Below are 112,296 nucleotides of genomic sequence, written 5' to 3' on the forward strand. Positions count from 1 at the left end.
CAGGGCCGGGCCGGAGCGACTCCGGCCAGCACCGGCACCGACCCGGGCTGACCTGCGCTGATCCGGCTCCACCTGTCGCACAGCCGGCGGGTTCCCGGCGCCCTGGGGAGTAAACATCATCTTCGCGGCGGTGCCGTTGCCGCGCCGCCGGCGGTGTCGGCACGCCGGCCCGCGGTGGCGTTACCCGCCGCCCCCGAGAAGCTAACCCGCCGTCCGTTAGCGGTGCCCGCGACGAGGGTATGAGGGCGCAGTGGCGATTGTGGAGAAAGTGATCGACGCCGCACCGGAGCAGGTGTGGGCGGTGCTGGCGGACGGCTGGACGTACAGCGACTGGGTCGTCGGCACGGTGCACGTGCGCGACGTGGACGACGACTGGCCGGCGGTGGGAAGCGAACTGCACCACCGCGCCGGCCCGTGGCCGTTCTCGCTCCAGGACTCCTCCACGGTGCTCGGGTGCGAGCCGCCGCACAAGCTGATCCTCCGGGCCGGGCTCTGGCCGGCCGGGGAGGCGATCGTGGTCTTCACCCTGGAGCCGGTGGGCGGCAACGCCACCCGCGTACGGATCGGCGAGGACTTCGCCGCCGGGCCGCTGCGCTGGATCCGGAACAAGCTCAACGACCTGGTGCTGCACCAGCGCAACAAGGAGACCCTGAACCGGCTGTCGGACATCGCCACCCGCCAGAAGGCGGACCGGTGACGCAGACCGTCGTGGTGACCGGGGCGAGTGCCGGGGTCGGCCGCGCGGTCGCCCACGCGTACGCCGAGCGGGGCGGCCGCCTCGCGCTGCTCGCCCGCGGCGAGGCGGGCCTCGCCGCGGCGGAGCGGGACTGCCGGGAGCGCGGCGCCGCCGACGTGCGCACCTACCGCGTGGACGTCGCCGACGCGGGCGCGGTCCAGCGGGCGGCGGACGACGTCGTGCACCGGTTCGGCCGCGTCGACGTGTGGGTCAACAACGCGATGGTGTCGGTCTTCGCACCGACCTGGGAGATCACCGCGACGGAGTTCCGGCGGGTCACCGAGGTCAACTACCTCGGTACGGTGCACGGGACGCTCGCCGCGCTGCGTCACATGCGGGCACACGGGCGCGGCGCGATCGTCCAGGTGGGGTCCGCCCTGGCGTACCGGGGCATTCCGCTCCAGTCCGCGTACTGCGCGAGCAAGCACGCCATCCAGGGCTTCAACGACTCGCTGCGGGCCGAGCTGCTGCACGACTGCCCCGGCGTACGGCTGTCGATGGTGCAGCTCCCCGCGATCAACACCCCGCAGTTCTCCTGGGTGCGGACGCGGCTGTCCCGCCATCCCCAGCCGGTTCCGCCGATCTTCGCCCCCGAGGTGGCCGCACGGGCGATCCTCTGGGCCGCCGACCACGGGGTACGGGAGCTGAACGTCGGTGGCCCGACGTGGCGGGCCCGGCTCGGCAACGTCCTGTTCCCCGGCCTGCTGGACCGGAAGCTGGCCCGGGACGGGTACGACAGCCAGCAGACCGAGACGCCGATCGACCCGGCGACCTGGCACGACAACCTGGACCGCCCCGGCGACCAGGAGCGCGACCACGGCGCGGCCGGGGTGTTCACCGACCGCGCCCGACGACGCTCGGCGGCGCTGTGGGTCGGCACCCACAAGCCGGCCGTCTCCGGTCTCGCGGCAGCGGCTCTGTCCGTCGCGCTCGGTGCCTTCGTCCGCCGCCGGCGGTGACCCTCCCGCGCGTCCGGCGGGGCTCCCGCCGTCCCGCGTGACGGCCGGGACAGGGGAGCAATGACAACACGCACGGGGAACTGGCTACCCTCTCAGGGAACCAAGTCCGCGAAACGAGGATGTCCGACATGACTGAACCCGTGCAGCTGCCGTCACCCTGGCGGGACGTACGTCTGACGGTGGTGGTGCCGACCTACAACGAGGCGGGCAACCTCCCGGTCCTGGTGGAGCGGCTCCTCGCGCTGCCGCTGCCGGGGCTGCGGATCCTCGTGGCGGACGACAACTCCCCGGACGGCACCGGCGAGGTCGCGGACAAACTGGCCATCGAGCACCCGGAGCGGATCGAGGTCGTCCACCGGGCGGGCAAGGAGGGTCTGGGCCGCGCGTACGTCGACGGCATGAGCCGCGCTCTGGACGGCGGCGCCGAGTTCGTCGCGCAGATGGACGCCGACCTGTCCCACCCGCCGGAGGCTCTGCCGGGCATGCTCGGCGCGCTGCTCTCCACGCAGGCGGGCGTGGTCATCGGTTCGCGGTACGTGCCGGGCGGCGAGCTGGACGAGAACTGGCCGCTGTACCGGCGGGCCCTGAGCGGCTGGGCCAACCTCTACGTCCACACCCTGCTCCGGGTGCGGATCCGGGACCTCACCGCCGGCTTCAAGATCTGGAAGGCGGACGCGCTGCGCGACATCGGCCTGGAGCGGGTGCAGTCCAACGGCTACAGCTTCCAGGTGGAGATGCACTACCTGGCCACCAAGCTGGGCCACACGATCCTCGAGGTGCCGATCCGGTTCGAGGAGCGGCGGGACGGCACGTCGAAGATGACCACCGCGACCAAGATCGAGAGCGCGCTGATGCCGTTCAAGCTGCGCAGCAAGCACCGCAACATCCACCCCTGACGGCAGGCCGCGCCGGCGGGCGTCAGCGGTAGATCGCCCGGTGGGCCGCTCCGATCGCCGCGGCGTAGGCGGCACCGGTGAGGGCCCGGTCGCGGGTGAGGGCGGCCCGCGCGGCGTTCGCACCAGGGCCGCCGTGCACCCCGCCGCCGGGATGCGCCGACGCGCTGGCCAGGAAGAGCCGGTCCACCGGCGTGTCCGCGCGGCCGAGGCCGGGGATCGGGCGGAGGAACAACTGCTGGTACGCGGCGGCCGTCCCGCCGCCGAGCGCCCCGGCGACGAGGCTGGGGTCGCCCGCCTCCAGGTCGGCGGGCCCGGCGACGTGCCGGCCCACGACGAGGCTCTTGAAGCCCGGGGCGGCCTCCTCCAGCACGTCCTCCATCCGCTCCACGTGCCCGGTGATCTCCTCGGCGCGCCAGTGCCGGCGGAACGGCAGGTGCGTGTACGACCACAGCGACTCGGTGCCCGGCGGTGAGTGGCTCGGGTCGGCGACGGTCATCTGGCCGACCAGCAGGAACGGGTCCCGGGGGATCTCACCGCGGGCCAGCGCGGCGGCGTAGGTGGTGAGCCCGTCGAGGTCCGCCCCGAGGTGGACGGTGCCGGCGGTGGCCACCGCCCGGTTGGTCCAGGGCACCGGGGCGGAGAGCGCCCAGTCGACCTTCAGCGTCGAGCCGTCCCACTTGAAGTGCGCGAGGTCCTCGACGAGCCGGGGCGGGAGCGCCCCCGCCCCGACCAGGTCCAGGTAGAGCGCGGGCGCCGGCACGTCGGCGAGCACCGCCCGGCGGGCCCGCCACAGGGTGCCGCCCACGGTGCGGACGCCCATCGCGCGGCCCCGGGCGGTCAGCACCCGGTCCACCCGGGCGCCGTAGAGGATCCGGCCGCCCCGCTCGGCGAGCCGGGCCACCAGCGCGTCGGTGATCTTCTGGGCGCCGCCGTCCGGCACCGGCCAGCCGACCTGCTGGCCGAGCATCGCCAGCAGCCACCCGTACACGCCGGAGCCGGCGTCCTCCGGAGACAGGTCCGTGTGCAGGGCGCACCCGGCGAGCAGGGCCGGCCCGCCGGCGCCGTCGAAGAGTTCGTCGCCGAGCTTGCGGACCGGCACCACCAGCCGCCGGGCCAGTCGCAACGCCCCGGAGACCTTCAGCCGCCGCAGCAGCGTGAGGCCGCTGCGGACCGGCGGGAAGGGCCCGGTGATGGCCTCGAGCATCGGGCCGGCGACCTGACACCAGTCGTCGTACGCGGTGAGCCACCGCTTGCCGTCGCCGGCCGCGAACGCGTCCAGCGAGGCGGCCGTGGCCTCCGGGTCGCGGTTGAGCACCGCCGCCCGCCCGTCCGGCAGCAGGTGCGCCAGCACGTCCGGCGAGTGCCGCCAGCGCAGCCCGTACCCCTCCAGGCGGAGGTCGCGCAGGACGGGGGACGCGTACCCGAGCGGGTAGAAGGAGCTGTACAGGTCGCTGAGGTAGCCGGGGGCGGTGACGCACGCCGAGCGGACCGCCCCGCCCGGCACCTCGGTCGCCTCCAGCACCAGCACGTCCCAGCCGGCGTCGGCCAGCAGGTTGGCGGCGACCAGCCCGTTGTGGCCGGCACCGACGACAACGGCGTCCGCGCTCCCCGCGCCGGTCGAAGTCATCCGATCCGCCTACCCGGCGTCGAACCGGGCGAAACGCGTTTGCCTCGTGCGGGCCGGGGCATCCACTGCCGCATGTACACGGTTGCACAGCTCATAGGTGGAGTGTGGGGCGCGGGCGGCGAGGGGGGCGAGCTGGTCGTCCACGACCCGGCCGACGGGTCCCCGGTCAGCTCGGTGCCGGTGGCGACGGCGGACGAGGTCGGCAAGGCGGTGGAGGCGGCACGCGGTGCCGCGGCCGACTGGGCGGCCACCGCCCCGGCCGATCGGGCCGCCGCTCTGCACCGGGCGGCGGACGCGGTCGCGGCCGTGGCCGACGAGCTGGCCCGGGCGACCACGGCCGAGATGGGGAAGCCGCTCGCCGACGCGCGCGGCGGTGTGGACGCGGGCATCGGCACGTTGCGACAGTACGCCGAACTCGCCCCGCTGCGCGGCGGGCGGACGTTGCACGGGGGTCACCACGCGCTGGACTTCATGGTCCCCCAACCGCGCGGCGTGGTGGCCGCGATCACCCCGTGGAACGACCCCGTGGCGGTCTCCTGCGGTCTGCTCGGCGCCGCCCTGGTCACCGGCAACGTGGTCCTCTACAAGCCCAGCGAGCGCACCCCGGCCACCGGCTGGCTGCTGGCCAGGGCCCTCGACGAGGCGCTGCCGGCCGGGGTGCTGTCGCTGCTGACCGGCGGGCCCGAGGTGGGCGCGGCGCTGGCCGCCCAGCAGGTCGACGTGGTCGCCCACGTCGGGTCCACCGCCACCGGCCGGGCCATCGCCGCGGCGGCGGCCCGCACCGGCGCGAAGGTGCTGCTGGAGAACGGCGGCAGCGACCCCCTCGTCGTCGACGCCGGCGTGGACCCGGTCTGGGCGGCCGGGCAGGCCGCGCTCGGCGCGTTCGCCAACGCCGGCCAGATCTGCGTGGCGGTGGAGCGCATCTACGTGCACCGGGACGTGGCCGAGGACTTCGTCGACGCCCTGGTCGAGCGGGCGCAGGCGCTGCGGACGGGCCCCGGCGCCGACCCGGGGACCGAGCTGGGCCCACTGGTCGACCGGCGGCACCGCGACCACGTGCACGGGCAGGTCACCGCGGCGGTGGCGGAGGGAGCCCGGCTCCGCACCGGTGGCACCGTGCCCGACGGTCCCGGCGCGTTCTACCCGGCGACGGTGGTCACCGAGTGCCGGCACGACATGACCCTCGTCCGCGAGGAGACCTTCGGGCCGGTCGCCCCGGTCGTGGTGGTCGACTCGTTCTCCGAGGCGCTGCGCTGCGCGGCGGACTCACCGTACGGGCTCGCCGCGACGGTGCTGACCGGCTCCATGAGCCACGCCCAGCGCGCCTGGCGCGAGCTGCCGGTCGGCACGGTCAAGGTCAACGCCGTCTTCGGCGGCGCGCCGGGCGGTGCCGCGCATCCGCGCCGCGGCAGCGGCCAGGGCTTCGGGTACGGCCCGGAGCTGCTCGACGAGTTCACCGCCACGAAGGCGGTGCACATCGAGGCTCCCGGCGGCGGCCACTGGTGAACACGGGACGGGGCCGCCCCGGCCGGGGCGGCCCCGTCGTTCCGCGTACTCCTATCGGGAGCGGGCCTTGGCCTTCTCCCGGGTCTCGGTGGTCTTGCGGGTGTTGGCCTTCTGGATGGCCTTGACCAGTTCCGGCTTGGTCATGCTGGACCGGCCGCGGACGTCGAGCTTGCGCGCGACCTCCATCAGGTGTTCCTTGGGGGCGTTGGCATCCACCCCGCCGGCGGTGGGTGTGCGGCGCTGCGGGCCGCCGCCGGCCGCCTGCCGGTCGCTCGGGCCCTTGCGCCCCTTCGGCTCCCAGTGGTCGCCCACCTTCTCGAACTGGTGCTTGACCGCCGCGAACGCGGTCCGGTGCGACCGCTCCCCCTCGCCGTACGTCTGCACCGCCGAGTCGTGCGTCTTCTCCCAGGTGCGCTGCGCCTTCTCCGGGGAGCGCCGCAGCGTGCTGGGCATGTCCTCGCGCCCGGGCATCTCGTCCTCCTCCGCGTCGATGGTCTGCTCTTGACCGTTCCCCAGCGGCCGACCGGCAAACCGGGTGCCGCGTTTGTCGATTTCCGGCCCGGGGTACCGGCGGAGCCAGGCGACACCGGCGTACCCCGACGTCCGGTGACCGGGGCACAGGGAGCGGGCAATGACGACGACGGAGCCCGGCGCGGCACTCGACGGGGCACCCCGGCTGCGGCTGCCCGGACGGGTACGGCAGCTGAGCTGGCGGACCTGGCGGGGCGTGCTGGTGCGCAGCGCCCGCAACTTCGTCCGGGACAACTGCGCCGACTGGGCGGCGGCGCTGACCTACTACGGGGTGCTCGCGCTCTTCCCCTCCACGATCGTGGTGGTCGCCCTGGTCGGGCTCGTCTCCGAGGGCGAGCGGACCGTGGACACGGTCCTCGACGTGGCCCGCGACGTGGGTGCCGGGTCGGTGGTCGCCAACGAGGGCTTCGTGACCGTGGTCCGGGGCGTGGTCGAGGAGCAGAGCGGCGCGAGCGTGCTGCTGAGCTTCGGTCTGCTCGGCGCGCTGTGGTCGGCCTCGGGCTTCATCGGCGCCTTCACCCGGGCCTCCAACGCCGTCTACGGGGTCGAGGAGGGACGGCCGATCTGGAAGCTGCGGCCCATGCAGATCGGGCTCGCCGCCGTGTCACTGGTGCTCCTGGCCGTGGTCGCGGTCGGGCTGATCGTCAGCGGCCCGGTGACCGACGCCGTCGGTGACCTGATCGGCGCGGGCGGGCTGGCCCGGACGGTGTGGAGCATCGTCAAGTGGCCGGTGCTGGCGCTGATCATGATGGTGCTGCTGAGCCTGCTGTTCTGGATCGCCCCGAACGTCCGGCAGCCCCGCCTCCGCTGGCTCACCCCGGGCGGCGCGGTCGCCCTGCTCTCCTGGGTCGTCGCGTCCGCCGGTTTCGGCCTGTACGTCGCCAACTTCGGCTCGTACGACGCCACGTACGGCAGCCTCGGTGCGGTCATCGCCTTCCTGGTGTGGCTCTACCTGTCCAACTCGGCGCTGATGCTCGGCGTGCAGATCAACGCGGAACTCCAGCGCGGCCGGGCCTTGCAGGCCGGTGCCCGGCACCCGGAGGAACCGCTGCTGCCGCCCAAGGCCGAGGCCGGTACGTGACGCTCTGCCGGGTTTACCGGGCACCCCACCGGGTAGCGCACAAGACATGGAACGCGTCAACAGCAAGCACGGACCGAGGCTCGACGAGCAGATGAGCCAGGAGGTCGCCGGCCTCGTGCAGGGGCCGGGGACCGGGGGCTCGCGCGTCGACGAGCAGCGGGTGCCGGAACCGGCGGGCGAGGACCAGCCGGAGACGACGACGGCACCCGCCGGCGAGCTCCGTAGCGGGGCGCCCAAGGGGATGAGTTCCCGGGACGTCGAGGATCGGAGCCGGCTGGGGCGGTTCATCACGATGTCGGCACTGCCCGGTGACCGAGCGACGCTGATCGCCAACGCGCGTGACAACGACGCGCCGGACGACATCATCACCGCCCTGGAGGGGCTGCCGGAGGGCATCCGCTACCAGACGGTGTCCGAGGTGTGGGCGGCGCTCGGCAACAAGAACGAGACGACCCGCTGGTGACCGGATCTCCCCACGATCCGGAACCCACCACCGGCGGAGAGGAGGACACCTGATGAGTGGCGTCATGGAACACGTGGACGTGTCGGTCCCGGTACGGACCGCCTACGACCAGTGGACTCAGTTCGAGGAGTTTCCGCAGTTCATGGAGGGCGTGGAGGAGGTCCGCCAGCTCACCGACACGATGACCCACTGGACGGTCGAGATCGCCGGCGTGAAGCGTGAGTTCGACGCCGAGATCACCGAGCAGCTGCCCGACGAGCGGGTCGCCTGGCGCTCGACCGGCGGCACCAAGCACGCTGGCGTGGTCACCTTCCACCGACTGGACGAGAACTCCAGCCGCGTCACCCTCCAGCTCGAGTTCGAGCCGCACGGCATGCTCGAGCAGGCCGGCGACAAGCTCGGTGTGGTCGACCGGCGCGCCAAGGGTGACCTGCAGCGGTTCAAGCAGTTCATCGAGCGGCGCGGCCAGGAGACCGGCGCCTGGCGGGGCAAGGTCGACCGCCCGCAGCCCTGACCCCCGACCCGAACCTCGACGGCCGCCGGCACCGCCGGCGGCCGTCGCCGTGCCGGTCGGGTTTCGTGGGGGTGGGGTCGGGTACGGCACCAGGTATGACGGACGAGAACAAGGTGTGGCGCGACGAGGAACGGACTCCCATCCAGGAGCTGGACCGGGCCGTCGCCCGCTCGACGCTGGACGGCCAGGCCGACGATGTGACCGGCAACGACGCCGGCGAGGAGGCCGCCTTCGGGCACGGGCCGGAGGCGGTCGACCGCGGCGGCCGGTCGGCCGGCCCGGGCCGCGAGCCGACCGATCCGGACCGCGCGTACCGGCCGTCGACCACCGGCCGGACCGGCCCGGACACCATGTGACCGGCCGGATCCACCGGGCGAGATGTGACCGGTGTCGCTGGGCCGGGGGCGCCGCCTCCCGGTCCCGGCCGCCGGGCGGCTGACCTCCTCCGACAGGACAAGAATTACGGTCCGTGCAGTCGCGAATACGGACAGCACAGTCAGAATCGGCCGTTCGGCTGACGGCAACCCCCGTGCCGCGCGCAAGACTTTCGGGATGCAACAGGGCAACGGCATCCTCTCGATCCGTCAGCGTCGCCTGGCCTGGCTCGGCTTCCTGCTCGCCGCCGTCCAGGCTCCGGTCTCCGCCAAGCTGGTCTCCGACAGCTCCTGGCTGTTCAGCCTGTGCGTGGCGCTGATGGTGGCGACCGTGATCATCGCCGACGACGCGGCCCGCCGTCGTCCCGCCGAGGCCCGCTCCCGCGACTGACCCTCCCGACCGTCAGCCACCCGCCCCCGGGCGGGCCTCGTGACCCGGTCGGCCCCGCGTCCGGCGCCGCTCCTTCATCTCCGCCTCGTAGAGGTGACGGCGCCCGCCGACCAGCTCCTCGCGGGCCCGGCGGTCGACGTCACGGAAGAGCGCGTAGTAGCCGTCGTCGAAGTCCTCGACGATCTGGAACGTCCACCGGCCGGCGATGACGTTGCGGCCCAGCAGCTCGGTGTCGATGCGGTCGGCGATGTCGTCGTGCCCGGCGGCGCGGAACATCTCCACCGCGTCGTCCAGCATCAGGTCGGCGTGCCCGACGAGCTGGTGCAGCGAGTAGAGGTGCCCGCGTACCCGCTCGACGCACTCCAGGGCCTCGCTGAGCTTGCCGAGCGCGGCAACCGTACCGTCGCTCACCCCGGCGGGCCGTCGGTGCCGCTCGTCCGGTCCGTCCGTGCCTGCTGCCATCCGTGCCTCCGTGTTCTCGGCCTGCCGCTCCGGGCGGTCCTCTTCCGCCCCGGCCGCGCCGGGTCAATCCGTCGGACGCCGGTCGGCCGACCGGTGGAGGAGCAGAAACCACCGAGTGGACGAGGTCGACCATCGCTCCGGCCGGTTAGCCTCGTTCCCCATGCGCGTGCCGTTCAACCAGGTCACCCCCCGTACCGTCGTCGGCTCCGCCCGGTCGACGCTGGCCGCCCTGTCCGCGACCGTGGGCGCCGCCGGGCTCGCCGCGGCCGCCGTCCGGCCGGGCCTGCTCGCGCTGGTCGACCAGCACGCCGCGGCGATCCGGGAGAGCCTCGGCGGGGACCGTCGACCGCTGACCGCCGCCGCCCTGGCCGGCTACGCCGAAGGGGTACGCGCGGCCGCCCAGGAGCACGACTGGCAGCCGCCGGCCGGTCCGGTCGACTGGTCGGCGCCGGACTGGCTGCTCACGCGCCTGCTCGCGGTCTCCGCGCTGGCCGGCACCCTGGACGCCCCGAAGCCCGCGCCGCTCCCCCCGCTCTGACCTGGGGCCCGTTCCGCAGGCCGTGCGCGACGGAGGGCGCCCGCCGTCGCGGACACCCTCCGTCGTACCGTCCCGGCCCGCTCAGCGGCGGAACTGCTGGGTCTCGTCGGTCGCGCTGCCCGACTGGTACGTGCCCCGCCCGCCGGCCATGCTCGCCGACGACTCCCGGGGCATCACCTCCGTCCGCTCGGCAGCGGCCCGGTCGGCCATCTGCCGCTCGACGTCGGTGCGGCCCGCGCCCTGCGCCTGCCGGTGCTGCTGGATGGCGCGTGACTCCTCGGCCATCCGGTTCAGCCAGCCGTCCCAGCGGCTCTGCATCGGCCTCACCAGACCACCGCCGACGCCGACGATCAGGATGCCGGCCACCGTGGCGAGCACCGCGATCAGCACCGGCGTGGTCACCGTGGTGGCGATGCCGACCTGGTTCAGCGCGGCGATCACGCCGAGCGCCAGGATGAAGACGGCCGCCAGGTCGGCCAGGATCCGGCCGTACGCCAGCCCGCCAAGGGCGCCGGTGACCAGGTCACGGACCGCGTTCGCGATGGCCGCGGCCACGACCACGATGACGATCGCCACGAACGCGCGCGGCAGCCACGCCACCACACCGCGGATCAGGTCACTGATCGCGTTGGGTCCCCACACGCCGAACGCGAACTGCAGCGTGAACAGCAGCACGGCGTAGTACGCGAGCTTCGCGAGGATGTCGCTGGCGTCGTACTTCGTCCGTTCCAACGCCTTCTTGATGCCGCCGCGCTCCACCGCCCGGTCGAAGTTCACCCGTTCCAGCACCTTGTCCACGATCTTGAGGACGGCTCGGGCGATGAGCCATCCGACCACGAGGATCGCGATGAACGCGATGGCCCTCGGTATGAACAACAGCACCGATCTCCACATGTCGGCCAGGGCGTCGCCGACGTCGGCCTGCCTGACCGCGAGGGTTTCCGGCATGATGTCCCTCCTGTCGCATGGACTACGCCGCGCGCATACCCGGTCGCTCCGGAGGCACGCCGCCCGGGTGCCCCGCATTTTCCCGACATGCCGGCACACGCCAGCCCTGAGCTGGCCAAACGGGCGTCGAGGATGGTGTCGGCGGCATGATCGGAGCCAGCCGACGAAGGCTGCCGCTAGGCTTCGGGCATGCCAGGAGCGGTCGGACGGGTGCCCACGCCACCAGCGCCGGTCTCCGGCGGACCGGCGTCCTCGGGTGCGGCGGCCAGCGTGTACGCCCACGACTGGGCCGGCACCTCCCTCGGCCCCTGGCCAGGCTGGGACCCGGCCGTCCGCGCGGCCGCCGAGCTGGTGCTCGCCTCGCCCGTCCCGATGGCTCTCGCCCTGGACGACGAGTTCCTGCTGCTCTACAACGACGGCTATGCCGAGCTGATCGGCGACAAGCACCCGGAGGCGATCGGCCGCCCGGCCGCGGAGGTGTTCGCGGAGGTCTGGCAGCTGCCGGGTGTCGGGGAGGCCGTCGAGCGGACCTACCGCACCGGTGAGCCGTCCCTGGGCAAGGAGGTCACCCTGCCCCTGCGGCGCCGCCGCTCGGGGACCGTGGAGCACGCCGTCTTCACCCGGGGCTACTCGGCGGTCCGGGACAGCGGCGGCCGGATCGTCGGCGTCCTCGTCGTCGCGGCCGAGACAACCCAGGTCACCCGGCAGCTCCAGAGCCTGAGCGACCTCGCCGCCGCGCTCGCCGGCACGCTCACCCTGGACGACGTGGCACGGGTCGCCCTGCGCCACGCGCTCGCCTCCTTCGACGCCGACCAGGTGTCCTTCGGGGTCGACGAGGGCGGCGGCGGCTGGCGGATGGTCCGGCGGCTGCGGGGCGAGCTGATCGACGAGGCCGACGAGCGGCTCCCGCCGCTGTGGCGGCGCTTCCCGCCGGATTCGACGGCGCCGCTGGTCGTCACGGCACGCGTCGGGAAGTCCCGCTTCGTCGACGACGGTCAGCCGCTGCGGGAGACCGCGGTGGACCGCCACGACCAGAAGATCCAGGCTCTGGCCGCCGTACCGCTGCCCGGTGCCGTCGTCCGCGGCGGCCTGGCCGTGGGGTACCAGGCCGCACACGCCTGGTCGGGCGCCGAGCGGGCACTGCTGCACGCCTCCGCCGAGCTGGTCGGGCAGGCCGCCGAGCGGGCCCGCCGGTTCGAGACCCAGCACGGCACGGCCCAGCTCCTGCAACGCAGCATGCTGCCGGCGCACCTGCCGGACCTGCCCCGCCTGCGCATCGCCGCCCGCTACGACGCCGGTGTCGACGGGAACGCGGCCGGCGGGGACTTCTACGACGCCTTCCTGCTGCCCACCGGCGGGCTGGCCGTCGTCCTCGGCGACGTGGCGGGGCACGACGTGCAGGCGGCCGCCCGGATGGGGCAGGTCCGGGCGGCGTTGCGGGCGCTGGCCCTGGCCGACCCTCGGCCGGACGCCGTGCTCGCCGGCCTCGACCGGCTGGTGACCAGCCTGGGCGCCGAGGGCGGCACCCACGAACTGTTCGTCACCGTGGCGCTCGGGGTGATCGACGCCGACCGGCACCGGCTCACGCTCGCCAGCGCCGGTCACCCCGCGCCGCTGATCCGCCGCTGCGCCGACGGCGGCGAGCCGTACGCCGAGTACGCCGACGTGCCCACCGGCGCCCCGCTGGGTCTGGGCTGCCGGCCCGCGACCACCACGGTCCGGTTCTCGCCCGGCGACACGCTCCTGCTGTTCAGCGACGGCGTGGTGGAGCGACGCCGGCAGGGGCTGGGCACCGGCCTGGACGCGTTGGCCACCGCGGTCGCCGCGGCCGGCAGCGGCGACCCGCGTGCGCTCTGCGCGGTGGCGACCGCCGCCGTGGCGGGCGCCACCGAGGACGACGTGGCCGTGCTGGCCGTGGAGCACGCCCTGCGGCCCAGCCGGTCGGCGAGCATGGAGGTGCCGGCCGAGCCGACGGCGCCGAGCCGCGTACGCCACTGGATGACCGCGCAGCTCACCGAGTGGCAGGTGCCGGAGTCCGTCGTCGGCGCGGCGGTGCTGTGCACCAGCGAGCTGACCACCAACGCGCTGCTGCACGCCGGCACCGCCGCCCGGGTGGAGATCGACCTCAGCGCGGAGCGGCTGCTCGTGTCGGTCGCCGACACGGGCACCCGGGGCACCGTCACCAGGGCGCAGACCGACACGTTGAGCAGCCGGGGCCGGGGGCTCGGCCTGATCGAGGAGCTGAGCGACGCGTGGGGCACGGACCCGACGGTCCGGGGCTCGACGGTGTGGTTCGAGATCCTCGTGTCGAACCGCTGACGGGCGGGCCCCTCCCCGGCCGGTCACGGGCGGTGGGCGTCGAGCGGGCCCGCAGCGGGTAGGAGGACGCCCATGCCGCACGACAACGCCTCGGGTGTCCTCTTCGACGTGGACGGCACCCTGGTCGACACGACGTACCTGCACACCGTGAGCTGGTGGGAGGCGCTGCGCCAGACCGGCCAGCCGGTGCCGATGGCGACCATCCACCGTGCGATCGGCATGGGTTCGGACAAGCTCCTCGACCACCTGCTCGGGCCGGAGCGGGACCACGACGCCGACAGTCGACTGCGGGACGCCCACAACACCCTGTACGGCGAGTACTGGGAGCGGCTGGAGCCGCTCCCCCGCGCCGCCGACCTGCTGCGGGCCTGCGCCGAACGGGGGCTGCGGGTCGTGCTGGCGACGTCGGCCGCCGAGCACGAGGTGGGGGCGCTGCGCCGGGCCCTGGCCGCGGACGACGTCATCGACACCGTCACCTCGTCGGCGGACGCCCAGGAGAGCAAACCCGCCCCGGACATCCTGGTGGCCGCGCTGGACCAGGCCGGCCTCGACGCCGCCCGGACGGTGTTCGTCGGCGACTCGGTCTGGGACGTGGCCGCGGCCGGCCGGCTCGGCATCCCCTGCGTCGGCCTGACCTGCGGCGGCACCAGCCGGGGCGAGCTGGCCGGGGCGGGTGCGGTCGCCGTCTACGACGATCCGGCCGCGCTCCTCGACGGGCTCGCCGACTCGCCGCTCGCCGCGCCGCGCTGACCGCCACCCGAGCGGGCAGGAATACCGACCCGGCATCGGGGGCACTGTCTGACACCACCTGCCCGTACGCCACGGGCGAGGCGGAGAGGTGGTGTCGTGGAGCCGGTCGACGTCGCGTACGCGCTGGTGGGTCTGGGGGCGCTGCTGGCGGGGATCCTGCCGCGCGTGCTGGAGCGCCGTCCCCTGTCCATGCCGATCGCCTTCCTGGGCCTCGGCATGCTGATCTTCCTGCTGCCGACCGGCCTGCCGGAGCCCGATCCCCTGGCGCACCGCGACATCGCCACGCACCTCACCGAGATCGGCGTGATCGTGGCCCTGATGGGCGCCGGGCTGAAGATCGACCGACCGTTGAGCTGGCGGCGCTGGTCGTCGACCTGGCGGCTGCTGGCCATCGCCATGCCGGTGTGCATCGCGGCCGTGACGCTGCTCGGGTGGTGGTGGGCCGGGCTGGTGCCGGCCGCCGCGCTGCTGCTGGGGGCGGCCCTGGCCCCCACCGACCCGGTGCTCGCGGCCGACGTGCAGGTCGGCGAACCCACCGACGTCGAGGACTCCGAGGACGAGGTCCGGTTCGCCCTCACCTCGGAGGCGGGGCTGAACGACGGCCTGGCGTTCCCGTTCGTGTACGCGGCGATCGCGATCGCCACCACCAGCCTCGCCCCGGCGGACTGGCTGGCCCGCTGGGTCACCGTCGACCTGCTCTGGAAGGTGGCGGCGGGGACGGCCGGCGGCTGGTTCATCGGCTGGCTGCTCGGCAAGCTGTTCTTCCGCGCCCCGAGCACGCTGCGGCTGGCGCGGCACGCCGAGGGCTTCCTCGCGCTGGCCGCGACGTTCCTGGCGTACGGGCTGGTCGAGCTCGTCGGCGGGTACGGCTTCCTGGCGGTCTTCGTCGCCGCCCGGGCGATCCGCGCCGCCGAGCGGACGCACGAGTTCCACTCCGTGCTGCACGACTTCGCCGAGCAGGTGGAGCGGCTGCTCACCGTCCTGCTCCTGCTGCTGTTCGGCGGTGCCGTGGTCGGGGGTCTGCTCGGGCCCCTGACGTGGACCGCGGCGGCGGTCGGCCTGGCGCTGGTGTTCGTGGTCCGGCCCCTGGTCGGCTGGCTGGCGCTGCGCGGGGCGCCGGGCCGTCCGGCCGAGCACTGGGTGATCGCCCTGTTCGGCATCCGCGGCGTCGGCTCGTTCTTCTACCTCGCGTACGCGACCACGAAGGCCGACTTCCCGCAGGCCGACCTGCTCTGGGCCACGGTCGGCCTGGTGGTGGTCGTGTCGGTGGTGGTGCACGGCATCGCCGCCACCCCGGTGATGCAGCTGCTCGACGGCACCGGCGAACGCACCCCCGCCGACGCCGCCACCCAGACGACCCCCGAACCCGCCCGAACCTGACCCCGCGCCGCCCCCAGCTCCCCGCGATCTTGCAGTTTTTGCCCGGACAAAAGCGACGATGGCCGCATTACAAGGGCCGGAAGTGCAAGATCGCGGGGAGCCCGGGGGCGGGGGCCGGGGGGGAGTCAGGTCAGGCGGGCGGCCAGGGCGCGGCCCAGGTCGTGGCCGGAGCGCCAGGCGGTCTGCACGCGGGGTGGGCCGAAGGCGTCGCCGGCCAGGCCGATCGCGTCGTCGTCGAGGTGGTACGTCCCCTCCGGCCCGGCCGTCGGCTTGGCGTACGTCCACCGGTGCACGTGCACGTTCTCGGCCGGTTCGGGCAGCGCGAGCAGGTCCCGCACGGCCTCCTCCACGGCCGGTCCGGCGGCGGTGGGTTGGCGCAGGTGACGGGTGGCGAACTCGGGGGTGGTGTGCGCGACCAGGACCGGGGCGGCGTCGCCGCGCCGGTCGCCGTCGTCGCAGACCAGCGCCAGCACGGGGTGGTCGTTGACGAAGGCACCCCGGAAGTCTGCCCACCGGCGGTCCGGGAACCGCAGCACGACGGCGAGCGACGGCGCCCAGGTCTGCGTCTGCACGGCCCGGGTCGCCGCCGTGAGGGCCGGGTCCAGCAGGAGCGCCGCCTGCGGTCCGGGCATGGCGAGCGCCACCGCCGCGCAGGGCCGGCCGTCGACCACCGGCCCGGGTTCGACACCGAGGACCAGGCGGTCCACGGCCACGGGCAGGTCCCGGGCGAGGTGCTCGACCAGCGAGCGCAGGCCGCGGGGCGCCGCCCAGCGCATCGGTCCGGGCACCTCGCGCCGGCCCTGCGCGCCGTACGCCAGGAAGGTGTCGGTCCACTCGCGGACCAGGCCCGCCGCCTGCCACTCCGCCACCAGGGCGGCGAAGGCGGGGTCGCTGGCGGTGAAGTAGGCCGCCCCGAGGTCCGCCGGACGGCCGTCGAAGCGCTTGCTGGCCATCCGCCCGCCGGCGACCCGCCCGCGTTCCCGGATCTGCGCCGGGATGCCGGCGCGGACCAGCTCTCGGGCGCACGCCACCCCGGCGATGCCGGCCCCGACCACGATCACGCCCACCCGGTCCGCACTCACCGCGCGATCGTAGTGAACCACCGCCGGAATCCACCCGCATGGACCCACCGTGGCGGGGTACTGGCACATCTGTTCGAAGGAAGGTGGAGATCATGACGGACCGAGGGAACGGCCGGGCGAACCCGGATGCCGCCGTCAAGGACCCGGACGAGTGGGTCACCGGCGAGGAGCCGCCGACCGCGGCGCAGGAGTCGTACCTGGCGACGCTGGCCCGCGAGGCGGGCGAGGAGCCGCCGGAGGGCCTCACCAAGGCGGAGGCCTCGAAGCGGATCGACGAGCTCCAGGCGGAGACCGGCCGGGGCAGGTGACGCGGTGGCCGGGCCGGGCCGCGGCGGTCCCGCGGACCGGCCCGGCTCAGCGGCCCGGGAGGCGGTGCAGCTCGACGTCGGCCAGCCGCCCGGCTTCGACCCGGGCGGTGAGGTAGGTGGCGTACGGCTGGGAGCGCCGGTCGGTCGGTGAGCCGGGGTTGAGCAGCCGCAGGCCGCCCGGCGCGACGGTGTCCCAGGGGATGTGCGAGTGCCCGAACACCAGCAGGTCGGCGTCGGGGAACCGGGCCTCGCAGCGCTCCTCACGCCGGGCCCGCTGCCCCGTCTCGTGGACCACCGCCACCCGGAGCCCGTCGAGGTCGGCCCGGGCGATCTCCGGCAGCCGGGCGCGCAGCGCCGGGCCGTCGTTGTTGCCGTACACCCCGATCAACCGGCGGGCACGGGCCGCCATGGCGTCCAGGAGCACCTCGTCGACCCAGTCCCCCGCGTGCACCACCACGTCCGCCGCGTCGATGGCGGCCCACAACGGTGCCGGCAGGTCCCGCGCCCGCTTCGGTACGTGGGTGTCGGCGGTGATGACCAGGCGCATGCCGCCATTCTGCGCCGCCGCACCGGCGCCGACGCGGCGCCCGGTCCGGCGCACCGGGGTCGGACACGAGCCCGGCTTTTCTCCGTAGCCCTTCACACGACGGCAACAAGCCCGTAGTTTGACGCCTGTATGGGAGCGCTTCCAGCGCTACACGTCGATACGGGAGACATCATGCGTGCCAGATCGACGCTCGCGGCCGCCGCCGCGACCGCCCTCGCCGTCACCGGCGCCGTCGCCGTCGGCCTGGTCCGGGCCCCGGCCGCGGTCGCCGCCGACTCCGCCTTCTACGTCGACCCGGCGACGGCCGGCGCGGCGTGGGTCGCCGCCAACCCCGGCGACCCGCGCGCCGCCGTCATCCGGGACCGGATCGCGTCCGTCCCGCAGGGCCGGTGGTTCACCAGGACCAACACCTCCGCGGTACGCGCCGAGGTGGACGCCCTGGTCGGTGCGGCCGCCGCGGCCGGAAAGACGCCGATCCTCGTCGTCTACAACATCCCGAACCGCGACTGCAGCGGTGCGAGCGGTGGCGGCGCCCCGGACCACGCCACCTACCGCCAGTGGATCGACCAGGTCGCCGCCGGTCTCGCCGGGCGGCCGGCGACGATCGTCCTGGAACCGGACGTGCTGCCCCTGATGACCAACTGCCAGAACGCCGCGCAGCAGGCCGAGACCCGGGCGTCGATGGCGTACGCCGGCAAGCGGCTCAAGGCGGCGTCGTCGGCGGCCAGGGTGTACTTCGACATCGGCCACTCGGCCTGGCTCTCGCCCGGCGAGGCGGCCGCCCGGTTGACCGCCGCGGACATCGCCAACAGCGCCGACGGCATCTCCCTGAACGTCTCGAACTACCGGCGCACCGCCGACGAGGTCGCGTACGCCAAGGCGGTGATCGCCGCGACCGGCGTGTCCCGTCTGAAGGCGGTCATCGACACGAGCCGCAACGGCAACGGACCGGCCGGCTCCGAGTGGTGCGACCCCGCCGGCCGGGCGATCGGCACGCCCAGCACGACGAACACCGGCGACTCCGCGATCGACGCGTTCCTCTGGGTCAAACTGCCCGGTGAGGCGGACGGCTGCATCGCCGCCGCCGGCCAGTTCGTGCCCCAGCGGGCGTACGACCTCGCGATCGCGGCCGGCCCCGCCCCGACCACCAGCACCCCCACGACCGCACCGCCGACCACCGCACCGCCGACCACGCCGCCCCCGACCACGACACCCCCGCCGACCACTCCCCCGCCGGCCGGCGGCTGCTCGGTGACGTTCACCCCGAACTCGTGGACGGGCGGCTTCACCGCCGAGCTGCGGGTGACCAACCGGGGCGCGGCGCTGAACGGCTGGACGCTCGCCTTCGCCGCCGGCGCCGGCGTGCGCCTGACGAACGGATGGAACGGCGAGTGGAGCCAGTCCGGTGACCGGATCAGCGTCCGCAACGTCGCGTGGAACGCCAGCCTGCCCACCGGGGGTACGGCCAGCACCGGATTCCAGGGCACCTACACCGGGAGCACGCTCCCGGCACCCAGCGGCTTCACGCTCAACGGCACCGCCTGTTCGTAGACCCCCGGGCCCGTCGCCGGCACCGGCGACGGGCCCGCACCGGGTGCGGAACTCAGGCGCCCTGGCCCTGGTTCTGCATCAGGCCACCGTCCATGAAGTACGTCGACCCGGTCACGTAGTCCGCGTCGTCGCTGGCCAGGAACACCGCCAGCTTGGCGATCTCACCCGGCTCGGCGGCCCGCTTCCACGGGATGCTCTGCACCTGCTCCTCCAGGTACGTCGGGTCGTCGATGGCCCGCTGGTTGAACGGCGTCAGCACCATGCCCGGCCCGATGTTGTTGACGTTCATGTGCATCGGGGCGACCTCCAGCGCGAGGCTCTTGGCCAACTCCAGCATGCCGCCCTTGCTGGAGTCATAGTCCGCGCCGCCGGCCCGGGCCACCTCCTGGTGGATGGAGGTGGTGTTGATGATCTTCCCGCCCCCGCCCTGGTCGCGGCGGTGGCGCACGAAACGCCGGCAGCAGAAGAACATCCCGTACAGGTTGACGCGGATGGCCCGGTCCCAGGTCTCGGTGTCCAGGTCGGCCACCGGGATGCCGGAGGCGTCCACCCCGGCGTTGTTCATCAGGACGTCCAGCCGGTCGAACTCCGCGAGGGCCTCGTCGAACATCGCGTCGACCTGGTGCTCGACGCTGATGTCACCCTGCACGACGACGGCCCGCCGGCCCGCCCGCTCCACCTCCGCCTTCGTGTGGTTCGCCCCGGCGTGGTCGTGCAGGTAGTGGACCACCACGTCGGCGCCCTCCCGGCCGAACTCGATGGCCGTGGCCTGTCCGATGCCCGAGTCCGAACCGGTGATCAGGGCGGTCTTCCCGGCAAGGCGTCCGGTCATGAGCGTGCTCCTTCCGTCCGTCCCGTACCGGCCGGCACGGGGTGTCGCGTCCGGTCCGGGGCCTGCCGGCGCCGCTCGGCGGCCTCCGTGAGCAGCCCGGCGGCGTTGATGAGGCCGATGTGCGAGAACGCCTGCGGGAAGTTCCCCAGGTGCTCCCCGGTGGCCTCGTCGATCTGCTCGGCGTACAGGCCGAGGTCGTTGACCCGGCCCGCGAGCGACTCGAACAGCGCGGCGGCGCGGTCCACCTCGTCCGCCAGGGCTAGGCAGCTCACCAGCCAGAACGAGCAGATGACGAAGCCCGCCGGGTCGTCGTCCCAGCGGCGCAGCAGGCCGTCGCGGGACAACTGGCGTTCCACCACATCCATCGTGGAGCGCATCCGCGGGTCGTCGGCGGGCAGGAAGCCCACCAACGGCATGAGCAGCACCGAGGCGTCCAGGCGGTCGGAGTCGAACGCCCCGGCGTACGCGCCGAGCCGGTCGTTCCAGCCGCGTTCCAGGACGGCCGCGCGGACCTCGTCGCGGGCGGCGGCCCACCGGGCCACGTCGGACGGGTCCCCCAGCCGTGGGCCGAAGCGCACCGCCCGGTCCAGCGCGGTCCAGCACTGCACCTTCGAGGAGAGGTAGTGCCGTTCGGCGTCCCGGGCCTCCCACATGCCGGCGTCCGGTCGCCGCCAGTCGGTGACCGCCCGTTCCGCCAGCGCGCGCAGCAGGTGCCGGACGTCGGACGACATCGGGTCGAGGTAGTGCCGCATCAGCCAGGCCGCGTCGAGGATCTCCCCGAGCACGTCGGTCTGCCGCTGTCTCCAGGCGTCGTTGCCCACGAAGACCGGACGGCTGTCGGCGTATCCCGGCAGGTGGTCCAGGACGTGCTCGGTGAGGTCCCGCTCCCCCTGGACGCCGTACATGATCGGCACCGGCTCGTCGCCGATCCGGCCCATCGCCCGGGAGACCCAGGCGAACTGCCGGTTCGCCTCGTCCGGGCAGGCCGCCCGCCAGAGCGCCTGGAGGGTCAGGCTGAAGTCGCGGACCCAGACGAACCGGTAGTCGTAGTTGCGGTCGCCGCCCAACTCCTCGGGCAGGGACGTGGTGGCCGCCGCGACGATCGCGCCGCTGGGCTGGTAGGTCATGCCCTGCACCACCATGGCGCTGTGCCGCACCACGTCGCGGAAAAGCCCCCGGTAGTGGTCCCGGTGCAGGTCGGCCCAGGAGCGCCAGCCGGCGACCGCGTCGGCGACCAGCCGATCGGCGTCCGGCAACTGCGGGGGCGGCGCGTCGTAGGTCGGCGCGTACCCGAGCGTGAACCGGTACGTCTCGCCGGCCCGTACCCGGAAGGTCGCGGTGGCGCCGCCGCCGGCGCAGGTCAGCGGCACGTCCCCGCGCAGGCTGAGGTGGCAGGCACCGGCGGTGGCGCCGACGACGCCGTCGGCCTCCACCAGATACGCGGTGACCCGGCCGTACTCGAACCGGGGCCGGTAGTCCAGGCGGACCGGCACCTCGCCGGAGAGCCCCTCCACGACGCGGCCGAGCACCCGGGGTGACCGCAGGCCGATGTCGTGCCCGCGAGCCCCGGGTTCCAGTGCGAGGGCGTCGGTCACCGCCACCTGTCCTCGCGCGGTGGTGAAGACGGTACGCAGCACGAGCGTGTCGTTCAGATAGGACCGCTCGGAGGTGAAGTCCCCCTCGGGTCGGATCGACCAGTGCCCCGCGTCGTCGCCGAGGAGCCGGCCGAAGACCGACGGCGCGTCGAACCGCTCCGGGCACCACCAGTTGACCGATCCCGCCCGGTCCACCAGTACCGCGCTGCGGCCGTCCGCCAGGAAGCCGTGCTCGCTGATCCGCCCGCTGTCCACGGACCTGCCTACCCGTCCTGACGGAACGGCATTCCACGGGCGGCCGGCGTTAACCGCCCGTGGCCGGGGGAACAGGTTCGGTTGACGAAGGAGGAGCCAGATGACCACACCGTCGAGTTCGACCTCGGCCTGGCGGCCCGGGATGCCGGGCGGCGACACCTTCCCGTCCGGTCCCGCCGGCCACCCCTCGCCGCCGAGCGGTGACGGCAGTGGGCCGGGGCTCGGTCCACCGACCGTGACGATCGGGTCGTACCCGGACTATCCGTCCGCGCAGCGCGTCGTCGACTACCTGGCGGACAACCGCTTCCCGGTGGAGCACACGGCGATCGTCGGCACGAACCTCACCCTGGTCGAGACCGTCCTCGGCCGGATGACGACCGGGCGGGCGGCGCTGGTGGGCGCCGGCTCCGGCGCCTGGTTCGGTCTGTTCATCGGGTTGCTCTTCGGCATCTTCACGGCGGGCAACTGGATCGCGGTGGTGCTCGCCGGTCTGGTGATCGGTGCCATCTGGGGTGCCGTGTTCGGTGCGGTCACGCACGCGATGACCGGCGGCCGGCGGGACTTCACCTCGGCCAGTTCCCTGCGCGCCGGCCAGTACGCGGTCATCGTCGACCAGCAGTACGCGGAGCAGGCCCGGCAGCTCCTGGGCCGGATGCACATGCCGGCCCCGGAACACCAGCGAGGCTGAACGCCCCGAGCCGGACGCGGGAGGGCCCCGGCCGCCGTAGCGGCCGGGGCCCTCCCGCGTCCGGGACAGCAGTCCTTGAAATCTGTACGGGATTGCTGACCCTCAGGCCGGAACGGGTTGCAGCCCCGCCCTGAGGCCAGTTGTCAAAATTTGAACTAGTGCTACTGTTGCTCCCGTGACCGAGAGTCTGGAGCCGAAGCGCCTCACCGCCTGGCGGGCGTACATCGAAGCCAGCCAGCGGCTGTTCACCCAGCTGGAGGACGACCTGCGCGCCGACAGCGGGCTGAGCTTCGCCGACTACCACGTGCTGGTGCTGCTCTCCGAGGCGCCGGGGCAGCGACTGCGGATGGGCGAGCTGGCCAGCCGGCTGGTCTTCTCGCCGAGCCGGCTGACGTACCAGATCACCACGATGCAGCGGCGCGGCCTGGTGGCCCGGGAGGCCTGTCCCGAGGACCGCCGGGGCAGCGAGGCGGTGCTCACCGCCGCCGGGCTGCTGACCCTGCGGGAGGCGGCGCCGCACCACCTGGCGTCGGTCCGCACCCACCTGATGGACGACCTCGACGACGACGAGGTCGCCTGCCTCACCCGGATCTTCGACCGGCTCGGGCGCCGGCTGCGCGCCGAGCGCGACACGGCGACCCACCCCAGCGAGACCTAAGGAGCCCGCGGTGCCCGCCATCGCCGTCGACAACGTGCTCGTCCTGCCCCGCCTGCCCCGGCTCGACGAGTCCACGACCTTCCGGCCGATCCGCCGGCTCACCACCGCACCCAGCGGGTACGAGGGCGAGGGCTTCCCGGTGCGCCGGGCCTTCGCCGGGGTGCCGCTGAACGAGCTGGACCCGTTCATCCACCTCGACCAGATGGGCGAGGTCGACTACGCGCCGGGCGAGCCGAAGGGCACGCCGTGGCACCCGCACCGCGGGTTCGAAACCGTCACGTACATCATCGACGGCGTCTTCGACCACCAGGACACGCACGGCGGCGGTGGCACGATCACCGACGGGGACACCCAGTGGATGACCGCCGGCAGCGGCCTCCTGCACATCGAGGCACCGCCGGAGCACCTGGTGATGAGCGGCGGCCTGTTCCACGGCACGCAGCTGTGGGTGAACCTGCCGCGGGTCGCGAAGATGATCGCGCCCAAGTACCAGGACATCCGCGGCCGCGAGTCGGCGCTGCTCACCACGCCGGACGGCGGGGCCCTGATCCGGGTGATCGCCGGCGAGATCGCCGGGCACCGGGGGCCGGGCTCGACCCACACCCCGATCACCGTGACCCACGTGACGGTGGAGCCGGGCGCCGAGGTCGACCTGCCGTGGCGGCCGGACTTCAACGCCCTGGTGTACGTGCTGGGCGGGCGCGGCACGGTCGGCACCGACCGCCGGCCGTTCCACACCGGGCAGCTCGCGGTGCACGGCCCGGGCGACGCCCTGCGGTTCACCGCGGACGCCCGTCAGGACAGCCGCACGCCGAAGCTGGACCTCTACATCATGGGAGGCCAGCCGATCCGGGAGCCGGTGGCGCACTACGGCCCGTTCGTCATGAACACCCGGGACGAGCTGATCCAGGCGTTCGAGGACTTCCAGGCCGGCAAGCTCGGCGTGATCCCCGCCGAGCGGGTGCCGCACACCGACGGCCAGGGTCCGCGCCCCTGACCGGACGGGCCGGCACGGCCACCGGCACACGACGGCGGGCACCCCAATCGGGGCGCCCGCCGTCGGCGTCCGCCCGTCAGGACACGGCGAATATGCCGGCCACGCCGAGGATCACCATCACCAACACGGCCACCAGCGCCCCCCGCTCGCCCTCGACCGCCTGCTCGCGGTACTCGGTCACGGAGTTCGTCGTCTCGCCGGGCATGGTGTGGCCTCCTCGGTTTTCGCATCAAGATCCGTTGGGTATGCCGTGGGTCGGCCTTCCGGTCGTGCCGGCGGGCCGTGGACCCTCGGCGGGGGTTCCTCCGACGTCGTCCGACTGGGGAGGGTGGGAAACGTGGTACCCCAGGAGTGGTTCCTCTCCGCAGGCGAACGCGCCAACCCGAGGTCTGAGTTACCCATCTGGACCAGCGGAAACCTTGCCGAGCCGTTAATTCACGGTGTCGCCTACTTCGACCGGCTGGTGCGCGAGGTGGAGGCCCTGGAAGCCGGCGACCACCTCTTCTTCACGGACTGGCGGGGCGACCCCGACCAGCGCATGCGGCCGGACGGGCCCACGGTTGCCCAGCTCTTCGCGCGGGCCGCCCAGCGCGGCGTGATCGTCAAGGGGCTGGTCTGGCGCTCGCACCTCGACGCGCTGGCGTATAGCGAGGAGGAGAACCGCAACGTCAGCGAGGTGATCAGCGCCGCCGGCGGCGAGGTGCTGCTCGACCAACGGGTCCGCCGCGGCGGCGCGCACCACCAGAAGCTCGTGGTGCTGCGGCACCCTCGCTCCCCCGAACGGGACATCGCCTTCGCCGGGGGCATCGACCTGTGCCACAGCCGGCGTGACGACGCCGACCACCACGGGGACCCGCAGACGGTCCGGATGTCCGCCCAGTACGGCGACCGCCCGCCGTGGCACGACGTGCAACTGGCCGTCCGCGGCCCGGTGGTGGGCGCGCTGGACACCACCTTCCGGGAACGGTGGACCGATCCGATGCCGCTGGACTCGGAGAACCCGCTCGCGTACCTGCGGGACCGGCTGCGCGGCGCCGACCTGCGCCCCGATCCGCTGCCGGACCAGCCCCCGGACCCGCCCGCCTGCGGCCCCCACCACGTCCAGGTGCTGCGCACCTACCCGGCGGTGCGGCCGCGGTACTCGTTCGCACCGGACGGGGAGCGGACGGTGGCCCGGGGCTACACCAAGGCGGTCCGCCGGGCCCGCCGCCTCATCTACCTGGAGGACCAGTACCTCTGGTCGACCGAGGTGGCGGACCTCTTCGCACGGGCCCTGCGGGAGCAGCCGGACCTGCACCTGATCGCCGTCGTCCCCCGGCACCCCGACGTCGACGGCCGTCTGGCGCTGCCACCGAACACGGTCGGCCGGGAGCAGGCCCTGTCGCTGTGCGAGAAGGCCGCGCCGGACCGGGTGCACATCTTCGACCTGGAGAACCACGCCGGGACGCCGGTGTACGTCCACGCCAAGGTCTGCGTCGTCGACGACGTGTGGGCCTGCGTCGGCAGCGACAACTTCAACCGGCGCTCCTGGACGCACGACAGCGAACTGTCCTGTGCGGTGGTCGACGGCACCCGCGACCACCGCGACCCGGTGGACCCGGCCGGGACCGGCGACGGGGCGCGGGTCTTCGCCCGGGACCTGCGGCTGCGGCTGCTGCGCGAGCACCTCGACCGGGACCCGGACGGTGGCGAGGACGCCGACCTGCTCGACCCGGCCGACGCGGTCGCGGCCGTCACGGCCGCCGCCGACGCGCTGCAACGGTGGTACGACGGTGGCCGGGTCGGTCCCCGCCCGCCGGGACGGCTGCGGCCCCACCGGCCGGAGCGGCTGCCCTGGTACACCCGGGCCTGGGCGTTGCCGGTGTACCGGCTGGTCTACGACCCCGACGGCAGGCCGCTGGCGGCCCGGCGCGCCGGCACCTGGTGACCCGCGCCCACCCCGACCGGCTCGGGCTCGCCGACGTGCTCGGTCAGCCCGCCCGGGTACGCGAACGACGCCCGGGGGGCGTAGAAGCCGAACCCGATGGTGAGCGGGTTCTCCGGACGCAGCGCGTAGATCGGGTGCGCCGGCTCCAGGAACTCGACCGACTCGACGACGAACGGGGTGACCGGCTCGGCGACGTACGGGTAGACGGCGTTGAGCAGCCGCCCGCGGTGGGCGGTGAAGTAGCGGTGGTGCCCGCTGCTCACCATGCGCCCGGCCTCACCGACCTGGCAGCGTGCCCGGATCACCGGGACACCGTCGATCGCGGTCTCGGCCACGAGGACGCCACTCTCGCTGCCGATGGTGGTCCGTCCGTGGACGGCCGGCGCGCCGCGGGCGACGGCGTACTCCCGGACCCGCTCGCTGGAGGTGACGTAGTGCGTCCACCAGCCGCCGGGGCTCTCCCCGCCGGGCGCGTCCACCCCGACGAGGGACACCCCGACGTACGTCAGGGTGTAGGCACCGAAGCCGGACGTCTGGCTGGCGTCGTCGACGACGTACTGGTTCATGAAGACCTGCCGGTCCGGGCGGGGACGCAGGCCGGGGGGCACCATCGCGGCGACCGCGTCGGGGTCCGCCGGGAGCCAGCTGAAGAAGAGCGTGCGGCTGTTCACCACGAGCTGGGGAGCGGACGGGTCGAGCACGTTGCCTCCGGTGCCACTGTTGTCACCCGTGACGCTACGACTGGTCCCGTCCACGGGACAACGACGGAAAGTCGACAGCGAGAACCTCTCTGCTGAGCCGCGCCGACCGCTCGACGGCAGCGGAGGACCGACCGGCCGCCCCGGCCGGATGTCCGGTCAGCGGCCGGTCGGACGAACAAGCGGATGATCAGGCTCACATTCCGATGGGGTTATGCCCGCTTCAGGGCGTTTCATGAGTGAAAATCACTTAAGTACATCAGCCGTTCGGCTAGATTTCGGCAAGACGATCAGGCTAAGGTGACTCCCGAACGGACACCTGAAGCTAAACCAAAGCGTCACGTCTTTTATCCGCGGACGAGGTGCAGGGAGGACCACCCATGACCGCGCCAACGATCAGCGAACACGCGACGAAGGCCGTACCGAGCTCCACCGAGAAGCTCGACCCCCGGGCGCTCACCGACAGCGCCGCCGACCTGCTCAACGCGATGGCCGCGCTGCCGGCCAACCACCCGTCCCGCGCCGGCCTGCGCGACAAGGCGATCGAGGCCTGGCTGCCGCTCGCCAACCACCTCGCGCACCGCTACAGCGGTCGCGGCGAGCCGACCGACGACCTGGCCCAGACCGCCGCCGTCGGGCTCATCAAGGCCATCGACAAGTTCGACCCGTCGCGCGGTGTCGACTTCGCGGGGTACGCGATCCCCACCATCATCGGTGAGCTCAAGCGGCACTTCCGCGACCGCACGTGGGACATCCGGGTGCCCCGCCGCCTCCAGGAGCTGCGGCTCGCCATCTCCGACGCCAACAGCACCCTGCTCCAGAGCCTCGGCCGCTCGCCGACGGTCGCCGACATCGCCGCCCACCTCAACATCACCGAGGAAGAGGTCCTGGAGGGCCTGGAGGGCGCCCGCGCCTACAACGCGGTGTCGCTGTCCACACCGACCGGCGACGGCGACCGGGCCACCGAGCTGGGCGACCTGCTCGGCGGCGAGGACGGCGAGTTCGAGCTGGCGGAGCTGCGGGTCGCGCTCGGCCCGGCGCTGGCCACCCTCGACGAGCGCGAGCAGAAGATCCTCACCCTGCGCTTCTACGGCAACCTGACCCAGTCGCAGATCGCCGAGCAGATCGGCGTCTCCCAGATGCACGTGTCCCGGCTGCTGGCCCGGGCGCTGACCAAGCTGCGTGGGCAGCTGGACGGCACGTACTGAGTCAGCGGCGAGGACGGTGGCCGGGTCGGCGGGCCCGGCCACCGTCGTGTCCGGGCCCGCCGGAGCGGGTGTCCGGACGGGCCCCTTCCTGGCGAAGGGGCCCGTCCGCTCACCTCAGCGGCTCGCGCCACATGGGCCAGAACGGGGTGCCGTCGGGCAGCCGGAACGGCTCGCGGACCCGGTAGCCGTGCCGGGTGTACAGCTCGACAGCGATCTCGCTCGCCGCCTCCAGGTAACCCGGGACCCCGTTGGCGTCCAGCCATGCATGGTGGTGCCGCAGCAGGGTGCTGCCCACCCCCCGGCCCTGGCGGTCGGGCCGTACGGCCAGGAACGCCAGATGATGGTGGTCCGGGTGGGGGTGGTTCGCGGCGAACAACTCGTCGAGGTGGGCGAAGCGCCCGGTCCACTCGCCGCACGCCGCGGCCAGCCGGGCGTCGTAGTCCTCCGGCGGCGGCGCCGGATCCCCCACCGACGGGAACCAGACGGCGACGCCGTCCCGGTCGGCGGTGCCGAACACCAGGCCGTGCCGCATCGCGTGGTCGACCAGGATCTCGAACTGCCCGGCGAGGACCATCTCCCGCTTGCTCTCGTCGGGCACCAACCAGCGCGGCGCGTCGAGCACCAGGAACGCCTCCGCGATCCGCTCGGCGACCAGCCGGGTCTCCGCCGGGCCCAGGCGCTCGACCGGAGTGGCACTCATCGCGCGGCCTCGGCCCGCTCGGGCGTCCCCGGGATTCCGGGCAGAACCGTCGCCGCGCTCTCCGCGCCGAGGCCGATCCGGGCGTACGTGTCGGGCCGGCCCGCGCGCAGCACCAGCGCCCACACCACGCCGATCAGCGCGGCGACCACGTACGCGATCGGGACGCCCCAGCGGAGGGCGTGGTCCGGCGTGACACCGAGCAGGTCGGCGAAGTTGACGACCGCGAGGGTGACGACGCCGGCCAGCGCCAGCGCGGCGAGCCCCGGCGCGACCGCCCGCCGCCACAGCGTCTCGTCCCCACCGCCGCGGGCGAAGTAGGCGATCACCGCGACCGAGGTGGCGGCGATCAGCAGCAGCACGCCGAAGCCGCCGCTGGTGCCGCCCCAGTAGAAGAGCTGCACGACGGGATCCCACCCGTTGACCGCGTACAGCAGGATGACGCCGATGCCGAGGACGCTCTGCGCGACGGACGCCGCCCGGGGCGCCCCGGTCCGCGGCGACGTCCGCCCGAAGACCGCCGGCAGCACCCGCTCCCGGCCGAGGGCGAAGGTGTAGCGGGCCGTCGTGTTGTGGAACGAGATCATCGCGGCCAGCACCGAGGTCAGGAACAGCACCTGGCCGATGGTGACGACGGTGTCGCCGAGGTGCTCCCCGGCCAGGTTGAAGATCAGCGCCACGCTCTGCTCGCCGGCCTGCTCGGCGATACGGTCCGGTCCGACCGCGACGGTCATGCTCCAGGACGAGAGCGCGTAGACGACGGCGATGATCGCGATGGACAGGTAGGTCGCCAGCGGCACGGTGCGCCGCGGGTCCTTGCTCTCCTCGCTGAAGACCACGGCGGACTCGAAGCCGACGAAGCCGAGGATCGCCAGCACCAGCACCGCGCCCACGCCGGGGACGAGGAGGTTGTCCGGGGCGAGCGCGGCGAAGCTGACCTGGCCGCCGGCGGGGTTGCCGAGCTGGCCGAGGTCGAACACGAGGATCACCGCGATCTCGGCGACCAGCAAGGCGGCGAGGACCAGGCCGTTGATGTCGACCCGCAGCAGGCCCAGGACCGCGACGATCGCCCAGGCGACCAGCGCCACCAGCCACCACGCCGCGGTGACGCCGAAGAGCCGGTCCAGCACCGGCTCCGCGGCCGCGCCGATGGCGCCGTACAGACCGACCTGGAGGGCGTTGTACGCGATCAGCGCCACCCAGGCGGCGCCGACGCCGGCCGGCCGGCCCAGGCCCCGGGACACGTACGCGTAGAACGCACCGGCGTTGGCGAGCCGGCGCGCCATCGCCACGTACCCGACCGAGAAGAGGGCCAGAACGGCGGCCACCGCGAGGAACGCCAGCGGGATGCCGAGGACGCCGATGACGCCGTATCCGGTGGTCACCACGCCGGCCACGACCGTCAGCGGCGCGGCGGCGGACAGGACGAAGAAGATCACCGACGGTACGCCGAGCCGGCCGCGGGCCAGCGCCTCGGAGACATTGCTCGGTCGTTCGATCGTTGCTGTGGAGGACATGCGCGGCTCCCGGTTCGAGGGGGATGAGGGGTGTGCCGGGTCAGGGGACGCCGCGCAGCACCGCGGCCCCGACCGCCGCCTCGGTGTGCGCGACCAGCTCCTTCAGCGGTGGTGGGAGGGCGGCCACGAGCGCGGCGAGCCGGTGGTGCGCCCGAGGGCCGGCGCTCCACAGCACCTCGCGGCTCAGGCCGGCCGCGGTGACGAGGCCGAGCAGCAGCGCGTCGGCGAGGGTCGGCGGGGGCTCCGACCGCTCCAGCAGCACCCGTAGCCGGGTCGCCGGCCAGGCCGCCGTGTTGGGGTCGAGCGGGACGTACGAGACGCTGGTGCGTAGCAGCCGCCGGCTCTCCTGGCGGCGCAGCACGCCCGCCCGCGCCAGCCGCTCCCCCACCGAGGTCGTGGCGTTCTGGGCGAGGAAGGCGAGCCAGGTGCGGACGGACTGGTGCTGGGACTCCCCGACGAGCTGGTCGAGGACGGTGTGGGCGAGCGCGTCCGCCGGCGGGCGCCGGTTGACGATGGCGATGAGACCGGCGGAGACGGTGAGGTGTCCGTAGAGGACGAGTTCGCCGAGCAGACCGCCGGCGAGCCCGAGGCCGGTGGCGGTCGGATGCAGCTTCGCCTTGCCCCGGATGTCGTTGTGGGCGATCAGGAAGAACTCGTCGGCGATGAGCAACCGGTCCTCCCGCACGCATCGTCCACAGTGATCGCAACCGGGCAAGGATGCACCCGGCGGATGTGCAATGCAACTCCCGGTTTCGCCGGTTGCACTCCGTATGCGCGCGACCTGCGGATCTTGCCGTGACAGACTCGGAGGGTGACCGCGAGCCCGACCGTCCGCCGCCGCCGTATCGCCCGGGAACTCCGCCAGCTCCGCGAGCGGGCAGGGATGACCTTGGATGTCGCCGCGCGGCAGCTGGACATGTCCAAGAGCAACCTGTCCCGCATCGAGAACGCCCAGATCGGCATCAAGCCGCGCGACGTGCGCGCCGCCCTGGCCCTGTACCAGGTGACCGGCGCGGACGCGGAGGCACTGATCGAAATCGCCCGCGGCGCCCAGCAGCGCGGCTGGTGGCAGAACTACAGCGACGTGCTGCCGGAGTGGTTCGAGTTCTACGTCGGACTGGAGGCGGAGGCGGCGACGCTGCGCACGTACGAGGCCGAGGCGGTGCCCGGCCTGCTCCAGACCGAGGCGTACGCGCGGGAGGTCTTCCGGCGCACCGCCGGCGAGGAGGGCCTCGAACGGAAGGTCGCCGCGCGCCTGCGCCGGCAGGAGGTGCTGCACCGCGACGACCCGGTGGAACTCTCGGTGGTGCTCAACGAGGCGGTGCTCTGCCGCCCGGTCGGCGGCCACGCCGTGATGGCCGACCAGTTGGCGCACATCGCGAAGGTGGCTCAACTACCAAACGTAACTGTCCAGGTACTACCGTTCTCCGCCGGCGGGCACCCCGCGATGAGCGCGCCGTACGTCGTCCTCACCTTCGCCGACGCCGCCGACGCCGCCGTCGTCTACCTGGAAAATCTCACGACAGGCCTGGCTCTCGAGGAGGCCGGGCACGTCGCCGGGTATAGCCTGGTGCACGAGGAGCTGCGCCGGTTGGCGCTTCGTCCGGAGGCGTCACACGCACGCCTCACGGAGGCTTCCCGTAACTTTGCGTGACCGCCGGCGCGGCACGCCGACACAGACGAGAGGTACCGCGATGACCGCGCTCGACGGGGCGAAGTGGCGCATCAGCAGCCGCAGTGTGGGCAACGGCAACTGCGTCGAGGTGGCCACGGTGGACGGTCGGATCGCGGTCCGGGACAGCAAGGACCGGCGGGGGCCGGTGCTGGCGTTCCCGCCGTCGGCCTGGCGGGCCTTCGTGTCCGGGGTCGACGGGGTACGCGCCGGCTGACGCCCGTCGGGCCGGTGCCGACGTCCCGCCCGGACGTCGACCGGCGCCTCGGGTGCGAGACTGTCCCGTGCTCTCCGACGTCCCGCTCGACCTGCCGGTCCGCCCGGCGCTGCCGGCGCTCGTCGCGGCACTGCGCTCCACCGGCACCGGCGTGCTGGTGGCGCCGCCCGGCACCGGCAAGACGACCCTGGTGCCGCTCGCCGTGGCCGACGAGGTGTCCGGCCGGGTGCTGGTGGCGCAGCCGCGCCGGGTCGCGGCCCGCGCCGCCGCGAACCGGATGGCCACACTGCTCGGCGAGCGGGTGGGCGAGCGGATCGGGTACGCCGTCCGCGGCGAGCGCCGGACCGGCCCGCGTACGCGGGTCGAGGTGGTCACCACCGGGCTGCTGGTCCGCCGGCTGCACCGCGACCCGGAGCTGGCCGGCACCGGCGCCGTGCTGCTCGACGAGATCCACGAGCGCCAGCTCGACGCCGACCTGGCGCTCGCCTTCGCGGTGGAGGCCCGGGCCGCGCTCCGCCCCGACCTGTGGCTGCTCGGCATGTCGGCGACGCCCGACACGGACCGGGTGGCCGCGCTGCTCGGCGGCGACGCGCCCGCGCCCGTGGTGCGGGCGTCCTCCGCCCTGCACCCGGTGACCCGGATCTGGGCGCCGCCGCCCCGCCCGGTCGCCCCGCCCGGCGCCGGCCGGGTCGACCCGGCACTGCTCGACCACGTCGCGGCCACGGTCCGCCGCGCGCTGCGCGAGCGCGACGGCGACGTGCTGGTCTTCCTGCCCGGGGTGGGCGAGATCGCCGCCGTGGCGGGCCGCCTCGCCGACCTGCGTACCGAGGTGGAGGTCCGTTCGCTGCACGGCCGGCAGCGGGCGGCCGACCAGGACGCCGCACTGCGCCCGTCACCGGGGCGGCGGGTGGTGCTGGCGACCGCGGTGGCCGAGAGCAGCCTGACCGTTCCGGGCGTACGGGTGGTGGTCGACGCCGGGCTGGCCCGGGTCGCCCGGACGGACCTGGCCCGGGGGCTGGGGGCGCTGGTCACCGTGCCGGTGTCCCGGGCCGCCGCCACGCAGCGTGCCGGGCGGGCCGGCCGGGAGGCGCCCGGTCACGTCTACCGCTGCTGGTCGGCCGCGACGCACGAACGGCTGGCGGCGCAGCCGGAGCCGGAGATCGCGACGGCCGACCTGACCGGGTTCGCGCTCGACCTCGCCGCCTGGGGCGCGCCGGACGGCCGCGGGCTCGCGCTGCCCGATCCCCCGCCGCCGGCCGCCCTCACCGTGGCCCGGGACACCCTCACCACGCTCGGCGCGCTCGACCGGGACGGCCGGATCACCGACCGGGGCCGGACGATCGCCACGACCGGCGCCCACCCCCGGTTGGCCCGCGCCCTGCTCGACGGTGCGGCCCGGGTGGGCGCGGACCGGGCGGCCGAGATCGTCGCGCTGCTCGCCGAGGAGACCGTGGCCGGTCCCGGCGACGACCTGACCGCCGCGTGGCGCCGGCTCCGCGGGGGCGCCGACGCCGCCGCCTCGGCGCGCTGGCGAGCGGAGGTACGCCGCCTGCGCGCCGCCCTGCCGGCAACCGTCCAGCCGGGCCCCGGTTCGACCGCCGGAATGGACGCCGCCTCCGGCACCGACGCCGCCTGTGGCGGCCTGCCCGACGACCTGGCGGCCGGGCTGGTGGTCGGTCTCGCGTACCCGGAGCGGCTGGCCCGGGCGCGGCGGCCGGGCGGTTCGGCGTACCTGATGACCGGCGGGACCGCCGCGGAGCTGGCGCCCGGGTCGGCGCTGGCGGGCTCGGCGTGGCTGGCGGTCGCGGTGGCCGACCGCTCCCCCGGCGCGCCGTCCGCGCGGATCCGGCTGGCCGCCCCGGTGGACGAGGCGACCGCCCGGGAGGCGGGCGGACCGGTGCTGGCCACCGCGCGGGAGGTGGCCTGGTCCGGGACGGACGTGGTGGCCCGCGAGGTGGTCCGGCTGGGTGCGCTCGACCTGGTCGAGCGTCCGCTGGCCCGCCCCGACCCGCAGGAGGTGGCCGCCGCCCTGCTGGACGGGCTACGCCGCACCGGACTGGACCTGCTGACCTGGACGCCGGCGGCACGGGCCCTGCGGGAGCGGCTGGCGTTCTGCCGCGCCGCGCTCGGGGACGAGTGGCCCGACGTGGACGACGGGGCGCTGCTCGGCGCCGCGCCGGTCTGGCTCGGGCCGGAGCTGGCCACCGCCCGCCGCCGGGCGGACCTGGCCCGGGTCGACGTCGCCGCCGCGCTGCGCCGGCTGCTTCCGTGGGCGCTCGCCGGCCGTCTCGACGAGCTGGCACCCGAGCGGATCACCGTGCCGAGCGGCTCGCGGATCCGGGTCGACTACACCGACCCGGCGGCGCCGGTGCTGGCGGTGAAGCTCCAGGAGACGTTCGGCTGGCGGCAGGCGCCCCGGATCGCCGACGGGCGCGTGCCGGTGCTGCTGCACCTGCTCTCCCCCGCCGGGCGGCCGGTCGCGGTCACCGGCGACCTGGCGTCCTTCTGGCGGTCCGGCTATCCGCAGGTGCGGGCCGAGCTGCGGGGCCGCTACCCGCGCCACCCGTGGCCCGACGACCCGACGGCCGCCGAGCCGACCCGGCGCACGACCCCGCGCCGCCGCTGACGCCTCACTCCTCCACCACGTCCGCGACGATGACGGTGACGTTGTCCGGGCCGCCGGCGTGCAGCGCCAGGTCGATCAGCTTGCGGCCGCACTCGGCCCGCTCCGGGTACGCGGCGAGCACCTCGGCGAGGGTGTCGGGCCGGACCACGTTGGACAGTCCGTCGCTGCACAGCAGCCAGCGGTCCCCGGCCCAGGGCACCATCGTGGCGTACGTCGGGGACACCTCGTCGCCCTGCAACGCCTGCGTGACGACCGCCCGCCGGGGGTGGCTGCTCGCCTGGTCCGGGGTGATCACGCCCTGGTCGACGAGCATCTGCACGAACGTGTCGTCCCGGGTGATCTGCTTGAGCACGCCGTCCCGGAAGAGGTAGGCCCGCGAGTCGCCGACGTGGGCGAGCGCCAGGCAGCTGCCCGTCCGGGCGAAGAGAAGCGCGGTCAGCGTGGTCCCCATGCCCTGCCGCTCCGGATCCTCGCTGACGGCCTGCCGGATCCGGTCGGTGGTCAGCTGGATGCCGCTCTGCAACGCGGCGACCAACGCGTCCTCCGGGGTCTCCGCGTCCAGCGGGGCGACCGAGTTGATCGCGATGGAGCTGGCCAGGTCACCGGCCGCCATACCGCCCATCCCGTCGGCGACGGCGACGAGCCAGGTGCCGGCGTAGAGGGCGTCCTGGTTCCCGCTGCGGATCAGCCCACGGTCGCTCGTGCCGAACGAACGCAGCTTCAGGGTCATGGGAGGCAGCCTGCCAGGCCGAGGGTGCCGTTGTCTCTAGGAGATCGGGACCACAGGCGTGGCGCGTCGAATCTCACTGCCGTCGGCCGGTATGGCTCATCAAGCCGGATCGATTGACAAGGGTGCCCGGGGACTGGAAACATCGGGCCAGACCTGGGAGCGCTCCCAGCCCATCTCCCACCACCCCACCGTCCCGTCCCGGAGGAAGTCCCGTGACGCCATCCCGACGCCGCCTCGCGCTGCTCACCGCGGCGGCCACCGTGGCGCTGACCGGCGCCGCCGCCGGTCCCGCCCAGGCCGAACCACCACCCGACGCCCCCGAACAGATCGACAACGGCGACTTCAGCGCCGGCGTCTCGCCCTGGTTCTCGTACGGCACCGGCACGCTCGGCGTCACCGACGGCCGGCTCTGCACCACCGTCCCCGGCGGTCTGGCCAACCCCTGGGACGCCGGCATCGGCCAGGACGGCGTGCCGCTGGTCGCCGGTGCCGAGTACACCCTCGGGTTCGACGTCTCCGCCACGCCCGGCACGGCGGTCAAGGCCGTCCTGCAACTGGGCAGCGCCCCCTACACCACGTACGCCAGCGTGGACGCCACCGCGACCGGCACCGCCGCCCGGGTGGAGAGGACGTTCACCGTGTCGGAGGAGAACCCCTCCGCCCAACTGATCTTCCAGGTCGGCGGCAGCGCCGCCGAGCAGACCGTCTGCCTCGACAACGTCTCGCTGCGCGGCGGGAACCCGCCCGAGCCGTACGTGCCGGACACCGGGCCCCGCGTCCGCGTCAACCAGGTCGGCTACCTGCCCGGCGGACCGAAGCACGCCACGCTCGTCACCGACGCCACCGACCCGCTGCCGTGGCGGCTCCGGGACGCCTCCGGCGACGTGGTGGCCGGCGGCGACACCGCGCCGCGCGGGATCGACCAGGCCTCCGGGCAGAACGTCCACACGATCGACTTCTCCGCGTACGGGACGCCGGCCGCCGGCCTGACACTGGTCGCCGACGGAGAGACCAGCCACCCCTTCGACGTCTCCGGCGGCCTCTACTACCGGCTCCGCTCCGACGCCGTCCAGTTCTTCTACGCCCAGCGCAGCGGCATCGCCATCGACGGGGACCTGCTCGGTGCGGAGTACGCCCGCCCCGCCGGGCACGTCGGCGTCGCCCCGAACCAGGGTGACACGGAGGTGCCCTGCCAGCCGGGCGTCTGCGACTACACCCTCGACGTGCGCGGCGGCTGGTACGACGCCGGCGACCACGGCAAGTACGTCGTCAACGGCGGTATCGCCACGTACCAGCTGCTGAGCACGTTCGAACGGACCAAGACGGCGGCCACCGCGGACGGCGGCGCGGCGCTCGGCGACAACACCCTGCGGCTGCCGGAGCGCGGCAACGGGGTGCCGGACATCCTCGACGAGGCCCGCTGGGAGCTGGAGTTCCTGCTGCGCATGCAGGTCCCGGCCGGGAAGCCGCTCGCCGGGATGGCGCACCACAAGATCCACGACCGGCAGTGGACCGGGTTGCCGCTGCAACCCCAGGACGACCCGCAGCCGCGCGAACTGCACCCGCCGTCGACCGCGGCCACCCTCAACCTGGCCGCCGTCGCCGCCCAGTGCGCGCGCCTCTTCGCCCCGTACGACGCGGCCTTCGCGGGCCGCTGCCTCACCGCCGCGAAGACGGCCTACGCCGCCGCCAAGGCCAACCCCGACCGGTACGCGAGCCCGACCGACAGCACCGGCGGCGGCGCGTACGACGACACCACCGTCACCGACGAGTTCTACTGGGCGGCGGCCGAGCTGTACCTGACCACCGGCGCGTCCACGTACCTGGCCGACGTGACCGCCTCCCCGCACCACACGGGGGACGTGTTCGACGCCCGCGGGTTCGGCTGGCAGGGCGTGGCCGCGCTCGGCCGGCTCGACCTGGCCACCGTGCCGAGCGGGCTGCCCGCCGCCGAACGGTCCCGGATCCGCGCCTCCGTCACCGCCGCCGCCGACGCCCACCTCGCCGAGATCGGCCGGCAGCCGTACGGGCTGCCGCTGCCCGGGGACGCCGGAAGCTACTTCTGGGGCGGCAACAGCAACGTCATCAACAACGCCGTCGTGCTGGCGACCGCGTTCGACCTGACCGGCGACGCCACGTACCGCGACGGCGCGGTACAGGCGATGGACTACATCCTCGGCCGCAACGCCCTCAACATCTCGTACGTGACCGGGTGGGGCGAGCACGCGGCGGAGAACCAGCACAGCCGGATCTTCGCCCACCAGCTCGACCCGAACCTGCCGAAGCCGCCCGTCGGCTCGCTCGCCGGCGGGCCGAACGCGGCCCTCCAGGACCCGTTCGCCGCGCAGCTGCTCGCCGGGTGCAAGCCGATGTTCTGCTACGTCGACGACATCAACTCGTACGCCACCAACGAGGTCGCGATCAACTGGAACTCGGCGCTGACCTGGATCGCGTCGTTCCTGGCCGACCAGGGCGACGCCGGGGCGACGCCCCCGGCGAGCTGCGCGGTCACGTACACGACGCACGGCAGCTGGCCGAGCGGCTTCACCACCCAGGTGACCGTCCGCAACACCGGCACGGCGGCGGTCGACGGCTGGAGTCTCCGGTTCGCCTTCACCGTCGACCAGAAGGTCGGCCAATCCTGGTCGGCGAAGGTCACTCAGTCCGGCGCGACCGTCACGGCGACCAACCAGTCGTGGAACGTGAGGATCAAGCCGGGCGGCTCGGTGACCTTCGGCTTCAACGGCAGCACCGCCAGCGGCGTCAACCCGACCCCGGGCCTGTTCGCCCTGAACGGCAGGCCCTGCACGTCCTGAACCCGGCCGTGGGGTGCGGGCCCGGGCGGCCGGCACCCCACCACCCACGCCCTCATGATCGTGCTGAATCCCTGAAGTAGTGGCCTCGTGTTCGCCAGTTCGCCGCGAGGCCACTACTCCGATGTTCGAGCGTGATCATGCCCCCTCAGCGGTCGGCGAGCACCGTGCGCAGGGTCTTCGCGAACTCCTCCGGGTGGACCATGAACCCGCCGTGGTCGCCCGGGAACTCCGCCGGCGGGGTGCCGAGCAGGTCGGCGAGCGCGTGCGACGTACGCCAGGTGAGCAGTCGGGTCGACCCGACCCCGACGCCGACGACCACGCGGGCCGGGCCGGCGGTCAACGCGGCGACGTCGGGCCGCCAGCGGGTGGTGCCGCGCAGCTCGTGGGCGAAGAAGCGGGCGCTGTCGGCCAGGTCCTGGGCGGACGGCTCGCCCGGGGGCATCTCGTCCTCGCCGTACCCGGCGTGGGCCATGAAGGCCCGGAACGCCGCACCCACTCCTTCCGTCCGGTGCAGCTCGATCATGTGGTCGACGGCGGCGCGCTGCTCCGCCACGTCGGGCAGCAGCTCCAGCAGGGGCGGCTCGTGGGCGACGAGCGTGCGGACCCGGCCCGGGTGGCGCTGCACCAGCGCGAGGCCGGTGACCGCGCCGCCGCTGCTGCCCAGCACGTCGGCGTCGGCGGCGCCGAGCGCGTCCAGCAGGGCGGCCACGTCGTCGGCGCGCAGCTGCGGTGTCGAGTCCTGCTCGGGGTCGTCGACGGTGCTGCCGGCGATGCCGCGCGGGTCGTGGGTCACCACGGTGTGGTCGGCGGCGAGCGCGTCGGCCAGCGCCGCGAACGGCGCCGCGGCCATCGGCGCGCCCATGACCAGCAACAGCGGACCGGAGCCCCGCACCTCGTAGCGCAACCGTGCGCCCGGCACGTCCAGGGTGTGGGTGGTCGTCATGTCGGTCTCCTCGCGTCGGTCGGTCGTCACAGGTACCGACGGTGACCACCCGACGAACTCATCGCTCCCCGGCGAGCGACTTCACGAAGACCTGCTCGGTCTTGACCCCTCGGAATCCGCGTCCCCGGTAGAAGGCGTGCGCCGCGTTCCGTTCGCTGCCGGAGAGCACCTGCGCCGTCGTGAGCCCCCGGTCGCGCGCCCACTCCTCGGCGGCGGTCACCAGCGCGCCGCCCTCGCCGGACCCCCGCCGGTCGGCGGCGACCAGGCCGACGATCTCGAGCCGGTCACCGTGCACCAGGCTCGGGCCGTGCCGTGCCGGGCGCGCAGCCAGCCGGTCACCCGCTTTCCCTCGACCGACACGAGCACGACGTGCCCGGGCGGCAGGGCGGCAAGCCGGCGGTGGACGTCGTCGGTCTCCGCCGGGTAGCCGAGTTCGCCGATCAGGGCGGTGACCGCCGGCGCCCCCCGGCGCGGCACCCGGACCCCTAGGATCCCGTTGTCGCACCGCTCGACCGATGGGAGTCCCGTGCCACGACGGAGGGCCGTTCTCGCCCTGACCGTGCTGCTGGTCGCCGGTTGCGGTGGCGGCGAGCCGGGCCGGCCGCCGGCTGCGGCCCCGGTGTGGCAGACCGCCGCCCCGGGCGCCCCGACCACGCCGACCGCGCTGACACCGGCCGAGGCCAAGAGCCGCTACCTGGCGATCGTGGCGCCGTACAACACGGCGCTCGAGGAGCTGGAGGATGCGGTCAACTCCGGGAAGCCGTGGCGGACGGTCCGGACACTGGCCGCCGAGGAGGCCGGCAGGGTCCGTGCCGCGCTCGGGCTGCCCGCCTACCGGAAGGGCTGACCGCCGGGCGGCCTCACGCCCATTCGCCGACGAAGAGCGGCGCGACCGGACGCTCCCGGCGCCCGATCCGCAGATCCCCGAAGATCGTGCTCCGCTCCGCCCGCTCGACCTCCGCGTCCAGGTCGATCCGCAGTTCCTCGGAGGCGTCGTGGGCCGCGCCGATCAGCACGATCTCGGTCCCCGGGTGGTCGAGGAAACCGGGCGGGTCGACCGGGGCGAACCGGCGGCCGTGGAACCGGCGTTGCAGTGCGGCGGGCAGCTTGACCTTCCGGGCGCCGCGAAGACCCACCCCGGGCGGCGAGGGCGCCTCGGGGTTCTTCACCGTGACGATGTAGCTCGCCTCCGACTCGATGCTGAGGCCGTGCTGTGCCGGGCCGGGGCGCAACGGCAGTTCCAGCTCGTACGCGAGGTGGGTGTGGTCGTCGTGCCGGGCGATGACGTACGCGCCCTCCGCCGCGGGCCGGGCGGGCGGCTGCTCCCGCCCGCCGCGGGTCTTCGTCCGGTACTCACGCGCCCGCAGGGTCTCGTGCAGCTGCTCGGGCCGGTCCACCACCTCGTCGACGAACGCCCAGAACCGGTCGTGCTCGTCGATGCCCGGCAGCCGCTTGCGCCCGACCACGAGCAGCCGCAGGTGCCGCCCCTGCCACGGATGCATGATCACCAGTAGCCGCTGCACCTCCGCCAGGGAGTCGACGTGCTCCTCCTGCACCCGCGGGCGGTAGAGGAAGTAGATGTCCCCGTCCTCAAGCAGTTCGGCCACCCGCCGCGGGTACCCGAAAAAGCCGCGGGAATCCGCCCGGTCCCGGTCCCGTGGCCGCCCGGCGTGGCGCACCACGTCGCCAAGATTCGGCAGGTGAGCGGGTGGGTACCGAGTGCGGGTGACTTCTCCACGCCCCGACGACGCTGCCGCCGCCCCCGAGCCGACCGCCCCCGAGCCGACCGCCACCCCCGCTGAGCCGAAGCGGCGGCGGCGCCGCAAGGTCACGATCATCCTGGCCGTGCTCGCGCTCCTGCTCGGCAGCGGTCTCCTCGGCGGGGCTTACTACGTCGACAGCGTGCCCACGCCGACGGACCTGAAACTGCCGGAGTCCACGACCGTCTACTTCGCCGACGGCCGCACCCCGCTGGCGAAGCTGGGCACGGAGAACCGGACGATCGTGCCCTTCGAGCAGATGAACGACTCCGCCAAGCAGGCGATCGTGGCGGCCGAGGACCGCACGTTCTGGACCAACGAGGGCATCGACTTCGCCGGCGTGCTCCGCGCCGCCTGGGCCAACGTCACGGGCGGCCAGCGCCAGGGTGCGTCGACGATCACCCAGCAGTACGCCCGGGTCGCGGCAGACCTCAAGGGCGTCACGTACTCCCGTAAGGCCCGCGAGGCGGTCATGGCGTGGAAGCTCGACGACACGTACAGCAAGGAGGAGATCCTCGGCTTCTACCTGAACACGGTGCCGTTCGGTCGCGGCGCGTACGGCGTCGAGGCGGCCGCGCAGACGTACTTCGGCAAGACGGTGCGCCGCGACGCGCCGGCGGAGAAGCAGCTGACCGTCGCGGAGGCGATGGTGCTCTGCGCGATGGTGAAGCAGCCGGAGGCCAACCCGGACGACCCCGAGGGCCAGCCCGGTTACGACCCGCAGCGCAGCCCCACCGCCCGGCAGAACTCGATCGACCGGTGGAACTACATCCGCGACGGCATGGTGGAGCTGGGGTACCTGTCGCCGGACGAGGCGGCCGACCTGGCGTATCCCGACACGGTGAAGCCCATCGAGGCCACCGCCGACCGGTCCGGGCTCGACCGGCCGACCGGCCTGGTGGTCAACCACGTGCTCAGCGAGCTGCGACAGTCCGAGCCGTTCAAGGACAAGCCGGCCGACTACGTCGGCAGTTCATGAAGGAGGCGACGGCCGCGCTGAAGCTCGACCCGGACAAGTACCGCTTCCCGGAGCCGAAGTTCCCGGACGACGACGCGCCGTCGTCGCCCACCGCCTCGGCGCAGCCCGAGCGGACGGCAGCGGAGCCGACTCCGACGACCGCGCGGCCGACGCCCACGGCGACCCGGCCGACCTGCGATCCGGAGCGCTGTGCCACCGCGAGCCCGACCGGTGGTCCGAAGCCGACCAGGACGCCGTCCGGTCCACCGAAGCCGAGCCCGTCGCTGACCCTGGAGCCGTCGCGCACGCGGGCGCCGGGCTGACGGCCGGCCTCCGCACCGCCGCACCGGGAGGCGGCTCCCCCACGCCCCCGTGTCCCTGATGCCGGTCCCGGCCACCCACCGTGGGTGTGGCCCGTAGCAGGATGGGCCCGTGCCACCCGCCACGGAACCCGAGCTCTACGTGAACCTGCTGGTCACCGACCGCGCGTACGCCGGGCACGGGATCGGTGGCCGGTTGCTCGCCCACGCGGCGGACCTGGCCCGCGAGCGGCGCCTCGACCTGCTGCGGGTCGACTGCTACGCCGGCGGCGACGGCGCGCTGGTGCGCTGGTACGAGCGGCAGGGCTTCACCCGCACCGAGACGTTCACCGTGGAGCGGCCGGGCCGCGAGCCCTGGCCGGGCCAGGTGCTGGCCCGGCGGCTGGGCTGAGTCAGCCGATCTCCTCGTCCACGAAGCACCACCGCCAGGACTCGCCGGGCTCGATCGAGCGCATCACCGGGTGCCCGGCACTCTCGAAGTGCTTGCTGGCGTGCTGCTGCGGCGAGGAGTCGCAACAGCCGACGTGCCCGCAGCTGAGGCAGGAGCGCAGGTGCACCCAGTAGTCGTTGCCGATGGCCACGCAGTCCGGACAGGTGTCCGTGGTCTGCGGCGGCACCTCGCCGGCCTCCGTCAGGTGGGCACAGCTCATTCGACGACCTCCCGCCGCAGCAACGACTCCTCCAGGTCCAGGTCTCGATAGGCCCGCACCAGCACCTCCTCGGGGATCCGGCCGGCGTCCCGGGCGGCCCGGAACACCTCCCGCTCGGCGTCGATCATCTCCTGCCGCAGCCGACCGTACGCCTGTGACGGCGTCTCCCGCGCAGCACCGCCCAACTGCTCCCACGCCAGGTTGGTGCGGTGGTCGACCAGGTCCCGCAGACGGTCCACGACCGCCGGCGGGGCGGAGCCGGCGAGCGCGTCGAGACGCTCCCGCGCGGCGCGGCTGGCCCGCTGCTGCACCCCGGCCGCCGAGAGCGCGTCCTGCACCGGGTCGTCCGGCGGCAGCTTCAGCCAACGGGCCACCATCGGCAGGGTGGCGCCCTGCCCGACCAGGCTCACCACGATCACCGCGAACGCGAGCCAGATGAACAGGCCCCGCGGGTAGGGCTCCCCGCCGGCGAGGGTGAGCGGGAGGGCGAGCGCGGCGGCGAGGGTGACCACCCCACGCATGCCGGCCCAGGCGATGACGACCGGGAACCGGACCGGCGGCGCGGGGTCGCGGCGACGCACCCCGGGCATCAGGCGCACCAGGTACGTCGCCGGGAAGACCCAGAGGAACCGGGTGAGGAAGACCGTCACCAGGACCGCCGCGGTGATGCCGGCGACGAAGCCGAGGGGGCGGTCGATGTCCCGCAGCACCTCCGGCAGTTGCAGCCCCACCAGCAGGAAGACCAGTCCCTCCAGCAGGAACCGGACCAGCCGCCAGAACGCGCCCACCTGGAGCCGGGAGGCCGCCGACATGAGCCGGGGCAGCTTGTGCCCGAGCGCCAGCCCGGTCACCACCACCGCGACCACGGCGGAGGCGTGGATCTCCTCGGCGGCGAAGGCCACCACGAACGGGATGATCAGCGACAGCGCGTTGTCCAGCAACGGGTCGGCGATCCGCTTGTGCAGGAAGCTGAAGACGACCGCGCCCAGTGCGCCGATCAGCAGGCCGCCAACGGTGGCGGTGACGATCTCCTTGGTCACCTCGGCCAACCCGACCGCCGCGCCCACCGTGGCCATTCCCGCGATCCGCAGCAGCACCAGCGCGGTGGCGTCGTTGAGCAGGCTCTCGCCCTCCAGGATCGTCACGACGCGGCGCGGCAGGCCGATGCGCCGGGCCACGGCGGTCGCGGCGATCGCGTCCGGCGGCGCCACCACCGCGCCCAGCGCCACGCACACCGCGAACGGCACCCCCGGCAGCAGCAGGTGGACGACGAGCCCGACGGCGAACGCCGTGAACACCACCAGCCCGACGGCGAGCAGCAGGATGGGACGCAGGTTGAGCCGGAACGCCGGGACCGAGGTGTCCAGCGCCGCGATGTAGAGCAGCGGCGGCAGGATGCCCACCAGCACCAGCTCCGGGTCGAGCCGGACCTCCGGGAAGCCCGGCACGTAGGAGAGCACGAGGCCGAGCACCACCAGCAGGATCGGGGCGAGCAGTCCCAGCCGGCGGGCCAGGGCCGCACCGAGCGTCGCGATCGCCAGGAAGACGACGACCTCGAAGAGAGCCTCCATGGCGTACGAGCCTAGGTCGGCCCCCGGCCGTCCCGATCAACCGGTACGCAGTTTCGGCAGCACCTCCGTGCCGAAGGCGTCGATGAACGCCCGCTGCTCCTGTCCCACGTGGTGCAGGGCGATCTGGTCGAAACCGAGGTCGACGTACTCCTCCAGCCAGCCGACGTGCCGGCCCAGGTCGGCCGAGACGTTGACGACGTCGTGCACCTTCGCCGTCGGCACGTCGGCGGACACCACGTCGAAGTGGTCGACCAGCTCCAGGTCCCAGCAGACCGGCGGGGCGAACACGTTGCTGCGCCACTGGTCGTACGCGATCGCCTCGGCCTCGGCCTGCTCGGGCGCCCAGCTCACGTGCACCTGGAGGTGCAGGGGGCCGCGCCCGCCGGCGTCCCGGTACGCGTCGATCATGCGCCGCAGATGGTCGGCCGGCGCGTTGACGGTGATCAGCCCGTCGGCCCACTCCGCGCACCAGCGTGCGGTCTCGACGCTGACCGCCGCGCCGATCAGCGGCGGCGGCTCCTCCGGTCGGGTCCACAGCCGCGCCCGGTCGACCCGGACCAGGCCGTCGTGGCTGACCTCCTCGCCGGCGAGCAGCGCGCGGATCACGTCGACGCATTCGCGCAGCCGCGCGGCACGGACGTCCTTGCGGGGCCAGCCGTCGCCGGTGATGTGCTCGTTGCTCGCCTCGCCGGTGCCGAGGGCGGCCCAGAAACGGCCCGGGTACATGGCGGCGAGGGTGCCGACGGCCTGGGCGATGATCGCCGGGTGGTACCGCTGCCCGGGCGCGTTGACCACGCCGAAGGACAGGTTGGTGGCCTGGAGGGCGGCGCCGAGCCAGGACCAGGCGAACCCGGACTGGCCCTGGCGGGCGCTCCACGGGGAGAAGTGGTCCGAGGACATCGCCGCGCCGAACCCGGCCCGCTCCGCGTGGACCACCGCGTCCAGCAGGGCGCGGGGGTGGATCTGCTCGTGGGACGCGTGGAACCCGAACACCGTCATGGCGTCGTTCCGTACCCACCGCGCCCGGACGGTAAGCAGGGGAACTCGTCGACGCCCCGCGTCACTCGGCGTGCGCGCCCGCCGAGGCGGTGCTTCCGCCCTCGCCGCCCACCCACACGGTCTTGATGTTGCAGAACTCGCGCATGCCGAGCGCCGACAGCTCCCGCCCGTACCCGGAGTTCTTCACGCCGCCGAACGGCAGGTCCGGAAACGAGGTGGTCATGCCGTTGACGAAGACGTTGCCGGCGTCCAGGTCGACCGCGAACCGCTCCTGCTCCCGCGCGTCCCGCGTCCAGGCGTTGGAGCCCAGGCCGAACGAGGTGCCGTTGGCGACCTCGATCGCCTCCTCGTACGACGAGACGCGGAAGAGGCCGGCGACCGGCCCGAAGACCTCCTCGGTCCACATGCGCATCTCCGGCGTCAGGCCGGTGACCACGGTGGGTGGGTAGTACCAGCCTTCCCCCGCCGGCTTCCCGCCGCCGCAGAGGACCGTCGCGCCCCGGTCGACGGCGTCGCGGACCTGGGCGTCGATCTCGTCGCGGCCGCCATCGCTGGCCAGCGGCCCGACGTCGGTGGCGTCGTCCATCGGGTCGCCGACCCGCAGGGCGGACATCCGCGCCGCGAACCGCTCGGCGAAGGCGTCGAACACGTCGGTGTGGACGATGAAGCGCTTCGCGGCGATGCAGGACTGGCCGTTGTTCTGGCAGCGGGCGGTGGTGGCGACCTCGGCGGCCCGGTCCAGGTCGGCCGAGGGCATCACCACGAACGGGTCGGAGCCGCCGAGTTCCAGCACCGTCTTCTTCAGTTCCCGGCCGGCGATCTGCGCGATCGAGCGGCCGGCGCGCTCGCTGCCGGTGAGCGTGGCGGCCCGCACCCGGGGGTCGCTGAGGACCATGTCGACGGCGTCGGAGCCGACCAGCAGCGTGGTGAACGCCCCTTCGGGGAAGCCGGCGCGGCGGAACAGGTCCTCCAGCAGCAGGGCGGTCTGCGGCACGTTGGAGGCGTGCTTGAGCAGGCCGGTGTTGCCGGCCATCAACGCCGGGGCGGCGAAGCGCATCACCTGCCACAGCGGGAAGTTCCAGGGCATGACCGCGAGCACCGGCCCGATCGGCTGGTACCGGACGAACGCCCGCGCCGCCTTCACCGCCGTCGCGTCGGCGGGCTCGTCGGCGAGGAACTCGGCGGCCTTCGCCGCGTAGAAGCGGCAAGCGGTGGCGCACTTGGTCACCTCGGCCTGCGACGCCGCGTACGTCTTGCCCATCTCCGTGGTCATCAGCCGCGCGGTCTCGTCACGCTCGGCCTCCAGCAGGTCGGCGGCGGCGGTGAGCCACCGGCCGCGCTGCTCGACGGTGGTGTCGCGCAACTGCCGGTACGCGAGGTCCGCCCGCCCGATCGCGGCGTCGACCTGCTCCGGCGACATCGCGTCGTACGTCTTGAGCGTCTGTCCGGTGGCGGGGTTGACGGTGGCGATGGGCATTTCGTACTCCTGTCACTCGAACAGTGAGTGCCGCGCGCCCGGCTCCTCCCCGCGGCGGGCGGCACGACGGCGCTGGATGATCACCAGGTCGACCACGGCGACCACCGCGAAGATCGCGCAGACGACGCCCAGCCACACCACGTCGGCCCGGAACGCCAGCACGGCGAAGATCGCCATGGTGACCAGGCCGAAGGCGGCGAGCACCAGGCGGAGGTTGAGCGCGCTGTAGGCGTGGCCGACCGTGCCACGGGCGCGCCGGGGCTGCGATCTCGTCATCACCCCGACCTACCCGCCCACACCGCGCTTAACCCGCGCGTCCGCGGCGTTCCGGAGGATGGTGTCCCCGCGCCCGGGTATTCCGTGCCGGACGCGGCGTCCGCGTGGGCCCCGTCACGGGCCTCGTGGGTTGCGTTACACCACCCCCTCGTGACCCGTCCGACCCGGGCGACGGCAGGGAGCATGGAGGGCATGACCATGACCCACGCGATGCCGGTGACCGTCGCGATCGCGCGACGGACCGACCCCGCCCGCACCGACGAGATGGTGGCGTGGATGCGCGCCGGCACCGCGCTCGCCGAGGCGTTCCCCGGGTTCCTCGGCGCCGGGTGGGTCCGCAGCGCCCCCGGATCCGGCGAGTGGCACATGCTCTACCGGTTCGCCGACCACGAGACCCTGCGGCGCTGGGAGGAGTCGCCGCAGCGGCACTGGTGGCTGGCCTCCGCGCAGGGCATCGTCGAGCACACCCGGGTCGAGCGGCGGACGGGGATCGAGGGCTGGTTCGAGCCGCCGCGGGAGCCTGTCGTCGAGCCGGTGAGCGCGGAGCCGACCGTCCCGCCGCCGTCGCCGCCGCGCTGGAAGCAGGCCGTCACGATCTGGCTGGCGTTCTTCCCGCTCAGCCTCACCGCGACGCTGCTGACCAGCACGTTCATCCCGGGCGTGCCGCTGGCGGTGCGCGTACTGATCATGACGCTGACGCTGACGCCGCTGATGACGTACCTGGTGCTGCCCCGGATCACCCGGGCGCTCGGCTGGTGGCTGCACGGGCAGCGGGCACCCCGGCGCATACCACGCTGAGCGGGACGGCGGCACCGCTCTGCCGCATACCCGACACCATCGGATGACCCCACCGGCCCGCGCCATAGAGTTACCGCGCCGTCGCTCTCCGCTCCGCTTGGCCGACTGGGGAAGTCATGCCTCGACGCTGGGTCGCCGCCGTCGCCTGCCTGCTCGCGCTGGCCGCTCTCGCCTGCGAGGAGGGGGGCGAGGCGGCACCTCGCCCCACCCGCGGGTCGACCGCCCCCGGCACGGGCGGGATCGCCGCCCTCGGCGACTCGATCACCACCGGCTTCGGCTCCTGCCTGGTGCTCACCTCGTGCCAGCGCAACTCCTGGTCGACCGGGGACAGCCTGCGGGTGGACAGCCACTACCGCCGGCTGCTCGACCAGGAGCCCGCGCTGCGCGGCCGGGCCTACAACCACGCCCGGCCGGGCGCCCGGGCCGAGGCGCTCGCCGCGCAGGCCGAGCGGGCGGCCCGGGACAAGCCGGACCGGGTGACCGTCCTCATCGGCGCGAACGACGTCTGCCGGGGCGGCGTGGAGGCGATGACCCCGGTGAAACGGTTCCGCGCCGAGATCGACCGGGGGCTGCGGGTGCTCCGCACGGAACGGCCGAAGGCGCGGGTGCTGGTGGTCAGCCTCCCGGACCTGTACCGGCTGTGGGAGGTCGGGCACACCGACGAGCGGGCCGTACGGGCCTGGCGCCGGGGGATCTGCCCCGCGCTGCTGGCCAACCCCACCTCGACCGACCCGCTGGACCGGGCCCGCCGGGCCGCGGTGCGGGAGCGGATCGCCGACTACAACGCCCAGCTCGCCGGCGCGTGCAAGGCGTACGGCTCCCGCTGCCGGTACGACGGCGGGGCCGCCCACCGGGTGCGGTTCACCCTCGACCTGGTGAACCCGCTGGACTGGTTCCACCCCAACGCCGCCGGGCAGGACAAGCTCGCCGAGGTCACCTGGCGGGCGTGGGGGCGGGCGACCTGAGGGCGGCCGGGCTCACCCGTGACGCTGTTCCGGCAGACCACCGCCGCCGTGCTGCCGGTACAGGGCGCGGGACCGCGCCGCGAGGTCCTTCGTGGCCGAGGAGTTGGCCCAGGTGCCGAGGATGATGGCCGCCCCCGGCACCACCTTCGCGAACATCCGCTTCGCCGCCCGTACGCCGGCCATCTGGGCCAGCCGGACGCCGAGCCGCAGCATCACCCGGCCGAGCGGGGCCTGCCCGCCGGAACCGAAGAGCGCCCCGGCGCGTTCCCGGCCGGCGGCCACCCCGAGCGCCAGGCGGGCGCTCTGGGCGACCTTGTGCACCTTCTGCAACACCAGCAGGTCGGTGGCGCGGTCGGTGTGGGTGGCGTCCACGCCGTACGCGGCGGCGATGTGCAGCACCATCCGGGCCTGCGTCCAGGCCAGCACGCCCACGTCGATCACCGCGCCGGGCAGCCCGGCCGCGCCGGAGACCGCGCCGGAGAGCCGCGCGTGGTTGACGAACTTGCGGACCGCCTGCTCGGCCAGGACCTCGGCGGACACCCCGGGCTGCTCGGCCCGGGCCCGCTCCGCCCACTGCGCCGCCTCCGGGCCGAGCCGGCGCACCGCCTCCAGAGCGAGGTGCTCCGGGGCGTACTGCGGGTCCTCCCGCATCCGGTCCCAGAGCCCAGCGGGCGGAGCCTCCGGAACACCGGGCGGCGCCGGTGCCGCCGTCGGGGTCGGGGCCGCGGGCGGCTGCGGCGGGAGGGCGACGGGCTGGCCGTCGGTGGGCACGGCATCGGTCACGAGGGTCTCCCGAGGGGTGGCCTGAGGTGGGACGTCGGGGGTCAGCGGCGGTGCTGGAGCTTGGCGGCGAGGCCCTTCAGCTTCTGCTGCGTGGACGGCTTGGCCAGCTCCCGGCGACCCCGCTCGATCAACTGCTGCCCCTTGGGCGAGCGCAGGAACGTGCTGATCCGGTGCATGAGAGACATCTCGTCCTCCTGTCGTGCTGCCTGTATCCATGTGTACCTCGCAGCGACAACATCTGTACCCGGGTTGCCCGACCGACAACCGTCCACTGTGGCGGGAGCGTACAGTCCAGGTCGGCGAAGATCACCACTGTCGTCCGTTCGGCGGATATCCACGTCCGCTATCCGGTCACCACCGGGCGGTGGACGGCCGCCCGGTGGCAATCCGGGAGGGGTACGGAGGAATGCATCAGGATGGCGGGTACGTTCCCCCAACCGGGTGCCGTCCGCGAGCGGCGACCCGTAGGCACGTCCCAGGGAGGTCCGCACCGGTGCTCGACCCACACGAGCTCTACGAACTCGCCGACGATCTGCCCGACCTCGGTCAGCCGGTCCTGATCCAGGCGCTGTCCGGCTTCGTCGACGCCGGCAACGCCACCCGGCTCGCCCGTGAGCAGCTGCTCACGTCCCTCGACGCGCGGCCGATCGCCCGGTTCGACCTGGACCAGCTCTTCGACTACCGCTCACGCCGGCCGGTGATGACCTTCGTCGAGGACCACTGGGAGTCGTGCGACGCCCCGGCGCTGGAGCTGCACCTGCTCCACGACGACGACGAGACCCCGTTCCTGCTGCTCACCGGACCCGAGCCGGACCTGCAGTGGGAGCGTTTCGTCGCGGCCGTCGCCGGGCTCTCCGCGCGGCTGGACGTCCGGCTGACGGTCGGCCTGAACGCCATTCCGATGGCGGTCCCCCACACCCGCCCCACCGGCGTCACGGCGCACGCCACCCGGCGCGAACTCATCGCCGGCTACGAGCCGTGGCTCCAGCGGGTGCAGGTGCCGGGCAGCGTGGGCCACCTGCTGGAGTACCGGCTCGGCGAGCAGGGCCGGGACGCGCTCGGCTTCGCCGCCCACGTGCCGCACTACGTGGCCCAGACCGAGTACCCGGCGGCCGCCGAGGTGCTCCTCGCCTCGGTCTCCCGCAGCACCGGGCTGCTCCTGCCCCGCGACGGGCTGCGGGCCGCGGCCGAGGTGGTGCGGGTCGAGATCGACCGGCAGGTCGCCCAGACCGAGGACGCCGCCGGGCTGGTCCACGCCCTGGAGGAGCAGTACGACGCGTTCGCCCGCGGTCGCGGCGAGAAGAACCTGCTCGCCCCCGAGGCCGGTTCCCTGCCGACCGCCGACGAGCTCGGCGCCGAACTGGAACGCTTCCTGGCCGAGCAGACCCGCCCGAACGACACACCGGGCAGCTGAGCCGTCAGGAAGGGCCCCTTCCCAGCGCCTGGCGCACAGGAAGGGGCCCTTCTTGACGCCCGCGTGCCCCGGCCCCGCGACACGCCCCCGGCCGGGCGGCGGGCCGGCCGCGGATCAGGCAGGCTGGAGACATGCGCCTGGCGACGTGGAACGTCAACTCCGTGAAGGCCCGCCTGCCCCGGCTGCTCGACTGGCTGGCCGGCACGAAGCCCGACGTCGTCTGCCTCCAGGAGACGAAGTGCCCGGACGGGGCGTTCCCGGTGGCCGAGGTCGGCGAGCTGGGCTACACGGTGGCCAGCCACAGCGACGGCCGGTGGAACGGTGTCGCCATCCTGTCCCGGGTCGGCCTGGCCGACGTGACCGTCGGGTTCCCCGGCGAGCCCGGCTTCCCCGACCCGGAGGCCCGTGCCCTCTCCGCCACCTGCGACGGGCTGCGGGTCTGGTCGGTGTACGTCCCGAACGGCCGCACGCCGGAGGACCCGCACTACACGTACAAGCTGGCCTGGCTCGCGGCCCTGCGGGACGCGCTGGAGGTCGAGCTGACCGGGGCGCTGCCGGTGGCGGTCTGCGGCGACTTCAACGTGGCCCCCACCGACGCGGACGTGTGGGACCCGGCGCTGTTCACCCACTCCACCCACGTCACGCCCGCCGAGCGCGCCGCCCTCGCCGCGCTGCGGGACCTGGGCCTCGCCGACGTGGTGCCGACCCCGATGAAGGGCCCGCACCCGTTCACGTACTGGGACTACCGGGCCGGGATGTTCCACCAGAACAAGGGCATGCGGATCGACCTGGTGTACGCCTCGGCGCCGTTCGTCCGCGCGGTCCGCTCGGCGTACGTGGACCGGGAGGCCCGCAAGGGCAAGGGCCCGTCCGACCACGCCCCGATCGTCGTCGACGCCGATCTGGTGCCAGCCGTCGAGTCGTTCTGACCCGTCCGGGCGAACGGCCGCACGTGTCCGGACGCCGGCCCGCGTGACGTCCGGGGCCGCCCGGCCACGCGCCGTGACGTCCCGGCACGGCCTAGGGTGGAGCCATGGCAGTCGTGAAGATCAACGCAATCGACGTCCCGCCGGGAGCCGGTGAGGAGCTGGAGAAGCGCTTCGCCGCACGGGCCGGCGCGGTGGAGAACTCCCCGGGCTTCCTCGGCTTCGAGCTGCTGCGCCCGGTCGCCGGCGAGAACCGGTACTTCGTCTACACCCGCTGGGAGAGCGAGGAGGCGTACCAGGCCTGGGCCGCCGGCCCCTCCCGCGCCGCCCACGCCACGCCCCCGGGCGAGCAACCCCGCAAGCCGGTCGCCTCCGGCGCCACCCTGCTGGAGTTCGAGGTGGTCCAGTCCGTCCCACCCCGCGCCTGACGCCCCGCACCCACCCACCCACCCGCCAACGTCGATCATGACGTCAGCGGGCCGTCATGCCCGCTTCTCACCCGCTAACGTCATGATCGACGGAATGTGGATCACGGGTTTCGCGAGGTGGTCATCGTGGCGAAGGCGATGACGTTGTCGGCGTAGCCGGTGCGGCCACCGACCCAGTCGCCGCCGCAGGTGATCAGGCGCAGGCCGGGCGGACCCTCGTCGCGGTAGACCCGGTCGGCGGGGAGCCGGTCCTTCGGGAAGTGCTCCACCGAGTCCACCCGGAACACCACCACCGAGTCGTCGGCGCGGGTCACCTCGATCGTGTCCCCGGGACGCAGCTTGTGCAGGTCGTGGAAGACCGACGGGCCGCGTTTGGTGTCGACGTGGCCGACGATGACCGCCCAGCCCGGCTCCCCGGGGGTCGGGCCGCGGTCGTACCAGCCGGTCTCCTCGGCACGTTCCAGCGGCGGTACGGCGATCGAGCCGTCCCGGGCCTGGCCCACCGGCTCGACCGGGGCCGACACCTCGATGGCGGGTACGGCCAGGCGGACCGGCCGACTCGCGCCCAGGCCACCACGCTCGCCACGGGCCGCCCGGTCGGCGTTCGCCGTGGTGGCCCAGTCCAGCGGACCGACGGTGCGTCCGAGCCCGGCGCCGGTCGCGAAGACCCCGACCAGCACCAGCACGACCGCCAGCGGAATCGACCACGGCGACCGGCGGGCCGTACGCGCGGCCGGCCGGGAGGCGGAGGAGGTGGCCATGATCGTGGTCAGCGTCGGGCGGCGCCACGCGGCCGACGGGTGGACACCAACCACACCACCAGGCCGGTCACCGTCAGAGCGACCCCACCCGGGAGCAGCAGCCCGCCCGCCGCGTCACCGGCCGCGCCGCCGAACCCGGTGGCCGGGCCACGACTGGGCCGGACCGACTTCACGACCTGGAGCATCGTCGACGCGCTCTCGCCGCCCGGGCACTCCAGCTTGACCCGGTAGTTCCCGGGCAGCGTGCGCTCCCGCACCATCGGCGTCGCCGTCAGAAACCCGCGCTGCGGCTGCACCTGGACGCGCCCGAACGCGTCGGACCAGACCACCGCCGGGATCGAGTTGTCGTGGCAGCTCGCCCGGATGCCCACCAGGAAGCCGGGCTGGACGGTGCTCGGGCTCACCTCGACGAAGACGCTCGGCGGCTGCGGCTGCGGCGCGCCCGAGGGCGCCGGCGCGGCGACCGGAACGGCCCGCGCGCCCGCCGGACGGGCGGCCTGCGGGCCGGTGAGCGGACGGCCGTCGGGCAGCGCGGCACGGGTCAGGCTGGCGGTGCGCGGCGGGGCGGCCGCGGCGGGCGCGCCGGCGAGCAGTGGGGCCGCGGCCGCGGCGAGCAGCGGCCCGGCGATCGCGGCAAGGATCGAGAGCGCGAGGTTTCCGCGGGTCACCGCCACCACAACCCCCTCCCGGCGCAGCGGCCGGGCACCACAGACGCCCGGTCTGCCGTACGGGTAGATCCTTCCATCCCCCGTCGTACATCACATCCGGTGCGGCCCGGTCCTCGCGTACGCTCGGATCGCTGTGACCGCCACCGACTTCCCCGCCACCGCCCCCGCGCGGAGCGTCCGCACCTTCCACCCGCGTCGCGGCCGGATGACCGCCCGCCAGACCGCGGCGCTGGAGCGGCTCTGGCCGGTCCACGGCCTGGACGTCCCCGACGTGCCCGGCACTCCGGTGGACCCGGCCCGCCTGTTCCCCCGGCGGGCCCCGCTGGTGCTGGAGATCGGTTCCGGGATGGGCGACACCACCGCCGCGATGGCCGCCGCCGACCCGGATCGAGACTATCTGGCGGTCGAGGTGCACACGCCCGGAATCGCCAACCTCCTGGACCTGGTGGAACGGCACGGGCTGGGCAACGTCCGGGTGGCCCGCGGTGACGCGTTGGACCTGGTCAGCGGCCTGGCCGAGGCATCGCTGGACGCGGTGCACGTCTTCTTCCCGGACCCGTGGCCGAAGTCGCGGCACCACAAGCGGCGGATCATCCAGCCGGCCCACGTGGCGCTGCTGCGCTCCCGGCTCGTCCCCGGCGGGACGCTGCACTGCGCGACGGACTGGGCCGAGTACGCCGACGCGATGCGGGAGACGCTGGACGCCGACCCGGGGCTGGTGAACGCCCACGACGGCTTCGCCCCGCGCCCCGCGCACCGGCCGGTGACGAAGTTCGAGCGGCGCGCCCTGACGGCCGGCCGCCCGGTCACGGACCTGATCTACCGCCGCCGCTGATCAACCCCCGCCGTGAGGCCGGCCGAGGCCGGCTGACCGGCGTCCTGAGGCGGGCTGACCGGCGCCCGGACGCCCGGCGGCGCCGGTCGGCGCGGGCGGTGCCGTGTCCGCGTCACGGCCCCGGTTGGCGCGTGAGGCCATGATCCAGGCACCATGGACGCGCCATGACACTCACCGCCGCGCTGCCCAGGACCGCCGACCCCGACACCCTCTACGACGCGTTCGCCGGCTGGGCGAAGGAGCGCGGCCTCGACCTCTACCCCCACCAGGAGGAGGCGGTCATCGAGATCGTCTCCGGCGCGAACGTGATCATGAACACGCCGACCGGCTCCGGCAAGAGCCTGGTCGCGATCGCGGCGCACTTCGCCGCCCTCGCCGACGAGCGGACGACCTTCTACACCGCCCCGATCAAGGCCCTGGTGTCGGAGAAGTTCTTCGCGCTGTGCGAGGTGTTCGGCGCCGACAACGTCGGCATGCTCACCGGTGACGCCAGCGTCAACCCGGACGCCCCGGTCATCTGCTGCACGGCGGAGATCCTGGCCAACCTGGCGCTGCGCGAGGGCGCCCGGGCCGACGTCGGCCAGGTGATCATGGACGAGTTCCACTTCTACGCCGAGCCGGACCGCGGCTGGGCGTGGCAGGTGCCGCTGATCGAGCTGCCGCAGGCGCAGTTCGTGCTGATGTCCGCGACGCTCGGCGACACCACCCGCTTCGTCGACGACCTGACCCGGCGCACCGGCCGGCCGACCGCCGTCGTCCGCTCGGCCGAGCGGCCGGTCCCGCTCCTCTTCTCGTACGCGATGACGCCGCTGCACGAGACCCTGGAGGAGCTGCTGGAGACCAAGCAGGCCCCGGTGTACGTCGTGCACTTCACCCAGGCCGCCGCGCTGGAACGCGCCCAGGCGCTGATGAGCGTGAACGTCTGCACCCGCGCCGAGAAGGACATGATCGCGGCGGCGATCGGGAACTTCCGGTTCACGTCCGGCTTCGGGAAGACGCTGTCCCGGCTGGTCCGGCACGGCATCGGAGTGCACCACGCGGGCATGCTGCCCAAGTACCGCCGGCTCGTCGAGACGCTCGCCCAGGCCGGCCTGCTCAAGGTCATCTGCGGGACGGACACCCTCGGGGTCGGCATCAACGTGCCGATCCGCACCGTGCTGTTCACCGGCCTGTCGAAGTACGACGGGGTGCGGACCCGGCTGCTCAAGGCCCGCGAGTTCCACCAGATCGCCGGCCGTGCCGGGCGGGCCGGCTTCGACACCCTCGGCCGGGTGGTCGTCCAGGCACCCGAGCACGTCATCGAGAACGAGAAGGCCCTCGCCAAGGCCGGCGACGACCCGAAGAAGCGCCGCAAGGTGGTCAAGAAGAAGCCGCCGGAGGGCTCGATCGGCTGGGGCGAACCGACGTTCCAGCGCCTGGTCGAGGCCGAGCCCGAGCCGCTGACCTCCAGCTTCCAGGTCAGCCACTCGATGCTGCTCAACGTCATCGGCCGGCCCGGCGACGCGTTCGCGGCGATGCGGCACCTGCTCACCGACAACCACGAGGACCGGGCCGCCCAGCGGCGGCACATCCGCCGAGCCATCGCCATCTACCGGGCCCTGCGCGCCGGTGGTGTGGTCGAGGAACTGCCCGAGCCGGACGAGACCGGGCGGCGGGTCCGGCTGACCGTCGACCTCCAGCTCGACTTCGCGCTCAACCAGCCGCTGTCGCCGCTCGCCCTCGCGGCCGTCGAGCTGCTCGACCGCGAGTCCCCGTCCTACGCGTTGGACGTCGTCAGCGTGATCGAGTCGATCCTCGACGACCCCCGCCAGGTGCTCTCCGCGCAGCAGTTCAAGGCCCGCGGCGAGGCGGTCGCCGCGATGAAGGCCGAGGGCATCGAGTACGAGGCCCGCCTCGAACTGCTCGACGAGGTGACCTGGCCCAAGCCGCTCGCCGAACTGCTGGAGAGCGCGTACGAGATGTACCGGCAGGGCCACCCCTGGGTCGCCGACCACCAGCTCTCCCCCAAGTCGGTCGTCCGCGACATGTACGAGCGGGCGATGACCTTCACCGAGTACGTGCAGTTCTACGGGCTGTCCCGCTCCGAGGGTCTGGTGCTGCGGTACCTCGCCGACGCGTACAAGGCGCTGCGGCAGACCGTTCCCGAGGACGCCAGGACCGAGGAGCTGGTGGACCTCATCGAGTGGCTGGGCGAGCTGGTCCGCCAGGTCGACTCCAGCCTCATCGACGAGTGGGAGCGGCTGCGCAACCCGTCCGACGTCGAGGAGGTCGCCGCGGCGCTGGACGACCGGCCGGCGGCGGTGACCCGCAACGCGCGGGCGTTCCGGGTGCTGGTGCGCAACGCCCTGTTCCGCCGGGTGGAGCTGGCCGCCCTGCGCCGGTGGGATCTCCTCGGTGAGCTCGACGCCGGCGCCGGCTGGGACGCCGACGCGTGGGCGGACGCGCTGGAGCCGTACTTCGAGACGTACGACTCGATCGGGGTCGGGCCGGACGCGCGCGGACCGGCGCTGCTGATGATCGAGCAGGGCCGCTCGACCTGGACGGTGCGGCAGATCCTCGACGACCCCGAGGGCGACCACGACTGGGGCATCAGCGCCGAGGTGGACCTCGCAGCCTCCGACGAGGCGGGCGCCGCCGTCGTGCGGATCACCTCGGTGGGACAGCTCTAGATTTTTCGTACGCGGGCCGCCCGGGATGTCCGGGCGGCCCTTTTCGCACCCTGGGCGATGTCAGCCCCGTCGATTAGAATGTATGTACTAATCGAGCTGCTGACCTGGGAGGATGCTCGTGACCGCGCCCACCTCCGCCACCCCGCTCGCCCCCTACGCCACGCTCCTCGGCTTCACCCGCTACGTGGACCGCACCGGCCCGACCAAGGCCACCTTCGTCGGTGGCCTGCGCAAGCAGCGGGCCAGCCGCTCCGGCTTCAACCCGCACGGGCAGTTCGTCAAGGCGCTCAAGGCCGACATCGCCTTCCACACCGGCGGCACCCACCTCGACGCGGTGGCCGATGCCGTCAAGCCCCGCTGGCGCCCGCTCTACCAGGCGCTCGTGCCGGGCGCGACGGCCTGGCTGCGCTCCCTGGGCGAACCACGGTCGGTCGACCTGGCCCAGACCCGCGACGCCCTGGCCCTTCTCGGCGACCTCCCGGTGAAGATCAACCCGCACTTCGGCGTACGCCACGCCGACGGCCGCGCCGAGGCGGTCCGCCTGCACTTCGACGAGGCCCCGCCCAGCGACGAGGCGGTGCTCGCCACCCTGCACCTGATGGCCCGCCACATGGACGCGGTGCTGCCGCACGCCGAGCCGGTCCTGGTCGACGTGCGCCGGGGCCGGGCCCACCACATGCCGGCGGCCGCGAAGCCGGAGGAGATCGAACGCTGGCTGGCCGGCGAAGCCGCCGCCTTCCGCTCCCTCTGGACCACCGCCGCCTAACCGCACCCACGCCCAGTCGGGGCGAGGGCACCCCGCCGCAGGCGCCCTGCCGGCGCCGGCAAGATCACGCTCGATCCTTGATGTAGTGGCCTCCCACGGGCAGGAGGCCACTACTCCACGGATCGAGCGCGATCTTGCGCCCGGAGGACGGCGTTACGCCGTCAGGTACTTTGCCAGGTCGTCGATGATCTTGTTGGCGGCACCGACGCCGATGCCGGTCATCCAGATCTCGTCGGAGACGACGTGCGCCTTACCGGCCTTGACCGCGGACAGGTCCTTCCAGAGGGCGCCGCCGGTCACCTTGGCCTGCTCCGCGGCGGCCTTCTCGCCGTACGCGGTCACGAAGATGACGTCACCGTCGACCTCGCCGATCCGCTCCGGGCTCACCCGGTCCATCCGCCGGTCTTCCTTGCCGGTGAGCTGCTGCCGCTCGGGGCGGCCCAGGCCGGTGTCGCCGATGACGATGCCGGAGAACGAGTCCGGCCCGTACACCCGGATCTCGGTCGGCATGAAGCGGACGATCGAGATCTTGCGCTCGGCGGCGTTGCCCAGCTTGGCGCCGAACTCCTTGGCCCGGGTCTCGTAGGCCGTGAGCAGCTCACGGGCCTGCTGCTCCTTGCCGAGCGCCTTGCCGTCGAGGAGGAAGTTCTCCTTCCAGGTGATGCCCACCTTCTCGGTGAAGACGGTCGGCGCGATCGCGGCCAGCTCGTCGTAGAACTTCTCCTGGCGGAACTTGCTGCCGAGGATCAGGTCCGGCTTCAGGGCGGTGATCGCCTCCAGGTCGGGCTCGGTGAGCACCCCGACCTCCTTGATGCCGGCGAGCTTCTCCTCGCCGAAGTACGTCGGCCAGCTCTTCGCCTGACCGGCGGTGGCGGCACCGACCGGCGTGACGCCGAGCGACAGCGCCGTGTCGATCTTGTCGGTGTCGAGCACGACCACGCGCTTGGGCCCGGCGGGCACCTTGGTGGTACCCATGGCGTGGGTGATCTCCCGGGTCTCCGCGGTGGAGGTGCCGGCGACCGGGTCGCTCTCACCGCAGGCGGTGAGACCGACGCCGAGGGCGAGCGCCGCGGTGAGGGCGGCGGCGAGACGACGCATCAGTGTCCTTTCGAGGGGTACGAGCCGGCGCGCGGCGATGCCGCGTCGTCGGCGGAGGGGCGGGCCGCCGGAGCGGCGCCCGCCGCGATCGGGGCGGCGGAGGTGGACCGGTCACCGGCACGAGCCGTGGTGACCGGTGCGGATTCGGGGCCGGCGTCCCGGCCGTCACCGGTGCCCGGGGCGGTGCCGGCGGCCGCATCGGTGCCGCCGATCGAGCCGCTGGCGGCGGTGCCGGCGGCCAAGTCGGTGGCGGTGGTGCCGGGCAGCGGGGCCAGGGACGGGCTGGCGAGGCCGGGCACCACCAGCGGGGCGCCGGTCACCGGGCAGGGCACGACGACGCAGTCGAGCCCGAAGACGTCCCGGACCAGGTCGGCAGTGAGAATGTCGCGGGGCGGTCCGGCCGCGACGACGGCGCCGGAGCGCATGGCGATCAGGTGGTCGGCGTACCGGGCGGCCTGGTTGAGGTCGTGCAGCACGGCGACGACCGTCCGGCCCCGCTCGACGCGCAGCCGGTGCAGCAGGTCCAGCACCTCGACCTGGTGCGCCAGGTCGAGGAAGGTGGTCGGCTCGTCGAGCAGCAGCGCCTCGGTGTCCTGGGCGAGCGTCATCGCGATCCAGACCCGCTGGCGCTGCCCGCCGGAGAGGGTGTCGACCGGGCGGTCGGCCAGCCCGGCGACGTCGGCGAGGGCCATCGCCCGGTCCACCGCCTCCCGGTCCTCCGCCGACCACTGCCGCCACCATCGCTGGTACGGCTGCCGGCCCCGTCCCACCAGGTCGGCCACGGTCACGCCCTCCGGGACCAGGGGGCTCTGCGGCAGCACGCCGAGCCGCCGGGCGACCTCGCGGGTCGGCAGGTCCCGGATGGCGGCCCCGTCGAGCAGCACCGTTCCCCGGCGCGGGGTGAGCAGGCGGGCCATCGTGCGCAGCAGCGTCGACTTGCCGCAGGCGTTCGGACCGACGATCACGGTGAACGCGTCGCGGGGCAGGTCGAGGTCGAGCCCGTCCAGCACGGTCCGCTCGTCGTAGCCGGCGACCAGGTCGCGGGTCGAGAGCATCAGGCCTCCTTCCGAGGGGCGGCGGACGACATTCGGGCGATCGCGACAGCACCGCCCGCCGACGCGGGCGCCCCGCCGCCGGCAACCGGCGCGCGCACGGGCGTCGCACCGGCGGCAGCCAGCACGCGCACGACGGCCTCACCGACAGCGACCGGCCCGGCCGCAACACCGCCGGCAACCGGCACACGCACGGGCGTCCCGCCGGCGGCAGCCAGCACGCGCACGACCGCCTCACCGACAGCGACCGGCCCGGCCGCAACACCGCCGGCAACCGGCGCGCGCAGGGCCGCCCGGCCGGCGGCGGCCGGCGCGGGCCGCGTGGACACGCGGGCGACGGGGGCCCGCTCGACCGCGATCGTCACGACGACCTCCGCCGGCCGCGCAGCAGCAGGAACATGAGGTACGGGCCGCCGATGGCGGCGGTCAACACCCCGGCCGGCAACTGGGTGGGCGCGAACAGCCGCCGGCCGGCCAGGTCGGCGAGCACCAGCAGCAGCGCGCCCAGCAGTGCCGCGCACACCAGCGGCGGGCGCTCGGCGCGGACCAGGCGACGAGCCAGTTGCGGCGCCACCAGGGCGACGAAGTCGACCGCGCCGACCTGGGCGGTGACCATCGCGGCGACCAGCACGCCGGTGCCGGCCAACCCGATCCGGCGGGCCACCGGCCGCAGCCCGATGCCGCGGGCGGTGTCGTCGTCCAGGGCGCTGCTGTTGAGGGCCCAGCCGGCCCACGCCAGCACCGGCAGGAGCGCGACCAGCGTCACGGTGATCCACACCGTCTCCGTCCAGCCCTTGCCGGCGAGGGTGCCGATCAGCCAGATCTGCGCCCGCAGGCCGTCGATCGGGTCGGCGGTGAGCAGGACCACCTCGGTGAGCGCTCGCAGCGCGAACGCCACCGCCACGCCGGCGAGCACGAACCGCTGGGCGGCCAGGCCGTGCCGGGCGCCGAGGACCAGCAGCAGGGCGGCGGCGACCAGACCGCCGACCAGGGCGCTCGACGCGACCAGGACGGCGGCGGCGCCGCTGGTCAGGGCCACCGTGGCGGCGAGGCCGGCGCCCTGGGTGATGCCGATGACGTCGGGACTGGCGAGCGGGTTGCGGGCCACGCTCTGGATCAGCGTGCCGGCCACCCCGAACGCCGCGCCGGCCGCGGCCGCGAGCACCAGCCGGGGCAGCCGCAGGTCGAGGACCAGCAGGTCGTACGGGGTGCCGGCGCCGGAGAGCGCCCGCAGCACGTCCGGAGCGGCGACGAACGGGGTGCCGAGCGAGAGGCTGAGCACGCCGGCGGCGAGCAGCAGGACGACGAGTACGGCGGCGGCGAGCACCGACCGGCGGCGGATCTGCACGCTGACCGGCCCGACCTTCAGGAGCGACCGCCCGGGCAGCGCGGTGACCGTGGCGCTCACGCGGTCACCACCTTGGCCCGACGGACCATGATCGCCAGCAGGGGCGCGCCGATCAGCGCGGTGACGATGCCGGCCGGCACCTCGCCCGGCGGGTCGACGAGCCGGCCGACCACGTCGGCGCCGAGCAGCAGCGCCGGGCCGAGGAGAGCCGAGAGCGCGAGCGTCCAGCGGTGGTCCGCGCCGACCAGGGCCCGGGCCAGGTGCGGGACGGCGAGACCGACGAACGCGATCGGCCCGGCGGCGGCGACCGCGGCACCCGTGAGCAGCACGGCGGCCGCGCCGCCGCCCAGGCGGACCAGGCCGATCCGGTGCCCGAGCCCCCGCGCCACGTCGTCGCCGAGGGCGAGGGCGTCCAGGCCGCGGGCGACCAGGGCGGCCAGCACCAGACCGGCGAGGACGAACGGAAGCACCTGCCCGGCGACCGACAGGTCCCGACCGGTGAGCCCGCCGACGACCCAGAACCGGTAGTCCTCGAAGGTCCGGGCGTCGATGCTGAGCAGCGCGTACACGATCGAGGCCAGGCTCGCGTCGAGGGCCGCGCCGACCAGCGCGAGGGTGACCGGGCTGGCGCCCTCCCGGGCGCGGGCGGCGACCGCGAAGACCAGCACGCCGGCGCCGAGCGCCCCGGCGATGCCGAACCAGACGTACCCGGCGAGGGTGGACACCCCGAACACGGAGATCGCGAGCACCACGCCGAACGAGGCGCCGGCGCTGATGCCGAGGATCCGGGGCTCGGCCAGGGGGTTGCGGGTCAGTGCCTGGAGCAGCACCCCGGCCACGGCGAGCGCCGTCCCGACGGCGAGGCCGAGCGCCGTACGCGGCATCCGGAGGTCCCGGACGATCGTGGTGGCCTCGCCGGTGTCCGGCGCGACGAGCGCGTGCCACACCTGGTCGACGGTGAGCGGGCGGCTGCCCAGGGCGAAACTCGCCAGCACCGCCAGCACCAGCAGGATCGCCGCCGCCGCGATGACCGCCAGCCGGCGGCCGACGCGCGCGCGGGCGGGGGAACCGGCCGGGGCGGGCCGGGTGGCGAGGGTGGTCACGGGTCTCCTGAACAGGGGCGCTTAGGTGCGCCTTACCTTAGCTGACGAGGTTAGGGAGACCTAACCAGCGGCGGTCGATCCGGTCCGACGCGAGAAGCGGCGCTCCACGACCGGAGCGGCCCTACCCTGGGAAGATGCGATTCGACCAGCACACGGTCGTCCTCCTGGTCCGCCCACCGGACGCGCCGGAGCTGCCAACGGAGGCGCTCGACCGCCTCCAGGACGCCCACCTGGCGCATCAGGCCGGGCTGGCGGAGCAGGGTCTCGTGCTCGCCGCCGGTCCGTTCGTCGACACCGACGACGAGCGGCTGCGCGGGTTCGTGGTGCTCTCGATCTCGCCGGACGAGGCGCGCGAGCTGTACGCGAACGACCCGGCGGTCCGCGCCGGACGGCTCGCCGTTCAGGTGATGAGCTGGATGGTGCCGGAGGGGATCCTCCGCTTCGAGAGCGTGCCGATGCCCCGCTCGATGCTGGAGGCCGCGGCCGGCGACTGACCGGCAGTTGCGCGGGCCGGCTACCGTGCCCGCCGTGAGCGACGACTCAAGCGCGGTCGACGGCTGACCGCCGTCCGCCGGCCCGGAGAAGGTCAGCCGGCGCGCTGGGGCGAGGCCGGCCCGTCCGGCTGGGCGTCCGCTCCGGCGGCCAGCTCGCCGACCGGCACGGCCCGTAGGGCGTCCACCGTGCCGACGATCACCCGCAACGCCGGGTGGTAGTCGTGCAGCACCTGGCGACAGCGCTCGCACGGCGGCAGCACCTCCCGCCCCCGGTCCCCCACGACGACGATCGTCTCCAGCTCGGTGACGCCCTGCGTGGCGGCGGCGCCGACCGTGACGACCTCGGCGCACAGGTCACCCGTGGCGTGGCGGACGTTCACCCCGCTGAAGACCCGCCCGTCGGCGGTCCGCGCCGCCGCCGCCACGGTGTGCCGGTCGCTGCGGCAGCGCAGCTTCGCCACCGCCGTGGCCGCCTGCACCAACGCCCGGTCGGTGTCCCGCATCGTCATGGTCCCGCCCCCGGTGGTCGACGTCGGCGGTCAACTCTAGACGTAGCGCACGCCGATAACCCCGGGGCGCTGGGCGTCCGGCCTGCCTATCCTTGGCGGCGACATGCAGAAAGAAGCCGCCTCCGCCGCGCCCGACTCCGCCCGCGAGCTGCACCGCCGCCTGAGCCCCCTGATGTTCCGCGACCAGCGCCGCCTCCAGCGGCGGCTGGACGGCGTCCGGAAGCTGCGCGACCCGCAGCGCCGGGAGTCGGCGCTGGCCGAGATCGCCGCCGACGTGGCACGGGCCGAGGCGCGGCTGGCGAGCCGGCGGGCGGCCGTACCGGCGATCACCTACCCGCCGGCGCTGCCGGTCAGCGAGCGCAGGGACGACATCGCGGCGGCGATCCGCGACCACCAGGTGGTGATCGTCGCGGGCGAGACCGGGTCCGGCAAGACGACCCAGCTACCCAAGATCTGCCTGGAGCTGGGGCGGGGGATCAACGGGCTGATCGGGCACACCCAGCCCCGCCGGCTGGCCGCGCGGACGGTCGCCGACCGGATCGCGGAGGAGCTGGGCACCGAGCTGGGTGACGTGGTCGGCTACAAGGTCCGCTTCACCGACCAGGTCAGTGAGCACAGCCTGGTCAAGTTGATGACCGACGGCATCCTGCTGGCCGAGTTGCAGACCGACCGGATGCTGCGCCAGTACGACACGATCATCGTCGACGAGGCGCACGAGCGCAGCCTCAACATCGACTTCATCCTCGGCTACCTGAAGCAGCTCCTGCCCCGCCGCCCCGATCTCAAGGTGATCATCACCTCGGCGACCATCGAGACGGACCGGTTCGCGCGGCACTTCGCCGACGCCGAGGGTAAGCCGGCCCCGGTCGTCGAGGTCTCCGGCCGGACGTATCCGGTGGAGGTGCGGTACCGGCCGCTCGTCGAGGTGACCGAGGCGGCGGACGAGGACGAGGCGGACGAGGAGAACGTCCGCGACCAGATCCAGGCCATCGGCGACGCGGTCGAGGAACTGGCCGGCGAGGGGCCCGGCGACATCCTGGTCTTCCTCTCCGGCGAGCGGGAGATCCGGGACACCGCGGAGGCGCTCGGCAAGCTGGTGCAGAAGAAGCGGTCGCTGCTGGGCACCGAGATCCTCCCGCTGTACGCGCGCCTGAGCACCGCCGAGCAGCACCGCGTCTTCGCCCCGCACACCGGGCGCCGGGTCGTGCTCGCCACCAACGTCGCGGAGACCTCGCTGACCGTGCCGGGCATCAAGTACGTGGTGGACCCGGGCACCGCCCGCATCTCCCGCTACTCCAACCGGCTGAAGGTGCAGCGGCTGCCCATCGAGCCGGTCTCCCAGGCGTCGGCCAACCAGCGCAAGGGGCGCTGCGGGCGTACGTCGGACGGCGTCTGCATCCGGCTCTACGACGAGCAGGACTTCCTGTCCCGCCCCGAGTTCACCGACCCGGAGATCCTGCGGACCAACCTCGCGTCGGTCATCCTCCAGATGACGGCGATCGGGCTCGGCGACATCGCCGCGTTCCCGTTCATCGACCCGCCGGACCGGCGCAACATCACCGACGGCGTGAACCTGCTGCACGAGCTGGGCGCGCTGAACCCGGCCGAGACCGACCCGGCGAAGCGGCTCACCGCGCTCGGCCGGCGGCTGGCCCAGTTGCCGGTGGACCCGCGGCTGGCCCGGATGGTGCTCGAGGGCGAGCGGAACGGGTGCGCCACCGAGGTGGTCGTGATCGCGGCGGCGCTGTCCATCCAGGACCCGCGTGAGCGCCCGGTGGAGAAGCAGGCCCAGGCCGACCAGGCGCACGCGCGGTTCGCCGACAAGGAGTCGGACTTCGTCGCGTACCTGAACCTGTGGCGGTACCTGCGCGAGCAGCAGCGGGCCCTGTCGTCGAGCGCGTTCCGGCGGATGTGCAGGGCGGAGTACCTGAACTACCCGCGGGTCCGCGAGTGGCAGGACATCGTGAGCCAGCTCCGTCAGGTGCTGCGTACCCCCGAAAAGGAGCAGGGCCGGCGCAGGCCGGCGGAGGCCGCGCCCGACGGCGGCGGGCGGCGCCAGGCCGGCGCGGACCTGCCGGAGGAGATCGACACCCCGAAGGTGCACCAGTCCCTGCTGGCTGGGCTGCTGTCGCACGTCGGTCTGAAGGACCCGCAGAAGCACGAGTACCTGGGGGCGCGCGGGGCGAAGTTCGCCCTGTTCCCCGGGTCGGCGCTGTTCAAGAAGCCGCCGCGCTGGGTGATGGCCGCCGAGCTGGTGGAGACCACCCGCCTCTGGGGCCGGGTCAACGGGCGGGTCGAGCCGGAGTGGGTCGAGCCGCTCGCCCAACACCTGGTGAAGCGCAGCTACAGCGAGCCGCACTGGGAGAAGAAGCAGGCCGCGGTGATGGCCTACGAGAAGGTGACGCTGTACGGGATCCCGATCGTCACCTCCCGCAAGGTCAACTTCGGTCGGATCGACGCGGCGCTGAGCCGGGAGCTGTTCATCCGGCACGCCCTGGTCGAGGGCGACTGGCAGACCCACCACCAGTTCTGGGCGGACAACCGGAAGCTGCTGGCGGAGATCGAGGAGCTGGAGAACCGGGCGCGGCGGCGGGACATCCTGGTCGACGACGAGACGATCTTCCAGTTCTACGACGAGCGGATCCCCGCCGACGTCGTCTCCGGGCGGCACTTCGACGCGTGGTGGAAGAAGGAGCGCCGGCAGCGGCCGGACCTGCTCACCTTCACCCGCGAGCTGCTGGTCAACGCCGGCCGGGGCCGGGTCGACGAGGCCGACTACCCGGACGAGTGGCGGGCCGACGGGGTGAGCCTGCCGCTCACGTACACGTTCGACCCGGGCACCCCGACCGACGGCGTCACCGTGGACATCCCGCTGCCCCTGCTCAACCAGGTGCCGGCGGAGAGCTTCGACTGGCAGGTGCCCGGCCTGCGCGAGGAACTGGTGATCGCGCTGATCCGCTCGCTGCCCAAGGCGCTCCGGCGCAACTTCGTCCCGGTTCCGGACTACGCCCGCGCCGCCCTGGCGGAGATGCCGGCCGGCCAGGAGCCGCTGCTGGACGCCCTCACCCGGCAGCTGCGCCGGATGACCGGGGTGACCGTGCCGCGGGACGCCTGGGACGTCGCGAAGCTGCCGCCGCACCTGCGGGTCACCTTCCGCGTGCTCGGCGACGACGACGAGCCGGTCGCCGAGGGCAAGGACCTGCCGACCCTGCAACGCCAGCTCAAGGCGGAGGTACGCCAGGTGGTGGCCGCCGGCGCGCCGGACGTGGCGCGGACCGGGCTGACGGAGTGGAGCATCGGCACCCTTCCCCGCACCATCGAGCAGGTACGGGCCGGGTACGCGGTCACCGCGTACCCGGCACTGGTGGACGAGGGCGCGACGGTCGGGGTGAAGGTGTTCGACTCCCCGGGCGAGCAGGAGGCCGCGCACTGGGCGGGCACCCGCCGGCTGCTCCGCCTGACCGTGCCCTCCCCGGCGAAGTTCCTCCAGGGGCGCCTGTCCAACGAGGCGAAGCTGGCGCTGAGCCGCAACCCGCACGGCGGGGTGCAGGCGCTGATCGAGGACGCGGCCGGCGCGGCGATCGACAAGCTCATCGCCGACGCGGGCGGCCCGGCCTGGGACGCCGAGGGGTTCGCGGCGCTGCGCGAGACCGTGCGCGCCGGACTGGTGGACACCGTCGTCGACGTCGTGGACCGGGTCCGGAAGGTGCTCGCCGCCGCGTACGCCATCGAGCAGCGCCTGGGCGCGACCCGGAACCTCGCGGTGGTGGCGGCCCTGGCGGACATCCGCAACCAGCTGACCGGACTGGTGCACGCCGGCTTCGTCACCGAGACCGGGTACGCCCGCCTGCCCGACCTGCTGCGCTACCTGACCGCGATCGAGCGCCGGCTGGACCGGCTCCCCGGGAACCCGGCCCGCGACAAGCAGCAGCAGGACCGGATCACGGTCGTGCAGAAGGAGTACGCCGACCTGCAAGCCGCGCTGCCTCCCGCGAAGCGGCAGTCGGCGGCCGTCCGGCAGATCCGCTGGATGATCGAGGAGCTGCGGGTGAACGTCTTCGCCCAGGCGTTGGGCACCCCGTACCCGGTGAGCGAGCAACGCATCTACCGCGCGATGGACGACGCCGAAGCCCGCTGACCCGCCCCGCCCCGCCCCGCCCCGCCCCTACCCCGCGATCTTGCACTTTGTGCCTTCGATATGGACGGTCCCGCGTCTTTTGTCGGGGCCAGAACTGCAAGATCGCGGGACGAGGGTGCGGGACGAGGGGGCGGGACGAGGGGGCGGGACCGGGGGGCGGTTACAGGGGCTCCACGCCGGGTGGGAGGTCGGCGGTGGCGGTCGCTTCCTGGACGTACTCCATCAGGATGCGGCGGAGTTCGCGGCCGGCGTGGGTGGGCACCACGTCGCGGCGGCGGGCCACCCCGATCGTGCGGCGGACGCCCGGCGGGGCGAGCCGGGTGACCCGGATGCCGGGCCGGCGGGCCACCACGATGCCGGGGACCAGGGCGATCCCGAGCCCCGCCTCGACGAAGCTCAGCACGGCGTCCATCTCGCCGCCGTCGACCGAGAGGGTCGGCTCGAAGCCCGCCTCCCGGCACGCCTGGAGGGTGGCGTCGCGCAGGTCGTAGCCCTCCCGGAACATGACCAGCGGCTGGTCGCGCAGGTCGGTGATGCGCAGGTGCCCGCCGGGCGGCACGGTCGGCACCGGGTCCACCGAGGCCACCACGAGGCTCTCGGTCAGGATCGGGTCGGTGCGCAGCCCCGGGTCGACGCCCTGCGCCGGCATGATGATCAGGGCCAGGTCGAGGTCGCCCCGCAGCAGGTCGCGCACCAGGTCCTGCGAGCCGCCCTCCTCCACCCGTAGGTCCACGGTGGGGTGGGCGTCGCGGAAGCGGCGCAGCACCGGAGGGGCGAGCGAGGTGGCCAGGCTGGGGGTGGCGCCGAGGCGGACGCGGCCGCGCCGCAGGCCGACCAGCTCCTGCACCTCCCGGGTCGCCGTGTCCACGTCGGCGAGGATCCGCTTGGCCAACGGCAGCAGCACCTCCCCCGCCGCGGTGAGCCCGATCTTGCCCCTTACCCGCTCGAAGAGCGGGGCCCCCAGGTCGGCCTCCAGAGCGTGAATTTGCTTACTCAGCGAGGGCTGCGTGATACCGACCGCCTCGGCCGCCTGGGTGAAATGTCGTAGTTCTGCGACCGCTACGAAGTACCGGAGCTGATGGAGCTGCATCTAGATAGCCTATGGCTATCAAGACTGCGGGGTCGATGCATTGGACGACTGATCAAACTGCTCCTAGCGTCGGTCGTGTGGTAGTCACGAGAACTCGGTCGCCCATCCGCTCCAGCGTCGGCCTCAAGGCCGTCATGGCGGTGACGGGCATCATCCTGGTGCTGTTCCTCGTCGCGCACATGCTCGGCAACCTGAAGGTCTTCGCGGGCGCGTCGTCGTTCGACCACTACGCCCACTGGCTGCGGGAGATCGGCAAGCCCCTGCTGCCCGGCGTCTGGTTCCTGTGGATCATGCGGGCCGCGTTGCTGGTGTCGGTGGTCGCCCACATCTGGGCCGCCACCACGCTCGCCCTGCGCGCCCGGGCCGCCCGCCCGGTCCAGTACGCGCACCGCAAGAAGATCCAGGGCAGCTACGCCGCCCGCACGATGCGCTGGGGTGGCGTGATCATCCTGCTCTTCGTGATCTACCATCTCCTGGACCTGACCACGGGGACGCTGAACCCGGTCGGCGACCCGAGCCGCCCGTACGCCAACGTGGTCGCCGACTTCGCGCCCTCGCGCTGGTACGTCACGCTCTTCTACACCCTCGCCGTCGTCTCGGTCGGCTTCCACCTGCGGCACGGCGTCTTCAGCGCGCTGCGCAGCCTCGGCCAGCAGACCCCGCAGGGCGAGCGCCGGGCGAAGAACGTCGCCCTGGCCGTCGCCGTCCTCCTGTGCGCCGGCTACCTCGTGGTCCCGTTCGCCGTACTCACCGGATTGGTGTCCTGACCATGGATCTCTACACCGAGGGCGACCCGATCGCCGACACCAGGGCTCCCGACGGCCCGATCGAGACCCGCTGGGAACGCCGCCGCTTCGAGGCGAAGCTGGTCAACCCGGCCAACCGCCGGAAGATGACGGTGATCGTGGTCGGCACCGGCCTGGCCGGCGGGTCGGCCGCGGCGACCCTGGCCGAGCAGGGTTACCAGGTCAAGTCGTACTGCTACCAGGACAGCCCGCGCCGGGCGCACTCGATCGCCGCGCAGGGCGGCATCAACGCCGCCAAGAACTACCGCAACGACGGCGACTCGGTGCACCGGCTCTTCTACGACACCGTCAAGGGCGGCGACTTCCGCTCCCGCGAGTCGAACGTGCACCGGCTGGCCGAGGTCTCGGTCAACATCATCGACCAGTGCGTCGCCCAGGGCGTCCCGTTCGCCCGCGAGTACGGCGGCCTGCTCGACACGCGCTCCTTCGGCGGCGCGCAGGTGCAGCGCACCTTCTACGCGCGGGGCCAGACGGGCCAGCAGCTGCTGCTCGGGGCGTACCAGGCGCTGGAGCGGCAGATCGGCCTCGGCAACGTGGAGATGAACGCCCGGCACGAGATGCTGGAGCTGATCATCGTCGACGGCAAGGCCCGGGGCATCGTCGTCCGGGACCTGGTCACCGGCGAGATCACCACGGAGTTCGCCGACGCGGTCGTGCTCGCCTCCGGCGGGTACGGCAACGTCTTCTACCTCTCCACCAACGCCAAGGGCTGCAACGTCACCGCCACCTGGCGGGCGCACCGCAAGGGCGCGTACTTCGCCAACCCCTGCTACACGCAGATCCACCCGACCTGCATCCCGGTCTCCGGCGACCACCAGTCGAAGCTGACCCTGATGAGCGAGTCGCTGCGCAACGACGGCCGGGTGTGGGTGCCGAAGGCCAAGGGCGACAACCGCAAGCCGAAGGACATCCCCGAGGACGAGCGGGACTACTACCTGGAGCGGATCTACCCCTCCTTCGGCAACCTGGTGCCCCGGGACATCGCCTCCCGCGCCGCGAAGAACGTCTGCGACGAGGGCCGTGGCGTCGGCCCGGGCGGGCTCGGCGTCTACCTGGACTTCGCGGACGCGATCACGCGGCTCGGCCGCAAGGCGATCGAGGCGAAGTACGGCAACCTCTTCGAGATGTACGAGCGGATCACCGGCGAGGACCCGTACGAGGTCCCGATGCGGATCTACCCCGCCGTGCACTACACGATGGGCGGCCTGTGGGTCGACTACGACCTCCAGTCGACCATCCCCGGCCTGTTCGTGATCGGCGAGGCGAACTTCTCCGACCACGGCGCGAACCGGCTCGGCGCGTCCGCGCTCATGCAGGGCCTCGCCGACGGCTACTTCGTCCTCCCGAACACCGTCGCCAACTACCTGGCGGCCGGCCCGTTCGAGAAGGTCGAGGCGAGCCACCCGGCGGCGGTCGAGGCGCGGCGGGACGTCGAGGACCGCATCCAGCGGCTGCTGGCGGTGAACGGCGACCGCACGGTCGACTCGTTCCACCGGGAGCTGGGCCAGATCATGTGGGAGCACTGCGGCATAGAGCGCTCCGAGGCCGGCCTGCGCAAGGCGATCGACGAGATCCGGGCGCTGCGCGCGGAGTTCTGGCAGCGGGTGCGGATCATCGGCGACGCCGACGGGCTCAACCAGTCGCTGGAGAAGGCCGGCCGGGTGGCTGACTTCTTCGAGCTGGCCGAGCTGATGTGCATCGACGCCCTGCACCGCGAGGAGTCCTGCGGCGGCCACTTCCGGGCCGAGCACCAGACCCCCGACGGCGAGGCGCAGCGCGACGACGAGCGGTTCGCGTACGTGGCGGCCTGGGAGTACGGCGCCGAGCAGCCCGTGCTGCACAAGGAAGACCTGAAGTTCGAATACGTCCACCCCACGCAGCGGAGCTACAAGTGAACCTGACCCTGCGCATCTGGCGCCAGAAGGGCCCTGAGGACAAGGGTCGGATGGTGACCTACCAGGTCGACGACGTGTCCCCCGACATGTCGTTCCTGGAGATGCTCGACGTGCTCAACGAGCGGCTGATCCTCGCCGGCGAGGAGCCGGTGGCGTTCGACCACGACTGCCGCGAGGGCATCTGCGGCATGTGCGGCCTGATGATCAACGGTAACGCGCACGGGCCGCAGCGCGGCACCACCGCCTGCCAGCTGCACATGCGGCAGTTCAAGGACGGCGACACGATCGACATCGAGCCGTGGCGGGCCCGGGCCTTCCCGGTCATCAAGGACCTGGTGGTCAACCGCAACGCGTTCGACAAGATCATCGCGGCGGGCGGCTTCATCACCGCCCCGACCGGCAGCGCCCCGGAGGCGCACTCCGTACCGGTCGCCAAGGGCAACGCGGACGCCGCCTTCGAGTCGGCCGCCTGCATCGGCTGCGGCGCCTGCGTGGCGGCCTGCCCGAACGGCTCCGGCATGCTCTTCACCGCCGCCAAGGTCACCCAGCTCTCGCTGCTGCCGCAGGGCCAGCCGGAGCGCTACACCCGGGTGATCGGCATGGTGGACGCGCACGACGAGGCCGGCTTCGGCGGCTGCACCAATGCCGGTGAGTGCACGGTGGTCTGCCCGAAGGGCATCCCGCTGAACACCATCGGCCGCCTGAACCGCGACTACCTCGCGGCAACCGCCAAGCGGGGCGACAACACCCCCGGCTCCTGACGCGACGCCGCGGGCGACGTCCCCTCCGTTCAACGAAAGAGTGGCTGTCCGACGTCGGACAGCCACTCTTTCGCTGTATCTGCGCGCAGACCGGTCGGTGTGGCCGCGGCCGGTTCGAGGGACGCTGCACGGGTAGCACCCTCCGGGAGGACGCCGAGAGGGGACATCCGGACACGAAGGCACTGACCTGGCAGGGCAAGCGGGACGTACGGGTCGAGGAGGTGCCCGACCCCCGCATCGAGGAGCCGACGGACGCGATCGTCCGGATCACCTCCGGGTGGCGCTGCGGCACTTCCAGGCGGCCGGCGGCGGCACGCTGATCCTCACCGGATCGGTGCTCGGCCACATCACCGCTCCGTACCTGAGCGGGTACGTGGCGAGCAAGTGGGGTCTGCAGGGGCTGGCCCGGGTCCTCCAGCAGGAGGCCCGGGAGACGCCGGGCGTGCACGTCTGCATCGTCACCCCGGGCAGCGTGGACACCCCGGTCTACCAGCGGGCGGCCAACTACCTGGGCCGCCTCGGCCGCCCGCCGCTGCCGGTCACCACCCCGGAGCGGGTCGCGCGGGCCATCGTCGACTGCGCCGACCGCCCCCGGCGGGAGGTGTCGGTGGGCCGGGCCAACAGCGTCATGCGCTTCGGCTTCACCGTGCTGCCCGGCGTGTACGACGCCCTGGTCGGGCCCCTGATGCGGCTGGCAGCGCTGACCGACCGGCCGGTGGAACCGCACGACGGCGTGGTGTTCGCCCCCGCCCCGGGTAGCGAGCGGCTCCGCGGCGGCTGGCTGCCCGATCTGGTGCGGGTCGCCCGCGCGGTCGGCGAGGCCCCCGCAGCGATCCGCCGCCGCCTGGGCTGACGGGGGTAAGGAAGGGTCCCTTATCGACGCCTGAGGTAGAGCAGGGGTCCCCTCTCAACACCCCGGGCTACCGTGTACGTCGGAACACGGCGGAGGGACGGCGATGGCGGCACCAGCGCAGGACGGGAATCGGGACCGGTCGCTCGGCCGGCGGGTGAGCGGAACGGTCGGGCTTGCCGCCCTGGCCGGCCTCGCCTGGGTCGCGCGCGACATCCCGCTGGCGCTCGGCGGCCGGCTGACCGGCGCCCGGGCCGAACGGGCGCTGCGCTCGCCGCAGTACCGCGAGGGCGCCTTCCGCAACCCGGCGAGCAGCCGCTCGATGGCCGGCGCCCCGGACCGCAACCTGGTCCGGGAGCTGATCTTCGGCAAGCAGAAGCGCCACCCGACCGCGGCCGTGCCGCTGCTGCGGCCCGCCGACCCGCCCGCCGGCGACACGACGCGGGAACTGAACGTCGTCTGGTACGGCCACGCGTCCGCGTTGATCGAGATCGAGGGACGGCGGGTGCTGCTCGACCCGGTGTGGAGCGACCGCTGCTCCCCGTCGGCCCTGGTCGGGCCGAAGCGCCTGCACGAGCCGCCGGTCCGCCTCGACGAGCTGCCCAGGCTCGACGCGATCCTAATCTCCCACGACCACTACGACCACCTGGACCTGGCCACCGTCCGGGAGCTGACCGCCCGGCAGGACGCGCCGTTCGTGGTGCCGATCGGTGTCGGCGCCCACCTGGACCGGTGGGGGGTGCCCGCCGACCGGATCATCGAGCTGGACTGGTCCGAGAGTTACGAGGTCGGTGCCCTGACGCTCACCGCCGCCCCCGCGCAGCACTTCTCCGGCCGGGGGCTGCGCCGCGACGGCACGCTCTGGAGCTCGTGGGTGGTCGCCGGCGCGCACCGCAGCCTCTTCTACACCGGCGACTCCGGCTACTTCGACGGGTACGCGGCGATCGGAGCCGCGTACGGGCCGTTCGACGTGACGCTGATGCAGATCGGCGCGTACGACCGGGCGTGGCCGAGCATCCACATGTTCCCGGAGGAGGCGGTCACCGCCCACCTGGACCTGCGGGGCGGGCTGCTGATCCCGGTGCACTGGGCGACGTTCAACCTCGCCCTGCACGACTGGTCGGAGCCGGTGGACCGGCTCTGGGCCGAGGCGAAGGCCCGGGACGTGCGGCTGGCGGTGCCCCGCCCCGGCGAGCGCGTGGTGGTCGACGACCCGCCGCCGGTCGACGGTTGGTGGCAGGCGGTCGCCTGACGCGGCGTCCGGCCTCAGAGGACGAAGGCGTCGGTCCAGAGGGCGCCGGAGCGGCCGGAGAGCGAGTCGAGCATCGCCACCGCCTGACCGTCGGTGAGCTGCGCGACGAAGTCGATGATCGCCCGGCCCCGCGCCTTGCCGAGCCGGTCCGGCGTCCGCGGGTGCAGCTCCGCCTCGGCCAACTCGACCAGGTCGTGCAGGCGGCGCGGCAGCCGCGACTCCTCCTCCGGGTCGAGGAGCCAGTCCAGCAGCGCCTCGACCAGGGTGGCGAGGAGCCGCGCCTGGCCGCGCTGGTGCAGTGCCAGGTCGGGCCGGGCCAGCACGAACCGGTGGTGCACGAACTTGAGCACCTGCACCTCGTGCCACTGCGCCGGGGCGAGCAGCACGTGCCCCGAGCGCACCGAGGGCGTCTCCACCACCCTGATCGCGTCGACCAGCCGTGTGGTCCAGCGGGCGGAGAAGCGGGCCACGTACTGCTCGGCCTCGATCGACCCGTCGAACGGCACCGCCAGCAGCCCGTCCACCAGTTCCTCCCGGACGTGCTCGACGGCGGCGGCGAACGCGTCGTCGTCGGCGATCCAGGCGTCCTTGCGGTGCACCTGGCGGCGCAGCCGCTCGATCGCCGAGCCGGGCCGGCGCGCGGCGGTGGCCAGGCCCTGCTCGGTGATCGCCCGCAGGCTCCCGTTCTCCCGCTGCCAGGCGGTCAGCTCGGCGGCGACCGCGCCCTGCTGGAGCACCCCCACCCGGTAGAAGTCCTCCACGTCGTGGATCGCGTACGCGATGTCGTCGGCGGTGTCCATCACCGACGCCTCGACGGTCTGCTGCCAGTCGGCGATCCGCCCGGCGAACGGCTCCCGCGCCTGGCGCAGGTCGTCGATCTCGGTGCGGTACGCCCCGAACTTCGTCGAGCCGCTGGCCGGGTCGTCCGGCGGTACGGCGGCGCCCCGCGGCGCCGGATCGAGCAGCCGCGGGTGCGGATCGGGGTGGTCCAGGCGCGTCCACGGGTACTTCAGCATCGCCGCCCGGACCGCCGCGGTCAGGTCCAGCCCGGTCGTCGCGGCACCGCGGATCTCGGTGGAGGTGACGATCCGGTACGACTGGGCGTTGCCCTCGAACCCGTCGGCGAGCCCGAGCCGCTGGCGGGCCAGCCGGTCCAGCACCCGCTCCCCCAGGTGCCCGAAGGGCGGGTGCCCCAGGTCGTGGGCGAGCGCGGCGGCCTCCACCACGTCCGGGTCGCAGCCGCCCAGCTTCTCCAGCAGGTCCCGGTACCGGTCGTCGGCGGTGAGCCGCTCGGCGATCGCCCGGGCCACCTGCGCCACCTTGAGGCTGTGGGTGAGCCGGTTGTGCACCAGCAGGCCCGAGCCGCCGGGGCTGACCACCTGGGTTACCCCGTTCAGACGGGCGAAGAAGGGTGAGGCGACGATGCGGTCCCGGTCGGCCCGGAACGGGCTGGCCGCCAGGTCGCCCAGCGCCCGCGCGCTGCCACCGAAGAGACGGCGCGCCCGGGGTTCCGCAGGTGGTTCCATGATCGCCACGGTAGCCCGGCAGAATGCAGCACGGAAACCAACTCCGAAGGCGGATCGAGATCGTGACCCTCTCTGTTCATCAGCGGATCGCCGAGGAACTCGGCGTCGCCGAGCGCCAGGTACGCGCGGCCGTGGAGCTGCTCGACGGCGGCGCGACCGTGCCGTTCATCGCCCGCTACCGCAAGGAGGCCACCGGCCTGCTCGACGACACGCAGCTTCGCACCCTGGAGGAGCGGCTGCGGTACCTGCGCGAGCTCGACGAGCGGCGGGCCGCCGTGCTGGAGTCGATCCGCAGCCAGGGCAAGCTCGACGAGGCCCTGGAAGCGCAGATCATGGCGGCGGACTCGAAGTCCCGCCTGGAGGACATCTACCTGCCGTACAAGCCGAAGCGGCGGACCCGCGCGCAGATCGCCCGCGAGGCCGGCCTGGAGCCGCTCGCCGACGCGCTGCTCGGCGACCCGACGCGGGATCCGCGCGAGACGGCCGCCGGGTTCGTCGACGCGGACAAGGGGGTGGCCGACGCCGCCGCCGCGCTGGACGGCGCGCGCGCCATCCTCATCGAGCGGTTCGCGGAGGACGCCGACCTCATCGGCACGCTGCGCGAGCAGATGTGGTCGCGGGGCCGGCTCGTCTCCCGGGTACGCGAGGGGCAGGAGGCGGCCGGTGCCAAGTTCGCCGACTACTTCGACTTCGCCGAGCCGTACCCGAAGCTGCCCTCGCACCGCATCCTCGCCATGTTCCGGGGCGAGAAGGAGGGCGTGCTCGACCTGACGATGGACCCGGAGCCGGAGGGCGACTCCGACGCGGTGGCCACCGGCCCGACCCGGTACGAGGCGGCCGTCGCCGGTCGCTTCGGGATCAGCGACCAGGGGCGCCCGGCCGACAAGTGGCTGGCCGACACGGTGCGCTGGGCCTGGCGTACCCGGATCCTCATCCACCTCGGCGCGGACCTGCGCATGCGGCTGTGGCAGGCCGCCGAGGAAGAGGCCGTCCGGGTCTTCGCCACCAACCTGCGCGACCTGCTGCTCGCCGCGCCGGCCGGCGCCCGCCCGACCATGGGTCTGGACCCGGGCCTGCGGACCGGCGTGAAGGTCGCCGTCGTCGACGCCACCGGCAAGGTGGTCGCCACCGACACGATCTACCCGCACGAGCCGCGCCGGCAGTGGGACGCCTCCATCGAGACCCTGGCGAGGCTGGCCGCCGCGCACCGGGTGGAGCTCGTGGCGATCGGCAACGGCACCGCGAGCCGGGAGACCGACAAGCTCGCCGGTGACCTGATCAAGCGCCACCCGGAGCTCGACCTCACCAAGATCGTCGTGTCCGAGGCCGGCGCTTCGGTCTACTCGGCGTCCGCGTACGCCGCCCAGGAACTGCCCGGGCTGGACGTGTCCCTGCGCGGCGCGGTCTCCATCGCCCGCCGCCTCCAGGACCCGCTCGCCGAGCTGGTCAAGATCGACCCGAGGTCCATCGGGGTCGGGCAGTACCAGCACGACCTGTCCGAGGTGAAGCTGTCCCGGTCGCTCGACGCGGTCGTCGAGGACTGCGTCAACGCGGTCGGCGTCGACGTCAACACCGCCTCCGCGCCGCTGCTGACCCGGGTCTCCGGCATCGGCGCCGGCCTGGCGGAGAACATCGTGCTGCACCGGGACGCCAACGGACCGTTCCGCACCCGGGGCGACCTGAAGAAGGTCGCCCGACTCGGACCGAAGGCGTTCGAGCAGTGCGCGGGCTTCCTGCGCATCCCCGGCGGCGACGACCCGCTCGACTCGTCGAGCGTGCACCCGGAGGCGTACCCGGTGGTGCGGCGGATCCTCACCGCCACGGGGCAGGACCTGCGGTCGATCATCGGGAAGAGCACCATCCTGCGGGGGCTGCGGGCCACCGACTTCGTCGACGACACGTTCGGCCTGCCGACCGTCACCGACATCCTCAGCGAGCTGGAGAAGCCCGGCCGCGACCCGCGGCCCGAGTTCCGCACCGCCGCCTTCGTCGAGGGCGTCGAGACGCTCGCCGACCTGACGCCGGGCATGGTCCTGGAGGGCGTGGTCACCAACGTGGCGGCGTTCGGCGCGTTCGTGGACGTCGGGGTGCACCAGGACGGGCTGGTGCACGTGTCGGCGATGTCCCGCACCTTCGTGAAGGACCCGCACGAGGTGGTCAAGTCCGGCGACGTGGTCAAGGTGAAGGTCCTCGACGTCGACGTACCCCGCAAGCGCATCTCGTTGACCCTGCGCCTGGACGACGACGTTGACGCCGGCCGCGGCGGCGCGGACGGCGGTCGCCGCGAGCGCGGCGGCCCGCGCGGTGAGCAGGGTGGACCGCGCGGTGACCGGGGCGCCGGGCGCGGCCAGGGCGGCTCGGGCGGACGTGGCCAGGGCGGCTCCGCCGGACGCGGCGGCTCCGGCGGCCAGGGCGGCTCCGGCGGCCAGGGCGGCTCCGGCGGGCGCGAGGGCCAGGGTGGCCGCGGCGGGCAGCCGCGACAGGGCCGTGGCGGTGCGACCCCGCCGCCGGCCAACAGCGCGATGGCCGACGCGCTGCGTCGGGCCGGTCTGGCCTGACCGGTACGTGGAGCGGATCCCGCCGATGTGGAGCTGATGTCGCGGACGGATCGAGCCTGTGGTCCGTCCGCGACAGCCACCACCTGGGGACGCCGGGCGCCCAGCGCAGCCGGGCGCCTCGCTCGGCGCTGGCCGTCGGTGCGTCGGTGCGGATGACGTCCCTGTCGAGCTGCCCGCACAGATGGGGCACCGGGCGACGGACCATCGCGTGGTGCCCGCGCCCGGTGTCCCGAGATTCCTCGGGCAATCCGACAATCGGCACCGCGCGGCCGGTGGTCCCATGCACGGGGCAGAGATGGAGCGTTGAACACCAGGAGGCGCTGTTTGCTCAGGTAGAGCGGCTTCCTAAGGGAGGCCGGTTCCGGGATGGCGACCGGTGCCCTGAACACCGGCCTCCGCAGCGCCGCCCTGCCTTGCTCCACGCTGGCCTCAGCGCCGCCGTGGACCACGCCTCGCGAGCCGCCCCCTCACCGCAGGGGCCGTACCCGGTGCGGGCCCTGCACCCGGGCCCACCGGTCTCGGTCGCGGGGTAGAAACGGACGGAGTCACCGTCCGGTGCCGCGCCAGGAATCCGGTAGACGCCGGTGATCAGCAGCATGGGCATACCCGCGACGCCACCAGCATCCCGGCATGCCGACAAGACTCAGACCGGCCGTCGACCCCTCCGAGTGACCGCCATAGTCACGACCTCGACTCCGGACCCCGGGCGGATGGCCACCAGAACGCCGACGGCGCGGTGGGCGTCCTCCACAGCCTCACCGGTTATCCACAGCCCCCGCACCATCGACTTGCCGGCGTGCGCGGCGTCGTGGCCGGCGCAGTCGACGCCGGCATCAGGTGGCTGATCAAAGGGTCGTCAACCGGTTGTCGACCGCGGCGTGGTGCGGACCGTCTGGGTCCGCCCCGCGTTGCCCGCCTGGCTAGACTTCATGATCATGACGGTTGACGTGGGGCCCGGCGAGGTGACGTGTCCGTCCGGGCAGCTGGTGGTCTTGGACGGTGGTTACCTCGAACTGTGGTCCGGCGACCGGACGCCAAGCGACGAAGAGCGTCCGGCAACCGACTTCGCGATCGTCGGGCCGGACGCCGAGGCCGCGGCGGAATCGTTCGACCGGCAGGCCGGCACCCGGCTGTATGACATCCCCGCCCACTCCGTCGCCGAGCTCATCGCGACGTTCGACGAACACTGCCGGGAACACGGGCACGATGCGAGTCTGCGCGCGTACCAGCAGCAGGTTCCGCACCGGGAACGGCTCCGGCATGCCGTCGCGGCCCGGGAGCCGGGGTTTATGGAGCCGGGAACTGCACCTACGCCGGGACGGTGGCGAGTGGCACGTCAGCACCCATGAAACGGGCAGCCTGGACGATGCTCTGGCCGCTTCAGGACATCCCCAGGCACCACTGCCGGGCATGGACGACCCTGACCGGCTGACTGGCGTACTGGATGTACACGCGGCGACCGTGCCGATGACTCTCACACCGATGCTGCACCGCACCGGACTCGCACTCGGACATCCGATCGAGGTCAACGCCGCCTACATCCTTGTGCCCTCGCTGGCCGTCATCCCGCGCGTCGAAACCCTCACCATGGTCGATCAGCACACCATCAACCTCGGCATGGACGGCTACTGCGCCGCCCTCGAGATCGACGCCGACCGGATGGTGACCCACTACCCCGGGCTCGTCCGCCGCCTCGACTGAGGAGGCTTTCCCACCACAACACCAGGCAAAAGCCGCCATCCAGGAGACTGCCATGCGTGCCCTGCTCATCGCCATCGGCGTCGTCGCCATCGTGCTCATCGTGCTCGGACTGATCCTCAAAGCGCTCAAATGGCTGCTAATCATCGGACTCGTGGCCCTGATCGCGGCCATCGTCCTCGGCGTCATCCACGCCCGGCGCGCGCTGCGCTAAAGCCGTCCCGGCTTCCCGTCATGAGTGCCGGACCGCCGCTGCCGGGCTTGTGGCGGCGCGTCACCCCGAATCATCGTCGACGACCCGCCGGCCGGCGGCGCCGGCAGGTGAGCAACCGCGCCGGTGCACCGGGCCCTCCCGGACCGGTGCACCGGCTGCCCTCCGACCAGAGGGCCGGACCGTTCCTGCCTACCGGGCCGATATGGTCCGCACATGGGTGGTGAACCCGCCCGGCGTGTGGGTGTGGAACATCAGGGAGACCCAGTCGTCCTGGTAGCTCCACGTGCTGGCGCACTCCCACGGCAGCGCCGCCGTCGACACCACACCCGGAGCCACCAGCAACGGCACCCCCGCGAAGGTCGTGGACACCGCCGCGTGCGCGTGACCGGCCAGCACCGCCACCACCTGCGGGTGGCGGGACAGCACGGTAGCCAAGGCTGCCGGGTTGCGCAGGCCGATCACGTCGATGAACGGGATACCCAGCGCGGCCGGCGGGTGGTGGAAGCCGACGACGGCAGGAGTCCCGGGGGCGGCGGCCAGCCGGGCGTCCAGCCAGTCTAGCGTGGACGTTGACAGCAGGCCGTCGTCCTCACCGGGGATCGAGGAGTCCACCAGCAGGATCTGCACACCGCCGTGGGCGGCCGCCGACTGCGGTGCCGCCAGATGTTCGGCGAACACCGGCGTCACATCGTGATTGCCGGGGCACATCAGTACCGGGAAGCGGTCGTGCAGAGGCTTCAGCACCTCGCGGAGCTGGGCGTACTCCTCTGCCGTGCCGTTCTCCGCCAGATCACCGGTGATCACGACGGCGTCGAGGGCTCCGGGCAGGGCGCAGAGGTACGACACCACCCGGCCCGCCCGGTCCGCACGTTCCGGGCTGCCGTCGAGATGCAGGTCGCTGAAATGCGCCAGGACGGTCACTTCTGGTTTCCGGCGCTCTGTGTGGCGCCGTCCGCCTCGGCCGGCACCCGATCCGGTGAGTTGTCCCGGCCGTGGCGCCAGCGAGCCCACGCACCCAGGCACATCGCCGCCGACAGCACCACCACGCCGATGAACGTGGCGGTGGACTGGTGCAGTCGCGGGTCGAGGAACTGGGCCAGGTACGTGATGATCAGATTGGTGCCGAAGAGCATCGACACCGTGATCGGCTCGGTGCGGACGATGCCTGCCTGGAGCAGGTACAGCGAAACGATCACACCGACGGTGCTGATCAGCAGGATCGCGCCGATGTTGCGGGGCGTGTACGCGGCGAAGCTGTCCCGGGCGATCAGCAGGCCCAGCGTGACCAGGATGAGCACCCCGAACCGGGACGCCATCATCTGTTGCACGGACATGCCCTTGTCGCCGAGACGCTTGGTGAAATAGGTGACGGCGGACAGCGCGAAACTGGTCAGCACGCAGTAGATCAGCCCCGCCGCCAGGTCACCCTTCGACAGGTCACCGATCGCGGAGGAGCCGTTCCAGGCCGCCGCGACCAGGAACACCATGGCAGCCAGCATGCCGAGCGCGGCGACCACCTCCAGGCGCAGTGCCCGCACGCCGGGGCGCAGCTTGAAGCCGAGCACGATGGTGATGCCGGGCACCAGGCCGAGAATCACCGAGTTCGCCATGGCCGGCTCGAACACGGTGAACGCGTACAGCACCGCGACCCAGCAGACCATGGTGGCCAGGTTCAGCGCGATCACGTCCGGCAGGCAGCGCCGGACCGTGGCCAGCAGCGCCTTCTTGTCCCGGCAGACCAGGAAGTAGAACCCCTGCGCGAGGACGAACGAGTTGAAGGCGATGAACTCCGGGGACAGGTGCTGGACCAGCGAGCCCTCGAACACCGACTTGGTGGAGTTGATGACGCAGTAGCCGAGCACCAGCAGGGTGCCCAGGACGGGAGCGACCCGGGTCGCCGGGGCGGCGCTACGCGACATCGTAGAAGCCCTCACCGTCGAGGTAGCGAGCCGTCATGTAGTCGCGCATCATGACCCCCTCCACCTCGTGGACCAGGTGCACGAGCAGCGGATACGTCAGGTCGTTGATGGTCTGCGAAAGTTCCTGGCCGGGGCCGACCCGGGTCAGCCGGCCGTGGTAACTCTCCAGCCCCTCGATCTCGTCCATCCTCGGGTAACCGATCAGCTTTCCGCCGGTGGGTGCGATCATGTTGACGCACACCGCGTGCCGAGGGGTCTCGTAGTGGTTCTGCCAGTTCGCCAGGAACGTGTCCGGGTCGGTGTACGCGGTGACCGTCCACTCCAGCTGGCTGCTGCCCAGCGCTGCCCGGGTCAGCAGTGGCAGCTCGGCCCCGCAGACACGCGCGCCCGTCTCGATCAGCCGCGGGCCGTCCGGGGTCAGCTTGACCTCGGTGTGCGCGGGGCCGTTCGCCACGCCGAGCGCGTCCAGCACCTTGCTCACGTACGCCACGAGCGCTTCCTGCTCCTGGCCGTCCCGGACCATCAGCTGCGAACCGGCGAGCAGGTCACGCACGCCGTTCACGCGCACGTGATGGGTGCGCCACAGGTCACAGACGTAATGCTTGCCGTCCATGCTGACGGTGTTGACGTAGTACTCGGCGCCGATCAGGTATTCCTGGGCGACCACGCCGTCGTTGCCCTGCCCCAGTGCGCTACGCCGGCCGGTCAGCGTTTCGAACGCGGACCGCACCTCGGCCGCGGTGCCGCAGAAGTGCACGCCGTCGTTCAGCGCACCGCGCAGCGGCTTGAGCACCACCAGGCGGTCGGTGCCGCCGTACCAGTCGAGCAGGGTGTCCAGATCGGTGGCGAGGACCTGGTCGGCGGCCGGCAGACCGGCCGCCTTCACCGTCTCGATCATCCGGAACTTGTCCCGGCGGGCGGCGCTCAGCGCGGTGCCGTTGGTACGCACCCCGATGGCCTCGCTCAATGCGTCCGCCATCTCGACACCGCTCTCCGCACCGGCGAGCAACGCAACCGGAGCGTAGGGGCGGATCGCGGCCACCGTGGCGTCCAGATCACCGGCGTGCACGACGGTGTCCAGGAAGTCGTCCGCCTGGAACGATGCCGCGAACAGCGCGGGCGGGTCAGTCAGGCTCTGCACGTGGAGACAGTCGAAGCCGGCGGCGTGGAACAGCGGGGCCAAGTGCCGTGCGGTCGAGAAGGCGTCGACTATCGCGACGACCGGTCGATGGGGGGTCCTCATGGTCAAAACCTCTCGTCTGTGTGTTCGGACTGTGCGCGGCGTACCGCAGCCCTGAGGAGTCCGGCGAACAGGGGGTGCGGCCGGGTGGGCCGGGAGCGGAATTCCGGGTGAGCCTGCGTCGCCACCAGATAGGGGTGCACGTCATTCGGGTACTCCACGAACTCGATCAAGGACCCGTCCGGTGACGTGCCGGAGATGACCAGTCCAGCCTTGGCCTGCAACTCGTCCCGGTACGCGTTGTTCACCTCATATCGGTGCCGGTGCCGTTCGGACACCTCGGCGGCCCCGCCGTACGCGTCGCGCACGACAGAGCCCTCAGCCAGCACCGCGGGGTACGTGCCGAGGCGCATCGTGCCGCCCAGATCACCGCCGCCGCCGACGATGCCGACCTGTTCCGCCATGGTGGACACCACCGGGAACGGTGTCTCCGGGTCGAACTCGGTGGAGTTCGCTCCGGCCAGGCCCAGTAGGTTACGCGCCGCCTCCATCACCACGCATTGCAGGCCGAGGCAGAGCCCGAGCAGTGGTACGCCATTCTCGCGAGCGAATCGGACTGTCTCGATCTTTCCCGGCACGCCACGCTCACCGAAACCGCCAGGGATGCAGATGCCGTCCACATCGGCGAGCTGTGCCTCGGCGCCCGCCGGTGTAGCGCAGTCCTCGGAGGTGACCCATCGGATACGCACCCGCGCCGAGGCGGCGATGCCGCCGGCCCGGATCGCCTCGGTCACCGACAGGTACGCGTCTGGCAGGCTGCATCGCGTGCAAAATGGAGCGAAACCGAACAAGAAGGATCGATGAACGAGCGCCGTCGCCAGGACAAACACCTGCACCAGGTTTACGAATATGTGCTGCGTCACAAGAAGGTCCAGAACGCCTCGCCTGAATTGGGACTCTCGCGAGCGGAAGTGCAGGGCGCTGTGGCACATCTCATTGGTCTCGGTCTGGTGCGCCACCTTTCCGGCAAGCGCTTCGCAGCCGTTCATCCGCGCGACGCGGCCGAACACGTGCTGCTGCCCCTCGAACATGAGGTACGGGCCCGCCACACCGAAATAGACGAGGCTCGGGACCGGCTGCAGGACTTCGTGCCCATCTTCGAAGCCGGCCGCTCCCGCCTGGCCAGCCCGCCGCCGCCGGTGGAGCGGATCAGATCCCTGGCCGCCGCGCGGGCGATCATCGCCGAACTCCGGAAGGGCTGCACCGACGAGATCCTGAACGCACACCCGGGCAACGGCGGATCGGGCGGAATCCTGGAAGAGACGGTCCTACACGACGAGACGCCCCCGAACCCCGGCGTCCGTAGCCGCCTGCTGCATCAGCATGCGGCCCGGTTCCACGCCGGAGTCGCCCACCGCCTGGACCGCCTGCAGGCCGCCGGCACCGAAGTGCGCACGATCGGCGACGAGTTCAGCCGCCTGCTCGTCTTCGACCGCACCGCCGCACTGATCGAGGACCCGGAGAACCCCGCCGCTGCCATCCTGATCCGCGACCCCGCCGTGATCGGGTGGACGGTCCACCAGTACGAGCGCCTGTGGCAGGCCGCCGAGCCGTACCACACCGGCGCCGACGAACAGCAGGACTTCACGCAGAGCCTGCAGGCCCAGATCGCCGCACTGCTCGCCGATGGCCTGACCGACGCCGCGGTCGCCCGCCGCATGGGCCTGTCAATCCGAACATGCCGCCGCCACGTCGCGGAGATAATGGCGAGCCTCCGCTCGGAGAGCCGCTTCCAGGCGGGCTACCAACTGGCGGCCCGGAGGCTGCGAGGCCGCTCTCCCCAGCCGGTCCCGGCGCCCCACCCCACGCCGGACGGTCCACACCCCACAATGGCGGCGGGGCCGGACGGGCAGCAGCACGAGGAGCGTCCGGTACCGGGCCCCGGACCGTCCTGACGGGTCGGCGGGGCAGGGGCCGTGTCCGGGTTGAGCCGGGCGTACGGCATCGCCGCGCCGGACCGGGTGGTGAACATTCCGGTCGATCCGATCTGCCGGTAGAGCATCCGCCGAGCAGCGGCCGAAGGGACCTCGTCCAAGCCGTCAAGGATGAGTGCCCACGGCCAGGTCCTGAGCCACTCACGCAGCTGAACAGGCTGAATATCCTGCTCCGTGCGCTTCTGGATCATGGTGGAAATCCACCGGAGCAAGGTCGTCTCGGTCCCCGTACTGATCTCCTCGGCGCACTTCGCCAGGTCCACCCTGACCGGCCACCGACGGTTGCTGGGCACGCCCAGTCCAAGCCGCTCCAGGGCCGCAACGGTGCCGTCGACCACCTCACGTGCGAGGGGCCAAGATCGGCCTCCTGGAGCATGGCAGCGCGGTACGCCTGCGCGACCAGCTGGCTGAGGGTCGACTTGCCCTGGCCGGGACCGCCAACGACCACCGGTTGCCGTACACCAGGGTGGAGGTGCTGGCCGGTTCGACGGACAGTGCGGTCGCGACCAGGAAGAGCACCGGGGTGATGGGTCAGCGTGCCAGATCACAAAACCTTTGACGTGCAGGCCGCTGTCGCGCGTCTCCTTCTCGTTGATTTTCTTGGCGATGAAGCTGTTGATGGTATCGATGCCACCCGCCTCCGCGACCGCGGTCAGATCGACATTCGTCACGAAAATCAGGTAGTCGGGCAGACGGGAGCGGGTGCGCTCCGCAACGACCTTGATCCATCTGGCGACCTCACGGGAGATCTCGCCCTGGAGCCAGACCGCGTTGTCGCGCGGTTCCGGCTTCGGTTTGATCTGGAACTTCGACTGCAGGACCACGTAGCGGGTCCAGGCGTCGATCCGGTCACTGACGCCCGTCGACGTGGCCGACCAGTTGATCGTCGCGGTGTACGTCGCCTCGCGGCCGCCGTCAGGTCCGTCGCCGAACACCTGGACACCCGGCCCGATCTCCAGACGGCCCAGCGCGACGATCATCTGCTCGAACGCCCGTGACCCGAGGCGGTTCAGGTCATAGTCCGGCATGCGATCGCCCTCGTCACAGTACGGGCCGGGTCGCCCTCGCACCTGGCCGGCGCATGCCGCGCCCGGCTCCCGATGTCAGGTGGCTGAGCCTACGCCGAGGTGCGTCGCCCGCTCCTATGCCGCGCCAGCGGTCCTGCACGTACGGTCGGCGGTCGGCTCCAACGGGGACACTCCCGCGACCCTCTCGGGTATTTCCCTACAGGAGGCGGGCAGGTGGTGGACGACTGCCTGCGAGCCGACGCGGCCTGATTGAGCCTCGGACGGGTGCGCCGGGGTGCGATTCAACGACGTGTCGTTAGCACGACAACCTCCGCACCACCCGCCCGCTGATCCCATCCACGGGGCAGCACGACAACCTCCGCACCACCCGCCCGGCGACCCAATGCACGCGGCGGCCGCGACAGTGTCCGCAACCGGCACCCGGCGGTCCCGTTCATGGGGCAGCTCGACAGCCTCCGAACAGGGTTCCCGCCCGCCAACGGATAGGACCGCGGTCGTCGGGGCGCGGCGTCGGGGCGTACCGTCGCGGTCGTGGGTGCGGAGGACGGCCTGGACTGGCGGGAGCGGCGGCAGCGGGCGGTGGCGGCGCACGCGGCGGCCGACGAGCGCCGGCGGGCGGCCGAGGCCGCGGAGGCGGCGGAGCTGGTCGCCTGGTTCGTCGCCGAGGCCCGGCGGCGCGGGCTGCCGAGCGAGCGCCTGACGGCGCGGTCGTACGACGGTCGCGGCCGGTACCGGACCCGGCTGCGCGGCTGGTACGTGGACCGGGCCCGCACGCGGGCGGTCGACGTCGACGGCCGGTTCCACCTGCTGACCGTGCGGGGCGGCCTGCGTGCCCGACTGTTCGGGGCGGACCCGCAGCCCGGCCCGGCGCCCCTGGTCATCGGCGCGGGCGGGCGCGACGGGGAGTCCGTGCCGCTTCGGGTGCTGCTCAGCCGGCGGCTTGACGACGCCGCGCCAGGTGCCACCAGGTCTGCTGCACCACCAACGTGAGCAGGCCGGCGAGCACGATCGCGCACAGGTTGATCAGCAGCTGCAGCGCGGAGCCGGCCGCCTCGTGCCACACCCCGTACGCCGTGGCGACCGCGACGTTCGCGGCGGCCGGCACGGTGGTCACCGAGATCAGCACCCCGACCAGGCTGCCGGACTTCTTCGAGGTCAGCGAGAGCATGCCGGCCACGCCGGCGAGCAGGCCCACCACCCAGGAGAGCGCGTCGGGCCGCCAGATGAAGTCGGTCAGCGGACGCTCGGCCAGCAGCATGTCGCGGCTCACCAGGTCGGCCGCGGTCAACGCCCAGGTGCTGACCACCGTGAGCGCCATCGCCGCCAGGAACCCGACGACGAGGGCCTGCACGGACCGCATGATGACCCGCCCCTTGCGGCGCAGCAGCGCGACGCAGAGCGCGGCGAGCGGACCGAACTCGGGGCCGACGACCATCGCGCCGACGATGAGGATCGGCTGGTCGAGGAGGACGCCGATGCCGGCGATCATCGTGGCGACCGTGATCAGCACGAGGTAGGTGGCGGAGAGCTCGGTCTGCTCCCCCGTCTTGGCGGCGATCTCGTCCCAGACGATGGCGTCCGCCCCGCTGCCCGGTGCCTCCCGGGCGGCCCGCTCGGCGGCGGTGGAGATCGTCATCTCCACGTCGTCGGCGGAGATCCCGCCGTGCACCTCCACGCCGAGCTGCTGCAGCCGGTGCAGCACGCCGTCGGCGCTCTCCCGTACGACGTCGCAGAGGATGAGGTCGCCCCGCGGTTGGCGGGCGGCACCGTCGAGCACCGCCAGATGGGTCACCCCGGGTTCGGTCGTCAAGAGGTCGACCACCGCCGTGGACCGGTCCGGCGGCGCGATGACCCTCAGGTGCAGCACGTCTCTCCCCTCGCGGCAGCGTGATCGGACCTTACTGCCTCAGCCGCCGTCTCCCAGCCGAAGGGGAACCCAGCCTCCAGGTTGCGAAGCTTTACCGGGAGCAAGTCCGCCATATGGCTAGCTGTCGGATCAGCCTGCTACTCCCCCCGGTGTCCGGGCTCCCCTGGGCGAGTTGGGTGGACGAGGAGGGCTTCCTGTGGCTTGAGGAGTACCCGGTGACGCCTGGTGTGACCGGAGAACGCGTGCTCAACGGCCACATCTTCGCCCTCTACGGCGTGTACGACTACTGGCGGCTGACCGCCGACTCGCGGGCGGTCGCGATCTTCGACGGCGCTGCCTCGACCCTGCGTCACCATGTTCCCGCGAGCTTCCGCGCTCCCGAATGGATCAGCCGGTACTCGGTCGGCTGTCCCAACTCGGCGGGCGCGGTCCTCGAGCAGAAGTCGCTGACCTTGTCCCGCCAGTCCAACGCCAACGCGGATCAGCGCATCCGCGTTCGGGGCCGCGGCATCCATTACCGGATCTACAACGGCGCCCTGGCCGGCTACCTGGTAGCAGAGGCACCGGGAGACCGGGTCCTGCTGGGTGCGGTGGCGAAACACGCGTACACGCCGGAACGGACGCTGCGCTTCGCGTCCGGAACATACACGGGGTATCGCTACAGCGCGGGGTGGACCGTGACCGAGCGCAGAACGTTCACCTTCTCCCGGAGTTCCGCGGCCCCCTTCAGCGCTACCGCCTGGGTCAACGGTCGACTGAGCTACCAGATCACGGCTGGTGCCTACGCGGGCCTCTGGCTACCGGCCGTCGAGGGCCTCACGCCTGCACCATGACCCGCGCACGGGATGCCACCGGCACCCGTGTCCTCCCCCGCTGCTCGGCGTTTGTCCCGACGGGATCGGAGTTCTATGCCTGTTTGCGCCATCCCTCACGCACGTGCCTGATACAACCTTTTTCAGAGGTTTGTCCGATTGACCGGGAGGTAGGAACGGTGCCGGTGTCTGCTGTGGTGACGCCCGAGGGTCCTCCGCGGTCGATCCGACCCGCGCGGGGAAAGCGGGTGCTGGACATCGTCGCGGCGGCCGTCCTGCTCGTGCTGCTCGCGCCGGTGATGGCGATGGTCGCCCTGCTGGTCGCCGCCGGGCTCGGGCGGCCCGTGCTGTTCCGCCAGTGCCGCGCCGGTCGCCACGGTGAGCCGTTCGAGCTGGTCAAGTTCCGGACCATGCGTCCTCCGGACCCCCGGCGCGGCCTCGTCGGGGACGCGGACCGTCTCACGCCGCTGGGTCGCTGGCTGCGCTCCACCAGCCTCGACGAACTGCCCACGCTCTGGAACGTGCTGCGGGGCGACATGAGCCTCGTCGGCCCCCGCCCGCTGCTGCCCGAGTACCTGTCCCGCTACTCTGCCAGCCAGGCCCGTCGCCACGAGGTACGGCCCGGCGTCACCGGGCTGGCCCAGGTCCGCGGCCGCAACGGTCTGAGCTGGGAGGAGAAGTTCGACCTCGACGTGGAGTACGTCGAGACGTGCAGCCTCCGCCTGGACCTGTCGATCCTCATCGCGACCGTGCGTACCGTGCTGCGGCGGGAGGGGATCTCGGCAGCCGGTGTGGCCACCGCACCGGAGTTCCTCGGCACACCGGCCGGAACGGTGCCGACGGCCGGGCCGGGGATCCCGCCGTCGGCGACGCCCCGACGGGCCGCCACGGTACGGCAGGGCGGACGTCGATGACGCGCACCGTGTACCTGTCACCGCCCGACGTCGGGCCGCTGGAGGAGTCGTACCTCATCTCAGCCCTGCGTTCCGGCTGGGTCGCGCCCGCCGGCCCGGACCTGGACGCCTTCGAACGAGAGGTCGCCGCCCGTATCGGCACCCGCGGCGCCGTGGCGGTCAGTTCGGGGACCGCGGCACTGCACCTGGCGCTGCTCGGTGTGGGCGTCTCCCCGGGGGACACCGTCCTCGTCCCCACGCTGACTTTCGTGGCGACCGCGAACGCGGTCCGGTACACCGGTGCCCGGCCGGTCTTCGTCGACTGTGACCCGCACACCGGCAACGTCGACGTCCCGCTGGTCGCCGAGTTGCTGAACCGACTGCGCTCGCGCGGTGAGCGGATCGGCGCGGTGGTGCCGGTCGACATGTTCGGCAGTTGCGCGGACTACAGCGCGCTGCTGCCCGTCTGCGCGGAAGCGGACGTTCCGGTGGTGGAGGACGCCGCCGAGGCGCTGGGCGCAGCGCACCACGGCCGGGCGGCGGGTTCGTTCGGTCGGGTCGGCGCCCTGTCGTTCAACGGCAACAAGATCATGACCACCTCCGGCGGCGGGATGCTCGTCTCCGGCGACATGGCGCTGCTGGCCCGGGCCCGGCACCTGTCCACCCAGGCGCGGGAGCCCAAGGCGCACTACGAGCACCGCGAGACCGGGTACAACTACCGGCTCAGCAATCTGCTGGCCGCGTTGGGCCGGGCGCAGCTCGTGCGGTTGGACGGGATGATCGGCCGCCGCCGGCAGCTTCGTGACCGGTACGCGAAGCTCTTCGCACCGGTGCCGGGTGTCGAGCTGGTCGGCGCCGAGGACACGGCGTCCAACTGCTGGCTCACGGTCATCCGCGTGCGCCCGGAGCGGTCCGGCTGGACGGCGGCCGACCTGGCTGCCCACCTCGCCGCCAGGGACATCGAAACGCGCCCGGTGTGGAAGCCGATGCACCGGCAGCCGGCGTACGCGGGCTCGGAGAGCCTGCTCACCGGGGCTGCCGACGACCTGTTCGCCGAGGGGCTGACCCTGCCCAGCGGCAGCGCCCTCACCGAGCGGGAGATCGTGTCCGTCCTCGGCGCGATCGACGAGTTCCTGAGCGCCCGGACCGGAGCGTCGTCCGCGTGACGCCACTGGTGGTCGTGGGCTGCGGCGGCCACGGTCGGGAGGTGCTGACCATCGCCCGGGCGGTGGTCGCCGCAGGTGGGCCCCGCTGGCACCTGGCTGGGTTCGTCGACGACCGGCCCTCCGACGAGAACCTCAAACGGGTGCAGCGCCTCGACGTGCCCTACCTCGGCGGCGTCGCGTGGCTACGCGACGCGCCGCCGGACACGCACCATGTGATCGGCATCGGGGACCCGCGGGTGCGGCGTGCCGTCGCTGCGCGGGTCGACGCGTACGGGACACCGGCCGCGAGCCTCGTCCACCCGGACGCCACCGTGGGCCCGGACACCCGGTACGGGGCGGGGTTCGTCGCCTTCCCCGGCGCCCGCGTCACCACGAACGTCACCCTGGGCCGGCACGTGCACCTCAACCAGAACGCCACCGTGGGCCACGACTGCGTACTCGCCGACTTCGTCTCGGTCAACCCGCTCGCCGCCATCTCGGGCGACTGCCGGCTGGCGGAGGGCGTCCTCGTGGGCACCACGGCGGCGGTGCTGCAGGGCCTCCGGGTGGGGCGGGACAGCACCCTCGGGGCCGGCGCCTGCGTGGTGCGGGACGTCCCGGACGGCGTGGTGGTCAAGGGCGTTCCGGCGCGCTGATCCGGACCGGCCGTCATCGGCAGTAGTCGCGGCTGAACGGACTGCGTCCCGAGAAATCGCCCAAACGATGCGCCGGAGCCTGTAACAAGGGCAAAGAGTGCAAAACTCCTTCTGCCCCTCGGGTGGAAGCGGTCGGAGACGGGAGTCACACATGCCGCAGGACGCCGGAAGCGCCGAACATGCCGCCCAGAAGTCCCGCCGGGGCCGGGCACGCCGGCGCGCTCTGGGTCTCCTCGCCACCGACACCGCCGCCTGGATCGGCGGCTTCGTCACCGCGGTCTGGACGCGATACGAGTTCCACCTGCCTCCCGGGCAACTGAGCCGGGCCGCCACCGTCGGCGGCCTCGCCGCGCTGCTGTACGTGGCGGTCGCCGCGGTACGCCGGCTCTACTCCGGACAGCATCCGCTAGGCAGCCTCCAGGAGGTACAGGGTCTCGCCAGCACCGCCACCACGACCGCCGCCATCATGCTCGTCGGGCTGCTGCCCTCGCCCGACCGGCCGGTCCCGGCCAGCACTCCGGTGGTCGGCGGCGCGCTGGCCCTGCTGTTCATGCTCGCCGCCCGGTTCGCGTACCGGCACCGTCGCGACCTCGCGATGCGTACCGACGTACGCTCCTCGACGCCCGTGCTGCTGTTCGGGCTCGGTGACGCCGGTCAGGGGCTGCTGCGGGCGATGGTGGGCGACCCGCGCGGCCGGTACCTGCCGGTCGGCGCGCTGGACGACGACCCCGACAAGCGAAACCTGCGCATCGGCGGCGTCCGCGTGCTCGGCGGCCGGGAGGACATCGCCGAGGCGGTCCGGCGTACCGGGGCCACCACCGTGATCCTCTCCGTCGCCAACGCCGATGCCGCCCTCATCCGGCAGATCCGCGAGGCTGCCCTCCAGACCGGCGCCGCGTTCAAGGTGCTGCCGCCGGTCCGGGACCTGGTCGACCACCGGATCACCGTGACCGACGTCCGCGACGTGCAGATCAGCGACCTGCTGGGACGGCGCCAGGTCGTCGGTGACCTGCCGCTGAGCGGCAACAGCCTGGTCGGCCGGCGGGTGCTGGTCACCGGCGCGGGCGGCTCGATCGGGTCGGAGCTGTGCCGGCAGGTCATGAAGGCCGACCCGGGCGAGCTGATGATGCTCGACCGCGACGAGTCGGCGCTGCATGCCCTTCAGATGTCGCTGAACGGGCGGGCCCTGCTGGACGGACCGGAGTTGATCCTCGCCGACCTCCGCGACGACGAGCGCATCCGGCGGATCGTCCGGGAGCGGCGACCGGACGTCATCTTCCACGCCGCGGCCCTGAAGCACCTCACGCTCCTGCAGCGCCACCCGGGCGAGGCGGTCCTGACGAACGTGTGGGGCACTCTGACGGTCCTGGACGCGTGCCGGGACGTCGCCAGGTTCGTCAACATCTCCACCGACAAGGCGGCCGACCCCGTCAGCGTCCTCGGCTACTCGAAGCGGATCACCGAGCGGCTCACTGCGGACGCCGCGTCCCGCTTCCCCGGCACCTTCCACAGCGTCCGCTTCGGCAACGTGCTGAGCAGCCGGGGCTCGGTGGTCACCACGTTCCAGAAGCAGATCGAGGCCGGCCGTCCGCTCACCGTCACGCATCCGGAGGTGACCCGCTACCTGATGACCGTGCAGGAGGCGGTGCACCTGGTGCTCCAGGCGGCCGAGATCGGCCGGGACGGGGAGGCGCTGGTGCTCGACATGGGTGAGCCGGTGCGGATCGCCGACCTCGCCCGCCAGATGGCCGAACAGGCGGCCAGCACCGTGCCGATCGTCTACACCGGACTTCGCCCCGGCGAGAAGCTGCACGAGGATCTGTTCGGCACCGGCGAGGTCGACGCCCGCGCGCTGCACCCGCTGATCTCGCACGTCACGGTGCCGGCGCTGGACCCGCTCGAGGTGAGCGGCCTGGACCCGTACGACGCCCCGGAGAAGGTCGTCGCCCAGCTCGTCCAGCTCTGCTCCCAGCCGGTCGGGTCCGCCGGCCGGGCGGCCCAGGTGCCGCTCTCGCGCTGACCACCCGAATCGTTGGAGCGGGCCGGCGACCCTCGGGTCGCCGGCCCGTTCCGTGTGTTCTTCTCTGCTGGTCGCCGGCGGATCGGTCGCCGAAGCAGGCGGGTCAGTGGCGGATGCCCGCCCAGTCGTGGTGCCGCCGGACGGTCGACAGGATGAAGTCGACGACCCGGCGCGAGGTATCCGGGACCAGGTAGTCGACCGGGCAGGGCACTCCGTGGGTGGCGACCTGGTCCACGGTCACCTGGACCGCCTCCACCGCGCCCTCGGGGTCGAGGCCGGTCATGATGATGCCGCCGGCGTCGAGCGCCTCCGGGCGTTCGATCGACTCGCGCAACGTCACCGCGGGGAACCCCAGGACCGCCGACTCCTCGCTGATCGTGCCGCTGTCCGAGAGCGTGCAGTACGCCTTGGTCTGCAGGTGCACGTAGTCGAGCAGGCCGAACGGTTCGTGGAAGGCTATCCCGTCCAGCACCGTCGCGTCCGGTGCCAGCGCCTCCAGCCGCTTACGGGTCCGCGGATGCGTGGACACCAGCACCGGGTGTCCCCACCGGTCGCGGACCGCACGCAGGCAGTCCAGCAAGCGCGCGAGCCGGTCCGGCCGGTCCACGTTCTCCTCCCGGTGTGCGCTGACCAGGAAGTACCGGCCGGGCGTCAGCTCCAGCTGGCGCAGGATCGTCGAGGCGGCGATGTCCGCCCGGTAGTGCTCCAGCACCTCGCGCATGGGTGACCCGGTGTGCAGGATCCGGCGCGGGTGCAGGCCCTCGGCCAGCAGGTTGCGCCGGGCGTGCTCGGTGTAGACGAGGTTGAAGTCGGCGACGTGGTCGACCAGCCGACGGTTCGTCTCCTCCGGCACGTTGAGGTCGAAGCAGCGGTTGCCGGCCTCCATGTGGTACACCGGCACCCGCATCCGCCGGGCCATCAGCGCACCGATGCAACTGTTCGTGTCGCCGAGCACGAGCAGGGCGTCCGGCCGCAGCTCGGCGATCGCGGCCTCCACACCGACCAGCACGCCGCCCAGCACCCGGCCGAGCGACGACGTGTCGACGCGGAGGAAGCGGTCCGGCTCCCGGATCCGCAGTTCCTTGAAGAAGATGTCGGACAGCGAGCTGTCCCAGTTCTGACCGGTGTGGACCAGCACGTGGTCCACCGCCGCGTCGAGCCTGGCGATCACCCGGGAGAGCCGGATGATCTCCGGCCGGGTGCCCACCACCGTCATCACCCGCGTCATGTAGGTGTGCCTTCCGCCGAGCCGGCCCAGCTTCTGCCGGCAACTGTCGATCGTTGAACCAACGACCCCGGGCATGCGCTGGTCGCGGCCGCGCCACGCGATATCGATCCCATTTCGCGTGGTTCATTCCTTTTGGGTCTTTTATGACTATCTGGTCGTTGTTGGGATGTAGTGTCCTGTTCAACGCGACCGCGACCTCCCGTGACCGGCACGGGGGAGGACTGGAGGAGATGTGACGTCCTCGCTATCGGGCCGACGCTTCCTGATCACCGGTGGAACCGGCTCGTTCGGCCAGACGATGGTCACCCGTCTGCTGAATGCCGGCGCCGCCGAGGTGCGCGTACTCAGCCGCGACGAGTCCAAACAGGACGCGATGCGACACCGGCTGCGTGACGATCGGGTCCGGTACTACGTCGGCGACGTCCGGGACTACGACAGCACCGTCAAGGCGAGCCGCGGCGTCGAGTACGTCTTCCACGCCGCCGCGCTGAAGCAGGTGCCCTCGTGCGAGTTCTTCCCCCTCGAGGCGGTCCGCACCAACGTCCTCGGCAGCGCCAACGTGGTGGACGCCTGTGAGCGCAACGGCGTGGAGGCCCTGGTGCTGCTCAGCACCGACAAGGCGGTCTACCCGGTCAACGCGATGGGCATGACGAAGGCGCTCATGGAGAAGGTCGCCCAGGCCCACGCCCGCAACAATCCGGGCGCCCGTACGCGCGTCTGCTGCGTCCGCTACGGCAACGTCATGTACTCCCGCGGCTCGGTCATCCCACTGTTCATCGATCAGATCCGCAACGGCGTCCCGCTCACCGTCACCGAGCCGGCCATGACCCGGTTCCTCATGTCACTGGAGCAGTCGGTCGAGCTGGTCGAGCACGCCTTCCACCACGGCCAGCCGGGCGATGTGTTCATCCGCAAGGCGGACGCCTGCACGATCGGCGACCTGGCCACCGCGTTGTGCAACCTGTTCGGGGTACCGGCGAAGTTCGACGTGCTGGGAATCCGGCACGGCGAGAAGCTGTACGAGACGCTGGCCAGCCGGGAGGACCTGGCCCGGGCCGAGGACTTCGGCGAATTCCTGCGCGTTCCCGTCGACAGCCGCGACCTCAACTACGCCCTCTACTTCGAGGAGGGGGACACCAACCGCGACCACCGGGTCGACTACCACTCGCACAACGCCCGGCGCCTGGACGTCGCCGAGGTCATGGCCCTGCTGCGGACCCTGCCGGAAGTCGGCGCGCATCTGGACGAGATCGCCCTGCCGACCGTCGCCGCACACCCGTGAGCGGCGCGACCCACCCGGGCCACACGCCCGAGAGCACCGACCGGGTGGCACTGGTCAGCCAGTGGTTCCCCCCGGAGCCGACCGGCATACCCCTGGGCATCGCACGGTCGCTGCGCGGGCACGGGTTCCCGGTGGACGTCCTGACCGGTGTCCCCAACTACCCGACCGGGATCGTCCACTCTGGTTACCGGGCCCATCGCAGGAGCCTGGAGAACCGGGACGACCTCCGGGTCCTACGGACACCCCTGTACCCGAGCCACGACCGCTCGGCGGTCCGCCGGACCGTGAACTACCTGAGCTGGGCCGCCTCCTCCACCGCACTCGGCGGGACGATCCTGCGTGACGCCGACGTCGCGCTCGTCTACGGGTCGCCCATCACCGCGGTTTCCGCGGCCATGGCCGCCCGGTTGCGGTGGGGCACACCGTACGTGCTCATGGTGATGGACCTGTGGCCCGACTCGGTCTTCGCCACCGGCTTCCTGTCCGACGGTCCCGGCCGCCGCCTCGCCCAGTACGCCCTCGGCCGGTTCACCGATCGCGCCTACCGCTGGGCAGACCACGTCACGGTCCCCTCCCCCGGCCTGCGCGAGACGGTGGTGGCCCGGGGCGTGCCGGCGGAGAAGGTCTCCGTGGTCTACAACTGGGCCGACGAGAAGGTGATGCAACCGACCGAAGCGGACCCGGGACTCCGAACGCGACTCGGGCTCGGCCGGGACGACTTCGTCGTCATGTACGCCGGCAACCTCGGCGCCGCCCAGCGGCTGGACGTCGTCGTCGAGGCCATGGAGCACCTGGGGGATCTGCCCGACGTTCACCTGGTGCTGGTGGGCGACGGGGTCGAACGGCCACGGCTGCGGGAACGGGCGCGGCCGCTGTCGAACGTGCACTTCGTCGACCAGATCGAGCCGTACCGGATCGCGGCGGCGATGGCCGCGGCGGACCTGCAGATGGTGTCCCTGGCCGACGAGCCGCTGTTCCGCATCACCCTCCCGGGCAAGGTCCAGGCGATCCTCGCCTGCGGTCAACCCGTCCTCGTCTGCGCGCCCGGCGACGCGGCCCGCATCGTGACGGACGCCGGCGCGGGCTTCGCCGCCCCACCGGGCGACCCGGTCGGTCTGGCGGAGGTCATCCGGCAGGCGCGCGCGACGCCGGCGCACCGGCTGCGCGCCATGGGGGATGCCGGCCGCCGCCACTACCTCCTGCACATGAGCGAGGCGACCAACGCACAGGTGCTCGCCGACCTGCTGGCCCGTGCCGCACGGCGACGTGGCTCAGCGACCCGCCAAGACAAGGAGACAGGATGATCCGCGTTCTCGTCCTCGGCGCCACCGGAATGCTGGGCCACACCCTGATGCGGGAACTCGCCCGCGACCCGGACGTCGACGTCCGCGGGGCGGCGCGGGCACCGGACATGGCCGCGCACTTCCCGGCCGACCTCGCCGCCCGGATCACCACCGGGGTGGACGCGTTGGATACCGACGGGATCCGGCGTCTGCTGCACCGCGTCCGGCCGGACGCGGTGGTCAACTGCGTGGGAGTCGTCAAGCAGCGCCCGGAGGTCCAGGACGCCGTCCAGACGGTGTCCCTGAACGCTCTGTTCCCCCACGTGCTCTCCCGCGAGTGCGGCCGGGTCGGCGCCCGTCTGATCCACGTCAGCACCGACTGCGTGTTCTCCGGCGACCGCGGCAACTACCAGGAGACCGACCTGGCCGACCCGGCGGACCTGTACGGCCGGTCGAAGTTGCTGGGCGAGGCCACGTCGGGCGGAGCGTTGACGCTGCGGACGTCCATCATCGGTCACGAACTCGCATCGAACCGGTCCCTGGTCGACTGGTTCCTCACGCAGTCGACGGTGGTCCGGGGCTACACCAAGGCCATCTACAGCGGGGTGACGACGGTCGAGTTCGCCCGGTTGCTGCGCACCGTGGTGCTGCCGCGGACGGGCCTCGCCGGCCTGTATCACGTGGCGGCGAGCCCGATACCGAAGTTCGACCTGCTCCGCCTGGTCGCGGCGGAGTACGCCTGGACCGGCGAGATCGTTCCGTTCGACGGGTTCGTCTGCGACCGGTCGCTGTCGGCCGAGGCGCTGGCCGCGGCAACCGGCTACCGGCCGCCGGCCTGGCCGGAGATGATCGCTTACCTGCATTCGGCCCGGTCCCGGTGGGGATTGACCCCGCCGGTCACCACCCGCCGCGCCCACCCGTCGCGCTGAGTCGGCCGGACCTCGGATCCGACGTCAGACACAGGTCAGCGCCCGTCGTCCGCGACGGGCGCTGACCTGTACCGCGGCCCTTACCAGATGGGCCGCAGGCGATCCGTGGCGCGTCAGCGACCGCGCGTGGCCGCCGCGTCGGTGAGGATCTCGAGGTACCGCGCCAGCTGGTCCTCCCGGTAGAGGCCGTCCATGGTCGACGCCGGGAGCTCGGCGATCCGGCCGGTCCGGTCCTTCTCGGCGAGCCACGTCCGCAGCTGGTCGGCGATCTGGTGCGGGTCGCTGAGGACGGCGCCGGCGTTGCGCGACCGGATGATGTCGGCCACGATCCCATTCGGATGCCCGAGCATGAGGATGGGCCGCCGGGCGCGGAGGTAGTCGAAGAACTTCCCGGGCATCGTGCCGGCGTCCCGCGGATCGTTCCACATCACCAGGACCAGGACGTCGGCCTCGGCCTGGACGCGCCACGACTTCTCGGCCGACACCTCACCCAGGTTCGTCACGGAGTCGGCGACCCCGGCGCGTTCCGTGGCCGCCTGGGCCACCCCGTTGTCCTCACCGGCGAATACGATGTTGACCCGCCGGGCGTCCGGCCCCAGCAGCGCGACGGCGTCCAGCAGGGGCGATGGGTCCCGCTTGCCGGGGTTGAGCCGTCCGGTGTGCGTCAACGTCAGCGTCGAGGACGCCGGGGCGGCTGGCGCGGGCGGGCTGGTCGGTTCCTCCGCCGTCACCGCCGGCTGCCGGTCGATGCCGTTCATCACGACCTTCGTATCGATCCCGAACGTGGAGCGCATGATCTCGGCCAGCGGCTCGGAGATGGTGACACAGCTCGACGCCGAGCGGAGCAGCCGGCGCTCCAGCCGGTGGTCGATGGCCCGCCGGACCGGTGTGCGGCCGTACGGCCAGTAGTCGTTGCCGACGGTCCAGAGGTCCCGGTAGTCCGCCACCCAGGGCACGTTCAACCGGCGGGCCAGTCTCGCGGCCACCAGGTACGCCGACGCAGGCGGACCGGTCACCATGATCACGTCGGGGCGCCAGCCGTCCCGGGTCCGCAGGAACTGCCGGACGGCCGGCACGACCCAGTTGACGCAGGCGTCCGGGATCAGGACCTCCCGCCCGATCGCCCCGAGCGCCGTCAGCAGCCGACGCCGGCCCACCCGGGACCGCGCCTCCGCCCGGCGGACCGACGAGACGAGCTGGGCCGATCGGGGCACCGGAGCAGCCCGGACTATCCGGCCCTCCGGAATCCCGGCATCGGGTGCGTCGGAGTCCGCCGGCGTCGCGGTGAGCACCCGTACGTCCCATTGCTGGTCGGCCGCGAACCGGGCCAGTTCGCCGGGCCGCCGCGCCCCGACCGATTCCGACGGCGGAAAGACGTACGCGATGATCAGCAGTCGGGGTCGCATGTCGATTGACTCGTTCCTCGAGGGACGCAGCTCGGCGCAAGCAAATGGCGCAGGCGACGTCCGTGTCGCCGCTTGAGAAGGCTCCCGTTTTATAGCCATTTGAGTCAACGATCCATCACGTGTCGAGTCACGCCGCGGTAAGGACTGGTCGCTGGCACCGGGTGACGAGATCGGCGCTTCACGCGTTATCACTTCATGGACATATTGTCCCGTTTTGTGCGCATGTACCTGGCGATGCCGGGCCCACGTAGCATCGCGCTCGCGCGCGTCGCCGTCGCGGGATCACTGCTGCTGGTGCTGGCCCGACACGTCGACACACCACTCTTGGCCGGTCGTCAGCCCCCCGAGTTGTACCGACCCGTCGGGGTCGCCATGCTGATCGGGCAGGGCATGATCAGTCCGACGCTGCTCCATCTCCTGCTGGGCCTCGCGGGCGTGACCGTCCTGGCCGCGTTGGTCGGGCTGTATGCCCGCACGACCTTCGCCGTCGGCTACTTCTCGACCCTCATCCTGGTGTCGGTCTCGTACTCGTTCAGCGTGCCCTGGAGCCACGGTGAGAACGCCACCTTCCTCGCCGGACTTCCACTGCTGTTCGCACCGCTCGGAGACGCTTGGTCGTTAGGGCCTCGCCGTACGGCGCCCGCGGCATCCGGTGCCAGATATGGCGTTCCGCTGCGTGGCGCCCAGGCCATGCTCGCGCTGTACTTCTTCAACGCTGTCTACTGGAAGTTGAAGACGACGGGCCCGGAGTGGGCATTCTCCGACAACTTGCAGAACATCTTCGCAATCCGCTACCTGGTGATCGGCGAGCACCCGCCGTGGGTGGTGACACTGGCTCTCCAGCAGCCGTGGATCGCCCAAGCCATGGCTGCGAGCAACCTCATCTTCCAGGCCACACCCTTCATCATGCTGCCGCTACTGCGATGGCGCGGACCCCAGTTGCTCGCAGCGGCGGCTTTCACCATGGAGGCGGCAGGCCTGACCGCCGTGATGGGCCTGTTCGGCGGCGAGATGATCCCGCTCGGGTTGATCTTTCTTAGCGTGGACCGCGGCCGAACGGTCGCTGCGGCAGCCGTACCCGTTCCCACGCGCGCCCAGCCGGTGCGCTCCTCGCGGCGCCTGGGCGCCGTTCATGCGGTGGGGCTGATCGTCGCCACCTGCCTGACCGTTCAGACCACCATCGCCTGGTCCAGGTACGACTATTTCCTCCGCTCCTACCCGTTCACCGCAACGGCGATGTACTCGGGCCGGTACGGTCCCATCACCCACCGGCTCTCGGTCGAGATGCGACCGAACCCGCCGGCCGTCTTCCGGGAGCGCGTCCGTCTGCTCTACACCGGCCAGCTCACGGACCAGGCTCTGCTGCTTCGGCGAGCCAAACAGATAGACGCCGAACACCGGTCGTTGTACGGGCGGCCCTTGGACCAGATCGTCATCCGCACCGAGACTTGGGACGTCACCGGCGGTGCTGCCCATGTCGTCAGCTCCACCGTGGTCCTCGCCTGGCGTCCAGGTGAGGTCAGCCACGGATCCTGAGCCCCGACCGAACGCCTACGCCGGCTCCGGCTGTCGCGCCGGCACCTGCTGCTCGTCGCTGTTCGCCGACTCGGACACACGGCTCCCGGCAACGACCGTCCGCAGTGACAGCAGCCAGGACGCCGCGTAGGCGACGGCGGCCGAGAGCCCGAACGCCCACACGGCGGCCAGCGCCGACCCACCGGTGAGCACCGTGAGCCCGACCGCACCGGTGACGACGAGGATCCGGCCCACGTCCCACGCCAGCTGTAGTCCCTGCCGGCCGAAGACGATCAGGGTCTGCGACAGCGGCGACGCGACGAAGTGCGCCGCCGTACCGATGGCGAGAGCCTGGGCGTACGCCCCGCTGCCGGCCCACCCGTCGCCGAAGAGGAGCCGGAACAGCGCCGGGGCCCCCACCACCACGAGGACCGCCCCCGGCAGCGCGATGAGGGCGAGCCGCCGGCTCGCCCCGAGGAAGATCAGCCGAGCCCGCTCGGGCGTCTCCCGTGCCGCCCGGGCGAGCTCGCCGAGGTAGACCTGGGCCACGGCGACGCCGAGCAGCGCGGCGGGTGCCGCGAGGACCCGCTGGGTCAGACCGAGCCACCCCGCGGCCGCGCTGCCGTACCAGTACGCGATCAGCAGCACCGGCAGCTGGAGCCCCAGCACGTTGGTAAGCCCCGACGGAGCCAGCACGAGCGGGAACCGGCGGTAGCGCAGAGCGGTCCGCCACAGTTCCCGAGGGCTCCACGCCCCCTTCGCCTCCGCACTGCGAAGGTGGGCACCGGGAAGCAGCATGAGCGCTCCGGCCGCTTGACCGATGCCAAGTCCCAGGGCCAGTCCGCCGGAGCGCAGCCCGGCCACGCCCGCGAGGAGCTGGGTGAGCAGCATCGAAACGGACTGCAGGAAGTTCCGCCGGCCGATCGAGCCGTACCGGCGATGCCGGATCGCCAGCTGGTTGAGCACCAGGAGGCACCCCATCGCCGCGGACGCCCACGGGACCAACCACAGCCAGGTGCGCAGGGCGGGCTGACCGAAGGCCGCGGCGACGGCGTCACCGACGAACGCCACCACGACCGTGACCGCGACAGCCGTCAGCAGCGCACAGGTCAGCCCCAGAGCGACGAGCCCGTACGCGCGCCGTTCCTCCTCGGGAAGCGGGACGGCCAGCTCGAAGCGGAACGCCGCGACCGTCCCCAGTGTCGCGACCAGGGTGGCGATCACCGTGAAGACGCCGAAGTCCGCCGGACCGTACAGGCGCGCCAGAGCCGGGGCCGCGGCCAGCAGAAGCAGTTGACCGCCGACCGTTCCCGAGGCGATGCTCAGCACCCCCCGGCGGCCGACGGTCAGCCGGGACCGCGCGCCCGCCCGCAGGCCCGTCCTCCGCATCCCTTGTCGCATCCGTCCTATCGGCCTGCGGTCACCGGCACGCCCCGCCCCATGGCCGTGGCCGAGGGTGGCCGGTGCTTACCCACCGTACGGTGCGGCGACGGTGGCGGACCGACCTGACGCGACGACGGGCGGCGGACGCGGACCGGCACCGTGTTCGTCTGCTTGATGCGGCCGCCCCAGTACCAGAGCGCGAGATAGGCCACGAGACCGGTGTTCAACAGAGTTTCCGGGCCGCCCGCGACCCAGGTCCCGAGGACGACCGTCATGCCGGCGTAGCCGATCAGCTCGAGGGAGTTGTAGCTGCGGCGGCGCAGCCCGTGGAAGGACATGGCCTGGAGGATGAAGGCGAGAACCGCGGCCGCGACGAACACCCCGACCGTGCCGACGTTGTGGTGGACAGAGCCCCACAGCGACGGTGGCGCGGTGCCCACCGGCGAACCGTAGAGGGTCGCGAACACCTCGTTGGCCAGAGTGCTTCCCCGGTCGCCCGGAAGCACACCGAGGAGCGACCGGAGCCACTCACCGCCGTTGCTCACCGGCAGCTGGGACGTGTAGTTGAACGCGGCGACCCCGGTGAGCTGGTTGTCCTCCAGGAAGCGCCGGTACAGCTCCGACCCCGTCGCCGCGAGCGGGTTCTCGGCACCGGCGCTGCGGCCCAGCACCTGCGTCGCCAGCAGCACCACGGGAGTTCCCAGAACGGGCACCAGCAGCACCCACCGGGACAGCGCGCGGCCGACGGCGAGGAACGAGTAGACCACGAGGGTCAACAGGAAGAGGAAGAACGCGCCGCGCTGGCCGGTCCCGACGAGCCCCAGCACCGCCAGGCTCAACGGGAGCAGGGCGAGGATGCGCCCCAGTCTGCCCGGGCGGTTGAAGAACCAGATGGCGAGGATGACGGCGAGCGACGGCAGCAGGATGTTGCGGAACTGGTTCGCGTACCCCGGGAAGACGTAGTTCTCCCCCGCGTACGACTCCAGGCGCAAGGTCCGCACGTCCTCCGGCTCTCCGTTGAGCAGGCCCTTGAGCCCGACGACGAAGGCGCTGTAACCGACGGCGGCGAAGTACATGGCCGTGACCAGCATCGACCCCACCGTCACCAGGAGGACGGCCGCTGTCGGCCGGACCAGCCGGACGGCGTACGGCGCGTGGCTCCCCATGCGACGCGGGGTGGTTCGCCGGCTGGCACTGAGGCAGAGGAAGGTCACCAGGCTCACCACCAGGTACGTCGCCACCGCGCCGACCACGAGCAGCCCGTAGAAGGCCTCGGTGGACGAGCCCGGGTCGACGAGCTTCAACGTCCCGAACACCATCAGCAGGTTGAAGACGACGAAGAGCCCGTCCGGCGTCAGGATCCCGTATGTGCGGACCGCGATGGCGTAGTGCAGGACGGCGAGCAGGAGCACTGGAACGAAAAGCCACATCATCGCTTGCTGAAATCCGATCGTCGTCGGGCCCCGTCCGCCGTGCCTCGCACACTGGTGCGGCCTCCCGCCCCGCGCACAACACGGTCAACGACAGGTCACCCGGCAGGTCACGCGTCGCAGAAACGCCCTAAAAGGGATTTAAGCACCGGGCGCACGGCGACAATGGAGATACATCAGAATTCATCGCGAGGCTCCAGTTTCGACCGGCCGTGCGGCCCCGCCGATGCCGAGTTGCCCCGCATCCCCTTCCGGCCGCCAGTCGCCGCCCGCATTCATTGACACACGTCCCCGTGATTCGGAAGGCTCACGCCACAGGTCCTTCCACATCAGGAGGCGCAATGAGGCGCACACGGCTGGCGATCGCCGGCGTGTTCACTCTGGTCGGCGCTCTCGCGCTGACCACACCGGCAAACGCGCGGCCGCCGTCCGATCCGGCCGGCCGCGACGGTCTGGAGGTGTACGTCGGCACGGTGAACCCGGACCAGCTGGAGAAGCTGCGTCATGCCGGCGTCGACCTCGGCCACGACCACGCCGGCACCGACCGCTCGGGGCAGACCCGGATCGAGACGGTGCTCAGCAAGAGGCAGGCGGCGCGGTTGGCCGGCCAGGGCGTGAAGCTGGAGGTCAAGAAGGTACGCGGCAAGGACGCCTCCCAGGCGCTGCGCGAGCAGGCCGCGGCCGGGTGGTCGGCGTTCCGCTCCTACAGCGAGCCCGGCGGCATCCGGGACGAGATCACCGCCACCGCCGCCCGGTACCCCCGGCTGACCAAGGTGGAGACCATCGGCCGGTCGGTGCAGGGCAAGCCGATCCTCGCGGTCAAGGTCACCAAGGACGCGAAGAAGGTCCGGGACGGCAAGCGGCCAGCGGTGCTCTACGCGAGCACCCAGCACGCCCGCGAGTGGATCACGCCGGAGATGACCCGGCGCCTGATGCACCACGTGCTCGACAACTACGGCTCCGACCCGGAGATCACCCGGCTGGTGGACACCACGGAGCTGTGGTTCCTGCCGGTGGCGAACCCGGACGGCTACGACCACACCTTCACGCCCGGCAACCGGCTGTGGCGCAAGAACCTGCGGGACAACGACGGTGACGGGCGGATCACCACCGCCGACGGCGTCGACCTCAACCGCAACTTCAGCTACAAGTGGGGGTACGACAACGAGGGCTCGTCGCCCGACCCGAACAGCGACACCTACCGCGGCCCGGGCCCGAACTCCGAGCCCGAGACCAAGGCGTTGGACCAGCTGTTCCGGCGGGTCGGCTTCGAGTTCTTCGTCAACTACCACTCCGCCGCCCAGCTGCTGCTCTACGGCGTCGGTTGGCAGGTGAGCACACCCACCCCGGACGACGTCATCTACGAGGCGATGGCCGGGGACGACGCGCACCCGGCGGTGCCCGGCTACGACCCGGACATCTCGGCGGAGCTCTACACGACCAACGGCGACACCGACACGCACGCCACGGTCCGGTACGGCACGCTCGGTTTCACCCCGGAGATGTCGACCTGCCAGGCGGCGGCCGCCTCCGACCCGGACGACGAGTGGCGTCCGGAGGACTGCGTCAGCGGCTTCATCTTCCCGGACGACGAGGACCTGATCGCCGCCGAGGTGGCGAAGAACCTGCCGTTCGCGCTCGCGGTGGCGAAGTCCACGCACGACCCGGACGACCCGGTGTCGGTGGTGGGCCGCAGCACCGCGGACTTCGTGGTCGACGCCTTCGACACGTCGTACGGGCGGAACCAGCAGGTCGCCTCGATCACCCGCCGCGCGCTGAAGAACGTGCGGATGCACTACACGGTCAACGGCAGCCGGCCGAAGACGGTCAGCGTGCGCGAGTGGCAGGGCGGCGAGCGGTACGGCGACACGCACGACGACTACTACGCCGAGCTGCGCGGAACGGTGACCGGCACCCGGCCGGGTGACCGGGTCGAGGTCTGGTTCAGCGGCAGCAAGCCGGGAGCCGGAAAGGTGACCAGCGACCGGTTCACGTACCGGGTGCACGACGACATCGGCGGCGACGTCCTGGTGCTCGCGATGGAGGACGTGACCGGGCTCAGCCCCGCCCAGGGCGTCACCACGGCGAAGTACGCCGACGAGATGGCCGCGGCGCTGACCGCGGCCGGCCGCACCAGCGACGTGTACGACTTCGACGCGATGGGGCGCACGGCACCGCACCCGCTGGGCGTGCTCTCGCACTACGAGACGGTGCTGTGGGAGACCGGTGACGACGTGATCCCCCGGGCGCCCGGCCAGGTGCCGGGGACGGCGGCCCGGTCGGCGCTGGAGACCGAGCTGGCCGTCCGGGACTACCTGAACGAGGGCGGCAAGCTCCTGCTCAGCGGCAAGTACGCGCTGTTCGCGCAGGCCGCCAACGGCCAGTACGCGTACCAGCCGAACGGGCCGGCGGAGTGCACCGACGCGGACGACGCCACCTGCCTGCCGCTGCTGAACGACTTCCAGCAGTACTGGTTGGGCGCGTACACCTACGTCAGCGACGGGGGCACCGGTGCCGAGGGCCCGTACGCGGTGACCGGCGAGGACGGCGCCTTCGCCGCGTTCGTCGGCACCCTGAACGCGCCCGGGTCGGCGGCCAACCAGGACCACACGGCGTCGTTCCTGACCACGTCGAGCTTCCTGCCGCGGGACCAGTTCCCGCAGTTCGCCAGCTCGGCGCCGGTCGGCTGGGTGCGGCCGGGCGCCGCGCCGTTCGACCCGCGCACCGGTGACTGGTACCTGTGGAGCGGGCAGGCCGACGAGTCGTACAAGCGGCTCACCCGCACCATCGACCTCACCGGCGCCAGCAACGCCGAGCTGCGCTTCTTCACCTCGTACGACATCGAGCCGAACTGGGACTACCTGATCGTCGAGGCGCACGAGGTGGGCAGCGACGCCTGGACGACGCTGCCGGACGCCAACGGGAAGACCGGCACCGGTACCGGCGATAGCTGCGCGTCCGGCTGGGTGGAGCAGTTGCACCCGTGGCTCGGCCGGTACCAGGGTGAGGACTGCTCGCCGACCGGCACGACCGGCAGTTGGAACGCCGCGACCGGCGCCTCCAACGGCTGGCAGGAGTTCGTGGCCGACCTGTCCACGTACGTCGGCAAGAAGGTGGAGGTGTCGATCTCGTACGTGTCCGACTGGGGCACCCAGGGCCTGGGGGTCTTCCTCGACGACGCGCGCGTGGTCGTGGACGGCGCCACGGTCGGCGAGACCTCGTTCGAGACCGACCTGGGCGGCTGGACGGTGGCCGGCCCGCCGCCCGGCTCGGCGGGCAACGCCACCGACTGGGCGCGTAGCCAGCAGGCGTTCGAGGAGGGCTCGGCGGTGGTCACCACCGACACCGTCTACCTCGGCTTCGGCCTGGAGGGGCTCGCTCCGGCGGCCCGCGACGACCTGGTGAAGCGGGCGCTGACCCACCTGACGGGGGCGGCACGCCGCTGACGGTTCCTTCCCTGGTGCGCCGGCGGTTCCCGGACCGCCGGCGCACCTGCCGTTTCCGGCCGCCCAGCCCGCCTGCGGTGTGGTGAGCTGGGGACATGGATCGAATCCGGCTCGGGCTGATGCTGCACCCGACCCGGGACGTCACCGAGGTGGTCGGCATCATCGCCGACTGGGTGGCCCGGCACCGGATGAGCCTGGCGGTCCGGGCCGCGGACCGGCACCGGGTGCCCGCCACCGTGGAACCGCTCCCCGCCGACGAGGTGGCGGCGACCTGCGATGCGCTGATCAGTATCGGTGGGGACGGCACCATGCTCGGGGCGCTGCGCTCGGCGGTCCGGGACCCGAAGCCGGTGCTCGGCGTGCACCTGGGCCGGCTCGGCTTCCTGGTCGAGGTGGAGCCGCCGGACCTGCCCGCGGCGCTGGAGCGGCTGGCGAACAAGGACTTCGTGGTGGAGCGACACAGCTGCCTGGCCTGTGACGTGTGCGGCGACGACGTCGTGGCCTTCAACGACATCGCGCTGGTCCGGCAGCCCGGCTCGGGCTTCGTCACCGCCACCCTCGGGGTGGACGGACAGCAGTACGGCTACTACCGCTGCGACGCGCTGGTGGTGAGCACGCCGACCGGGTCGACCGCCTACAGCTACGCGGCGGGCGGGCCGCTGGTCTCCCCGGCGAGCGACGCGGTGGTGATCACGCCCTCCGCGCCGATGGCGGGGATCTCCCGTTCGGTGATCCTCTCCCCCGACGAGCACATCCGGTTGGAGCTGACACCGGGCTCCGCGCCGGTCGCGGTGGAGATGGACGGTCTGGTGATCCGGGACGCGGCCACCGAGGGCGCGGTCGAGGTGACCTACCGCCGCGACGCCGGTCTGGTGGTCCGCCTCGACCCACGTCGTTACCAGGAGCGCAACCAGCTCAAGCTGAGCCTCCTGGACCTCCCGCTCCTCCCCGAACAACTCCGCGAACTGCTCCCCGAGGGCCTCCGCGAGCAGGTGAACCGCCGGGCCCTGCCACCCATGCGCTGAATCATGAATCGGACACTAGGTCGGAAAAAGATGAAAACAGGACTCCGAGTGCCATTCTTCCGATAAGCAGGTGGGGGACGTACGTGGCCCCCTGACCTGCCGTAGGTCACCTCTGGGCCACGGACAGGACAGGGAGTCGTACATGCCGCCGGAAGTACAGCGCGTCCAACGAACGGGATCAACAACCGGCTGGGTCCGGGCGAGTCGGCGAACCGCCACGTTCCTGGCCGCCGACGCTCTCGCCTGGGTCGGAGGGTTCATCGTCGCCGCGTGGACGAGGTACGAGCAGAGTCTCACCGCCGACCAGGCGATCAACGCTGCCGTGCTCGGAGGTGCCGCCGCCGTCCTGCACGTCGGCGTCAGCGCGGTACGCCGGATCCGCGCCGGACGCCAACCCCTCGGCAGCCTCGAGGAGGTTCGCGGGATCGCGGGAACGACAGCGTTCACCGCCGCGATCGTCCTGGTCGTGCTCCTGTCGCTCGACGACCGTCCGGCACCCGCCAGCACCCCCGTGGTCGGCGGCGCGCTGGCCCTGCTGCTGATGCTCAGCATCCGCTTCCTGTACCGGCACCAGCGGGACCGTGCCATGCGTCCGGACGCCCGCTCGGCGACCCCGGTGTTGCTCTTCGGCCTCGGCGAGGCGGGACAGGGCCTGGTACGGGCGATGCTGAGCGACCCGAAGGGCCGCTACCTGCCGGTCGGAGCGCTCGACGACGACCCGGACAAGCGCGACCTGCGCATCGCCGGCGTCCGCGTGCTGGGCGGCCGGCACGACGTCGCCGACGCGATTCGCCGTACCGGCGCCACCGCCCTGATCTTCTCCGTCGCCAACGCCGACGCCACGTTGATCCGGCAGATGAGAGAGGCCACCCTTCAGACGGGTGCCGCTTTCAAGATCCTTCCCCCCGTCCGGGACCTCGTGGACCATCGCATCACCGTCAGCGACGTGCGGGATGTCCAGATCAGCGACCTGCTCGGTCGTCGTCAGGTCGTCGGGGACCTGACGGTGGACCACAACGGCCTCACCGGTCGTCGGATCCTGGTCACCGGTGCCGGTGGCTCGATCGGCTCCGAACTGTGCCGGCAGATCATGCGGGCCAATCCCGGCGAGCTGATGATGCTCGATCGCGACGAGTCGGCGCTGCACAGCCTCCAGATGTCACTCACCGGGCGAGCACTGCTGGACGGCCCGGAACTCATCCTCGCCGACCTGCGCGACGACGAAGGCATCCGACGGATCATGCGCGAACGCCGCCCGGAGATCGTCTTCCACGCTGCCGCGCTGAAGCACCTGACCCTGCTCGAGCGCCACCCGGGGGAAGCGGTCAAGACCAACGTCTGGGGAACCCTCAGCGTTCTCGACGCCTGCCGCGACGTCGCCCGGTTCGTCAACATCTCCACCGACAAGGCCGCCGACCCGATCAGCGTGCTCGGCTACTCGAAACGCATCACGGAGATGCTGACCGCACACGCCGCGGCGACCTATCCCGGCACCTTCCTGAGCGTCCGCTTCGGCAACGTTCTCAGCAGCCGCGGATCGGTCGTGACCGCGTTCCAGCGGCAGATCGAGGCGGGCCAGCCGGTGACCGTGACCCACCCCGACGTGACGCGCTACCTGATGACGGTGCAGGAGGCGGTGCATCTGGTGCTCCAGGCGGCGAGCATCGGCCGGGACGGCGAGGCCCTGGTGCTCGACATGGGCGAACCCGTACGCATCGACGACCTCGCGCGCCGCATGATCGCGCAGGCGACCCGTCCCGTCCCGATCGTCTACACCGGGCTGCGGCCCGGCGAGAAACTGCACGAGGACCTGTTGGGACACGGCGAGTCCGACCACCGTCCCCTGCATCCCCTGATCTCGCACGTGACCGTGCCCGTTCTGGATCCCCTCGAGGTCAGTGGGCTGGACCCGTTCGACGAGCCCGAGAAGATCGTCGAGCAACTCGCCCGACTCTGCGGCAGCCTGCCTAGCACGGTCTCCCGCCACCGGGCGGGGATACCGCTGGCACGCTGACCCGGTGGCGGCCGAGCCCGCGACAGCACCACGGCTCGGCCGCCACGTCCGGGACGCAACCGGCGCCGTCAGGCGCTGGCCAGGACCGCGGACACCAGGTCCTTCGCCTCGTCCTGGATGCGGGCCAGGTGGTCGGGGCCGTGGAAGGACTCGGCGTAGATCTTGTAGACGTCCTCGGTGCCGGAGGGGCGGGCGGCGAACCAGCCGCTCGCCGTGGTGACCTTGAGGCCGCCGATCGGCGCGCCGTTGCCGGGTGCGGCGGTGAGCGTCGCGGTGATCGGCTCACCGGCCAGTTCGGTCGCCGTCACCTGCTCCGGCGAGAGTTTGCCGAGCACGGCCTTCTGCTCCCGGGTGGCCGGAGCGTCGATCCGGGCGTACGCGGGCGCGCCGAAGCGGCCGGCCAGGTCGGCCCAGTGCTCGCTGGGCGTCCGGCCGGTGGTGGCGATGATCTCGGACGCGAGCAGGCAGAGCAGGATGCCGTCCTTGTCGGTGGTCCACGTGCCGCCGTCCCGCCGGAGGAAGGACGCGCCCGCGCTCTCCTCGCCACCGAAGCCGACCGCGCCGTCGAGCAGGCCGGGCACGAACCACTTGAAGCCGACCGGCACCTCCAGCAACGGACGCCCCAGGTCGGCGGCCACCCGGTCGATCATGGACGAGGACACCAGGGTCTTGCCGACCGCGGCGGCCGGACCCCACTGCTCCCGGGTGCGGAACAGGTGTGCGATGGCCACCGCCAGATAGTGGTTCGGGTTCATCAGGCCGCCGTCGGGGGTGACGATGCCGTGCCGGTCGGCGTCGGCGTCGTTGCCGGTGGAGACCTGGTAGTCGGATCGGGCGGCGATCAGCGACGCCATCGCGTTCGGCGACGAGCAGTCCATCCGGATCTTGCCGTCACCGTCGAGGGTCATGAACCGCCACGTCGGGTCGACCGTGGGGTTGACCACGGTGAGGTCGAGGCGGTGCCGCTCGGCGACCTCGCCCCAGTAGGCGACGCTGGCGCCGCCGAGCGGATCGGCGCCGATGCGGACCCCGGCCGCGCGGACCGCGTCGAGGTCGAGCGCCGCCGGCAGGTCGTCGACGTAGCGGGCGAGGAAGTCGTACGTGCCGGTGGTGTCGGCGGTGCGCGCCCGTGCGTACGGGATGCGCCGCACCTCCTTGAGCCCGGCGGCGAGGATCGCGTTCGCGCGGTCCTGGATCCACTTCGTCACGTCGGTGTCGGCCGGCCCGCCGTGGGTCGGGTTGTACTTGAATCCGCCGTCGTCCGGGGGGTTGTGCGACGGGGTGATGACGATGCCGTCGGCGAGGCCGCTGGTCCGCCCCCGGTTGTGGGTGAGGATGGCGTGCGAGACCGCCGGGGTCGGCGTGTAGCCGTCCCGGCTGTCGACG

General features: G+C 72.8%; 104 protein-coding genes and 2 pseudogenes (1 of these 106 only partly in view). 60 read left to right on the forward strand and 46 right to left on the reverse strand.

Annotated elements, in window-relative coordinates; all coding sequences use genetic code 11:
• The first annotated feature begins 250 nt into the window (after nt 1-250).
• The 3 genes from HCJ94_RS11050 (at nt 251) to HCJ94_RS11060 (ending at nt 2,591) form a co-directional block, all read left to right on the forward strand.
• On the forward strand, nt 251-697 hold the full coding sequence (locus HCJ94_RS11050) for an SRPBCC family protein (RefSeq protein WP_168000896.1): 447 nt from the start codon (nt 251-253) through the stop codon (nt 695-697).
• On the forward strand, nt 694-1,695 hold the full coding sequence (locus tag HCJ94_RS11055) for an SDR family oxidoreductase (protein WP_168000897.1): 1,002 nt from the start codon (nt 694-696) through the stop codon (nt 1,693-1,695). Before HCJ94_RS11050 ends, HCJ94_RS11055 begins: the two co-directional genes overlap by 4 nt.
• A gap of 128 nt (nt 1,696-1,823) precedes the next feature.
• A complete protein-coding gene (locus HCJ94_RS11060) occupies nt 1,824-2,591 on the forward strand; it encodes a polyprenol monophosphomannose synthase (RefSeq protein WP_168000898.1) in 768 nt (255 codons plus the stop codon).
• A gap of 22 nt (nt 2,592-2,613) precedes the next feature.
• Here the strand turns inward: HCJ94_RS11060 and HCJ94_RS11065 are convergent, their stop codons facing one another.
• On the reverse strand, nt 2,614-4,218 hold the full coding sequence (locus tag HCJ94_RS11065; RefSeq protein WP_168000899.1) for a phytoene desaturase family protein: 1,605 nt from the start codon (nt 4,216-4,218) through the stop codon (nt 2,614-2,616).
• A gap of 72 nt (nt 4,219-4,290) precedes the next feature.
• Here HCJ94_RS11065 and HCJ94_RS11070 point away from each other — a divergent pair, with 72 nt between their 5' ends.
• Complete coding sequence (locus HCJ94_RS11070) at nt 4,291-5,724, forward strand: aldehyde dehydrogenase family protein (protein WP_168000900.1); 1,434 nt, start codon at nt 4,291-4,293, stop codon at nt 5,722-5,724.
• Nucleotides 5,725-5,775: 51 nt separating this feature from the next.
• Here the strand turns inward: HCJ94_RS11070 and HCJ94_RS11075 are convergent, their stop codons facing one another.
• Nucleotides 5,776-6,195 carry a ChaB family protein gene (locus HCJ94_RS11075; protein WP_168000901.1) on the reverse strand — a complete coding sequence of 140 codons (420 nt, stop codon included), beginning with the start codon at nt 6,193-6,195 and terminating at the stop codon, nt 5,776-5,778.
• A 160-nt stretch (nt 6,196-6,355) separates the two neighbouring features.
• On the opposite strand from HCJ94_RS11075, the gene HCJ94_RS11080 reads away from it, so the two are divergent.
• From HCJ94_RS11080 to HCJ94_RS11100, 5 genes are all read left to right on the forward strand, one after another.
• Entirely contained in the window at nt 6,356-7,336 is a 981-nt protein-coding gene (locus HCJ94_RS11080) for a YihY/virulence factor BrkB family protein (protein ID WP_168000902.1), read from the forward strand.
• 46 nt (nt 7,337-7,382) lie between these two features.
• Entirely contained in the window at nt 7,383-7,799 is a 417-nt protein-coding gene (locus HCJ94_RS11085) for a DUF2795 domain-containing protein (protein WP_168000903.1), read from the forward strand.
• Nucleotides 7,800-7,851: 52 nt separating this feature from the next.
• A complete protein-coding gene (locus tag HCJ94_RS11090; protein ID WP_168000904.1) occupies nt 7,852-8,313 on the forward strand; it encodes an SRPBCC family protein in 462 nt (153 codons plus the stop codon).
• A gap of 95 nt (nt 8,314-8,408) precedes the next feature.
• The gene (locus HCJ94_RS11095) at nt 8,409-8,669 is read left to right on the forward strand and encodes a hypothetical protein (protein ID WP_168000905.1); all 261 of its coding nucleotides are present in this window, start codon (nt 8,409-8,411) and stop codon (nt 8,667-8,669) included.
• A gap of 196 nt (nt 8,670-8,865) precedes the next feature.
• Nucleotides 8,866-9,078 (forward strand): hypothetical protein, encoded by a 213-nt coding sequence (locus tag HCJ94_RS11100; RefSeq protein ID WP_168000906.1) that lies wholly within the window; start codon nt 8,866-8,868, stop codon nt 9,076-9,078.
• A gap of 12 nt (nt 9,079-9,090) precedes the next feature.
• Here HCJ94_RS11100 and HCJ94_RS11105 read toward each other — a convergent pair whose 3' ends face one another.
• Nucleotides 9,091-9,540 carry a hypothetical protein gene (locus HCJ94_RS11105; RefSeq protein WP_168000907.1) on the reverse strand — a complete coding sequence of 150 codons (450 nt, stop codon included), beginning with the start codon at nt 9,538-9,540 and terminating at the stop codon, nt 9,091-9,093.
• Between the two features lie 160 nt (nt 9,541-9,700).
• Between HCJ94_RS11105 and HCJ94_RS11110 the strand changes: the two genes are divergently transcribed.
• Nucleotides 9,701-10,078: a DUF6401 family natural product biosynthesis protein gene (locus HCJ94_RS11110; RefSeq protein ID WP_168000908.1), complete on the forward strand. Its 378-nt coding sequence runs from the start codon at nt 9,701-9,703 to the stop codon at nt 10,076-10,078.
• Nucleotides 10,079-10,159: 81 nt separating this feature from the next.
• Here the strand turns inward: HCJ94_RS11110 and HCJ94_RS11115 are convergent, their stop codons facing one another.
• The gene (locus HCJ94_RS11115; RefSeq protein ID WP_168000909.1) at nt 10,160-11,026 is read right to left on the reverse strand and encodes a mechanosensitive ion channel family protein; all 867 of its coding nucleotides are present in this window, start codon (nt 11,024-11,026) and stop codon (nt 10,160-10,162) included.
• 189 nt (nt 11,027-11,215) lie between these two features.
• On the opposite strand from HCJ94_RS11115, the gene HCJ94_RS11120 reads away from it, so the two are divergent.
• From HCJ94_RS11120 to HCJ94_RS11130, 3 genes are all read left to right on the forward strand, one after another.
• Nucleotides 11,216-13,345 (forward strand): ATP-binding SpoIIE family protein phosphatase, encoded by a 2,130-nt coding sequence (locus HCJ94_RS11120; RefSeq protein WP_168000910.1) that lies wholly within the window; start codon nt 11,216-11,218, stop codon nt 13,343-13,345.
• A gap of 72 nt (nt 13,346-13,417) precedes the next feature.
• Nucleotides 13,418-14,095, forward strand: coding sequence for an HAD family hydrolase (locus HCJ94_RS11125; RefSeq protein WP_168000911.1), 678 nt, complete (start codon nt 13,418-13,420; stop codon nt 14,093-14,095).
• A gap of 96 nt (nt 14,096-14,191) precedes the next feature.
• A complete protein-coding gene (locus tag HCJ94_RS11130) occupies nt 14,192-15,475 on the forward strand; it encodes a cation:proton antiporter (protein ID WP_168000912.1) in 1,284 nt (427 codons plus the stop codon).
• Nucleotides 15,476-15,600: 125 nt separating this feature from the next.
• Here the strand turns inward: HCJ94_RS11130 and HCJ94_RS11135 are convergent, their stop codons facing one another.
• The gene (locus HCJ94_RS11135; protein ID WP_168001052.1) at nt 15,601-16,536 is read right to left on the reverse strand and encodes an NAD(P)/FAD-dependent oxidoreductase; all 936 of its coding nucleotides are present in this window, start codon (nt 16,534-16,536) and stop codon (nt 15,601-15,603) included.
• A 113-nt stretch (nt 16,537-16,649) separates the two neighbouring features.
• On the opposite strand from HCJ94_RS11135, the gene HCJ94_RS11140 reads away from it, so the two are divergent.
• The gene (locus HCJ94_RS11140; RefSeq protein WP_168000913.1) at nt 16,650-16,865 is read left to right on the forward strand and encodes a DUF3072 domain-containing protein; all 216 of its coding nucleotides are present in this window, start codon (nt 16,650-16,652) and stop codon (nt 16,863-16,865) included.
• Between the two features lie 46 nt (nt 16,866-16,911).
• Here HCJ94_RS11140 and HCJ94_RS11145 read toward each other — a convergent pair whose 3' ends face one another.
• Nucleotides 16,912-17,412, reverse strand: a complete 501-nt coding sequence (locus HCJ94_RS11145) for a metallophosphoesterase family protein (RefSeq protein ID WP_168000914.1) — start codon at nt 17,410-17,412, stop codon at nt 16,912-16,914.
• 171 nt (nt 17,413-17,583) lie between these two features.
• On the opposite strand from HCJ94_RS11145, the gene HCJ94_RS11150 reads away from it, so the two are divergent.
• Complete coding sequence (locus HCJ94_RS11150) at nt 17,584-18,963, forward strand: glycoside hydrolase family 6 protein (protein ID WP_168000915.1); 1,380 nt, start codon at nt 17,584-17,586, stop codon at nt 18,961-18,963.
• A gap of 52 nt (nt 18,964-19,015) precedes the next feature.
• Here the strand turns inward: HCJ94_RS11150 and HCJ94_RS11155 are convergent, their stop codons facing one another.
• A complete protein-coding gene (locus tag HCJ94_RS11155; protein WP_168000916.1) occupies nt 19,016-19,795 on the reverse strand; it encodes an SDR family oxidoreductase in 780 nt (259 codons plus the stop codon).
• On the reverse strand, nt 19,792-21,645 hold the full coding sequence (locus tag HCJ94_RS11160; protein ID WP_168000917.1) for a glycoside hydrolase family 15 protein: 1,854 nt from the start codon (nt 21,643-21,645) through the stop codon (nt 19,792-19,794). The genes HCJ94_RS11155 and HCJ94_RS11160 overlap by 4 nt, the downstream gene beginning before the upstream one ends.
• A gap of 100 nt (nt 21,646-21,745) precedes the next feature.
• Here HCJ94_RS11160 and HCJ94_RS11165 point away from each other — a divergent pair, with 100 nt between their 5' ends.
• The 3 genes from HCJ94_RS11165 (at nt 21,746) to HCJ94_RS11175 (ending at nt 23,988) form a co-directional block, all read left to right on the forward strand.
• A complete protein-coding gene (locus HCJ94_RS11165) occupies nt 21,746-22,333 on the forward strand; it encodes a general stress protein (RefSeq protein ID WP_168000918.1) in 588 nt (195 codons plus the stop codon).
• A 175-nt stretch (nt 22,334-22,508) separates the two neighbouring features.
• Nucleotides 22,509-22,991, forward strand: coding sequence for a MarR family winged helix-turn-helix transcriptional regulator (locus HCJ94_RS11170; protein WP_168000919.1), 483 nt, complete (start codon nt 22,509-22,511; stop codon nt 22,989-22,991).
• A gap of 10 nt (nt 22,992-23,001) precedes the next feature.
• Nucleotides 23,002-23,988, forward strand: a complete 987-nt coding sequence (locus HCJ94_RS11175; protein WP_168000920.1) for a pirin family protein — start codon at nt 23,002-23,004, stop codon at nt 23,986-23,988.
• A 76-nt stretch (nt 23,989-24,064) separates the two neighbouring features.
• On the opposite strand, the gene HCJ94_RS30755 is transcribed toward HCJ94_RS11175, so the two are convergent.
• Nucleotides 24,065-24,193 (reverse strand): hypothetical protein, encoded by a 129-nt coding sequence (locus tag HCJ94_RS30755; RefSeq protein WP_255456070.1) that lies wholly within the window; start codon nt 24,191-24,193, stop codon nt 24,065-24,067.
• A 132-nt stretch (nt 24,194-24,325) separates the two neighbouring features.
• Here HCJ94_RS30755 and HCJ94_RS11180 point away from each other — a divergent pair, with 132 nt between their 5' ends.
• Complete coding sequence (locus HCJ94_RS11180; RefSeq protein ID WP_168000921.1) at nt 24,326-25,915, forward strand: phospholipase D family protein; 1,590 nt, start codon at nt 24,326-24,328, stop codon at nt 25,913-25,915.
• Here the strand turns inward: HCJ94_RS11180 and HCJ94_RS11185 are convergent.
• Nucleotides 25,864-26,670 (reverse strand): acetoacetate decarboxylase family protein, encoded by an 807-nt coding sequence (locus tag HCJ94_RS11185; RefSeq protein ID WP_240944136.1) that lies wholly within the window; start codon nt 26,668-26,670, stop codon nt 25,864-25,866. The two genes, HCJ94_RS11180 and HCJ94_RS11185, sit on opposite strands and share 52 nt — an antisense overlap.
• A 323-nt stretch (nt 26,671-26,993) precedes the next feature.
• Between HCJ94_RS11185 and HCJ94_RS11190 the strand changes: the two genes are divergently transcribed.
• Nucleotides 26,994-27,821, forward strand: coding sequence for a SigB/SigF/SigG family RNA polymerase sigma factor (locus HCJ94_RS11190; RefSeq protein WP_168000922.1), 828 nt, complete (start codon nt 26,994-26,996; stop codon nt 27,819-27,821).
• Between the two features lie 109 nt (nt 27,822-27,930).
• Here the strand turns inward: HCJ94_RS11190 and HCJ94_RS11195 are convergent, their stop codons facing one another.
• The 3 genes from HCJ94_RS11195 to HCJ94_RS11205 are packed head-to-tail and all read right to left on the reverse strand — an operon-like array spanning nt 27,931 to nt 30,720.
• Nucleotides 27,931-28,521 carry a GNAT family N-acetyltransferase gene (locus HCJ94_RS11195; RefSeq protein ID WP_168000923.1) on the reverse strand — a complete coding sequence of 197 codons (591 nt, stop codon included), beginning with the start codon at nt 28,519-28,521 and terminating at the stop codon, nt 27,931-27,933.
• Nucleotides 28,518-30,035, reverse strand: coding sequence for an APC family permease (locus HCJ94_RS11200; protein ID WP_168000924.1), 1,518 nt, complete (start codon nt 30,033-30,035; stop codon nt 28,518-28,520). The genes HCJ94_RS11195 and HCJ94_RS11200 overlap by 4 nt, the downstream gene beginning before the upstream one ends.
• Nucleotides 30,036-30,075: 40 nt before the next feature.
• The gene (locus HCJ94_RS11205; RefSeq protein ID WP_168000925.1) at nt 30,076-30,720 is read right to left on the reverse strand and encodes a GOLPH3/VPS74 family protein; all 645 of its coding nucleotides are present in this window, start codon (nt 30,718-30,720) and stop codon (nt 30,076-30,078) included.
• Nucleotides 30,721-30,846: 126 nt separating this feature from the next.
• Here HCJ94_RS11205 and HCJ94_RS11210 point away from each other — a divergent pair, with 126 nt between their 5' ends.
• From HCJ94_RS11210 to hrpB, 3 genes are all read left to right on the forward strand, one after another.
• A complete protein-coding gene (locus HCJ94_RS11210) occupies nt 30,847-31,689 on the forward strand; it encodes a helix-turn-helix domain-containing protein (RefSeq protein WP_168000926.1) in 843 nt (280 codons plus the stop codon).
• A gap of 40 nt (nt 31,690-31,729) precedes the next feature.
• Nucleotides 31,730-31,924, forward strand: a complete 195-nt coding sequence (locus tag HCJ94_RS11215) for a DUF397 domain-containing protein (protein WP_168000927.1) — start codon at nt 31,730-31,732, stop codon at nt 31,922-31,924.
• A gap of 67 nt (nt 31,925-31,991) precedes the next feature.
• Nucleotides 31,992-34,550, forward strand: a complete 2,559-nt coding sequence (gene hrpB, locus HCJ94_RS11220) for an ATP-dependent helicase HrpB (RefSeq protein ID WP_168000928.1) — start codon at nt 31,992-31,994, stop codon at nt 34,548-34,550.
• A 4-nt stretch (nt 34,551-34,554) separates the two neighbouring features.
• Here the strand turns inward: hrpB and HCJ94_RS11225 are convergent, their stop codons facing one another.
• Complete coding sequence (locus HCJ94_RS11225; RefSeq protein ID WP_168000929.1) at nt 34,555-35,280, reverse strand: PP2C family protein-serine/threonine phosphatase; 726 nt, start codon at nt 35,278-35,280, stop codon at nt 34,555-34,557.
• 212 nt (nt 35,281-35,492) lie between these two features.
• Between HCJ94_RS11225 and HCJ94_RS11230 the strand changes: the two genes are divergently transcribed.
• Complete coding sequence (locus HCJ94_RS11230) at nt 35,493-38,096, forward strand: glycoside hydrolase family 9 protein (RefSeq protein WP_168000930.1); 2,604 nt, start codon at nt 35,493-35,495, stop codon at nt 38,094-38,096.
• A gap of 145 nt (nt 38,097-38,241) precedes the next feature.
• Here HCJ94_RS11230 and HCJ94_RS11235 read toward each other — a convergent pair whose 3' ends face one another.
• The 3 genes from HCJ94_RS11235 to HCJ94_RS11245 are packed head-to-tail and all read right to left on the reverse strand — an operon-like array spanning nt 38,242 to nt 39,516.
• Nucleotides 38,242-39,039, reverse strand: a complete 798-nt coding sequence (locus tag HCJ94_RS11235) for an alpha/beta fold hydrolase (protein WP_168000931.1) — start codon at nt 39,037-39,039, stop codon at nt 38,242-38,244.
• A 58-nt stretch (nt 39,040-39,097) separates the two neighbouring features.
• A complete protein-coding gene (locus tag HCJ94_RS11240; RefSeq protein ID WP_309227220.1) occupies nt 39,098-39,259 on the reverse strand; it encodes an N-acetyltransferase in 162 nt (53 codons plus the stop codon).
• Nucleotides 39,256-39,516, reverse strand: coding sequence for a type 1 glutamine amidotransferase family protein (locus HCJ94_RS11245; RefSeq protein ID WP_168000894.1), 261 nt, complete (start codon nt 39,514-39,516; stop codon nt 39,256-39,258). Before HCJ94_RS11245 ends, HCJ94_RS11240 begins: the two co-directional genes overlap by 4 nt.
• Before the next feature lie 49 nt (nt 39,517-39,565).
• On the opposite strand from HCJ94_RS11245, the gene HCJ94_RS11250 reads away from it, so the two are divergent.
• Nucleotides 39,566-39,886: a hypothetical protein gene (locus HCJ94_RS11250; RefSeq protein WP_168000933.1), complete on the forward strand. Its 321-nt coding sequence runs from the start codon at nt 39,566-39,568 to the stop codon at nt 39,884-39,886.
• 13 nt (nt 39,887-39,899) lie between these two features.
• On the opposite strand, the gene HCJ94_RS11255 is transcribed toward HCJ94_RS11250, so the two are convergent.
• Nucleotides 39,900-40,646, reverse strand: coding sequence for a hypothetical protein (locus HCJ94_RS11255; protein WP_168000934.1), 747 nt, complete (start codon nt 40,644-40,646; stop codon nt 39,900-39,902).
• 118 nt (nt 40,647-40,764) lie between these two features.
• Here HCJ94_RS11255 and HCJ94_RS11260 point away from each other — a divergent pair, with 118 nt between their 5' ends.
• From HCJ94_RS11260 to HCJ94_RS11270, 3 genes are all read left to right on the forward strand, one after another.
• On the forward strand, nt 40,765-41,778 hold the full coding sequence (locus HCJ94_RS11260) for a transglycosylase domain-containing protein (protein WP_309227221.1): 1,014 nt from the start codon (nt 40,765-40,767) through the stop codon (nt 41,776-41,778).
• Nucleotides 41,775-42,080, forward strand: a complete 306-nt coding sequence (locus HCJ94_RS11265) for a hypothetical protein (protein WP_168000935.1) — start codon at nt 41,775-41,777, stop codon at nt 42,078-42,080. The genes HCJ94_RS11260 and HCJ94_RS11265 overlap by 4 nt, the downstream gene beginning before the upstream one ends.
• Nucleotides 42,081-42,189: 109 nt before the next feature.
• The gene (locus HCJ94_RS11270) at nt 42,190-42,468 is read left to right on the forward strand and encodes a GNAT family N-acetyltransferase (protein WP_168000936.1); all 279 of its coding nucleotides are present in this window, start codon (nt 42,190-42,192) and stop codon (nt 42,466-42,468) included.
• A gap of 1 nt (nt 42,469) precedes the next feature.
• Here HCJ94_RS11270 and HCJ94_RS11275 read toward each other — a convergent pair whose 3' ends face one another.
• The 5 genes from HCJ94_RS11275 to HCJ94_RS11295 all read right to left on the reverse strand — a co-directional run bounded on the left by HCJ94_RS11275 (nt 42,470) and on the right by HCJ94_RS11295 (nt 47,050).
• Complete coding sequence (locus HCJ94_RS11275) at nt 42,470-42,727, reverse strand: UBP-type zinc finger domain-containing protein (RefSeq protein WP_168000937.1); 258 nt, start codon at nt 42,725-42,727, stop codon at nt 42,470-42,472.
• Complete coding sequence (locus HCJ94_RS11280) at nt 42,724-44,298, reverse strand: Na+/H+ antiporter (protein WP_168000938.1); 1,575 nt, start codon at nt 44,296-44,298, stop codon at nt 42,724-42,726. Before HCJ94_RS11280 ends, HCJ94_RS11275 begins: the two co-directional genes overlap by 4 nt.
• 36 nt (nt 44,299-44,334) lie before the next feature.
• Nucleotides 44,335-45,297, reverse strand: a complete 963-nt coding sequence (locus HCJ94_RS11285; RefSeq protein WP_168000939.1) for a TIGR03885 family FMN-dependent LLM class oxidoreductase — start codon at nt 45,295-45,297, stop codon at nt 44,335-44,337.
• Nucleotides 45,298-45,358: 61 nt separating this feature from the next.
• Complete coding sequence (locus tag HCJ94_RS11290) at nt 45,359-46,774, reverse strand: NADP-dependent succinic semialdehyde dehydrogenase (RefSeq protein WP_168000940.1); 1,416 nt, start codon at nt 46,772-46,774, stop codon at nt 45,359-45,361.
• Between the two features lie 12 nt (nt 46,775-46,786).
• Entirely contained in the window at nt 46,787-47,050 is a 264-nt protein-coding gene (locus tag HCJ94_RS11295; protein ID WP_168000941.1) for a DUF6343 family protein, read from the reverse strand.
• A 192-nt stretch (nt 47,051-47,242) separates the two neighbouring features.
• On the opposite strand from HCJ94_RS11295, the gene HCJ94_RS11300 reads away from it, so the two are divergent.
• On the forward strand, nt 47,243-47,848 hold the full coding sequence (locus tag HCJ94_RS11300) for an antibiotic biosynthesis monooxygenase (RefSeq protein WP_168000942.1): 606 nt from the start codon (nt 47,243-47,245) through the stop codon (nt 47,846-47,848).
• 116 nt (nt 47,849-47,964) lie between these two features.
• A complete protein-coding gene (locus HCJ94_RS11305; protein WP_168000943.1) occupies nt 47,965-48,813 on the forward strand; it encodes a GDSL-type esterase/lipase family protein in 849 nt (282 codons plus the stop codon).
• A gap of 12 nt (nt 48,814-48,825) precedes the next feature.
• Here the strand turns inward: HCJ94_RS11305 and HCJ94_RS11310 are convergent, their stop codons facing one another.
• Nucleotides 48,826-49,596 carry an EcsC family protein gene (locus HCJ94_RS11310; RefSeq protein ID WP_168000944.1) on the reverse strand — a complete coding sequence of 257 codons (771 nt, stop codon included), beginning with the start codon at nt 49,594-49,596 and terminating at the stop codon, nt 48,826-48,828.
• A gap of 41 nt (nt 49,597-49,637) precedes the next feature.
• Nucleotides 49,638-49,781: a hypothetical protein gene (locus HCJ94_RS11315; protein WP_168000945.1), complete on the reverse strand. Its 144-nt coding sequence runs from the start codon at nt 49,779-49,781 to the stop codon at nt 49,638-49,640.
• A gap of 308 nt (nt 49,782-50,089) precedes the next feature.
• Between HCJ94_RS11315 and HCJ94_RS11320 the strand changes: the two genes are divergently transcribed.
• From HCJ94_RS11320 to HCJ94_RS11330, 3 genes are all read left to right on the forward strand, one after another.
• A complete protein-coding gene (locus HCJ94_RS11320) occupies nt 50,090-51,010 on the forward strand; it encodes a proteasome assembly chaperone family protein (RefSeq protein ID WP_168000946.1) in 921 nt (306 codons plus the stop codon).
• 131 nt (nt 51,011-51,141) lie between these two features.
• Complete coding sequence (locus tag HCJ94_RS11325; RefSeq protein WP_168000947.1) at nt 51,142-51,939, forward strand: exodeoxyribonuclease III; 798 nt, start codon at nt 51,142-51,144, stop codon at nt 51,937-51,939.
• A 104-nt stretch (nt 51,940-52,043) separates the two neighbouring features.
• The gene (locus HCJ94_RS11330; RefSeq protein WP_155332901.1) at nt 52,044-52,364 is read left to right on the forward strand and encodes an antibiotic biosynthesis monooxygenase family protein; all 321 of its coding nucleotides are present in this window, start codon (nt 52,044-52,046) and stop codon (nt 52,362-52,364) included.
• 101 nt (nt 52,365-52,465) lie between these two features.
• Here HCJ94_RS11330 and HCJ94_RS11335 read toward each other — a convergent pair whose 3' ends face one another.
• Both HCJ94_RS11335 and HCJ94_RS30080 read right to left on the reverse strand, forming a co-directional pair.
• On the reverse strand, nt 52,466-53,125 hold the full coding sequence (locus tag HCJ94_RS11335; protein ID WP_168000948.1) for a class F sortase: 660 nt from the start codon (nt 53,123-53,125) through the stop codon (nt 52,466-52,468).
• Nucleotides 53,126-53,133: 8 nt separating this feature from the next.
• Entirely contained in the window at nt 53,134-53,802 is a 669-nt protein-coding gene (locus tag HCJ94_RS30080; protein WP_168000949.1) for a hypothetical protein, read from the reverse strand.
• A gap of 124 nt (nt 53,803-53,926) precedes the next feature.
• Here HCJ94_RS30080 and trmB point away from each other — a divergent pair, with 124 nt between their 5' ends.
• The 3 genes from trmB to HCJ94_RS11355 all read left to right on the forward strand — a co-directional run bounded on the left by trmB (nt 53,927) and on the right by HCJ94_RS11355 (nt 58,063).
• The gene (trmB, locus tag HCJ94_RS11345) at nt 53,927-54,628 is read left to right on the forward strand and encodes a tRNA (guanosine(46)-N7)-methyltransferase TrmB (RefSeq protein ID WP_168000950.1); all 702 of its coding nucleotides are present in this window, start codon (nt 53,927-53,929) and stop codon (nt 54,626-54,628) included.
• Nucleotides 54,629-54,792: 164 nt separating this feature from the next.
• Complete coding sequence (locus HCJ94_RS11350; protein ID WP_168000951.1) at nt 54,793-57,297, forward strand: DEAD/DEAH box helicase; 2,505 nt, start codon at nt 54,793-54,795, stop codon at nt 57,295-57,297.
• A gap of 118 nt (nt 57,298-57,415) precedes the next feature.
• Nucleotides 57,416-58,063 (forward strand): hypothetical protein, encoded by a 648-nt coding sequence (locus HCJ94_RS11355; RefSeq protein ID WP_168000952.1) that lies wholly within the window; start codon nt 57,416-57,418, stop codon nt 58,061-58,063.
• Nucleotides 58,064-58,216: 153 nt separating this feature from the next.
• Here the strand turns inward: HCJ94_RS11355 and HCJ94_RS11360 are convergent, their stop codons facing one another.
• From HCJ94_RS11360 to HCJ94_RS11380, 5 genes and pseudogenes are all read right to left on the reverse strand, one after another.
• Nucleotides 58,217-59,161 carry an ABC transporter substrate-binding protein gene (locus HCJ94_RS11360; RefSeq protein ID WP_168000953.1) on the reverse strand — a complete coding sequence of 315 codons (945 nt, stop codon included), beginning with the start codon at nt 59,159-59,161 and terminating at the stop codon, nt 58,217-58,219.
• Nucleotides 59,162-59,412: 251 nt separating this feature from the next.
• Nucleotides 59,413-60,216: pseudogene (locus HCJ94_RS11365) on the reverse strand (ABC transporter ATP-binding protein); the annotation flags it as partial.
• Nucleotides 60,216-60,578, reverse strand: coding sequence for a hypothetical protein (locus tag HCJ94_RS11370; RefSeq protein WP_168000954.1), 363 nt, complete (start codon nt 60,576-60,578; stop codon nt 60,216-60,218). The gene HCJ94_RS11370 and the pseudogene HCJ94_RS11365, both read right to left, overlap by 1 nt.
• Nucleotides 60,575-61,621 carry a FecCD family ABC transporter permease gene (locus HCJ94_RS11375; RefSeq protein ID WP_309227222.1) on the reverse strand — a complete coding sequence of 349 codons (1,047 nt, stop codon included), beginning with the start codon at nt 61,619-61,621 and terminating at the stop codon, nt 60,575-60,577. The genes HCJ94_RS11370 and HCJ94_RS11375 overlap by 4 nt, the downstream gene beginning before the upstream one ends.
• Nucleotides 61,618-62,664, reverse strand: coding sequence for a FecCD family ABC transporter permease (locus tag HCJ94_RS11380; protein WP_168000955.1), 1,047 nt, complete (start codon nt 62,662-62,664; stop codon nt 61,618-61,620). The genes HCJ94_RS11375 and HCJ94_RS11380 overlap by 4 nt, the downstream gene beginning before the upstream one ends.
• Before the next feature lie 134 nt (nt 62,665-62,798).
• Between HCJ94_RS11380 and HCJ94_RS11385 the strand changes: the two genes are divergently transcribed.
• The gene (locus tag HCJ94_RS11385; RefSeq protein ID WP_168000956.1) at nt 62,799-63,158 is read left to right on the forward strand and encodes a YciI family protein; all 360 of its coding nucleotides are present in this window, start codon (nt 62,799-62,801) and stop codon (nt 63,156-63,158) included.
• Between the two features lie 92 nt (nt 63,159-63,250).
• Here the strand turns inward: HCJ94_RS11385 and HCJ94_RS11390 are convergent, their stop codons facing one another.
• Complete coding sequence (locus HCJ94_RS11390) at nt 63,251-63,667, reverse strand: cytidine/deoxycytidylate deaminase family protein (protein WP_168000957.1); 417 nt, start codon at nt 63,665-63,667, stop codon at nt 63,251-63,253.
• 103 nt (nt 63,668-63,770) lie between these two features.
• On the opposite strand from HCJ94_RS11390, the gene hrpA reads away from it, so the two are divergent.
• Nucleotides 63,771-67,805 (forward strand): ATP-dependent RNA helicase HrpA, encoded by a 4,035-nt coding sequence (hrpA, locus tag HCJ94_RS11395; protein ID WP_168000958.1) that lies wholly within the window; start codon nt 63,771-63,773, stop codon nt 67,803-67,805.
• A gap of 160 nt (nt 67,806-67,965) precedes the next feature.
• On the opposite strand, the gene HCJ94_RS11400 is transcribed toward hrpA, so the two are convergent.
• Nucleotides 67,966-68,895, reverse strand: a complete 930-nt coding sequence (locus HCJ94_RS11400) for a LysR family transcriptional regulator (RefSeq protein WP_168000959.1) — start codon at nt 68,893-68,895, stop codon at nt 67,966-67,968.
• 35 nt (nt 68,896-68,930) lie between these two features.
• Here HCJ94_RS11400 and HCJ94_RS11405 point away from each other — a divergent pair, with 35 nt between their 5' ends.
• The 5 genes from HCJ94_RS11405 to HCJ94_RS11430 all read left to right on the forward strand — a co-directional run bounded on the left by HCJ94_RS11405 (nt 68,931) and on the right by HCJ94_RS11430 (nt 74,459).
• The gene (locus tag HCJ94_RS11405; protein WP_168000960.1) at nt 68,931-69,662 is read left to right on the forward strand and encodes a succinate dehydrogenase cytochrome b subunit; all 732 of its coding nucleotides are present in this window, start codon (nt 68,931-68,933) and stop codon (nt 69,660-69,662) included.
• Between the two features lie 2 nt (nt 69,663-69,664).
• Nucleotides 69,665-71,596 (forward strand): fumarate reductase/succinate dehydrogenase flavoprotein subunit, encoded by a 1,932-nt coding sequence (locus HCJ94_RS11410; RefSeq protein WP_168000961.1) that lies wholly within the window; start codon nt 69,665-69,667, stop codon nt 71,594-71,596.
• The gene (locus HCJ94_RS11415) at nt 71,593-72,357 is read left to right on the forward strand and encodes a succinate dehydrogenase/fumarate reductase iron-sulfur subunit (RefSeq protein WP_168000962.1); all 765 of its coding nucleotides are present in this window, start codon (nt 71,593-71,595) and stop codon (nt 72,355-72,357) included. The genes HCJ94_RS11410 and HCJ94_RS11415 overlap by 4 nt, the downstream gene beginning before the upstream one ends.
• A gap of 334 nt (nt 72,358-72,691) precedes the next feature.
• Nucleotides 72,692-73,210 (forward strand): SDR family NAD(P)-dependent oxidoreductase, encoded by a 519-nt coding sequence (locus HCJ94_RS11425; protein ID WP_309227231.1) that lies wholly within the window; start codon nt 72,692-72,694, stop codon nt 73,208-73,210.
• A 103-nt stretch (nt 73,211-73,313) separates the two neighbouring features.
• Nucleotides 73,314-74,459 carry an MBL fold metallo-hydrolase gene (locus HCJ94_RS11430; RefSeq protein ID WP_168000964.1) on the forward strand — a complete coding sequence of 382 codons (1,146 nt, stop codon included), beginning with the start codon at nt 73,314-73,316 and terminating at the stop codon, nt 74,457-74,459.
• A gap of 14 nt (nt 74,460-74,473) precedes the next feature.
• Here HCJ94_RS11430 and HCJ94_RS11435 read toward each other — a convergent pair whose 3' ends face one another.
• The gene (locus HCJ94_RS11435) at nt 74,474-75,985 is read right to left on the reverse strand and encodes a deoxyguanosinetriphosphate triphosphohydrolase family protein (protein WP_168000965.1); all 1,512 of its coding nucleotides are present in this window, start codon (nt 75,983-75,985) and stop codon (nt 74,474-74,476) included.
• A gap of 62 nt (nt 75,986-76,047) precedes the next feature.
• Between HCJ94_RS11435 and HCJ94_RS11440 the strand changes: the two genes are divergently transcribed.
• From HCJ94_RS11440 to HCJ94_RS11455, 4 genes are all read left to right on the forward strand, one after another.
• On the forward strand, nt 76,048-78,543 hold the full coding sequence (locus HCJ94_RS11440) for a Tex family protein (protein ID WP_168000966.1): 2,496 nt from the start codon (nt 76,048-76,050) through the stop codon (nt 78,541-78,543).
• A gap of 878 nt (nt 78,544-79,421) precedes the next feature.
• A complete protein-coding gene (locus HCJ94_RS11445; RefSeq protein WP_168000895.1) occupies nt 79,422-79,892 on the forward strand; it encodes a hypothetical protein in 471 nt (156 codons plus the stop codon).
• On the forward strand, nt 79,804-80,244 hold the full coding sequence (locus HCJ94_RS11450; protein WP_168000967.1) for a putative glycolipid-binding domain-containing protein: 441 nt from the start codon (nt 79,804-79,806) through the stop codon (nt 80,242-80,244). The genes HCJ94_RS11445 and HCJ94_RS11450 overlap by 89 nt, the downstream gene beginning before the upstream one ends.
• 52 nt (nt 80,245-80,296) lie before the next feature.
• Nucleotides 80,297-80,455 carry a hypothetical protein gene (locus HCJ94_RS11455; RefSeq protein ID WP_168000968.1) on the forward strand — a complete coding sequence of 53 codons (159 nt, stop codon included), beginning with the start codon at nt 80,297-80,299 and terminating at the stop codon, nt 80,453-80,455.
• Between the two features lie 189 nt (nt 80,456-80,644).
• Here the strand turns inward: HCJ94_RS11455 and HCJ94_RS11460 are convergent, their stop codons facing one another.
• The 5 genes and pseudogenes from HCJ94_RS11460 to HCJ94_RS11480 all read right to left on the reverse strand — a co-directional run bounded on the left by HCJ94_RS11460 (nt 80,645) and on the right by HCJ94_RS11480 (nt 86,576).
• On the reverse strand, nt 80,645-81,376 hold the full coding sequence (locus tag HCJ94_RS11460) for a phosphodiesterase (RefSeq protein ID WP_168000969.1): 732 nt from the start codon (nt 81,374-81,376) through the stop codon (nt 80,645-80,647).
• Nucleotides 81,373-82,374 (reverse strand): DMT family transporter, encoded by a 1,002-nt coding sequence (locus tag HCJ94_RS11465; protein WP_240944137.1) that lies wholly within the window; start codon nt 82,372-82,374, stop codon nt 81,373-81,375. Before HCJ94_RS11465 ends, HCJ94_RS11460 begins: the two co-directional genes overlap by 4 nt.
• Nucleotides 82,364-83,617, reverse strand: a complete 1,254-nt coding sequence (locus HCJ94_RS11470) for an ATP-grasp domain-containing protein (protein WP_168000970.1) — start codon at nt 83,615-83,617, stop codon at nt 82,364-82,366. The genes HCJ94_RS11465 and HCJ94_RS11470 overlap by 11 nt, the downstream gene beginning before the upstream one ends.
• Nucleotides 83,618-83,619: 2 nt before the next feature.
• Nucleotides 83,620-84,369: pseudogene (locus HCJ94_RS11475) on the reverse strand (glutamine amidotransferase-related protein); the annotation flags it as partial.
• Between the two features lie 986 nt (nt 84,370-85,355).
• Complete coding sequence (locus HCJ94_RS11480; RefSeq protein ID WP_168000971.1) at nt 85,356-86,576, reverse strand: hypothetical protein; 1,221 nt, start codon at nt 86,574-86,576, stop codon at nt 85,356-85,358.
• Between the two features lie 531 nt (nt 86,577-87,107).
• On the opposite strand from HCJ94_RS11480, the gene HCJ94_RS11485 reads away from it, so the two are divergent.
• A complete protein-coding gene (locus HCJ94_RS11485) occupies nt 87,108-87,566 on the forward strand; it encodes a hypothetical protein (RefSeq protein WP_168000972.1) in 459 nt (152 codons plus the stop codon).
• Here HCJ94_RS11485 and HCJ94_RS11490 read toward each other — a convergent pair.
• Nucleotides 87,505-88,443 carry a DUF389 domain-containing protein gene (locus HCJ94_RS11490; RefSeq protein WP_168000973.1) on the reverse strand — a complete coding sequence of 313 codons (939 nt, stop codon included), beginning with the start codon at nt 88,441-88,443 and terminating at the stop codon, nt 87,505-87,507. The genes HCJ94_RS11485 and HCJ94_RS11490 overlap by 62 nt on opposite strands.
• Nucleotides 88,444-88,619: 176 nt before the next feature.
• On the opposite strand from HCJ94_RS11490, the gene HCJ94_RS11495 reads away from it, so the two are divergent.
• From HCJ94_RS11495 to HCJ94_RS11515, 5 genes are all read left to right on the forward strand, one after another.
• Nucleotides 88,620-89,276: a D-glucuronyl C5-epimerase family protein gene (locus HCJ94_RS11495; RefSeq protein ID WP_168000974.1), complete on the forward strand. Its 657-nt coding sequence runs from the start codon at nt 88,620-88,622 to the stop codon at nt 89,274-89,276.
• 227 nt (nt 89,277-89,503) lie between these two features.
• On the forward strand, nt 89,504-90,169 hold the full coding sequence (locus HCJ94_RS11500; protein ID WP_309227223.1) for a sugar transferase: 666 nt from the start codon (nt 89,504-89,506) through the stop codon (nt 90,167-90,169).
• Nucleotides 90,166-91,314, forward strand: coding sequence for a DegT/DnrJ/EryC1/StrS family aminotransferase (locus HCJ94_RS11505; RefSeq protein WP_168000975.1), 1,149 nt, complete (start codon nt 90,166-90,168; stop codon nt 91,312-91,314). Before HCJ94_RS11500 ends, HCJ94_RS11505 begins: the two co-directional genes overlap by 4 nt.
• Nucleotides 91,311-91,949 (forward strand): acetyltransferase, encoded by a 639-nt coding sequence (locus tag HCJ94_RS11510; protein ID WP_309227224.1) that lies wholly within the window; start codon nt 91,311-91,313, stop codon nt 91,947-91,949. The genes HCJ94_RS11505 and HCJ94_RS11510 overlap by 4 nt, the downstream gene beginning before the upstream one ends.
• A gap of 151 nt (nt 91,950-92,100) precedes the next feature.
• Entirely contained in the window at nt 92,101-93,969 is a 1,869-nt protein-coding gene (locus tag HCJ94_RS11515; RefSeq protein WP_168000976.1) for a nucleoside-diphosphate sugar epimerase/dehydratase, read from the forward strand.
• A gap of 103 nt (nt 93,970-94,072) precedes the next feature.
• On the opposite strand, the gene wecB is transcribed toward HCJ94_RS11515, so the two are convergent.
• Complete coding sequence (gene wecB, locus HCJ94_RS11520) at nt 94,073-95,197, reverse strand: non-hydrolyzing UDP-N-acetylglucosamine 2-epimerase (protein ID WP_168000977.1); 1,125 nt, start codon at nt 95,195-95,197, stop codon at nt 94,073-94,075.
• Between the two features lie 232 nt (nt 95,198-95,429).
• Between wecB and HCJ94_RS11525 the strand changes: the two genes are divergently transcribed.
• The 3 genes from HCJ94_RS11525 to HCJ94_RS11535 are packed head-to-tail and all read left to right on the forward strand — an operon-like array spanning nt 95,430 to nt 98,691.
• Nucleotides 95,430-96,479: a polysaccharide biosynthesis protein gene (locus HCJ94_RS11525; RefSeq protein WP_168000978.1), complete on the forward strand. Its 1,050-nt coding sequence runs from the start codon at nt 95,430-95,432 to the stop codon at nt 96,477-96,479.
• Nucleotides 96,476-97,783, forward strand: coding sequence for a glycosyltransferase family 4 protein (locus HCJ94_RS11530; protein ID WP_168000979.1), 1,308 nt, complete (start codon nt 96,476-96,478; stop codon nt 97,781-97,783). The genes HCJ94_RS11525 and HCJ94_RS11530 overlap by 4 nt, the downstream gene beginning before the upstream one ends.
• Nucleotides 97,780-98,691 (forward strand): dTDP-4-dehydrorhamnose reductase family protein, encoded by a 912-nt coding sequence (locus HCJ94_RS11535; RefSeq protein ID WP_205801077.1) that lies wholly within the window; start codon nt 97,780-97,782, stop codon nt 98,689-98,691. Before HCJ94_RS11530 ends, HCJ94_RS11535 begins: the two co-directional genes overlap by 4 nt.
• A 113-nt stretch (nt 98,692-98,804) precedes the next feature.
• On the opposite strand, the gene HCJ94_RS11540 is transcribed toward HCJ94_RS11535, so the two are convergent.
• Nucleotides 98,805-100,097 (reverse strand): glycosyltransferase, encoded by a 1,293-nt coding sequence (locus HCJ94_RS11540; protein ID WP_168000980.1) that lies wholly within the window; start codon nt 100,095-100,097, stop codon nt 98,805-98,807.
• Between the two features lie 216 nt (nt 100,098-100,313).
• Here HCJ94_RS11540 and HCJ94_RS11545 point away from each other — a divergent pair, with 216 nt between their 5' ends.
• The gene (locus tag HCJ94_RS11545; protein WP_168000981.1) at nt 100,314-101,633 is read left to right on the forward strand and encodes an HTTM domain-containing protein; all 1,320 of its coding nucleotides are present in this window, start codon (nt 100,314-100,316) and stop codon (nt 101,631-101,633) included.
• A gap of 15 nt (nt 101,634-101,648) precedes the next feature.
• Here the strand turns inward: HCJ94_RS11545 and HCJ94_RS11550 are convergent, their stop codons facing one another.
• Both HCJ94_RS11550 and HCJ94_RS11555 read right to left on the reverse strand, forming a co-directional pair.
• A complete protein-coding gene (locus tag HCJ94_RS11550; RefSeq protein WP_168000982.1) occupies nt 101,649-103,001 on the reverse strand; it encodes a lipopolysaccharide biosynthesis protein in 1,353 nt (450 codons plus the stop codon).
• Nucleotides 103,002-103,018: 17 nt separating this feature from the next.
• Nucleotides 103,019-104,425 (reverse strand): O-antigen polymerase, encoded by a 1,407-nt coding sequence (locus HCJ94_RS11555; protein WP_168000983.1) that lies wholly within the window; start codon nt 104,423-104,425, stop codon nt 103,019-103,021.
• Between the two features lie 341 nt (nt 104,426-104,766).
• Between HCJ94_RS11555 and HCJ94_RS11560 the strand changes: the two genes are divergently transcribed.
• The 3 genes from HCJ94_RS11560 (at nt 104,767) to HCJ94_RS11570 (ending at nt 110,910) form a co-directional block, all read left to right on the forward strand.
• Nucleotides 104,767-107,871, forward strand: coding sequence for a M14 family metallopeptidase (locus HCJ94_RS11560; RefSeq protein WP_168000984.1), 3,105 nt, complete (start codon nt 104,767-104,769; stop codon nt 107,869-107,871).
• A 95-nt stretch (nt 107,872-107,966) separates the two neighbouring features.
• Nucleotides 107,967-108,896 (forward strand): NAD(+)/NADH kinase, encoded by a 930-nt coding sequence (locus HCJ94_RS11565; RefSeq protein WP_168000985.1) that lies wholly within the window; start codon nt 107,967-107,969, stop codon nt 108,894-108,896.
• A gap of 142 nt (nt 108,897-109,038) precedes the next feature.
• Nucleotides 109,039-110,910, forward strand: coding sequence for a nucleoside-diphosphate sugar epimerase/dehydratase (locus HCJ94_RS11570; RefSeq protein WP_168000986.1), 1,872 nt, complete (start codon nt 109,039-109,041; stop codon nt 110,908-110,910).
• Nucleotides 110,911-110,978: 68 nt separating this feature from the next.
• Here HCJ94_RS11570 and pgm read toward each other — a convergent pair whose 3' ends face one another.
• Nucleotides 110,979-112,296 carry the 3' portion of a phosphoglucomutase (alpha-D-glucose-1,6-bisphosphate-dependent) gene (pgm, locus tag HCJ94_RS11575; protein WP_168000987.1) on the reverse strand. It continues 329 nt past the right edge of the window, so only the last 1,318 of its 1,647 coding nucleotides appear in the window; its start codon lies off the right edge, out of view; it ends in the stop codon at nt 110,979-110,981.

It is taken from the genome of Micromonospora thermarum (assembly GCF_012034245.1).
In the GTDB taxonomy this organism is placed as follows: domain Bacteria; phylum Actinomycetota; class Actinomycetes; order Mycobacteriales; family Micromonosporaceae; genus Micromonospora; species Micromonospora thermarum.

Excerpts from the sequence above, each read along its gene's own strand:
- HCJ94_RS11095 (WP_168000905.1), top strand. The coding sequence starts at position 8,409 with ATGACGGACGAGAACAAGGTGTGGCGCGACGAGGAACGGACTCCCATC.
- HCJ94_RS11235 (WP_168000931.1), bottom strand. The coding sequence starts at position 39,039 with ATGACGACCACCCACACCCTGGACGTGCCGGGCGCACGGTTGCGCTAC.
- HCJ94_RS11165 (WP_168000918.1), top strand. The coding sequence starts at position 21,746 with ATGACCACACCGTCGAGTTCGACCTCGGCCTGGCGGCCCGGGATGCCG.
- HCJ94_RS11115 (WP_168000909.1), bottom strand. The coding sequence starts at position 11,026 with ATGCCGGAAACCCTCGCGGTCAGGCAGGCCGACGTCGGCGACGCCCTG.
- HCJ94_RS11145 (WP_168000914.1), bottom strand. The coding sequence starts at position 17,412 with ATGCGCCTGGTCATCACCGCCGACACCCACGTACCGAAGCGGGCGCGG.
- HCJ94_RS11285 (WP_168000939.1), bottom strand. The coding sequence starts at position 45,297 with ATGACGGTGTTCGGGTTCCACGCGTCCCACGAGCAGATCCACCCCCGC.
- HCJ94_RS11555 (WP_168000983.1), bottom strand. The coding sequence starts at position 104,425 with ATGTGGCTTTTCGTTCCAGTGCTCCTGCTCGCCGTCCTGCACTACGCC.
- HCJ94_RS11300 (WP_168000942.1), top strand. The coding sequence starts at position 47,243 with ATGACCATGACCCACGCGATGCCGGTGACCGTCGCGATCGCGCGACGG.
- HCJ94_RS11280 (WP_168000938.1), bottom strand. The coding sequence starts at position 44,298 with ATGGAGGCTCTCTTCGAGGTCGTCGTCTTCCTGGCGATCGCGACGCTC.
- HCJ94_RS11435 (WP_168000965.1), bottom strand. The coding sequence starts at position 75,985 with ATGGAACCACCTGCGGAACCCCGGGCGCGCCGTCTCTTCGGTGGCAGC.
- HCJ94_RS11190 (WP_168000922.1), top strand. The coding sequence starts at position 26,994 with ATGACCGCGCCAACGATCAGCGAACACGCGACGAAGGCCGTACCGAGC.
- HCJ94_RS11540 (WP_168000980.1), bottom strand. The coding sequence starts at position 100,097 with ATGCGACCCCGACTGCTGATCATCGCGTACGTCTTTCCGCCGTCGGAA.
- HCJ94_RS11560 (WP_168000984.1), top strand. The coding sequence starts at position 104,767 with ATGAGGCGCACACGGCTGGCGATCGCCGGCGTGTTCACTCTGGTCGGC.
- HCJ94_RS11465 (WP_240944137.1), bottom strand. The coding sequence starts at position 82,374 with ATGTCGCGTAGCGCCGCCCCGGCGACCCGGGTCGCTCCCGTCCTGGGC.
- HCJ94_RS11090 (WP_168000904.1), top strand. The coding sequence starts at position 7,852 with ATGAGTGGCGTCATGGAACACGTGGACGTGTCGGTCCCGGTACGGACC.
- HCJ94_RS11455 (WP_168000968.1), top strand. The coding sequence starts at position 80,297 with ATGCGTGCCCTGCTCATCGCCATCGGCGTCGTCGCCATCGTGCTCATC.
- wecB (WP_168000977.1), bottom strand. The coding sequence starts at position 95,197 with ATGACGCGGGTGATGACGGTGGTGGGCACCCGGCCGGAGATCATCCGG.
- HCJ94_RS11080 (WP_168000902.1), top strand. The coding sequence starts at position 6,356 with ATGACGACGACGGAGCCCGGCGCGGCACTCGACGGGGCACCCCGGCTG.
- HCJ94_RS11200 (WP_168000924.1), bottom strand. The coding sequence starts at position 30,035 with ATGTCCTCCACAGCAACGATCGAACGACCGAGCAATGTCTCCGAGGCG.
- HCJ94_RS11265 (WP_168000935.1), top strand. The coding sequence starts at position 41,775 with ATGAAGGAGGCGACGGCCGCGCTGAAGCTCGACCCGGACAAGTACCGC.
- HCJ94_RS11295 (WP_168000941.1), bottom strand. The coding sequence starts at position 47,050 with ATGACGAGATCGCAGCCCCGGCGCGCCCGTGGCACGGTCGGCCACGCC.
- HCJ94_RS11325 (WP_168000947.1), top strand. The coding sequence starts at position 51,142 with ATGCGCCTGGCGACGTGGAACGTCAACTCCGTGAAGGCCCGCCTGCCC.
- HCJ94_RS11360 (WP_168000953.1), bottom strand. The coding sequence starts at position 59,161 with ATGCGTCGTCTCGCCGCCGCCCTCACCGCGGCGCTCGCCCTCGGCGTC.
- HCJ94_RS11070 (WP_168000900.1), top strand. The coding sequence starts at position 4,291 with ATGTACACGGTTGCACAGCTCATAGGTGGAGTGTGGGGCGCGGGCGGC.
- HCJ94_RS11550 (WP_168000982.1), bottom strand. The coding sequence starts at position 103,001 with ATGCGGAGGACGGGCCTGCGGGCGGGCGCGCGGTCCCGGCTGACCGTC.
- HCJ94_RS11405 (WP_168000960.1), top strand. The coding sequence starts at position 68,931 with ATGCATTGGACGACTGATCAAACTGCTCCTAGCGTCGGTCGTGTGGTA.
- HCJ94_RS11215 (WP_168000927.1), top strand. The coding sequence starts at position 31,730 with ATGACCGCGCTCGACGGGGCGAAGTGGCGCATCAGCAGCCGCAGTGTG.
- HCJ94_RS11060 (WP_168000898.1), top strand. The coding sequence starts at position 1,824 with ATGACTGAACCCGTGCAGCTGCCGTCACCCTGGCGGGACGTACGTCTG.
- HCJ94_RS11225 (WP_168000929.1), bottom strand. The coding sequence starts at position 35,280 with ATGACCCTGAAGCTGCGTTCGTTCGGCACGAGCGACCGTGGGCTGATC.
- HCJ94_RS11390 (WP_168000957.1), bottom strand. The coding sequence starts at position 63,667 with ATGACGATGCGGGACACCGACCGGGCGTTGGTGCAGGCGGCCACGGCG.
- HCJ94_RS11505 (WP_168000975.1), top strand. The coding sequence starts at position 90,166 with ATGACGCGCACCGTGTACCTGTCACCGCCCGACGTCGGGCCGCTGGAG.
- HCJ94_RS11315 (WP_168000945.1), bottom strand. The coding sequence starts at position 49,781 with ATGTCTCTCATGCACCGGATCAGCACGTTCCTGCGCTCGCCCAAGGGG.
- HCJ94_RS11565 (WP_168000985.1), top strand. The coding sequence starts at position 107,967 with ATGGATCGAATCCGGCTCGGGCTGATGCTGCACCCGACCCGGGACGTC.
- HCJ94_RS11290 (WP_168000940.1), bottom strand. The coding sequence starts at position 46,774 with ATGCCCATCGCCACCGTCAACCCCGCCACCGGACAGACGCTCAAGACG.
- HCJ94_RS11075 (WP_168000901.1), bottom strand. The coding sequence starts at position 6,195 with ATGCCCGGGCGCGAGGACATGCCCAGCACGCTGCGGCGCTCCCCGGAG.
- hrpA (WP_168000958.1), top strand. The coding sequence starts at position 63,771 with ATGCAGAAAGAAGCCGCCTCCGCCGCGCCCGACTCCGCCCGCGAGCTG.
- HCJ94_RS11105 (WP_168000907.1), bottom strand. The coding sequence starts at position 9,540 with ATGGCAGCAGGCACGGACGGACCGGACGAGCGGCACCGACGGCCCGCC.
- HCJ94_RS11350 (WP_168000951.1), top strand. The coding sequence starts at position 54,793 with ATGACACTCACCGCCGCGCTGCCCAGGACCGCCGACCCCGACACCCTC.
- HCJ94_RS11410 (WP_168000961.1), top strand. The coding sequence starts at position 69,665 with ATGGATCTCTACACCGAGGGCGACCCGATCGCCGACACCAGGGCTCCC.
- HCJ94_RS11140 (WP_168000913.1), top strand. The coding sequence starts at position 16,650 with ATGACGGACCGAGGGAACGGCCGGGCGAACCCGGATGCCGCCGTCAAG.
- HCJ94_RS11305 (WP_168000943.1), top strand. The coding sequence starts at position 47,965 with ATGCCTCGACGCTGGGTCGCCGCCGTCGCCTGCCTGCTCGCGCTGGCC.
- HCJ94_RS11430 (WP_168000964.1), top strand. The coding sequence starts at position 73,314 with ATGGCGGCACCAGCGCAGGACGGGAATCGGGACCGGTCGCTCGGCCGG.
- HCJ94_RS11515 (WP_168000976.1), top strand. The coding sequence starts at position 92,101 with ATGCCGCAGGACGCCGGAAGCGCCGAACATGCCGCCCAGAAGTCCCGC.
- HCJ94_RS11150 (WP_168000915.1), top strand. The coding sequence starts at position 17,584 with ATGCGTGCCAGATCGACGCTCGCGGCCGCCGCCGCGACCGCCCTCGCC.
- HCJ94_RS11385 (WP_168000956.1), top strand. The coding sequence starts at position 62,799 with ATGCGATTCGACCAGCACACGGTCGTCCTCCTGGTCCGCCCACCGGAC.
- HCJ94_RS11335 (WP_168000948.1), bottom strand. The coding sequence starts at position 53,125 with ATGGCCACCTCCTCCGCCTCCCGGCCGGCCGCGCGTACGGCCCGCCGG.
- HCJ94_RS11470 (WP_168000970.1), bottom strand. The coding sequence starts at position 83,617 with ATGAGGACCCCCCATCGACCGGTCGTCGCGATAGTCGACGCCTTCTCG.
- HCJ94_RS11570 (WP_168000986.1), top strand. The coding sequence starts at position 109,039 with ATGCCGCCGGAAGTACAGCGCGTCCAACGAACGGGATCAACAACCGGC.
- HCJ94_RS11195 (WP_168000923.1), bottom strand. The coding sequence starts at position 28,521 with ATGAGTGCCACTCCGGTCGAGCGCCTGGGCCCGGCGGAGACCCGGCTG.
- HCJ94_RS11330 (WP_155332901.1), top strand. The coding sequence starts at position 52,044 with ATGGCAGTCGTGAAGATCAACGCAATCGACGTCCCGCCGGGAGCCGGT.
- HCJ94_RS11480 (WP_168000971.1), bottom strand. The coding sequence starts at position 86,576 with ATGCCGGACTATGACCTGAACCGCCTCGGGTCACGGGCGTTCGAGCAG.
- HCJ94_RS30755 (WP_255456070.1), bottom strand. The coding sequence starts at position 24,193 with ATGCCCGGCGAGACGACGAACTCCGTGACCGAGTACCGCGAGCAGGCG.
- HCJ94_RS11450 (WP_168000967.1), top strand. The coding sequence starts at position 79,804 with ATGCCGTCGCGGCCCGGGAGCCGGGGTTTATGGAGCCGGGAACTGCAC.
- HCJ94_RS11535 (WP_205801077.1), top strand. The coding sequence starts at position 97,780 with ATGATCCGCGTTCTCGTCCTCGGCGCCACCGGAATGCTGGGCCACACC.
- HCJ94_RS11065 (WP_168000899.1), bottom strand. The coding sequence starts at position 4,218 with ATGACTTCGACCGGCGCGGGGAGCGCGGACGCCGTTGTCGTCGGTGCC.
- HCJ94_RS11125 (WP_168000911.1), top strand. The coding sequence starts at position 13,418 with ATGCCGCACGACAACGCCTCGGGTGTCCTCTTCGACGTGGACGGCACC.
- HCJ94_RS11085 (WP_168000903.1), top strand. The coding sequence starts at position 7,383 with ATGGAACGCGTCAACAGCAAGCACGGACCGAGGCTCGACGAGCAGATG.
- HCJ94_RS11400 (WP_168000959.1), bottom strand. The coding sequence starts at position 68,895 with ATGCAGCTCCATCAGCTCCGGTACTTCGTAGCGGTCGCAGAACTACGA.
- HCJ94_RS11100 (WP_168000906.1), top strand. The coding sequence starts at position 8,866 with ATGCAACAGGGCAACGGCATCCTCTCGATCCGTCAGCGTCGCCTGGCC.
- HCJ94_RS11155 (WP_168000916.1), bottom strand. The coding sequence starts at position 19,795 with ATGACCGGACGCCTTGCCGGGAAGACCGCCCTGATCACCGGTTCGGAC.
- HCJ94_RS11275 (WP_168000937.1), bottom strand. The coding sequence starts at position 42,727 with ATGAGCTGTGCCCACCTGACGGAGGCCGGCGAGGTGCCGCCGCAGACC.
- HCJ94_RS11120 (WP_168000910.1), top strand. The coding sequence starts at position 11,216 with ATGCCAGGAGCGGTCGGACGGGTGCCCACGCCACCAGCGCCGGTCTCC.
- HCJ94_RS11110 (WP_168000908.1), top strand. The coding sequence starts at position 9,701 with ATGCGCGTGCCGTTCAACCAGGTCACCCCCCGTACCGTCGTCGGCTCC.